The sequence below is a fragment of the Mesorhizobium sp. M0698 genome (assembly GCF_040320455.1).
GTDB lineage: Bacteria > Pseudomonadota > Alphaproteobacteria > Rhizobiales > Rhizobiaceae > Mesorhizobium.
In genome coordinates, this window is record NZ_JAMYPQ010000012.1 from 1 (window position 1) to 112,531 (window position 112,531).

The following is a 112,531-nucleotide window of genomic DNA, read 5'->3' on the forward strand; positions in this document are numbered from 1 at the left end:
TTGGTTGGAATGGTGGCCGGCTTCATACCGGAATGGTGGCCGGTGTTTGATCGGAATGGCGGCCGGCTTCACGTCGGAATCCGCATTTTAACAGACGTGCTGTCCAAGCAACTTCCCATGTTGGCTACTCCGGGGGTCGTGCAACTCGATGCCTCGGATACCGATAGCGTTCTGGCTCTTGTGTCAGAGGAAGTGCAGCTTCCCGCTCTTCCGGCATTAGCGAAGATGCGTCGCCTGAACCAGTTCTTCCGTCCGACCACTGGCCCCAGACCAACCGACGCGACTTACAACGTCACGCGCAGCGCACAGGAAACCAGTTGGACTTACGCGCTGCGCTATGGAAAGCGGAATATGTTCAAGGTTGGCCACACGAGCGATGTGCAGGATCGCTTGGCTTCGATCAATCAGCATATTCCCATGGAGATCGGCGCGGAATGCTGGTCGGTGGCCTTACAGCAGAAGTGGGAAACTGCGTCCGGTGCCTACGACATGGAACAGCGAGTATTCGTGCTTCTGGCGGCGAAACGCTCGGGGTTTGAGCGTATCCAGTGCTCTGAGAGAGAGCTTCAAAGCACGTGGCAAAATGCGCTGATGGATGTTCTCAATTCACCCGACCCAACTTCCGCCTAGAGAACTGCTCCCGCCGCATTGCTGGTGAGCATACCCCACGCAATCAGTTCCTCGGTCACATTTACCGGACGGGACTGATAGAGCTTTGAAAGCGCTTCGAGGCGTTCAATGACCGTCGGATCGACTTGCGCCGCCACTTCAAAACCTCGTTTCAAACGATCCTGCGCTTCCTCCCATATCTTCAACGTATTGCCTGCCAAGTCATTGCGGGTCGAAAACTGAAAGGGGTCGCCTAGCGGCTCTGGTGTATTGCGATACTCCGCCAGCCTTTTGCCGTAACCATCGGCGTCTCGGATTGGGCTCCCGAACTCCTCGTCCATCTTCTGTTTGGCCTTGGCCTTTCCGTTCCGAATGGCTTCACGAACCTTCGAAATCTCGGGTGTGGACATATCAAAGAGGAAGTAGTCGTCCATCACCTTTTTAACGCCCGAAAAATCTATCTTCTGGCCAAGAACTTCATGCTGGGTGACAAGGTCATCATAGAGCTTCCAATGGCTTTGCCAATCGGTCTTGGTCCCCCATCTTCCGGCTGTGACTTTCCCAAGTATGACTTCCCGAGTGTAGATCGAAACCACCTCGCGCAGACGTTCAATGAGGTCGGCGGCCTCTTTTTGCTTGTCTTCCCAAAGTTCAGCTTCAAAGCCCAGCCCTTTGAACCGCTTGAACCGGGCAACATTAGCATAGATGAAGCTGAGGAAGCCAAGACCGAAGACGACTGCTGCTTGCGTGACTTTATCGGTATAGACCAAATATATGCTCGACCCGAGCAGGGTTAGCCCGGCGATGACGAATAGCCCCCGCTCCCAATTAACTGAGAGCCATTTCCCGAACGTCTTGGCAGTTTCCATTGATCTTCCCCGACACAACCCCGCATTCGATGTAACGGCCTAAAAGGCGTTTGACAAATGAGGTGCCGACCTGCCGGGCCTAGCATGCCAGCCTGCGAGGCTGACGAAGCGCTCGAGCAAGCCAGATGCGATCTTGGGGAATGTAGCTGCCGATAGGTGCCGGGACAAAATCGACTGGCCCGGCTGGCTACCCGCCACGGCTTTGACGAGCGGATCGCTGGAGGCTTCCAAAATCCGCCAGTCTTCCACCATTTCCCTGCCGCTCGTGGCTCTAGTTAATTGTCGAAACCCGTATTGTGTAAAGCCTTGTTGCCTCTGCCTGAGGCCGTGCTTCTCTGATCCGCAAACCCGGGCTTGCAAATGCGATCAACCTTCGTAGTTCGCGGTCGAGCGTGTCCACGTCGATAAGGCTAGTAGCTGCTGGTATAGGGGCAATGATCGCCCAGATACACGGTTAGGCGCTTGTCCATCGCATTGAAGTCACTTGATTTCCACAAGCGATTAAGTGGGCAGTCGGGGCGCACTCGAGAAATCGTTGGGCGCATCGAGCGAATAGATGCTCAATTTCGCGATCTCCGCGGCCATGGTCTTGAGTGTGACCTCGCCGTAAGTGTCGGCAACCGTCCGAGCTGCCTGACCTTGAATCGCATCCAGAATGCGGGGAGGGATACCGGCTTCCATTCCAATTGTTTTGAACCGATGACGCCAGCCGTGGTTGGGCGCAACGTTCGGATCTGACACAAAGGTGCGTCCGAACTCAGCGAGCCGGTTTTTTAAGCCGCGCAAAGCCCCCCGAACATTTTCCGACGGGTCGACATTCAGGAAAAGGTGGCCGCTTGCGGCCTCTTTTACAAAAGCAGGGAAACCAAGGTCGATCACCTGCTGATGAAGGGGTACCTCGCGGGCTTCATTGGTTTTGACTGTTCCGGCTTCAGGAGTGATGCGAATTACCCAGACGTCGCCGCGCAAAGATACATCCTGCTTTCTCAACTGGGCCAGTTCGCCCACGCGAGCTCCGGTAAATGCACACAACCATGGTATCCAACGCTTCGCCGCAAATGTCTTCGGATTTTCCTGCCCTCGCCGATGAGATAGCGCGCCTGAAAGGATGGCTTTGGCCTCGTCATCTGAAAGGCCCTTCGATCTATGACGAGCGGGTTTTCCTACCTTCAAGGTCACACCGGCAGCCGGGTTATGATCAATGAGTCCGTTGGCGACGCCCCAGCCGAAGACGACTTTCAGGGCCGAGAGATTACTATCTTTAACCGTCTTGGCGGAAACCATCTTCCCGGTTTTCGGCGACGGTGTGCTCAGTCGGTGATCTTTGAAGGCAATGACATCCTTGGCCGCAACCTTTGATGCATCGTTGTGTTTGAGAAACCGAGCAAGATAGGCAAAAGCGTCTCTGTAGCTTTCATAGGTGCTCGGTTTTCTGCCTGCTGCTTTGCTCTCCTTCCACCAGCCGTCCACGAGCCCAGTCAAAGTCGCTGCGTTCGAGCTCTCCTTTACAGCCGCCGTCTTAGGCGACCGACCGTCAGTTGGCTGAGCATTTGCCGAACGATGAAGCCACCCGGGCTCCTCTCCCGGCTCAAACTCGCCGCGTTCAAGCCTTTGCAGCGTCAAGCTGGCTTTCTGCAGGGCAGCCCCCACTGCACGCGAAGTTTTGTGAATGCTCCAAGGATCATCGCAGAACCCATTTTCGGTCAGGATGTCCTTCGCCCTGCTGATGCATCCGGCCCACATCGATTTCCAAAAGATATTCTCGATTGGCATTGTCCCCGGGATGGGATCAGCGATGCCCTCAACTCCAGCAACTGGATCGGTTGATGACAACGGGTAGTTCTTCCACATGCCCTCGTACAGCTCGGTGTGCCAGTGGAGCTGTTCACTTGGATTGTCGTAGAATTTTGCAAGCCACTCATCCTGCACGGCCGAGGCTAAAAGGTGTGCCTCCCGGTCTGTGATCAGGCGCGGTGTGAGCGCATCCGCACCGGCAGCAGCAGGACGACCCAAACTGCTTCCATTCACCAAATGATTTCCGAGCCGAAGCTGCGCCCACTCGCGTTCATATTCCGCAAGGACCTCCGCGTATTTTCGCTTTGCCTCTTCGGGATCCTTCGTTCCGAGCGTCTTGTTGACTTCTTTGCGGCCGGTCAACACGGCAATTTCTGCTGGTACCCGCTTGCGGAACCAGTATACGCCGGTCTTACGATGTTTGACAGGACGGCTCATTGCAAGGACCATGTGTAACACCCGTGTGTAGCACTCGGGTAACCTAACCACATAATTCTGCTAGCTTTTCAGCTATACCAACACCTGAGGAAGGTGATGGTGCCCAGAAGAGGACTCGAACCTCCACTCCTTGCGGAACACGGACCTGAACCGTGCGCGTCTACCAATTCCGCCATCTGGGCTGGTGCGCGCTCATTAAGCGGGCGAGGGATGAGTGTCAACGCGCTTTTTTGAAAGCCGCGTTCCTTCTCCGGCTCAATGCTCCAGCACTTCCTTCGACGCCACCGTGGAATCGGCGTTGAGCGTGTAGATGATCGGCACACCGGTGCCGAGCTCGAGCTTGACGATCTCCTCGCCCGATTTGCCGTCCAGCGCCATGATCAGCGCGCGCAGCGAATTGCCGTGCGCCGCCACCAGCACGGTGCCGCCGCGCAGCACATGCGGTTGCAGATCGTGCAGGTAATAGGGCCAGACGCGCGCGCCGGTGTCCTTCAGGCTTTCACCGCCGGGCGGCGGCACGTCATAGGAGCGGCGCCAGACATGCACCTGCTCCTCGCCCCATTTCTTGCGAGCGTCATCTTTGTTGAGGCCGGAGAGATCGCCATAGTCGCGCTCGTTCAGCGCCTGGTCGCGAATGGTCTCGAGATCGCTCTGGCCGACGGCGTCGAGAATATGCTGGCAGGTCTTCTGCGCCCGGATCAGCGACGACGTGAAGGCGATGTCGAATTTCATGCCGCGCGCCCTGAGCTTGGCGCCGGCCGCCTTGGCCTCGGCATGACCCAGTTCGGTCAGGTCGACGTCGCGCCAGCCGGTAAATAGGTTCTTCAGATTCCATTCGCTCTGGCCATGGCGCACGAGCACGAGAGTTCTCGACATATTTGCTCCTTCAAATCTTGTGGATCAGCCAAATCTGTGGATCAGCCAAGTCTGTGGATCAGCTTGTCAGGCCGAGCACGTCCCGCATCGAATAGAGGCCCGGCTTGCGGCCGCGCGCCCACAGGGCTGCCTTGACCGCGCCACGAGCAAAGATCGCCCGGTCTTCGGCGTGGTGGGCGAGCGTGATGCGCTCGCCGGTACCGGCCAGCACCACACTGTGATCGCCGACCACCGAGCCGCCGCGCAAGCTGGCGAAACCGATCGAGCCTGCCTTGCGCACGCCGGTATGGCCGTCGCGCACGCGAACATCGTTGCCGGCAAGTGCTACGCCGCGCCCGGCAGCGGCGGCTTCGCCGAGCAGCAGCGCCGTGCCCGACGGCGCATCGACCTTGTGCCGGTGGTGCATTTCCAGGATCTCGATGTCGAAATCGTCGGCATCGAGCGCGCGCGCCGCCTGTTCCACCAGCACCGCCAGCAGATTGACGCCGAGGCTCATATTGCCTGACTTGACCACCGTCGCGTGCCGTGCCGCCGCCGCGATCCTGGCATTGTCTTCGGCCGAGCAGCCGGTGGTGCCGATGACATGGACGATGCGCGCCTGTGCGGCGTAGCCGGCGAATTCGACGGTCGCGGCCGGCGTAGTGAAATCGAGCACGCCGTCGGCCTTGGCGAAGGCCGGCAGCGGATCGTCGCCGATCACCACCTCGAGCCTGCCGACGCCGGCCAGCTCGCCGGCATCCTTGCCGATATGGGGCGAACCGGCCCGCTCGATGGCGCCGGCGACGCGGGCGCCCGGTATCGTGTGGATGGCGCGGATCAGCGCCTGGCCCATGCGGCCGGCCGCGCCCACCACCACCAGGCCCATTTCACTAACGGTCGGCGTGTCACTCATGAATGTCTCCCGGCCGCCTTTTTCGCGCGGACATTTTGCGCCGCAGTCTGGATTGGCTTGCCGTCATCGACAAGCCCCAGCCCTTTCCTGCCTTGCACCCGGTGGAACCGGGCATAGACGCTGTGCGGGTCGGCCATCAGCGAGGCATGCGTGCCCTGTTCGACCAGCCGGCCCTGCTCCAGCACGATGATATGATCGGCATTGACCACCGTCGACAGCCGGTGCGCGATGACAATGGTGGTGCGCCCTTCCATGACATGGGTCAGCGCTTCCTGGACGCGGGCCTCGGCCTCGTTGTCGAGCGCCGAGGTGGCTTCATCGAGCAGCAGGATCGGCGCCTGCCGAACGATAGCGCGTGCAATCGATACACGCTGGCGCTGGCCGCCCGACAGCGTCACGCCGTTCTCGCCGACCGGCGTGTCGTAGCCTTGCGGCTGCTGGCGGATGAAATCGTGTGCCGCGGCCTGTTGCGCGGCGCGTTCAATCTCGGCGTCCGTGGCGCTCAGCCTGCCGTAGCGGATGTTGTCGCGGATGGTGCCTTCGAACAGATAAGGCTGCTGTGAAACATAGGCGATCGAGCCGCGCAGCGAATGCTTGGTGACCTTTGAAATGTCCTGGCCGTCGATTTCGATGCTGCCCGACTCGACGTCGTGGAAGCGCTGCAGCAGCGCAACCAGCGTCGTCTTGCCGGCGCCCGAGGCGCCGACGATGGCGGTCACCTTGCCGGCGGCGGCGACAAAGCTCAAATCCTGCAGGACCGGCGCCTCTTCGACATAGCGGAAGGACACGTTGTTGAAGCGCACTTCGCCAGAGGTGAATTTCGCCTCGGCGGCTCCCGGCACGTCACCCTGCTGCGGCTCGAGGTCGAGAAGCTCGTAGATCATGCGCGCATTGACCAGCGACTTTTCCATGCCGACCTGCATACGCGCCAGCCGCCTAGCGGGGTCATAGGCAAGCAGCAGGGCGGTGATGAAGGCAAACACCGCGCCCGGCGGCTGGCCGCCGACGGTCGCCCGGTAGCCGGAATAGGCGATGACACCGGCGACGGCGAAGCCGGCCAGCATTTCGGAGATCGGCGTCAGCCGTTCCGAGACGCGGGCGATCTTGTTTGCCCGCTGCTCGGCGCCCGCGACGAGGCCGCCGATGCGGCGCGACAGCTCGTCTTCCAGGGTGAAGGCCTTGACGATAGCGATGCCTTGCGTCGCTTCCTGCATCGCGCCGATCAGCCGCGAGTTGATCTGCACCGATTCACGGGTGATGCGACGCACCCGGCGCATCAGATAGGTGACACTGTAGATCAAGGGCGGCCCGACCAGCAGCGACATCGCCGAGAGCATCGGGTCCTGCCAGATCATGACGCCAACCAGCGCGACAAGCGATACGGCATCGCGCGCCAGCGATGTCAACGTCATCGACAGGAGATCGCGGATGCCGTTGACGTTCTCGTTGATCTGCGCGGCGAGCCGGCCCGAGCGGGTGTCGTTGAAGAAGCTGACGCCGAGCTTCATCAGGTGGTCGAAGATGCGGCGTTGATAGCGCGCCACCAGATTGTTGCCGATTTTGGCCAGCGTCACTGCCTGGCCGTAGCTGGCCAGCCCGCGCAGCATGAAGGCGGCCAGGATCGACACGCTGATCAGCGCGATAAGATCGCCGCGCTGTTGGTAGAAGATCTGATCGATGACATCCTTCATGATCCAGGCTGTGAAGGCGGTTGTCGCCGCGATCGTCACCAGGCAAAGCACGGCAAGAGCATAGTACCAGCGATAATCGCGGCTGTTCTCGGCGACGATGCGGCGAATCACCGCCACGATCTCGCTGGGACGGACTTTCCCTTTAGTTGGTGCTGGAAGTGTCAAGTTGGAGCGCTTTGTGGTTTCGGTCCGGCCGGGCTGCAATTCGGCAACCTCTTAACGCTCCAATGGCGGCTTGCCTATGGCCGAGGACGGCGAAACTTCGTCGCGGCGCAGCTTGTATTCTAGACCCGCCAGCGCCGCCCCGCCGTCTGCACGCCGAACAGCGACGGATTTCTGGCATAGGCGGCCAGCCCTAAAAGCGCCGCCAGCGGATGGGTGATGACATAGACCGGCATGCTGCGCATCAGGGCGCTGTGCGGCGCCTTGTCCTCGAAGGCGGCGCGGAAATTGCCGATGCGCAGCGCCGGCAGGATTTTTTGCGCGATGCCGCCGGTGAGGAAAACACCGCCGCGGCTCATGAACACCAGAGCGAGGTCGCCGGCGGTGCGTCCCAGGCAGGTGACGAAGATCGACAGCGCCTCTTCGGCCACCGGATCGTTCTTTGCCAGCGCCGCGGCGGTGACCTCGGCCGGCGTGGTGAAGGGCGACGGCTTGCCGTCCGCCTTGGCTACCGCCCGGTAGGCATTGACCAGGCCGCGCCCGGACAGGATCTGTTCGCCGGAGATGCGGCCCTCGAGCTTCTCGATATGCGGAAACACCTGGAAATCGCGCGGCGAGCGCGGCCCGATATCCATATGGCCGCCCTCGCCGGGCACCGGTATCCAGTGATGCAGCGCATAGACCAGTCCGGCGACGCCGAGCCCGGTTCCCGGGCCGAGCACCACCCGCCCGGAATTCGGTTCCGGCTCGTCGCCGCCGATCTTTTCCATATGCTCTTCGCCGAGCGCGACGACAGCCAGCGCCTGTGCCTCGAAGTCGTTGAGCACCACGACGTCGCTGAGACCGAGACTGGCGAACATCTGTCTCGGCTTGACGATCCATGGGCAATTGGTAAGCGGGATCTCGTCGCTCTCGACAGGGCCTGCTACCGCCAGCACAGCTGAATTCGGCCGGACCGACGAGCGGTCGAGCACGGCCGCCTGGATCGCCTCGTCTATCGTATTGAAGTTGGCGGTCTGGACGATCGTCGGCTCGCCGGCCTCGGAATTCGCGTCGAGCACAATCGAGAAGCGCGCATTGGTGCCGCCTATGTCACCGATCAGGATCGGAAATCGCAACAGAGTGTCGTCGTCGCTTACGCCTGGCATGCTCTCGTCCGTTCCCGACGCGTATCGCCGTTCTCTCGTTGACTAGCGCATGACCGCAAAAAGGGAAATCGGTTTTCGAAGTGGAGATGCACGGATGCAGACAGCAAACACGCTGCCCGCATCAGTGCCCCGGTCGTGGCCGCGGCAGCGGAATGCCGATCTCGGGGGTCGCCACAAAGGCGTTCGCCGAGGCCGGAAGCGCTGCCGCGCCGGCTGCGACCGTCGGCGGCGGCGAAGGTTCTGCCGCGAGAGCGGGTTCTGCCGCGATCGGCACGCCGTCGCCATAGTAGGTGACTGCTTCGGCCGAGGGCGGAGCCGGCGCGTCGAGCACGAACTGGCATTGCCTGGGCAGGTTCGCCATCGTCATCACGTCGCGTGCCTTCGGCTTGTCCGGGTTCTTGTTGGGGCGCCACGGCCCCTCGGTGAACCACCAGGCCAGCGCCTGGTCGCAGCCATCGCCCGGCGCCGTCGCTTCCTGCGCCTTGCAGTCGGGTGATCCAGCCTGGCAGCCGATGCGAATGTGGAAGTGGTAGTCGTGGCCCCAGAACGGCCTGACCTTGCGCAACCAGCCGCGGTCGCCTTTGACCGTGTCGCAGAGCTTCTTCTTGATCCCTGGATTGACCAGGATGCGCTCGACTTCGGGATAGCTCGCGGCGCGCTTCAACAGCCGCGTATGCATCGGCGTCCACACGCCGTCCTTCACCAAGTGGGTTTTTTCATCGACCATCAAGGTAGCGCTGATGTTTTCGCGCTCTTCGGCCGAGAGCTTGCGGTCGGGCATCGGCGTCAGCCAGATGTCGGCGTCGAGGCCGATCTGGTGGGAGGCATGGCCGGTCAGCATCGGCCCGCCGCGCGGCTGCGAAATGTCGCCGATCAATAGGCCCGGCCAGCCGTCGGCGGCGGCGTCGCGCGACAATTTCTCGATCAGCGCGATCATTGCGGGATGACCCCAGCGGCGGTTGCGCGACGGCCGCATCACCTCCCAGTGCCGGCCATCCATGGGCAGGGCGACGCCGCCGGAAAAACAGCCTTTGGAGTAGAAGCCGATCGATTGCGCTGCTGCGACCGCCGGCAGCCTTTTGGCGCCAAACAGGTCTTTTGCCCGTTGCTCGGCGCCCGCCGTCTGCGTTGCCAGCGCTGTCAAGCTGGCGACGGCCAGTGCTGCCGAAAGCAGCAGTGTTTTGCCGGGCAAGGCTCGCTTTAACGTCTTCCCCAAGCTGGACCCCTCCGCGATTTGAACCGCATCATACCACGCCCCGCGCAACGTATCGATCATGACCGTTTCATCGGGCTGCGCGCCTCGCCGTCGCGCCAGTCGCCGCTCGCCCACATGGCGTCGAGCGCCGAACGGTAGTCGGGGAAGCGAAACCCATAGCCGGCCGCCTTGATCGCCGCGTTGGCGACACGCTTGTTCTCGCCGTAGAAGGACCGCGCCATGGGCGAAAGTTGGGCGGTCTCGAACGGAATTTCGGGCGGCGGCTCGATGCCCATCAATTGGGCGGCATAGGCGACGACGTCCTGCGGCGGCGCCGGCAGGTCGTCGGTGACGTTGAAGATGCCGCCGCGATTGCCTTCGGCCAGATGCCAGAGCGCGCCGGCAATGTCGTCGCAATGGATGCGGTTGAACACCTGGCCCGGCTTGACCAGCCGCCGCGCAGTGCCGTTTTCCAGATTGACCAAGGCGTTGCGGCCTGGCCCATAAATGCCGGAAAGCCGCAGGATCGCCACCGGCCGGCCGGTGTCGTGGCCCAGTTTCAGCCAATCCTGCTCGGCGGCAACCCTCATCGCTGATCGCTTCGATACTGGCCGGCATTCGGCGGCCTCGTCCACCCAATTGCCGCCATGGTCGCCATAGACGCCGACGGTCGAGAGATAGGCGATCCATTCGAGCTCCGGCATGTTGGCCGTGATCACCTCGCGAGCCGCACCCAGCACCGGGTCGCCGGCCTCGTCCGGCGCGACCGAGACGACGAGATGGGTTGTCTTCCCAAGCGCATCGCCGATTTCGGAGGTCAGCGTGCCATCGAAACGCAGCGGCACGATACCGGCTTGCCGCAGCGCCGCGAATTTTTCCAGCGACCGTGTTGTACCGAAGATCGCTGTGTCGGCATCCTTGTTGGCGCGGGCAAAGGCCTTGCCCGAATAACCGGCGCCGAAGATGAAAATCTGCTGTTTGGTCATGTATGTGCCTCGATCGGCTTTGGCAGGGCCAGAAGCCATTCGCCTCTCACCGCCTCGTCATCTTCTGCTTGCAATGCGGCCGCTGCACGCTCGGCAAACTCCCGACTCGGCACCAGCCGCAACAGCGCCCATACCGCAGCTCCGCGAACCAGGGGCGAGGCGTCGTCGAGCAGCGCGCGGACGGCGCCGGCCAGCGACAAGTCCTGGGAATTGCCGGCGGCGATCAGCACGTTGCGGATAAAACGGGCGCGGCCGATGCGCTTGACCGGCGAGCCCGAAAAAAGCACGCGGAAGGCAGCGTCGTCGAGGCGCAGCAGCTCGGCGATCGGCGGTTCGCGCAAGTCCGCGCGGGCGGCAAGCTTTGCCTCCGAAGCGGCTTGGGCGAACTTGTTCCACGGGCAGGCGGCCAGGCAGTCGTCGCAGCCATAGATGCGATTGCCGATCTTTTCCCGGAACTCATGCGGGATCGGTCCTTTGTTCTCGATGGTGAGGTATGAAATGCAGCGCCGCGCATCGAGCCGGTAAGGCGCCGGAAAGGCATCCGTCGGGCAAACGTCGAGGCAGGCCCGGCAGGAGCCGCAATGGTCGTCCTCAGGCGCGTCCGGCACCAGTTCGGCCGTCGTGAAGATGGTGCCGAGGAACAGCCAGGAGCCATGCGTTCGGCTGACCAGGTTGGTGTGCTTGCCTTGCCAGCCGAGGCCGGCCGCCTCGGCCAGCGGCTTTTCCATCACCGGCGCGGTGTCGACAAACACTTTCACGTCCCCGCCGGCGCGCGCCACGATCTTGCCGGCGATCTCCTTCAGCCGGCCTTTCATCACGTCATGATAGTCGCGGTTCTGCGCATAGGCCGAGATCGCGCCGCGGTCGCGCTTTGCCAGGATGTCGCGTGGGCCGTGGTCGGGGCCGTAATTCATCGCCAGCACGACGATCGAGCGGACCTCTGGCCAAAGCGTCGTCGGTTTGCCTCGCCGCTCGAGCGTTTCGGCAATCCAGCCCATCGAGCCGTGAAAGCCGTCGGCAACGAATTCGGCCAGCCGTTCCGGCGCCTGCGGAATCGCATCGGGCGTGGTGACGGCAACGGCGTCGAAGCCGGCATTCCGCGCCTCGCGGTCGATCAGCGCGCGCAGCTTTGCCGTATCAGAAATCGAGGTCCGCATAATGTGACACCGGCGACAGGCCACGCACCCGGTCGGACAGAAGCGGCCGGAACGAAGGCCGTGATTTCACCCTTGTATACCATTCGCGCGCGGCGCTGTGTTCGCGCCAGTCGATCTCGCCGAGATAGTCGAGCACCGACAGTGCTGCCGCCGCCGCGAGATCGGCATAGGTGACCTTGTTGCCGGCCAGCCAATGACGGGTGCCGGCCAGCCAGTTGGTGTATTTCATGTGCTGGCGGATATTGGCGCGGGCGGCGCGGATCGCCGCCGAATCGGGCGATCCGCCGCCTGCCGTTTCCGGCATGACCGGCTTCAGAACGCGTTCGCGCACCAGATGCCGGGTAACCTCGCTTTCCGCCTTGTTGAGGTACCAGTCGGTCAGCCGGCGGATTTCGGCGCGCTCCATCGGATCCTCGGCGAATAGCCGCTTGTCGCGCTTGAGTACGCCGCGCGTCTCGTCGAGATATTCGGCAATGACCATCGCGCCGACGATCGGCACGTCGCCTTCGGCGAGCAGGATCGGCAGCGTGCCGGCCGGGTTCAGCGCCAGGAACTCCTTGCGCCGCGTCCACGGCTTCTCCTCGATCAGCGCTAGTTCCTCGCCATACTCACCAAAGGCGAGGCGGACGAAGCGGCAGCTGGCGAACATCGGATGGTGGAAAAGCGTCAGCATGGTCCCGCGATAATAGAGCGCACTGGCAAATCGCCGGCTGCGCCGGTAAGTCTTGGCCGCCCGATTCAGCGGGCTGTCAGGGTGCTGCGACCTATAGGGGGAGTTCCGCGCCGTGACAAGCAAGCCCTTTTCTCAAGCCCTCACTCCAACGCCGAGGTTGCCATGGAAAGCCAGACCGTCGTCGAAGCGCTGCTGCTCGGCCTGCTCGAGGGCCTGACCGAGTTCATTCCGGTATCTTCGACCGGTCACATCCTTCTCGCCGGCCATTTCCTCGGCTTTCATTCGACCGGCAAGGCCTTCGAGATCCTGATCCAGCTCGGCGCCATATTGGCGATCCTCAGCGTCTACTTCCGCCGTCTCTGGAAGATGCTGCTCGAGCTACCCTACGATCGGCTGACGCGGCATTTCGTCCTTGGCATTCTCATCGCATTCCTGCCGGCGGCCATTATCGGCGCACTGGCGCATGACTTCATCAAGACGGTGCTGTTCGAATCGCCGCGGCTGATCTGCATCATGCTGATCATCGGCGGTGTCATCCTGCTGCTGGTCGATCGCATGAAGCCGAAGCCGTATTACCACGATGTCGAGCGGTTCCCGACCAGGCTTTATCTGCAGATCGGGCTGTTCCAGTGCTTGTCGCTGATCCCCGGCACGTCGCGCTCGGGTTCGACCATCGTCGGCGCGCTGCTGCTCGGGGTCGACAAACGGGCGGCGGCGGAATTCTCCTTCTTCCTCGCCATACCGACGATGGTCGGCGCCTTCGCCTTCGACCTGTTCAAGAATCGCAATGTGCTGAGCAGCGCCGACCTGCCCATCATCACCGTCGGTTTCGTCGCCGCCTTCGTCACGGCATTGATCGTCGTGCGCTTCCTGCTCGACTACGTCTCGCGCCACGGCTATGCGCTGTTCGGCTGGTGGCGGCTGGTCGTCGGCATCGTCGGGCTGGCGGGGCTGGCAATCTGGCGGTGAGCCGGCGCGGATAGCGCAATCCCAGCCGGAACTCTATTCTTGCCCGAAGCCGAGCCATACGATCTTGTGGACGTATGGTTGGCAGGGGGAATGCATGAGCGAAGTTCTTGACGCCCTCGTTATTGGCGCCGGTCCGGCGGGACTCGGCGTCAGTTACTTCTTGAAACGGCAGGACCGCGACCACCGCGTGCTCGATCGAGGCCGGATCGGCGAGACGTGGCGAACGCAGCGGTGGAACTCGTTTCGACTGAATTCGCCGACCATTCGCTCCATCTTACCCGGTGATTCCTACGAGGGGCCCGAGCCGTGGGGCGCGATAAGCCACCACGAATTTGTCGCGTATCTCGAAGGCTATGCCGAGCGGCACCGCCTGCCGGTAAGCACCCAAACTCCGGTGCAAGAGCTGACGAGAGACGACGGGATCTTTCGCATCACCACGACGGACGGGGCATTTCTGGCGCGCAACGTGGTGATCGCCACCGGCGACCAGAATCGGCAGGTCCGGCCAGCAGGGTCGGCGGATTTGCCAACCGCAATTGGCCAAGTCGATTCCTCGGCTTATCGCAACCCGGCCGAGTTCGAGAGTGGCGCGGTGCTGGTGGTCGGCAGCGGCCAGTCGGGCGGCCAGATCGCCGAGGATCTGGCGTTGGCAGGACGTGTGGTCTTTTTGGCGACCAGCCGCAACGGCCGTTGGGTGCGGCGCTACCGCGGGGGCAACATACTTAAATGGCTGACGCTGTCCGGTTTTCTCGACGTTCCGCGCAAGGAACTCGTCCTCCCTTCCGGCAAGCTGCAGGCCCGCGCGCTGGTCGGCGCGACGCACACGATCAGTTTGCAATCGCTGAGTGCGCAAGGCGTGGTGCTGCTCGGCCGCTTCAGGGGAGTGGAGAATGGCAGCCTCGTCTTCGGCGACGAGCTCGACGACCACATGCGATTTGCCGACGAGGTCTCCGCGAATACCAAGCGCCTGGTCGACGGGTACATTGAGCGCGCCGGCCTCGATGCGCCACTGGCCGAGGATGATCCGGCCGAGACGGTTGACCCGCGCTTGCCCGATCCTCCGATCCGCTCCCTCGACTGGACGGCAAGCGGCATCAGATCAGTGATCTGGTGCACGGGCTTCACCGGCGATTTCTCATGGGTCCGGCTCCCCGGCGCCCTCGATGCAGCCGGCCAGCCCGTCCACGAGGATGGCGTCGGCGCTGTTCCAGGTCTCTTTTTCGCCGGCCTCGATTTCGGATCGACGCGGAAGTCGGGCACCATACCGGCCATTCCAGAGGAGGCGGCCGCCGTCGTGGAGCGACTTGTCCAAGCGGGAGCCGACTTGCCACGGAACGGCGTCTAACCGTCGAACGCGGGTTCTTGAACGTGCAAGAACATGACAGCTCTGGCGCGATCAAGACGACGCACGCTGCCTTTTGTCGAAGCGCACCGACAATTTTCCGTAGTCCATTGGTGCGACAGCCAGAAATCGCGAGCACCTTCGATACGGCGCTCCGATTCGCGGCCGACTGCATCCATTGCCTCCATCAGCGTGCGGCGGCCTTGACCTCGGCTGGTCGTCGTCGTGCTGACAGCACTGGCCATATGGGATGAGCCGGCGCAGTCGTTCGGAATGGTCGACCTGGAGACGCCAAAGGAGGTGCGTCAAGGCGCACGATCGGTCAGCGCGCTCGCGCCTTCCTCCGCGGCGCAATGTGCGCAGCAGTAGATGATGTCATCCTGTTCGACGCCATGTCCGATGATCCGGCATCCGCAATGCGGACACGTCGGAGCAAGTTTCTGGACCGCGCATTCGAAGCTGTCGAATGTGTAGGTCTCGTCGGCCATCGTCACGTTGAAAGCCTTGTCGTAGTCATTCCCGCATTGATCGCATCTGGCCATAGTTCTTCTCCTTCTTTCACTGGCTTCAAGCTCGACCAACCTGTCGCGCGGCGATAGGTTCCCGCCAGGATCAGGGGGCCGTCCTAAGCCGGAGACGAGAGCGAGCCTACGCGACGGCGCTGTTCGATCGCACGGATCACCTCGTCGATATCCCGCGGCTCGATGTCGAGTTCCTTCAGGCCAGGCGCGTCGATTGCTGCCACATTGTCCTGACGCATAAGATCGATCTGGTTGCGCGTTATGGGGGCAGCCGGGAGGAGTTCCGCGACGCCAGCCAAGGCGTTCCATACCGCAAACGGCACCGGCATCAGCTTGACGTGCGTATCGAGCTGTCGGGCGATCTCCCGAAGCAGTTCCTTATAGGTATAGATACGCGGGCCACCGAATTCGAATATGGATGAACCCTGGGTTCGCCCGTCGATCAGCCGGCTCACTGCTTCTGCGACGTCTGCCACATAGACCGGCTGAAGCCGTGTGCCACCATCGCCGAACAGCGGATAGACCGGCAGGAGGCGTATCATCCTCACAATGGTCGTGAGGAAAGCGTCGTCAGGTCCTGTCATGACGGCGGGACGCACAATGAAAGCGCCGGGAAATGCGCTTTCCACGGCACCTTCTCCGCGCCCACGCGCCCTTATGTAATTCGAATCCGATTGAGGATCGGAGCCGATCCCTGAAATCTGGACGAACTGGTCGATCTCGCGGTCGCGCGACGCGGCAGCGAGATCGGCCGCGGCTTTCACATGCACGCGTTCAAAGGTCTGGACGCCCTGCTCGACGTAAAGACTGACGGCATTCACGACCGCCTGTGATCCGGTAATGGCCGACCCGATCGAGGACGCATCCAATATATCCGCCTCGACTGCTTCGGGCATCCTTGTAACCGAGGAAAAGACCAGGGCCACGCGAGCCGGATGGCGAGATGCGGCGCGCACCGTGAAACCTCTTTCCAGGAGCCGCTTCACGATCCTGCGCCCGAGAAAGCCAGTTCCGCCGAACACGGTGACGATCCGTTCCGGGTTGAGATCGTCGGGATCCATTTGCCTCGCCATCCCTTTGTCCTCGCATAGCTGCCACGCGGACTGCCCTGGCCGGCATTTGAACCAGCCCGTCGAACATCAGGACGATTGGGGAACAACGCAGGAACGCTTTTGTTCCAGTCAGCGCTGGGCGGATGCTTGACAGATCGGCAAACCATGATCTGAACCGCAGGCGCAGCAAAACGGCCCCACGTCGAGAATGGCCTAGTTTCGCCCGTAAAACACATTCTCGACATGCACCGGCCAGCGCCACGGCAGCACCGCCACCATGTCGAAGCGCACCGATAATTTTCCGTAGTCGGATTGGCGCGACAGCCAGAAATCGGCGGCGCCTTCGATGCGGTGCTCCGATTCGCGACCGACGGCTTCCATTGCCTCCATCAGCGTGCGGCGCGCCTTGACCTCGACGATCAGCACCAGATCGCCACGCCGCGCGATCAGGTCGATCTCGCCGAACCTGGTGCGGTGGCGGCGGGCCAGAATTCGGTAGCCTTTCAGCATCAGCGCCGCCGCCGCCAGCCATTCGCCGTGATGGCCGCGCCGGTAGGCCTTTTGCCGGCTGGCGCTCGGCCGTTCAGCCATCGCCGTCTCCGCCGGTCCCGTCTCTTCCGGCATTCTTGAGGTCGAGCAGCCGACGATAGAGCGTCTGCTTCTGGCCACCCGTCATCTTGGCGGCTTCCGCCGCTGCCTTGGAGGCCGGCATCTCGGCGGCGAGCGAAAGCAGCAGCCGGTCGATGTCTTCAGGCTCATCAGCGACAACATCCGCCAGGCCGACGCAGATGACGATTTCGCCTTTCGGCGTATCAGCTGCGGCGTAATGGCTGGCGAGCGACTGCAGGGTGCCGGTCCGCATCTCCTCGAAGGTCTTGGTCAGCTCGCGGCCGATGGCCGCCTTGCGGGCACCGCCCAGCACCTCGACCATGGCGCTGAGCGTCTCGGCCAGCCGGCGCGGCGATTCGAAGAAGATCAACGTTGCCGGCACCGCCTTCAGCGCTTCCAGCCGCGTCAGCCGCTGCCCGGTCTTCACCGGCAGGAAGCCGGCAAACAGAAACGCGTCCGAGGGCAGGCCGGATGCCGTCAAAGCGGCAAGTGCTGCTGATGGGCCGGGGATCGGCACGACACGAATGCCGCGTTCCAGCGCCTCACCGACCAGCCGGTAGCCGGGGTCGGTGATGATCGGCGTGCCGGCATCCGATATCAGCGCTACGCTTTGGCCGGCCAGCAGCGCCGCGATCAGCTTCGGTCCGGCCTCGCCGGCATTGTGCTCGTGGTAGGCGGTGGTGCGGCGGCGGATGCCGTAGCGGTCGAGCAGCACGCGGCTGACACGTGTGTCCTCGCAAGCGACGATATCGGCGGCGGCGAGCGTTTCCAGCGCGCGCAGCGTGATGTCGGCGAGATTGCCGATAGGCGTCGCCACCAGGTAGAGCGCCGGCTCGAGCGGCCGGGCGGCGATTTCGGTCTGCCCGACCACATAACTGCGTTTGGCCGATTCGCCGGTCACCTGCACAACTCCGTTCGACCCTGTTTGGCACGGCTCACGCTTGGTTGCAAAAGCCTGGGTTGCAAAGGCCCTGGTTCCAAAAGGGATGCCGACGTGAACCGGCCGCCATGCCTTCGCCACAGTAGGGAACGAAACCGTTGCCGGCGAATTTTACCCCTGATCTCGGGAGGAGCAGGATGAACAGCCTGACGATACAGGACGTTTTCGAACCCTACTATGCCGGCCGCAAACGCTTCGCCGCGCCATGCGACAAGAGCCTGCCTGCCGAAGCCGCAGATGGCAGAGCCAAGAAGCCGCTTGCACGCCAGCGATCGGCAGAGAGCAAGCCCGCAAACGAAACCGACCGCACGATGGAGCACTGACCGGACGATGCCCAATCGCTTCGACATTTTCATCACCCGCCTCGAAACAAAAAGCGCCCGCGATGGCGCAGCGTCACATTCCACAGACGACCAGCACCATGCCTCACGCGACAAAAGCGAGATCAAGCCGGCCCGTTCCGGAGAGACCAGCGAAAAAGATCGCGCCAAACACCGCCACAAGCACGAGGCTTGACCCCGCAAACCTTAGCGATCGGTCGAGACAGTTCTCGAAGCGCGGTTGCGAATGCTCCGCGATGTATCATTCAACCCAGATACTTCGAGACACGCGCCTCCAGCAGGCCCACCAGAGCCGGGTCCATGAATGCATAGTCGTCGGGAATATCGAGGCAGATTACTCGAGCCTTTTTCAGGCTTGTCTTGAATTTCTGCTGCAGTTTGGCGCGGTGCGTTTTTTCCATCACGAAGATGATGTCGGCCCAGGCGACGAGTTCATGCGTCAACGGTATGTCGGCATCGTGATTAGTGCCGGCCGAAGCGACCTCGATGTCCCGCCGCTTGGAAAACACCTGCTCCGCCGTCGGGCTGCGCAAGCGATTCTGGCTGCAGATGAAGAGAACGTTCTTCAACGTGCTATCTGGCCAAATCCGCCACGACCGCATCGAGCACGATCATGCCGGCCGGCGTGGCGCGCAGGCGGGCATTGCCGATCGGCGCCACCAGGCCTTCGTCCTGCAGCACCGACAGCCGTGCCGTCGACAGGCCGCGCCCTGAAAATGCCTCGTAGCGGGAAAGGTCGATGCCTTCCGCCAGCCTCAGCCCCATCAGCAGGAACTCGTCGGCCTCTTCCGACCGCGTCAGGACCTCGCCGCCGGTAACGCCATGACCCTTGGCCTCGACCAGATTGGCCCAGGTCTCCGGCATTTTCTCGGCGATCGTCACCACGCGGCGGCCATTTTCGACGAACCGGCCATGCGCGCCGGGACCGACGCCGACATATTCGCCATAACGCCAATAGGTGAGATTGTGCCGGCTTTCGGCGCCGGGCCTGGCGTGGTTGGAAATCTCGTAGGCCGGCAGTCCGCGCGCGGTGGTGATCTCCTGTGTCAACGCGTAGAGATCGGCGGCAAGCTCATTGTCTGGAATGATGAATTTCCTTGCCGCATGCAGTGCATGGAACGGCGTGCCTTCCTCGATGGTCAGCTGATAGAGCGACAGATGGTCTGCGGCGTGGCCGATCGCCTGCTCGAGCTCCGTCTGCCACGCTTTAAGCGTCTGGCCCGGCCGCGCGTAGATCAGGTCGAACGACAGCCGTGGGAATATCTCGCGCGCCAGGCCGATCGCATGCAGGGCCTCATCGACATTGTGCAAACGGCCGAGGAAGCGCAGATCCTTGTCGTGCAGCGCCTGCACGCCAAGCGATACCCGGTTGACGCCGGCCGCGCGATAGCCGCGAAAGCGCTCGGCCTCGACCGAGGAAGGATTGGCCTCCAGCGTCACCTCGATGCCATCAGGCACCGTCCAGTTCTTCGCCACTGCATCCAGCACCGCCGCCACGGTCTGCGGCTTCATCAGCGATGGCGTGCCGCCGCCAAGAAAGATGCTGGTCACCTCGCGCGGTCCGGTGCGGCCGCGCATCGTCGCCAGCTCGGTCTCGAAGGCGCGGGCAAAACGCTCCTGGTCGACCGGCTGGTGGCGGACATGGCTGTTGAAGTCGCAATACGGGCATTTGGCCGCGCAGAACGGCCAGTGGACGTAGACGCCGAAACCAGGCCTGCGGTCGAGCAGCATGGTCATACGCCGGCCAATCGGGCTTGCGCGAATTTCTGGAAGGCGCGGGCACGGTGCGACAATGTGGTTGGCTGGCCGGGCTTCCAGCCATGCTTTTCCTTCGCGCTCATCTCGCCGAAGGTCTTTTCGAACCCGTTGGGCAAGAACACCGGATCGTAGCCGAAGCCGAGCTCGCCGCGCGGTGGCCATACCAGCGTGCCCTCGACCTCACCGCGAAAATATTCCGCCTGGCCATCGGGAAAGGCCAGGCAGATGACCGCGACAAAGCGGCCCTTGCGCTGGGCAGGCGTGATCGCGCCAACTTCTTGCAAGGCCACTTCCGTGCGCTGCATGGCCATGCCGAAGTCGCGGGAGCCGTCCGGCGTCTCAGCCCAGTTGGCGGTGTAGACGCCGGGTGCGCCGTCGAGCGCATCGACACACAGGCCGGAATCGTCCGACAGCGCCGGCAGTCCAGTGGCCTTGGCGGCGGCCAAGGCTTTTATGAGGGCGTTCTGCTCGAAAGTGGTGCCGGTCTCGTCCGGCTCCGGCAAGCCGTATTCCTTTGCGGACTTCGCTTCTATGCCGAATGGCGCCATCAGATCGGCGAATTCCCGCAATTTACCGGCATTATGGCTGGCGACGACGATCTTATGCCCGTCAAGCGAATGGACAGTTGGCGAATGCATCAGATGCCCCAGATTCTTGGCTCGGCGAATTCGATCGAATTGCCCGACGGGTCGCGAATATAGATCGAGCGGCCACCCTGCGGCCATTCGAACTCGCTTTCGATGGCAATTTTCTTCGCCTCAAGATGCGCTTTCCAGCGTGGGATTTCATCCGCGCTTGCGGCGAAGCAAAGATGGCCCTGGCCGACCGCGCCATGCGGCGGTACTTTGAGCTTGGCGTCGGCCGGCGGCGGCACTTTGGTCGCCTCGGCATTGAACATAAGCAGCACGCTGTCGCCGCAGCGGAAGAAGAGATGCCTGCCATCGACCTTGCCGAGCAGATCGAGCCCGAGCACGCCCGAATAGAACCGTTCCGCGGCAGCAAGGTCCGTCACGTAGAGTGCTGATTCCAGGATTGCAGAAGGGGTCACAGGATCGCCAATCTCATCAATATTGACCGCAGCTAAGCCACCGCCATTTGCTGCAAGCTGACCAGGCGCTGAATACCTTTCTTGGCGAGCCCCATCAGCGCCGCGAACTGCTCTTCCGAGAACGGCTCGCCCTCGGCCGTGCCTTGGATCTCGACGATGCCGCCCTTGCCGGTCATGACGAAATTGGCGTCGGTGCCGGCCGAGGAATCCTCGATATAGTCGAGGTCGATGACCGGCTGGCCATCATGGATGCCGCAGGAGATCGCCGCAACGTGATCCTTCAGCACCTTGCCCAGGCTCGCCATCTGGCGGGTTTCCATCCAGCGCAGGCAGTCGTAGAGCGCCACCCAGCCGCCGGTGATCGAAGCGGTGCGCGTGCCGCCGTCGGCCTGGATCACGTCGCAGTCGACGGTGATCTGCTGCTCGCCGAGCGCCTGCAGATCGACCACGGCGCGCAGGGAGCGGCCGATCAGCCGCTGGATTTCCAGCGTGCGGCCGCCTTGTTTGCCGGCCGAAGCCTCGCGGCGCATGCGCTCGCCGGTCGAACGCGGCAGCATGCCGTATTCCGCCGTCACCCAGCCCTTGCCGGAGTTGCGCATCCAGCCCGGCACCTTTTCCTCCAGGCTGGCCGTACACAGCACATGCGTGTCGCCGAACTTCACCAGGCACGAGCCTTCCGCATGCTTGGAGACGCCGCGCTCGAAGGAGATGGGGCGCATTTCGTCGAATTGGCGTTTGGAAGGGCGCATTCAGGCTTCTTTCTTTCTTCGGAATCTTGGCCGGGGAATCTTGGCCGGCTTGTAGCCGCACGGGGCGTGAGGCGCAAAGGAAAATGGACCGGTTGCGCCGACACCGCGGAAGTCTATATCTTCGGGGCGGAGGTTTTTGGCTCGAAATGACAAAGGCAGTCGATCCCGGTTTGCAGTCGCACGTGCTCCCGTCGCACGCGCTGCAATCGCCCGCGCTTCAATCGCTCGACATGCGTTCGCGCGACATCTTCCGGCGCATCGTCGATTCCTATTTGAGGGATGGCGAGCCGGTCGGTTCGCGCAGCCTGTCGCGCATCCTGCCGTCGTCGCTGTCGCCGGCCACCATCCGCAACGTGATGAGCGACCTTGAGCATCTCGGCCTGATCTATGCGCCGCACATTTCGGCTGGCCGGCTGCCGACCCAGGCAGGCCTGCGCTTCTTCGTCGATGCTTTCATGGAACTTGGTGACCTCTCCGACGAGGAGCGCCGCACCATCGAGGCCCAGGTGCGCGCCTCCGGCTCGGGCGCGACGCTGGAGCATATGCTGACCGAGGCCAGCCAGATGCTGTCCGGCATGTCGCGCGGCGCCGGCCTCGTGCTCGCCGCCAAGAATGAGGTGGCGCTTAAGCACATCGAATTCATCCAGCTAGAGCCGACCAAGGCGCTGGCCGTGCTGGTCTCGCAGAACGGCGACGTCGAAAATCGCGTCATCGATCTGCCCGCCGGCATCACCATCTCGCAATTGCACGAAGCCTCCAACTTCCTCAACGCCCATATCCGCGGTCGCACCCTGGCCGAGGCGCGGGTCGAGATCGCCCGCATCAAGGAAGAGACCAGGGCAGCCCTCGACACGCTGTCGCAGGATCTGGTCGAGAAGGGCCTGGCGGTCTGGGCAGGCGCTGAAAGCGGCGTGCCTGGGCGGCTTATCGTGCGCGGCCGCGCCAATCTCCTGGAAAACGTCACTGCCCAGGCCGACATAGAATTGCTGCGGCATCTGTTTGAGGATCTGGAGACGCAGGATGGGCTGATCCAGCTTCTCGACCTCGCCGAGGCAGGCCCAGGCGTGCGCATATTCATCGGTTCGGAAAACAAGCTGTTTTCGCTGTCTGGCTCCTCGCTGGTGGTGGCACCCTATCGCGACAAGGACGCGCGCGTCGTCGGTGCGCTCGGCGTCATCGGGCCGACGCGGCTGAATTATGCGCGCATAGTACCGATGGTCGACTATACCGCGCAGCTGATTTCGCGCATGCTGAGCTAGGAGCCGCCGCGGGCCTGCCGCAAGGAGGAGAAAAGAATGGCGCTGGAATCGTTCAAGGCCCAGATCAGTCTGCTGCTCGAAGAAATGATCAACCAACCAGAGGATCAGCACGAGGTGCAAGAGCAGTTGCGCGAGAAGCTGCAAGAGATGCGGGCGATGGGTTTGCCGCTGCCGGCCGATCTGGTCGCGCTGGAAAAGCGCCTCGACGACGACTTTTACGCCTCTGGCAACTGAACGGGTTCGGCTTCAAATCCTCGTGTGCTGGACGGCCGCTTGGAACGATCAATACCTGATGCCGTTTGCCCTGTTCGAGGCGAATCCCGGAGGACGTTGATGATCCGATCTGGCGGCTTTGCGGCCGTTGCCGCTGCCCTCCTTGTTGCGACACCGGCAGCCGCCCAGCAGGCGGACCAGAATGTGCTCAAAGGCGAAGCCGCGTTTGGCGATTGGCACGCCGACAGGCCTGGCGTCCGACGCCTGATTGGGCCGCGAGACATGCCGGCAGCCGACCCCGCCCAATCCGCTTCGAACGGCGCCGGCGTGGCGGAACGGCCCGAAAGCGCCAAGCCAGAATTGCCGTCGGGCTTTTCGGCTGAAATGATCGCATCCGGCATCGTCAATCCACGTGTCGTGCGCGTCGCTCCGAATGGCGACCTGTTTGTTGCCAACAGCCATGCCGACCAAATACGCGTCTATCGTCTCGCCGAGGGCAGCGCCAAGCCCATCGAGAAAGCGATCTTCGCCAAGGGGCTCAATTATCCCTACGGCATCGCCTTCTATCCGCCAGGAGACAAACCGCAATGGGTCTATGTCGCGAACAGCGACAGCATCGTCCGCTTCCCCTATCGCGATGGCGACTTGAAGACATCCGGCAAACCAGAAACCATTGTCGCCCAAATCCCGTCGGGTGGTCACACGACCCGCGACATCGCCTTCTCGCAGGACGGCAAAACGCTTTATTTGTCGGTTGGCTCCGCCTCGAACGTCGCCGAGGATATAGGCAAGGAGCCGGATAGCGGCCTCGACGCCTGGGCCAAATCAAAGCCGCTCGGGGCGGCCTGGGGCTCCGAGGACGGCCGTGCCGATGTGCTCGCCTTTGACCCGGATGGGAAAAATCCCCGAACTGTCGCCACCGGCCTGCGCAACTGTACGGGCATGACCGTGCAGCCCGCCACCGGCGCATTGTGGTGCGTCGTCAATGAGCGCGACGAACTCGGCGACAATGTGCCGTTCGAATTTGCAACAGCGGTCAAGGACGGCGGATTCTATGGTTGGCCTTGGTACTACATCGGCAATAACGAGGATCCGCGCCATCAGGGCGACCGGCCAGACCTCGCCGGCAAGGCCACTGTCCCCGATGTATTGATGCAGGCGCATTCGGCGCCGATGAATATAGCCTTCTACGACGGCAAGAACTTCCCGGCGGATTACCAGGGTGACGCTTTCGTCGCCATGCATGGTTCGTGGAACCGTGGCGCCAGGACCGGCTACAAGGTGGTGAGGCTCAAATTCAGGAATGGCAAGCCGACAGGCGAATATGAGGACTTCATGACCGGCTTCGTCATCTCGAACGACGCCGTCTGGGGCCGCCCGGTCGGTGTCGCGATGGCCAAGGACGGCTCGCTGATCGTCACCGAGGACGGCAACGGCACCATCTGGCGCATTACCTACGAAGACGGCCGCTCCTGAACGGCGGTGTCGCCTGCTGCGCTGGCGCAATCGAATTCGGCCCGAGGGAATTCACCCAACTTCAACATTGTGCGACAAGCGCCAATCATGACACTCACCGGGTTCCTCGCCTATAGCGCCGCCCTCGGCATCGCCGCAGCCATCCCCGGCCCAGGCGTCACCGCGCTTGTTGGGCGTGCGCTGGGTTCCGGCTTCCGCTCGTCGCTGGCCATGTCGTTCGGGCTGATGCTCGGCGACCTGACCTATTTGACTGCCGTGGTGCTCGGCCTGGCTTTTGTCGCACAAACTTTCGGCATGGTCTTCCTGGCCATCAAATGGCTGGGCGTCGCCTACCTCGCCTTTCTTGGCTGGCGTTTCTGGACGAGCGGCATCACGCCGGAGACGGTGGAGGCGAAGAAAGGCAAGGGCGGCTTGGCATCCAGCTTTGTAGCCGGCCTTGCCGTCACGCTCGGCAATCCGAAGACGATGATCTTCTATCTTGCCATCACCCCGACCATCGTCGATCTGAAGACGATCACGCTGGCCGATTACGGCATCCTCGTCGCGCTCACCATCGTCGTCCTGCTCGTGGTGCTGGTGCCCTATCTGGCGCTGGCGGCCAAGGCGCGCTGGTTCCTGAAGTCGCCGCGGGCGCTGAGGGTACTCAACCGCACCGCCGCGGGCTTCATGGTCGGTGCGGCGGCTGCAATTGCCGCCCGCCAATAGATCTCTTTCGCCAATCCGACCAAGGATTGCCACACCTTGCAAGGGCGGGGGTACTCAGCACGAACTTCACTCGGATATTTTTCGATCGACAGCCTATCTTGCGCGGCGGATGGCTCTATCCTAGGCCCCGCCCGACTCTTGCCGCTTGACCTCTGGGAGGAAATCAATGAACAAGCCCGCCACCCCCGCACACGTGCCCGGCCGCGGCCGCATCTACAATTCGATCACCGAGACGATCGGCGACACGCCGCTGGTGCGGCTTGATAAATTCGCCAGGGAGAAGGGTGTCGTCGCCAATCTGCTGGCCAAGCTCGAATTCTTCAACCCGATCGCCTCGGTCAAGGACCGCATCGGCGTGTCGATGATCGAGGCATTGGAGGCTTCGGGCAGGATTACGCCCGGCAAGACCACCCTGATCGAGCCGACCTCGGGCAATACCGGCATCGCGCTCGCCTTTGCCGCCGCTGCCAAGGGCTACAAGCTGATCCTGACCATGCCGGAAACCATGTCCGTCGAACGCCGCAAGATGCTGGCTCTGCTCGGTGCCGAACTGGTGCTGACCGAAGGGCCGAAAGGCATGAAGGGCGCCATCGCCAAGGCGGACGAGCTGGCGGCAACGCTGCCCGACGCTGTCATTCCGCAGCAATTCGAAAACCCGGCCAATCCGGAAATCCATCGCCGCACCACGGCCGAGGAAATCTGGAACGACACCCATGGCGAAGTCGATATCTTCGTTGCCGGCATCGGGACCGGCGGCACCATCACCGGCGTCGGCCAGGTGCTGAAGAAGCGTAAGCCCTCGGTGCATGTCGTCGCCGTCGAACCGGAAGCCTCGCCGGTGCTGTCGGGCGGCCAGCCAGGCCCGCACAAGATCCAGGGCATTGGCGCCGGCTTCGCGCCAAAAATCCTCGACACGACGATCTATGACGAAATCGTCAAGGTCTCGAACGAGGATTCGGTTGCCAATGCACGGCTCGTCGCTCGGCTCGAAGGTGTGCCGGTCGGCATCTCGTCGGGTGCCGCCCTGCAAGCGGCGATCGTCGTCGGCTCGCGGGCCGAGAACAAGGGCAAGAACCTCGTCGTCGTCATCCCCTCTTTCGCCGAGCGCTATCTCTCGACGATCCTGTTCGAGGGATTGGGCGCTTAGACACGAGCGTTTATGACCGGTCAGTAGCGATCCTTCGCGATGCCCTCCGACATCAAATACTCTGTATCACGCGTCGGCGTGGACCGCTGAAAAACCACCTGTGGCGGGCGTCGTTCGCTTGAGCGGCGGGTCCCTTCCGTATCAAATCGTCGCTGCCCGGCAGGTGGAGGACTTCATGTACAAGCTCTATACGCGTGCCAATACCGGCGGCTTTGTCATCGAGGCGGCGCTCGCTTTGGCGGGCGTGCCTTTCGACCAGATCGACGTTCCGAAGGGCCGACCCGACCAGGCCTTTTTAGATATCAGCCCCTTGAACCAGGTGCCGGTCCTGATCTTGCCGGACGGACGCTCGATGACCGAATCGGCGGCGATCTGCATCCTGCTAGCCGAGCGCCACCCGGAAGCAGGACTGGCGCCCGCAGCAAGTTCGGCTGACCGTGCCGACTTCCTGCGCTGGATGTTTTTCATGTCCTCCGTCATCTATTCGGCTGACCTGCGGTTCTTCTACGCTCATCGCTACACGACCGATCCCCGCGGCGTAGACGCTGTCAAACAGGCGGCGGTCTCGGAAATGGATCGCAGCTTCGCCATTCTCGATGCCGCCCTCGCAGGCCATGACTGCCTGGCCGGCGACCGGCTCTCGCTGGCCGACATCTATCTCGTCATGTTGGTGGCCTGGCATCCGGAGGTCGCGAAGGTTCCAACCGCTTGGCCGAATATCGAACGCCTGTGGGCCAATTTGCGGGAACATCGGGTGATGAAGAGGCTGAACGCCTCCCATGACATGTGGCCCGCGTAACCAGTCCGCCTTGCCTCAGTGTCTTTCCACGCGGTCGAGACCTGCCCGTCGGTCCTGCAGAAACCGGCGCACGGCCGGGTCGCGTTCGAGGCCGATAGCCCGGCCATAGGCCTCGCTCGCTTGCGGAACTTTGCCGAGCCTGGCCAGCAGGCCCGCGCGGGCGGCCCAGTAAGGTTGATAGTCATACAGCCGCTTGTCGTCGCCAAGCTCATCAAGTGCACTCAATCCTGCCGAAGCGCCTTCGGCCTCGGCAATGGCCACCGCGCGGTTGATCGAAACCACCGGCGAGCCGGCAATCACCGACAGCGCGTCATAGAGCTCCTTGATCGCGACCCAGTCGGTACAACCGGTCAGCCGTCGTGTCGTATGGGCGGACTGCACGGCGGCCTCGAGTTGGTAGCGGCCGACAACGCTCTTGGCCGCGGCGTGCCTGAGCAGCGTCTCCGCTTCATCGATCATTGTATCGTCCCACAGTACAAGATCCTGCTCGGCCAGCGGTACATAATCGCCCGCCGCGTTGCGCCGCGCTGCACGCCGCGCCTCGGCGAACAGCATCAGCGCCAGCAGGCCGAGCGCTTCCGGTTCGTCTGGCATTAACGTGGCCAGCAGACGGCCGAGCCAGATGCCTTCGGTCGCGAGATTACGGCGCAGCGTTTCGGTGCCGGCCGGGTCGGACCAGCCTTCGGCAAACGCCGCGTAGATCGCTTCCAGAACGGTGCCCAGCCGCTCGCCGAGTTCGGCCCTCTCCGGGACGCGGAACGGAATGCCGGTCTCGCGGATGCGGGTCTTGGCGCGCACCAGGCGCTGGCTCATCGTGGCTGGCGAGACAAGAAAAGCCGAGGCGATGGTCGCTGCGTCGAAGCCAAGGACGGTCTGCAGGATCAGCGGCGCTCGTACGCCGGCCTCGATAGCCGGATGGGCGCAGGCAAACATCAGCCTGAGCCGCTCGTCCGGCAGGTCTTCGTCGGCCATGCGTGCCTCCATCTCCTCGGCGATCAGCCTGAGGTGGTCGCGGCCCGCCTCGCTGGTCAGGCGCCGCCGGATTGCGTCGACGCGGCGCCTGCGCGCCACCGCCAGCAGCCAGGCTTCCGGCTTGTCGGGCACGCCCGCCTGTGGCCAACGCTCGAGCGCCGCTGCAAAGGCATCGGCCAAGGCGTCCTCGGCACCGGCCACGTCGCGCGTGCGCGCGGCGAGATAGGCGACCAGTTTGCCGTAGCTTTGCCGGGCGGCCGCTTCCGCCGCCGCCCGCGCCATCTCCGGGCGACCGTCTATCACATGGTCATTTCTCAGATAAGTACTCCGTCATTTCCCAGATCGGTCGCACCTCGACCGTGCCGGTGCTGGCGCCCGGGCAGCGCGCCGCCCAGGCAATGGCGGCGTCGACGTCCTCCGCTTCGATCATATAGAAGCCGGCAAGCTGCTCCTTGGTGTCGGCATAGGGGCCGTCGAGCACGTTGGTCTTGCCATTGGCCATCCGTACCGAAGTAGCGGATTGCGTCGGCTTCAACCGGTCACCGCCAAGCCAGGCGCCCGATTTCTTCAGCGCTTCGGTGTAGGCGACATAGGCGCTCGACATCTGTGTCACCGCGTCTGCCGGCGCGGCAGCCATCCCGGCCTCGTTTCCGTAGATCAAAAGCATATATCGCATGGTCTTCTCCCGTGGTTTGAAGGCCGCATCGTTGCGAGCCGGACGTATGTCGCGCAGCCCTGCCCGATTTCGACAAGCGCTGGAAAAATCTTCGGCCGCGATGCGACATCGCGCAAGCGCCGATGTGTTGCGGCATTGCTTAGCCGTTCGTCTAATCACTGCTATTGCGGGTTGGCATTTCCCGCCCGCCGTCTAAACTTGCCTCGCTTCGCGCCGCAGAGGACGGCACGGCGGCGAATTTTCAGGGAGGAAATCGCATGCTCAATTTCAGGACGAAATTTATTGCGGCCGGTGTGCTGGCGCTGTCGCTTGGCCTTGGCGCGGTATCGGTCAAGGCGCAGGAATTCATCAACGTGCTGACCGGCGGCACGTCGGGCGTCTACTATCCGCTCGGCGTCGCGCTGTCGGAAATCTATGGCAAGGGCATCGAAGGCGCGCGCACCCAGGTACAGGCGACGAAGGCGTCGGTCGAAAATCTCAATCTCTTGCAACAGGGCAAGGGCGAGATTGCTTTCGCGCTGGGCGATTCCGTAAAGCTGGCCGCTGAAGGCAATACCGAAGCCGGCTTCCCAGGCAAGCTCGACAAGCTGCGCGGCATTGCCGCCATCTATCCCAACTACATCCAGATCGTCGCCAGCAAGGAATCCGGCATCAAGACGCTTGCCGACCTCAAGGGCAAGAGCCTGTCGGTCGGCGCGCCGGCCTCGGGCACCGAGCTCAACGCCCGCACGATATTCGCTGCAGCCGGGCTGAAATACGAAGACCTCGGGCGGATCGAATATCTGCCCTTCGCCGAATCGGTGGAGCTGATCAAGAACCGCCAACTTGACGCCACGCTGCAATCGGCTGGCCTTGGGGTCGCGTCGATCCGTGACCTCGCCACCTCGGTGCCGGTCAACATCGTTGCCGTGCCGGCGGAGGACGTCGCCAAGATCGGCTCGCCCTATCTTTCCGTGGTCATCCCCAAGGGCACCTACGAGGGCCAGACCGAGGATGTTGCGACCGCCGCCGTCGGCAATTTCCTGATCACCAGCGCCGATGTCTCCGACGAGACCGCCTACCAGATGACGAAACTGCTGTTCGAGCATCTCGACCAGCTCACCGCTGCCCACGCAGCCGCCAAGGCGATCGACCCGGCCAAGGCACTCGACGGCATGCCGGTGCCGCTGCATCCGGGCGCCGAGAGGTATTACAAGGAAAAGGGATTGGTGAAGTAAGGAGCCATCCCTCCCCTTTTAGGAGAAGGTGAACGGCTGCCGAAGGCGAATGGACGGGTAGGGTCGGTTGAGGCCGCGCACTGCCGCACCGACCCCACCCGCCTCGCTTCGCTCGGCACCCTCCCCTCGAGGAGGGGACCGCCCCGCCAGGAACCCCGCTAATGACCGTAACCCCGACCGTTCTTTCCCCCACAGCGGAAGCTCCTGTCGAAGGATTGCCGCCTGGCTTCGGCGAAGGCATCGCCGGCAAGGCGGCTTTTTTTATCGCCATCGCCTTCTCTATCTTCCAAATCTACATCGCCGCCTATGGCAGCCTGCCGAGCCAGGTCATACGCGCCATGCATGTCGGCTTCCTGCTGCTGCTCGGCTTTGCCCTAATCGCCAATCTGCGCGCCAAAAGCGTCCCGGCGAAAGCAGTGTTCTGGACGCTCGGCCTGCTTGGTTTCGCCACCGGTCTGTACAATTGGGTGTTCTATGCCGACCTCATCCGCCGCTCCGGCTTTCTCACCACGCCTGACCTGATCGTCGGCGCGGTGCTGGTCGTGCTGGTCTTCGAGGCGGCGCGGCGGTTAATGGGGCTGCCGCTCGCCGTCATTGCCTTCATCTTTCTCGCCTACGCATTTGCCGGCAATCATCTGCCGCCGCCGTTCATCCATCGCGGCTATGATTTCGCCCAGCTCGTCGACACCTTCGCCTATGGCACCGAAGGCATCTACGGCACGCCGATCTATGTCTCGGCCGCCTACATCTTCATCTTCGTCGTCTTCGCCGCCTTTCTTGAGCGCGCCGGCATGATCGCGCTGTTCAACGATTTTGCGCTTGGCCTGGTCGGCTCATGGCGCGGCGGCCCGGCGCAAGTCTGCGTGCTGTCCTCGGCGCTGATGGGCACCATTTCCGGCTCCGGCGTCGCCAATGTGGTGGCCAGCGGCCAGTTCACCATCCCGCTGATGAAGCGCTTCGGTTTCCGCTCGGCTTTCGCCGGCGCCGTCGAGGCGACCTCGTCGATGGGCGGCCAGATCATGCCGCCGGTGATGGGAGCGGTCGCCTTTATCATGGCCGAGACCCTGAACATCCCCTATGCCGCGGTGGTCAAGGCGGCGATCATTCCGGCGCTGCTCTATTTCGGCGCCTGTTTCTGGCAGGTGCACCTGGAAGCCGGCAAGGCCGGCCTGCACGGCATGGCCAAGGCCGACCTGCCCAATCCGTGGAATGCGGTGAGACAACATTGGCCGCTGGTACTGCCTCTCGCAGCACTGATCTACCTGCTGTTTGCCGGCTACACACCGGTGTTCGCCGGCACCATGGGCCTGGCGTTGACCATTGTGCTTATCCTCGGCACGCCGCTGGCAGCATCGATCGGGCCGCTCGCCTTCCGCATCGTCTTCTGGCTGGCGCTCGGGCTTGCCGCGGCTTCCTTCATGAAATTCGGCGTCAACATCCTCAGCCTGGTCATCGCTGTGCTGGTCGCCGCCTGCCTCACCTTCAAGGGCGGGCGCGAGACGCTGCGCATATGCGTGGATTCCCTTGCCGAAGGAGCAAAGAACGCGCTGCCGGTCGGCATTGCCTGCGCCATTGTCGGCATCGTCATCGGCACGTTGACGCTTACCGGCATCGCCTCGACCTTCATCGGCTGGATCATCTCGATCGGCGAGAACAATCTGTTCCTGTCGCTGCTTTTGACCATGCTCACCTGCCTGGTGCTCGGCATGGGCATACCGACCATTCCCAACTACATCATCACTTCGTCGCTGGCCGGGCCAGCGCTGCTGTCGCTCGGCGTGCCGTTGGTGGTCAGCCATATGTTCGTCTTCTATTTCGGCATCATGGCCGATCTCACCCCGCCTGTGGCGCTGGCCGCCTTCGCCGCCGCACCCATGGCCAAGGAAAGCGGCCTCAAGATCGGCATCCAGGCCACCAAGCTTGCCATTGCCGGCTTCGTTGTGCCGTTCATGGCGGTCTATACCCCGGCGCTGATGCTGCAGGACCCCGGCCCGATCGCCGCCCAGTTCGGCTATCCCGTCGAGGTCGCCTATATCGTCATCAAAGCCTGCATGGGTATCGTCCTGTGGGGCGCCGCGGCCGTCGGATTTCTCGCCCGGCGCATGGCCTGGTGGGAACGCCTCGTCGCCTTCGCCGCCGGCGTGCTGCTGGTTGCGGCGCTGCCGCTCACCGACGAGGCGGGCTGGGCGCTGTCCCTTGCCTGGATCGGCTGGCACTGCTGGCGCGCGCGGCAGGCTTCGCTGGCTAATTCAGCATGAGTCTCTGCATCGTCGCGGCCGGCAAGACGGTGACGCTCGCGGTCGCTGCCTTCACGCTCTCCTGGGTGCATTCGGTGGAGAAGACCCAGTGGCAGGAAGACTGGAAGGTGCTGCCGTCCGGCCTGCAGCTCGTCGAGGCCCGCATCAAGGGATCGGGCGCCGGGATGGAGCCGCCGCAAGGCTCGGTGCTGAGAAACGGCTGGTGGGTCTATGCGCCCAAGGTCGGGCCACAGCGGCGCCTCGCGCTCGCCGCCTCGGGCGCCACGGGTCAGGGCTGGACGCTGTGCACGGCGCAGGACTGTCGCGAACTGGCCAAGCTGGCAGGCGGCACGATCTCGCTGGAGCCGTGCGGGCCGGAGGGCTCCAGCCAGCCGCGGTAGCGGGCGATCATGCCGGCAAGCGGATGCGAGATCTCGACATGGAAGCGGAAGCGGCCATCCTTCACCGTTTCGTAGGAAGTCGAGCGTGGACCGAGCCACATCGGAAGCGGCAGGCCAAAAAAACTCCAGCGGCGCAAGACCAGCGCCAGCCGGCCGTCTTCGGCAACCAGCGCCATCGCGAAGGTCAGCGGGCCGAAGCGTTCGCACAGCAAGCGCTGCGATCGACCCCGGCCTGCGGACTGTAGGCTCGAAAAACTGTGCTTGCCGAATGTCCGGGTCCAGGTCTCGCCGTCCTTGTCGGTGTCGAAGCGGACATGAACCGGGATGTCCTCGCTTGCCCCGGGGAAGCCGACCGTCCAGGCCATTAGCCGGCCAAGAACATTGCGCCCGCGTTCGACGCGCGCGCGGCCTGCGGCCGTGATCGTACGGTCATGCATTGACCGAATTGCCTCGGGAAGGCCTTGCCAGGCGGCACCGAGCAGCTCGGCATAAAGCGGCTTGTCCTCGTCCGCCGCCCCGTTCCTGAAGCCGGTGTAGATTGTCCGCCCGGCGAACAGGGCTTCATAATCCCGGAGCTCCAAATCGCGCACCCCCGCCGTGCGCCCGGCGCGGGCTGATGTCCGGCCAGCGCTTTGCGGGCCAGTGCTTCGACCGCCATCGACGGGATCAGCGGCCCGTCATTGCCCTCGGCCAAGAGATGCCACGAGCGCTTGACGATGGCGCCCGCCCGGTCCGATCCCTCCACCTCGACGAACATGCCGCCGCGATGCTCGCCCCAGCGCAGCCGGTTCGTTGCCTGATGCATCAGCGGCGCCAGTGACGAAAGCGAACCGATCAATCCGGCGCGCACCAGCCAGGCGAGGCCGATCAGGGCGCGGTGCAGCACCTCGGGTACCGGCCCGGCTCCCATCCAGATGGTCCTCGCCTCCGGCCAAAGCGCGGCCAAGGCGCGCAGGTCCGGAACGTCGACCAGAGAAAACAGCGCGTTTCGAAGCGGCAGCCGGCCCGGCGGCGCGATAGTGTAGCGCAGCTGCTCGGTAAACGGACGGCCTTGTTCGGGACGGCCATTGCGAACAAGCCGCACCGGCCGACCGGCATAACCGGCGATAGCCCGGATGACGTTCCCGCCGACGCCGGCAAAGGGCGAAGGCGCGATGCCGCCGCGAATGCCGTCGACCCGCGTCAGGTCCGAAGACAGGCGACGCACCACCGCCGCCGTCAGCACCGGAAAGCTCGAGACGCCGGACAGCACGAAGACGCCGGCGTTTCGCGCCGCCTCGTCGAACGCAGAGACACCGGCGACGAAATCCGAGCCGTCGGCTAGATCGAGATAGTTGATGCGCCGGGCGATGCAGGCCTCGATCAGGCGATAGCGTCCCTCGCCATAGGCCTGGAACGGACCGCTCGCGTCGACTACAATATCAGGCTCAAATGCAGCGAGTTGCGCGGCGAGATCGCCGTCACGGTCGAACAGTGCCGGCACCAGCTGGGCTGCTGTCGGGGCGCGCTTCTTGCAATACGCGTCAGCCTTGGCGAGCGAGCGCCCGGCGACAAAGAGGATCAGATGCGGCTCGCCCTCCAAAAGCTCGACGGTGCGACCGCCAAAGGTGCCATAGCCGCCGACGACAAGAACCTTCATCCGCAGTTCCCCCAAAAATGCCCCGCCCGCTCCCGGCCACGGCAACGAACCTAGCCGATCAATCTTGCCCTCACCTCGGCGGAAGGGATTTCGCAATTGTCCTTCTTGCCGAACAGGGCGTAGCGGTTCTTTGCGATGCGGTCGTAGAGCCAGTCGCGAAGCGGGCGCGGCAACAGCAGCAGGATCCGCGCCGCCCGCCACGGCCAGCCGAGTTCGGCCATGACGGCAACGAAACTGTCCAGGCGGGTGAAAGCCGCGCCATCGACGATGACGAGATTGGTCTCGTGGCGATCCGTCCGCAGCCCGTATTTCTTGAACAGCATCTCGCCGAAGGGCGACTGCGCCGTTACGAAATGAAAGCGGCCCTTGCGGTCGAGCTTCACCACCATGCGCACAAAGCCCGAGCACAACACGCAAATACCGTCGAACACGATCAACGGGCGACTTGATTCGAATTCTGGCGGCTCAGGAGAATGGTTCGGCTTGACGATCACGTGACGCCCGGCAGCTGGTGTCAGGCGACACTAGGCCTGCCGGCGGCTGGATCAAAGCCCGGAATGCTGAAGGCTTGGCGTTGTCGCACGCCGTCTTCCGGTCAGCGCAGGGCGCTCGGCGCGATAAGTCGTTGACCGATTGTCGGCGTCGGGCCGGCAGATACGGCTGTCGTGACGGTTCTCCATGCTCATCATCAGCGCACGCTGATCCCAAGCGTGTTGCCACGGCGCGCGCAGGCGGGGCCTGGGCCGCGCATATAATAGCGCTCAGGCCGATAGGTCGGCGCGACGAATTCGCGGATGGCGGCGGCATAGCCGGCGATTTGATTCCAGAAGCTCATTTTACTCGGTCCCTGTCCCGTTTCGGATGTCCCTTCCGAATTGCGGGGATCATAGCGTCCAGGCGTGAATAGTCGGTGAACGCGATGTTAATCTCTGGTCGAAAATGCCTTTGTTCATGGCTGGAATGCGGCTGATTCGCGGTGTTTCCATGCAGTCCGTCGGCATTTCGTCCAGTGTGACTTTTGCATCACATATGTTTCGCCTGAATGTCGCAGAGGCGCGGTTTTGTTTCAGGTTTTGCCGGACCGCGAAATTTCCGTGCACGCGGCCGGAAAACCAGGAACCGGCCCGTCAGCCGCACGTTGATTTCCCAGTGCCGGGACGAACCGGCTCCGCAGGCTGCGGTGCTCGGGTGGGCCGCAGCCAAAAAATCCGAAACTGCAAGAGCAATGGAAAGGCAAAGGCCATGGGTTTCTTTTCGAAGGATATCAAAACCCTCGACGACCTCTTCGTGCACACGCTGCGCGACATCTATTACGCTGAAAAACAGATCGAGAAATCGCTGCCGAAGATGATCGACAAGGCGAGTGATGCGCAGCTGAAAGCCGGCTTTGAGAAACATCTCGCTCAGACCAAGGGTCATATCCAGCGTGTCGAGCAGGTGTTCGAACTGCACGGCGTGAAGGCCAAGCAGGTCGACTGCCCGGCCATCGACGGCATTCTCGAAGAAGCCGACGACGTCAGCGGCGACATCGCCGACAAGGAGGTCCTCGACGCTGCGCTGATCGCCTCCGCCCAGGCGGTCGAGCATTATGAGATGACCCGTTACGGCACCCTGATTGCTTGGGCCAAGCAACTGGGCCGCAGCGACTGCGCCAATGTGTTGGCCAACAACCTCAAGGAGGAGCAGGCAACCGACCGCAAGCTTACCGAGATAGCGGAAAGCAAGGTCAACCTGCAAGCCGCCGAGTAGGGCAGTGAGCGAGAACAAGGCAAGGCTGGGTTGAAAGCTCGGACTTGCCTTTTGCGCCGCCGGAACCGGAACGGACTTTGCCCGTTCTCGGTTGAACGCCGTTATCGGTTGAACATTGTCGCGCAGGGAGTTTGTCATGGCGCCGCGCCCGGCCTGGAGAGGGTATCTCAAGCTTTCGCTGGTCACTTGCGCCGTCGAACTGACCAATGTCGTCACCCAGGCCGAGAAAGTCTCGTTCCGCGTGCTCAACCGCAAGACCGGCAATACCGTCAAGCGCGTCTATGTCGATTCGGCAAGCGGCAAGCCGCTCGATGAAGGCGACGAGATCAAGGGCTACGAGATCGGCGACGGCGACTTCGTCCAAATCGAGGAGGAGGAGATCGAAGCCGTGCAGATCGAATCCTCGCATACGATGAGCCTCGATGGTTTCATCGAAAAATCCTCGATCCAGCAGATCTATCTCGATGCGCCCTATTATGTGACGCCTGCGGACGAGGTCTCGGAAGAGGCCTTCGCCGTCATCCGCGACGCCATGGCCGCCAAGAAGACGGCGGGGCTAGCCCGCATTGTGCTCTATCGCCGCGAACGTCCGGTGGTCATTGAGCCGTTGGGCAAGGGTCTGCTGCTGACGACCCTGCGCTATGGCGATACGGTTCGCAGGCCCGAGATGGTGTTCGGCGACATCAAGCCGGTGAAGACCGACGCCGAGATGATCAGGCTGGCCGAACACATCGTCGATGACAAACAGGCGAAGTTCGATCCTTCCGAATTCGAGGACAAATACGAAAACGCCCTGATCGAGCTGGTCCGCGCCAAGAAGGCCGGCAAGAAGGCACCGAAGACCAAGGCGGAACCACGGCCCTCCAACGTCGTCAACCTCTTCGATGCGCTGAAGAAGAGCCTTTCGTCGGAAGCCGGTGCGCCGGCAAAGACCGGACGCCCGGCAAAAGGCGCCAAGTCCAAAGCCGCCCGGCGCAAATCTGCTTAGGATCCGCCCATGGCCAGCCTCGAGCAGTATCACGCCAAGCGCAATTTCAAGAAGACGGCCGAACCAGCCGGCAAGGTTTCGCGCGGCAAGAAAGCCGTGCCGGGTGGCATTTTCGTCATCCACAAGCATGCCGCCACCAGGCTTCACTACGACCTTCGTCTCGAGCACGGCGGCGTGCTGTGGAGCTGGGCGGTGACGCGAGGCCCGAGCCTCGACCCGCACGAAAAGCGGCTCGCCGTGCATGTCGAGGACCACCCGATCGACTATGCGCCGTTTGAAGGCACCATCCCGAAGGACCAATATGGCGGCGGCTCGGTCATTGTCTGGGATGAGGGAACTTGGGTCCCCGATGGCGACCCGGCAAAGGCGATGAAGAAAGGCCATATCAGTTTCGAACTGCATGGCCACAAATTGCATGGCGCATGGCATCTGGTGCGGCTGAAGCCGCGTCCGGGCGAAAAGCGTGACAACTGGTTGCTGATCAAATCCGACGATGCCGCCGCGCGTCCGGGCGAGGACATTTTGCAGGAGGCGCCGCAATCGGTGAAATCCGGCCTGACCATCGAGGAGGTCGGCCAAGGCAAGACCGCCGACGGCAAGAAGCCAAGCGTCTGGCAGTCCGACAGGCCGGCTACCGGCAAGAAGGCAGTCGCGGCAAGGCGGCTCGAATTCATCGAACCGGCGCTCGCAACGCTGGAGCGGGACGCGCCGCCCGGCAAGGACTGGCTGCATGAGGTGAAGTTCGACGGCTATCGCATGCAGGCGCAGCTTGCCGGCACCGAGGTGCGGCTTTTGACACGCACCGGCCTCGACTGGACCGACAAATTCGGTGGCGCGATTGTCGCCGCACTTGGCGGCCTGAAATGCACCGACGCCATCATCGACGGCGAAATCGTCGTGCTGGCGGATAACGGCGTCTCGTCATTCTCGCTGCTGCAGCAGGATCTGTCGGCGGGCCGTACGGATCGTTTCATCTACTATGTCTTCGACCTGTTGCGTCTCAACGGTGAGGATATCCGTTCCGAGCCGCTGGTCGAGCGCAAGGAAAGGCTGCGCACTTTGCTCGCCGGACAGGCCGAGGATCAGGCCGTGCGCTTCAGCGACCACTTTGCCGAGCCCGGCAAGATCATGCTGGAGCATGCTTGCCGGCTGGGGCTCGAAGGCGTCGTCTCCAAGCGTGCCGATGCGCCCTACCGCAGCGGTCGTGTTCCCTCGTGGGTGAAGTCGAAATGCACGGCGCGCCAGGAATTCGTCATCGGCGGCTATATGCCGTCGGACAAGACCGGGCGCGGCCTGCGCTCGCTGCTGGTCGGCTATTACGAGGGCGGCAAGCTGCGCTATGCCGGCCGCGTCGGCACCGGCTTCACGGCCAAAAGCACCAACGAGTTGAAGAAGAGGCTTGATGCGCTAAAGACGACGTCCTCGCCCTTCGACAGGGCGGTGCCAAGGGGCAAGGGGCTGGTCTGGGTCAAGCCCGAACTTGTCGGCGAGGTGGAGTTTCGCAGTTGGACGTCGGACCGTATAATACGCCACGCGTCGTTCCAGGGACTGCGCGAGGACAAGCCGGCGGAGGAAGTCGTGCAGGAGAAACCGAAAGCACACTCAGCGCCGGCAGAGCAGCCCAAGGCAAAGCCCGCCAAACCCGCCGGGACGGCGAAAACGTCGGTTACGCTGTCTCGCCCGGACAAGCTTCTGTGGCCGCAGGAGAAGGTATCGAAGCAGGATCTGGTCGATCATTATGAATTGGTCTGGCCGCGCATGAAGCAGTTCATCGTCAATCGGCCGCTCAGCTTGGTGCGGGCGCCGGACGGCGTCGGCGGCCCACGCTTTTTCCAGAAGCATGCCTCAGCGGGCATGAGTGAAAAAATAGCCGTGATGAAGGATCCGACGGACGGCGAGGAAATCCTGTTCATCCGCGATTTCGACGGCGTCGCGGCGCTGGTGCAACTGGGCGTCGTCGAGATCCACATCTGGGGCTCGACCACCAACGAGCTGGAAAAACCCGACCAGATCATCTTCGATCTCGATCCGGACGAGGGCGTCGACGTGAAGGCGGTGCGTGCCGCGGCGCTCGATATCCGCGGCCGGCTCGACGAACTGTCCCTGCCGAATTTCGTCAAGACCTCGGGCGGCAAGGGCTATCATGTCGTCGTGCCGCTGAAGCCGTCGGCGGATTGGGACGAGGTCAAAGGCTTCGCCCATGAGTTCGCCCGAGCGCTCGAACAGGCCGCGCCCGACCGCTACACGGCGACGCTGTCGAAGAGGGCGCGCACCGGCAAGATTTTCGTCGATTATCTGCGCAACGGCCGCGGCGCCACCACGGTTGCGCCCTATTCGTCGCGCGCCAAAAAGGGAGCCACGGTATCGATGCCGGTGACCTGGGCGGAGATCGAGGCCGGATTGCCGCCGAACGCCTTTCCGATCGGCGACAAGACGACGCTGAAGCGGCTCGGGCAAGCCGATCCCTGGGCGGATTTTTTCAAGCAGGCAAAGCCGCTCAAGCGCGGCTAGAGCAATTTCAGGAAAGTGTGAAACGGTTTTCCGTCCGGAATTGCGTCAAAACAAAAAGATAGAGTGGTTCGGCGTTCCCGTGAAACGCCGAACGCGCATCGAAGCGCGCCGTCAGGCGAGAAACGTCTTCTCGAAGGCCTGCTTGCCTACCGGTGAAAAGATCACGGCACGGCTGTCCTTCTCGCGCCGTGCCCATTTCTCGGCGAGGACCTTGTCGAGAATGGCGGCGCCCAGCGCGCCGGCAAGATGCGAACGCCTCACGCTCCAGTCGAGGCAGGCGCGGCACACCGGTCGCCGCGCTTTGGTATGGATGTCGATGCCGATCGCGGCGAAATGCGAGGCGGCCGACGGCCCAAGCTGGATCACCTCGTCGTCGCGCAGGAGCACTTGTCGAGCCACAAGACGGTCCAGCATCGCCACCGCCTGCTCGCCGGCGAGGTGATCGTAGCAGACCCGCGCCACGCGCATGGCCGCGTCGCGAGGGCCGGGTCGCACCCTCTGCGGTCCGACCGCAGCGGCAACGCCGGTGATGGCTTCGATCATTCCCGCCACCTGCGGGCCGGCGAGGCCGTAATAGCGGTGCCGCCCCTGGCTCGCCAGTGTCAGCAGCCCGCCTTCCATCAGCTTCGACAGATGCGAGCTCGCTGTCGGAAGCGACACCCCGGCTTCGAGTGCCAGTTCGCTCGCCGTCAGTGCCGTGCCGCCCATCAGTGCGGACAGCATGTTTGCCCGCGCCGGATCGCCCACCAGGCTGGCAATGCGGGCTATGTCAGGTCCTTCGCGCATAGTTCGTTCCTCATCGAAGCATCCTCGTCAGATAAAGCATTAGTCTCGATGCAAATCAAGGAGACAACGATGCCTGCAAGGACCATTCTCAGCGCCGCGCCTGCTCGCCGGCCGTTCCCGTTCATTGTCTTGCGCCGCTTGCGGCTGCGGCTCCTGAAGCGGTGGTACGACCGTCATTTGCAGCGTCTCGACCTCGCCGAGATCGACGATCATCTGCTGCGTGACCTTGGCCTGACACCCGAAGACGTCCGTCGCGAGTGCGCGAAATCCTTCTGGCAAACCTGACCGGCCAGCGAATTTGCCTAGCATATCGATCTTCGGAACGTTTCGACCCGGCTCGAACTGTGACCGCCAGAAAACATCCACCGCCAAGGAGGCGAAAATGACCATCACCTGCTTCATCCGCTACGAGATCGATCCGTTCGGCAAGGCGGCATTCGAGGAATATGCACGCAATTGGGGGCAGGCGATCCCGCGCTGCGGCGCCGATCTGATCGGCTATTTCGCGCCGCACGAAGGCTCGGCCACCACGGCTTATGCCGCCTACAACATCGACAGTCTTGCGGCCTACGAAGCCTACCGCGCCCGGCTCGCCGCCGATCCCGCCGGCAAGGCGAACTACGAGTTCGCCCGACGGGAAAAATTCATTCTGAAGGAGGACCGCATCTTCCTCAAGCTGGCCTCCGGGCCGCATGCTCCTTCGGTGAAGCCATGATCGCCGTCATCTTCGAGGTCGAGCCGGCGGCGGGCAAGCGCGATGCCTATCTCGGCATCGCCGCCGACCTGCGCCCACTGCTCGACGGCATCGACGGTTTCCTGTCGATCGAGCGCTTCCAGAGCCTTGCCGATCCGAACCGCATCCTGTCGCTGTCCTTCTGGCGCGACGAGGACGCGGTGAAGACCTGGCGCAACACGCAGGAACATCGGCAGGCGCAGAAGGCCGGGCGCGGCGGTATCTTTGCGGACTATCGTTTGCGCATCGCCCATGTCGTGCGCGATTACGGCCTGACCGAACGCGCCGAGGCGCCTCAGGACAGCCAGGCGGTAAATGGTTAAGGACTGTTAGGCATTCCCGATCAGCACCCCTGCCGCAAACACCAGCGCGCCACCCAGCACCACCTGGAAGGCGGCGCGCCAGAATGGCGTCTGCATGTAGCGGTTCTGCACGAAGGCGATCGCCCACAGCTCGAAGAAAACCACCACGGCGGCGACAATGGTCGCCGTCCAAAAAAGCGGGATTAGATAGGGCAGCGCATGGCCGAGCCCGCCCAGCGTCGTCATGACGCCGACGGTCAGCCCGCGTTTTGCCGGCGAGCCGCGGCCCGATAATTTGCCGTCGTCGGAAGCCACCTCGGTGAAACCCATCGAGATGCCAGCGCCGATCGAGGCGGCAAGCCCGACCAGAAAGGTCTGGAACGTATCATGCGTGGCAAAGGCGGCGGCAAAGATCGGCGCCAGCGTCGACACCGAGCCATCCATCAGCCCGGCCAGCCCCGGTTGGACATAGGTCAGGATGAACTGGCGCTGCTCGGCTGCCGTTTCTTCGTCCTTAACCGCGCCCGGCACATGCTTTTGCTCCAGCCGCTGCGCCAGTGTCTCGTGGCCCTGTTCTGCGATCGCCAGGTCGTCGAGCAGCTTTCGCGTCGACGCATCGCCTGTGCGTTTGGCCGCCTCGATATAGAACAGGTAGGCCTGCCGCTCCATGGCCTCGGCTTGGCTGCGCACATGATCGATGCCGAGCGGCCTCACCAGCCAGTCCGGCTTGCGTTCGTAATAGCCCTTCACATGTTCGCGCCGGATCAGCGGTATGCGCTCGCCGAAACGCTTGCGGTAAAGCTCGATCAGCGAATCGCGATGGCCGTCCTCCTCCTCCGCCATCTCCTCGAACACCTTGGCCGATTGCGGAAAGCTCTCCGCCAGCCCGTCGGCATAGGCGCGATAGATGCGCCCGTCATCCTCCTCGGAGGAGATGGCGAGCGCCAGGATCTCCTGTTCCGAGAGCGATTCAAAGGGACGGCGGCCGAAGCCGAAAACGCGGGAAAGCATGAGAAATTCACCCTAGTTTAGAATAGTTCTAAACTATGACCTCGCACGTCGCCGGTCAATCGTGTGCGCTCCACTCATGCTCAAAAGGTACAGGCTTCAAAATCCCGAACACATCGCCGTTGCTATCGGCAAACGTTCACTTATATAACCGAATCTCAACCAAGAGAAAGGAACGCCGCAGATGCCGGAAAAACAGCAGCTGTTTGATCCCAAACCGGTTCTCGACCTTATCGCTAATATTGAGGCGGATCTGCAGCGCCTGAAAGGCCTAGTCGAGCAGCAGGTCGAAAAATTCGATCCCGCCAATCCGCACAACAAGGCTCCCGACGGCAAGTTGACCGAGGAGGGCGTCGAGTGCTGCTATCGGCTGTTCGACGAGGGCAAGTCGCGCTATTCGGTCGCCCAACAGATGAAGATCTCCTTCGCCGCCGCCACCCACCGCTTCAACACCTGGCGCAAGATGGGCGGCCCCAAACGGCAAAAGACGCTGTTGGGGTGAGGAGCGGCAGGCTATGCCGGTCAATCGACAACGATTTGTCGACTGAAGCGACGAATGCATGGCAGAGGGCCGAGGAGGCGGTGGGGACAGTCACGCCCCACTCTCCTGCCTCCAAGGACGAATTGTAACGGTCACATTTTTTCATTGGTGCGCCGCCTCCCTTTCCGTGCAGCATAGGCGGTCTCATCTCTTGCAGGACCCTAGCCATGACCACCCCTCCCGGCATCGCCGATATTCACAGCGCAGCAGCGCGATTGTCCGGACTGATCGTCGAAACGCCGCTGATCGAATCGCCGGAGTTGAACAAGCGCTTCGGCGCCAGGATCCTGTTCAAGCCCGAGACGTTGCAGCGCACCGGCTCGTTCAAGTTCCGCGGTGCATACAACAAGCTCTCCTCGCTCTCGGCGGAAGAACGCGCCCGCGGCGTCGTCGCCTTCTCGTCGGGCAATCACGCGCAAGGCGTCGCCGCCGCGGCGGCGATGTTCGGCGTCAAGGCCGTAATCGCCATGCCTACCGACGCGCCGGCGATGAAGGTCGGCAATGTCAGGAAGATGGGCGCCGAAGTGATCACCTTCGACCGGGTCCGCGACGATCGCACTGCCGTCGTCCGTTCTTACGTGGAAAAGGGCATGGTCCTGGTGCCGCCCTACGACGATCCGGCCATCATCGCCGGCCAGGGCACGATCGGCCTCGAATTGATGCGCCAAGCAAGAGCGCTTGGCGTCAGCCTCGATGCGGTAGTGGTTCCCTGCGGCGGCGGCGGGTTGAGCAGCGGCATTTCGATCGCGGTCAAGGACGCCTCGCCGGGCACCGCCGTCTTGGCCGTGGAACCCGAGCATTTCGACGACACACGCCGCTCGCTGATCAAAGGCGCCAGGGTGTCGAACGCGCCCGGCCACACCTCGATCTGCGATGCCCTTCTCGTCGCCGAGCCCGGCGCGATCACTTTCGAAATCAACCGCAAGAATCTCGCCGGCGCCATCGCCGTTTCCGACAGCGCGGTGACACAGGCGATGCGCGACGCGATGGCTTGTCTGAAGCTGGTGGTCGAACCTGGCGGTTGCGTCGGCTTGGCCGCGCTGTCGTCAGGCGAAATCGACCTTGCCGGCAAATGCATTGCCGTGGTGCTCTCCGGCGGCAATGTCGATCTCAGCACCTATGCCGAGATCATTGCTGCCGGCTAGGATAGCAACCAGTTCCAGCTCATGTGCCGATTCGAGGTGCTCAAGCGTCCGTTGCACCCGGTCGAACCGGTACCCTTCAAAGACTGAGATCAATGAAACTGTTCTTCAGCCGCAATCCCAATCCTCGCCTCGCGGTCGCGGTGGCACGGTATCTCAACGCCAAGGTCGAGTTTGAATTCGCCTCTCCCTTCGCTCCGGGCCAGGCCGAGCGATTTCGGCCGCTCAATCCTAATCTTTCATTGCCCATCCTTATAGGTTCGGGAAAAAGCCTCTGGGAGGCCGACGCCATAGCCTGTCGGCTTTCGCGCGATATGCATTCGGATTTCTGGCGCGCTGGCGACGACGAGCCCGAGATGATCCGATGGCTGAGTTGGGGGAAAGAGAACTTCGCACGAGCCTGCGATGTCGTGCATTTCGAACGCGGGACCAAACAGCGCTATGGGCTCGGCCCGATAGATCAGGCGCGGGTTGAGGAGGGCCTGAGGGACTTCAGTACCGCCGCTGCAATACTTGATGCCGAGCTTTCTGAGCGCGACTGGCTGGTCGGCAATTCGGTTTCCTACGCCGACTTTCGAATGGCGACGTTTCTGCCCTTCAACGATGTCGCCCGATTGCCGCTCGATGACTATCCCTCTGTCAGTCGCTGGTATCTTCAACTCGAAGAAATCGACGCCTGGCGCGATCCCTTCGAAGGGCTCAATGCGCCTGAATTGACACCGGTCCCGGGCCAGGCCGAGTCCGTGTGAATCTCGATCATTTGCACAAGCGGATCGAGTTCGACCCTAATCCAGCGTCCGGCGGAACCGCACCAGCGCAATACCGGCGAACAGCGCCACGAACACCACCAGCCAACCGATTTCCGTTGCCACCGCCGGCAGTTCGGCGCCCTTCAGCATCACCGCGCGGATGATGCGCAGGAAGTGCGTCAGCGGCAGCACCTCGCCAAAGACCTGCGCCCAGTCCGGCATGCCGCGATAGGGGAACATGAAGCCGGACAGCATGATCGACGGCAAGAAGAAGAAGAAAGTGAGCTGCAGGGCCTGCATTTGCGTGCGGGCGATCGTCGAGATCGTGTAGCCGAGCAGCACCAGCGCCAAGACGAAGATCAGGACCGCCGTCAACAGCAGCGACATCGACCCGGTGAAGGGGATGGCAAACAGAAGCTTCGAGGCTGCCAGCACCACCAGCACCTGCACGGCGCCGACCGCCAGATAGGGCAGCACCTTGCCCAGCATGATCTCGAGCGGGCTTGACGGCATCGCCAGAAGGTTCTCCATCGTGCCGCGCTCGGTCTCGCGCGTCAGCGCGATCGAGGTCATCATCACCATCGTCATCTGCAGGATGACGCCGAGCAGGCCGGGCACGATGTTGTATTGCGAGACGGCTTCCGGATTGTAGCGCCGGTGCACCACCACCTGGAGCTGGCCCCGGGCAGCCTCGGCCGCCGTTTCCTGCATGCCGCGTGCCCTGAGCAGCGCCTGGTTGGCGACGGTGCCGAGCGTCGAGATGGCGCCGCTGGCGACGGCCGGATCGGTCGCATCCGCCTCGATCAGAATCTGCGGGCTGTCGCCGCGCTCGACCCGCCGGGCAAAATCGGCGGGAATGGTGACGACGAAGGCGACGTCGCCGCGCGCCATCAGGAATTCGGCTTCGGCGGCACTTTGCGCGACGTGGTCGAAGCGGTAATAGCCGGTGGTCTGCAGCGCCGAAACCATGGCTCGTGTGTAAGGATCGCTGCTCATCGCCACCAGCGCTGCCGGCAGGCTCTTCGGATCGTTGTTGATGGCATAGCCGAACAGCACCAGCTGCATCAACGGCACGCCGAGCATCATGGCGAAGGTGATGCGGTCGCGCCGCATCTGGATGAACTCCTTGATCAGCAGCGCGCCTAGCCTGGCGAACGAAAAGATGCTGTTTATCCCATTTTTCATCCCATGTTGTCCTTCGAACCGGACATGAACTGGATGAACACATCCTCCAGGCTGGTCTCGCCGGGCGTCACCGTAACGCCCTCGTGCTCTTTCTCGACATCGGCGAGCGCTGCCTGAAGTGCCGTCCTGTCGGAGCCGACGACATGCAGCGTCGCGCCGAACGGCGCCACCTGGTCGACGCCGGGGCGGCCATGAAGTGCGGCAGCGACCTGATCGAGCCGCGGCCCTTGCAGGACGAAGGTGGTCAGCCCGGCATTCCTCACCACGTCCTCGACCGTGCCGGTGGCCAGCATCTTGCCGTAGGAGATGTAGCTGATGCGATGGCAGCGCTCGGCCTCATCCATGTAATGGGTGGAGACCAGCACGGTCAGGCCGCCGCTCGCCAGCCGGTGGATCTCGTCCCAGAATTCGCGTCGCGCTTTCGGGTCGACGCCCGCCGTCGGTTCATCGAGCAGCAGCAGTTTCGGCTTGTGCATGATGCAGGCGGCCAGCGCCAGCCGCTGCTTCCAGCCGCCGGACAGGGTACCGGCCAACTGGTTCCTGCGCGATGTCAGGCCGAGCTCCTCAAGCGTCTTAGCCACGTGCTCGTCGAGCGGCTTCAGCCGGTACAGCCGAGCCACGAATTCGAGATTCTCGCCGATCGTCAGATCTTCGTAGAACGAGAATCTCTGCGTCATGTAGCCGACTTCGCGTTTGATCCGCAGGCTGTCGGTGCGGATGTCGAAGCCCAGAACCGTGCCTTCGCCCTCATCCGGCGTCAGCAAGCCGCACATGATGCGGATGGTCGTCGTCTTGCCCGAGCCGTTCGGCCCGAGGAAGCCGACGATCTCGCCCTCGGCCACAGCCATAGTCACATGATCGACGACGGTCTTGTCGCCAAAGCGTTTGACCAGGCCGTGCACGTCGATGACGTTCATTTTCCGATGTCCGCCAGATCGACGTCGACGATCTGCCCGGGCTGCAAGGCGCTGGCGTCGCCCTCCGGCCGCGCTTCGACCAGATAGACCAGCTTTTGCCGGGTCTCGAGCGAGTAGATCACCGGCGGCGTGAATTCCGGATCGGGCGACACATAGCTGACGCGTGCCTTCACGCCCGACCCGCAGCCGTCGCAATGGACGTTGAGCAGCGTGCCGACGTCGACCGAGGAGAACGCGCTTTCCGGCACATAGACGCTGAGCTTCACCGCGCCGTCCGGCAGTATCGAGATAACCGGTGCCGTCGGCCCGGCCGTATCGCCGGGATTGCGGATCACGTCGTTGACCCGGCCGGGCGAAGGCGCCGTCAGCACGCGCTTCGACAGCCGCCATTGCGCTTGCTCCAGCGCCGATTGCGCCTGCCTGACCTGATTGTCGGCGGCCTTGATAGTCTCGGGCCGTGCCGGCAGGCCGCCGACCGCGAGATTGGCCTCCGCCTGGCCGACCTGCGCGTTGGCCGTCTCCAGCGTCGCGGAAGCCGTGTCGTAGTCGGCCTGTGTGCCGGTGCCGCGTTTGAACAGATCGCTGGCGCGGATGTAACGGCGTTTGGCGTCGGCGGCTTGCGCCTTGGCCATGTCGACCTGCGCCTTGAGCACCGCAATCTCTTCCGGCCGCTTGCCGACCTGTAGGTCGGCAAGTTGCGCCTGGGCCTGCGCAAGGGCCGCCTCGGCTTGTGCGATGGCGATCTTGGCGTCGGCGTTTTCCAGCGTCACCACCGGCGTGCCGGGCGCGACGCGGTCGCCGCGCTTGACCGCAATCGTCTCGACCTGCGCCACCTCGATCGGCGCGAGCAGGACGTAGTCGCCCTCGACGTAGCCGACGGCGAGCGGTGCTGCCGGCGCGCAGGCGCTGAAAAGCTGGGCGGCAAGCGGCAAAGAACAGAGCAGGCTCATGATCCACGATCCTTTCGGGCAGCCAAATCGCGCCGAGCCAAAATCGCGCTGAGATTATCCGTCACCACCGCCGCGATCTTTCCGGCCTCGTCATTGCCGATCTCGCGCCAGCCCATCCGGCGCATAACCGCCTCGCGGCCGATGCGGAAATAGACGACCTGGCCAATCAGCGTGAACACAGTGAGTTTTGTGCGCTCGCTCTCGGCCGGCTCGCCCGTCGCCTGTTCCCAGATCAGGCAGAGTCGGTGATGCGCCGGTTCGAACACGCCATCATAGATACGGTCGAGCGCGGCGGTTGGATGCGACAGCTCACGCAGGACGAACTGTACAATCTCGCCAGCTTCCGGCCTTGCCGCGATGAAGGCGACCATCCGCTCCAGCGCGACGGCCAAATGTGCCCGCGCGGCCTCGGTGTCCGCCAATGCCGCGGCCGGCGCTTGCAGATTGCCGATCGCCTGGCCGGCAACGGTCTGGATGGTGTCGACGATGTAGTCGGCCGCCGCGTTGCGGAGCCCTTCCTTGCCGCCGAAATGATAGGCGATCGAGCCGATATTGGCCTTGGCCTCGGCCGCGATCTGGCGCGTTGACGTGCCGTCGAAACCCTGGCGTCCGAACAGCTTCAGCGCCGCGCGCACGAGTGCCGTCCGCGTCATATCCGCGGCGGTCTTGGGCGCCTCATAAGGAAGGCCGCTGGCGCTGGGCGATTTGATCATGGTCAACAATTTAATCAATCGAATGATTAAAGTCAAGTGCGGTCAAGCGGCTTGCCAACTCTGGCCGTGCGCGCTTTAGTGCCTGGCCATGGGCAAGGAAATCGAGCGTAAGTTCCTGGTCTCAGGTGACGAATGGCGGGCAATGGTCGAGGCGGACATTCATATCCGTCAATTCTACCTAGTCGCCGAACCCAGCCGCACGGTGCGTGTGCGCATCAGCAACGATGCGGCCGCCAAGCTGACGCTCAAGTTCGGCAGCCAGGCACGCGAGCGCGATGAATTCGAATATCCGGTACCTTTGGCGGAGGCGCAGGAGATGCAGGCCTTTGCCATCGGACATGTCATCGAGAAGACACGCCACCATGTTAGACACCGCGGCTATCGCTACGAAGTCGATGTCTTCGGCGGGACGCTTGCGGGGTTGGTGATCGCCGAGCTCGAGACGCCGGATGATGTACAGGACGAAATGCTGCCACATTGGCTCGGCCGTGAAGTCACCGGCGAGCCGAGATTTTACAACGCGTCGCTCGCCCTTAGGGGGATTCCGGAGATCGTCGCATGAGCTTTCGTATCGATCCGCGCATGTCGCTGACCGGAGAGGTCAGGCGCATCTTCGCCGAGGAGATCGGCAAGGCGCTTGTCCATCTGGACGCCGCGCGTGACAGGCCCGAGCAGGGGCTGCACAAATGCCGCAAACGGCTGAAGAACGTCCGAGCCTTGCTGCGCCTTGTCCGTTCCGGAGACGAAACATTCTGCGTGACGGAGAATCAGTGCTACCGCCAGGTGGCGGCCCTGCTTGCCGGCCCGCGCGAGGCGACCGCACTGGTGGAAACAATCGACCGGCTGGCGGCAAGCTTTCCCGAGCAAAGTGCCGGCGATGGCCTCGGTGCCGTGCGTGACAGGCTCGTCGCGCGCCAGCATGAACTGCATGGCGGAGCAGGCCTCGATGCTGCGATAGCCGCGGCGATTTCCGCTTGCGAGAAAGGTGTCGCCCGGATCGACAAGCTCGCTCTGCCCGACCAGCCGGAGCAGGCTGCCGACGTGCTCGCCGAAGGCGCGCGCACCACTTTGCGCCGCGCCAGGAAAGCGCTGGACAAGGCGGCTTCGCGCGGCGAAGCCGATGACTTTCACGATCTGCGCAAGGCGGCCAAGACGCATGGCATGCACCTGTCGCTGCTCGGCAGGCTGTGGCCGACGCCGATCAAGACGCGGCGCAAGGCCGTCGACGAATTGGGCGAGCGGCTTGGCGAGCTCCACGATGTGTTCGTCATGCGCGCGCTTCTAGATGCCGAGGACCAACCGCTCGGCCCCCCTGAGGAGACGCTGTTGCTTGCCAAGCTGCTGAAGCGCTCGGAAAAGGGGCTGAAAAAGACCTGCCTCGCCGAGGCGGCCGAGCTTTTCGGCGACAGTCCGAAGCGCTCGACGAGGAAGCTCGCCCGCAAGGTGCGCGAAGATCTCACAGCGGCACCGCAGCACGAAGACGCCGGCGCGCCTGGCGTGGGCTGATCATGGTCTAATTTGCCGCCCTGTGGTAATCGCCGTCTGGCATGACCGAGCCCGGCGACACGCTTCTGACCGACTTGGCCGCTGGCTTGCAGCCGGCTGCAGGAGGAATCGTCCGGCTACGAGTCTTACACGCCGTCGGACGCCGAAACGTTGCGCCGCACGCTCGAGCCCGGCGACATCCTGCTCATCGAAGGCAACCAGAAGATCTCGGCGGCGATCAAATACCTCACCCAGTCGACCTGGTCGCATGCCGCCTTCTATATCGGCGATGCATTACCGGAGCCTGAGGACGGATCGGAGCGGCGGCGCCTGATCGAGGTCACGCTCGGCGATGGCTGCATCGCCGTGCCGCTGTCGCGCTATCGCAGCTACAACACCCGCATCTGCCGTGCGAGTGGCCTGGCTCCGGATGACCGCGAAGCGGTCGTCGCGTTCATGATCGGCAGGCTCGGTCTCAGATACGATCTCAAGAACATATTCGACATGCTGCGCTACTTCTTGACGACGCCGCCGGTGCCGGTGTGCTGGCGCCGCCGCATGCTGGCTTTCGGTTCCGGCGACCCGACGCGCGCCATCTGCTCGTCGCTGATCGCCGAGGCGTATGGCCTGATCCGCTACCCGATCCTGCCGGAGATTACCCGGGCGCCTGGCCGTGCCTCGGCCCAGTCGAGCTATTCGCGCAGGGAAAATCCTGCACATCCGCCATCACTCGCTCTACACGCCGCGCGATTTCGACCTGTCGCCCTATTTCCGTATTGTCAAGCCGACGCTGGAATACGGCTTCGACTACCGGCAGATGGTCTGGGATGACAAGGTGGCGAACAAGACCGCCGAATAGCCGCTCGATCTTGTGTTTGAGCAGGGGACCCTCTGAGAACCGGTTTGCGGCCGATATTCAGGGGTAAGAAGCTCAGTCAGACTGGCTGCCGCCAACAGCCCGGACTCGGTCGTTCTGCATTTTGACCTAGGCCGGCAGACGTCGTCCGTTTGCGGCAGCCGCAACTCGATCGTCCGTCCGTGCGCCTGCGTCGCGCGGATGCGGCCCGATCGGCATGATCACCGGGAACGGCGTTGCACCGAACGCAAACGTCCACTTGTAGCCGACCAGTCCGTCTTCGGGCGTCGTGTGCTGGTCGTGATGAGCAAGCAATTTGGCGCGCTCCGCCAATTCCTCCGCCTCGCGCCTGACCATTTCCGCCGTTTCCGGCCGCATCCGCCTGGAGAAGCTGACGAACGTCGACTCGCGCTCAAGATGGGTGATGGCCCAGCCGATGAAATTCTTGTTGGTCGTCTCGAACAGCGGCCGCAATGGCCCCTCGAAATTCCACTGGATCGGCGCCTCGACCAGCAGCCTCGCCGACAGGCCGCGACCGAGCGCGATAAGGCCGAGTTCCTCGAGGTCGCGCAAATAGAGGAACATCGAAGCCTCGCTCAATCCTTGTGAGCGCATGATGCCTTCCGGCGTGAATTTCTCGGAAAGCATGACAAAGACGAACAGCAGTGCCGGCCGCCCGGCGAGCTTGCGCTCGATCTCCGGCGCGATCTGGTTGGCGGGTCCTGGTCCTCTGTTCATAGAGCCGAGCACGTTCTCCAACTCTACGCCGGCGGCAGTGCAGATCTCCATCAGCCGGTCGAGCTTGCAGTTGCGCTCGTGGAAGATGCGCTTCACCGTCGGCTCGGAAACACCCATCCGCTCGGCAAGGACGCGATAGGTGATGCCCTTTGCCTTAAGCGTCCGCTTCAGCGCTTCGAAGATCAGGCCGTTCATGGGATGCACCTCTTTTGCACGATTTGGTATCAGCCTTCGGTACTAGTCCTGATAGCTCTTCCCGAAAAGTATCGAAAGGCCTAGCTCTCCGCCAGTCCATTACAGGAGACTAGCCATGACGAGCCTCTTCACCTCGATACTTCTCGCCCTGGTCGGCATCGCAGCCGCGCCGGCAGTTCAGGCCGCTGAACTCTGGCGCACCGGCGGCCTCGAGCAGCCTGAATCGGCGCTGTTCGACGCCGCCGGCCAGCGCGTTGTCGTCTCGAACATCGTCGGCAATCCCGGCGAAGCCGACGGCAACGGCTATCTGTCGATCCTGTCGATGGACGGCAAGCTAGTCACGCAACACTGGACCGACGGCATGGACGCGCCCAAGGGCATGGCGATTGTCGGCGGCAAACTCTACGTCGCCGACCTCACCCATGTGCGCGTCGTCGATCTCGCAAGCGGCAAGCTAACATCGACGATCGACGTGCCGAACGCGGTCTTCCTCAACGACGTGACCGCCGACGCGTCCGGCAAGATCTATGTCACGGATATGCTTGCCGATACGATCTATCGCATCGACGGCGACCGGCCCGAACCGTTCGTCAGGGATGCGGCGCTTGCTTCGCCGAATGGCATCTTCGCCGATGGCGGCCGGCTGATCGTCGCTTCCTGGGGCAAGGGCATCAAGCCCGACTTCAGCACCGCGGAGCCGGGCGGCCTGCTCTCGGTCGATCTTGCTACCAAGGCCGTTTCGCCACTGCCCGGCGCGGAAAAGTTTGCCAACCTCGATGGCGTCGTTGCCATCGGCGGCAGCATCTACGCCACCGCGTATATGACCGGCACGCTCTACCGCTACAAAGCCGGCGGCACGCCGCAAGCGGTTGCGACGTTCAAGCCGGGCAGCGCCGACATCGGCACCGACGGCAAGTCGACAATCTTCGTGCCGCTGATGAACGACGGCGAGATCGCGGCATTGGGCCTCGACTAAGCCAGCCATCGGCTCAGGCGGCGGGCGCGGCTTTCTTCAGCTGCGCCCGCGATCCGTGATCGAGGCGGCATAAGTCACCAGCGGCTGCTTGACGCCGTGGTTGATCAGCATGCGGCGTATCTGCGGCGAAGCGCCTGATATAATGAAGCGAACGCCGGCGCGGCTCGCCTTGTGGGCCGCACCCTCGATGACATTGGCCGCCGTTGAATCGAAGAACGGCACCGCCGAACAGTCGAGGATGAAGTTCCTGCGCTGGCGCGGTCGGCGACGTCTTCCTGCGCCAAGGATTGATCGTCTGCCTCCAAACATGCAGCACTCTTTGCCAGCCGATGCGCTGTCATGCTACAAACCTCGGCATCGTTTGGCGGGACATCCACTGCGATCCCGATTTCACAGGCACGACTTCAAAAGGATGAGCGGGTGAAGATATTCAAAGCGTTGGCGACCTCGACAGCCTTGCTGTCGATGGTTTTCCTGCTGGCAGGCTGCGGTCATGGCCTGATCAATAGGCTGATTTGAGTCAGGTGCCGTCGGCCCGCCCAAGCCATCGCTGCAGGAACCGTGCCGCAAGCCAGCACAGCATCGCCCAGGCAAAGCCGGCGCACCAGCCGGCCAATACGTCGGACGGCCAGTGGACGCCGAGATAGATGCGGCTGATGCCGACCACCACCGTCGTCAGCACCGCCAGCCCGAGTACATAGATCTTCGTTGTCCGCCCGGGCAAAAACCGCGCCGCCATGCTGCCCAGCGTCAAATATGTCACCGCCGACAGCATGGCGTGGCCGCTCGGAAACGAAAGCGATGCCACATCGGCGAGATGCGAGACCAGATCAGGGCGCGGTCGGTCGATATCGAATTTCAGCACGCTTGACAGGAGCTGGCCGCCCGCTACCGCGACGAACATGAGAAGCGCCGCGCCTGGCCTGCGGATAAGGAGCAGATAGACGATCATTGCTGCCGTGATCAGCACCAGTACGCTGGCGCTGCCGAGGCTGGTGATGTCGCGCATCGCCCCTTCCAGCCACGCCGGTCCGATCGGATTGTCAGGCTGCCCGGCCTCGCGGAAGGCAAGCAGGATTTCGGTGTCGAAGGCATGCGGCGTGGTGGCCCGCGCCAGCTCCATCAGCTCCTCGAACCCCCACAGCCCGCCGGCAATGACCAGCCCGGCAAGCAGAACCGGGAACTCCAGCCAGTTGCGCAGTCTGCTTGCAATCTTCTTCATCGGCCCGATCGCAGTTACAGCCTTTGCAGATAGGGCCCGAGCGTGATCAGCGCCACAGCTGCGATGGCAAGCACGATGCCGGTTGCCTGTAAGGCATTGACGCGCTCGCCGAAGAAGACCAGCGCCACCACATTCACCGACACCAGCTGGATCACCGCCGACAGGCTGAACGACACCGACATGCCGAATTCACGGATCAGCCTCAGCATGATCAGATTGCCCAGCGAATAGAGCGCCAACGTCAGCACAATCTTGCCGAGGCTCGGCGCCAGCCCCCACTGTTTTGCGGCCATCGCCGCCAGCAGGAAGATCACCGTCGAAACGCAGAGCTGCCCAAGTCCCCAGAAACTCACTTTTGTTCTCTCCCGATGTGTCCCTACGCGCCTGCCGCAGCTCTTGTTTCCGAAGCGCCGGTCGCGGTCAAGCGGGCCCGATGTTGGACACGAAATCGCAGATGGTAATTAGCCGGCATGTCATCAAACTGTGACCTGCCGGCGATACCGGATTGGCCAGGCAACACGCTCCAGCAATCCATCCAGCCAGAGGCAGGCCCACTATGACCGAACATCGCTCCCCTGACGCCCATTTCCGCACCAGCCTGCTCGAGGAAAACGATGGGCCAGGAGCCAATCCCACCGACAACCGCACCATGGGTGAGATCATCGCCGCGCGGTTCTCGCGCCGCGGCTTCCTCAAGGGCTCGCTTGCCGTCTCGGCCATAGCCGCTACCGTCAGCCCGCTGGCGCTGATCACCGCCGACAATGCCCGCGCCGCCGAAGGCTCCGCCTTCGCTTTTGACGAGCTCGAGGCCGGCATCGACGACAAGCATCACGTCGCACCCGGCTATGACGCCGATGTACTGCTGCGCTGGGGCGATCCGCTGTTCGCCGATTCGCCGGAATTCGATCCGACAAAACAGTCGGCGGAAGCCCAGGCCAGACAATTCGGCTACAACAACGACTATGTCGGCTATATCCCGATCGACGGCTCGGCCGAGCACGGCCTGCTGGTGGTCAACCACGAATACACCAATCCGCACCTGATGTTTCCGGGCCTCGTCACCATCGTCGACGGCAAGGCCAAGCAGGCGCCCCTCAGCAAGGAACAAGTCGACGTCGAGATGACGGCGCATGGCGGCACTATCGTCGAGATACGCAAGGTATCAGGCAAATGGCAGGTCGTTCGCGACGGCAAGCTCAACCGCCGCATCACCTCCAACACCGAGATCGCGCTCTCCGGCCCGGTCGCCGGCCACGACCGCGTCAAGACCAGCGCCGATCCGACCGGCACGAAGGTCATCGGCACCATCAACAATTGCGCCGGCGGCGTCACGCCATGGGGCACCTATGTCATGGCCGAGGAGAACATCCACGGCTATTTCTCGGGCGAGCTGCCGCAGGGGCATAAGGAAGCCGCCAATTACAAGCGCCTCGGCATTCCCGAAGGTGCCTATGAATGGGCAGCGCATTACGACCGTTTCGATATCGGCAAGGAGCCGAACGAGCCGAACCGCTTCGGCTGGATCGTCGAGGTCGACGTCCAGGATCCGACTTCGGCGCCGAGGAAGCGCACCGCGATGGGGCGCTTCAAGCATGAGGGCGCCGAATCGATCGTCGCCAAGGATGGCCGTGTCGTCTTCTATCTCGGTGACGACGAGCGCTTCGACTACGCCTATAAGTTCGTTACCACAGGCAAGTTCAATCCGGACGACCGCGCCGCCAACATGGATTTGCTCGACGACGGCACCTTGCATGTCGCCAAGTTTGCCGACGACGGTTCGGTCGAGTGGCTGCCGATCGTCTTCGGCCAGGGGCCGCTGACGGCGGAGAACGGCTTTGCCGGCCAGGCCGATGTGCTGATCGAGACGCGCCGCGCCGCCGACCTGCTCGGCGCCACCAAGATGGACCGTCCGGAAGACATCCAGCCCAATGCCGCCAACGGCAAGGTCTACGTCATGCTGACCAACAATTCGAAACGAAAAGCCGACCAGGTTGACGCCGCCAACCCACGTGCCGAGAACGCCTTTGGCCATATCATCGAGATCGTCGAGGACGGCGGCGATTTCACTGCGACAAAGGGCAAGTGGGAAATCCTGCTGAAATGCGGCGATCCCGCTGTGGCCGACGTCGGCGCCACCTTCTCGACCGCAACCACCGCCAATGGCTGGTTCGGGATGCCGGATAATTGCGCGGTCGATTCGGCCGGCCGCCTCTGGGTCGCCACCGACGGCCAAGGCCCGAAAGCCACCGGCCGCACCGATGGTCTGTGGGCTGTCGATACGGAGGGGACGGCACGGGCGACATCAAAGCTGTTCTTCCGCGTGCCGATCGGCGCCGAAATGTGCGGTCCCCTGTTTGCGCCGGACGACCAGACCGCCTTCGTTGCCGTCCAGCATCCGGGCGACGGCGGCGAGGACTGGGAGGCTTTCGGCCGTCCGTCCTACTATGAGGATTTGTCGACGCGCTGGCCCGACTTCAAGCCGGACGTGCCGGTGCGCCCGGCGGTCGTTGCCATCACCAGGCAAGGCGGCGGCAAGATCGCGGTCTGACACGCAGCAAGGTCTTGCAGTCTCAAGGAAGGATTTCGGCCATACGAAATCCTTCCTTCCGATACGGGATGCATCCATGCTGGGCATCATGCGCCGACTAATCATTCGGTGCGCTGAACCACGGCCACATTCATTGTGCTTCGCAATCTGAAGCCAATGGACTCGTATAGTGTAATGGCCGCGGCGTTGCTGGCATAGGCGTGGAGATAGGGAACTTCGCCGCGCGCCACTATCCGGTTTGCCACGAATAGGGACAGCAGCTTGCCCAGGCCACCGCCGCGAAATTCCGGATGTGAGCACACCCCGCTGAGTTCGGTATAGCCAGGTTGCTTCATGCGCTCGCCGGCCATTGCCGCAAGCCTGCCCTCGATTTTCACACCCCAAAAATCGCCCAGGCTCAAGGCTTCGAGCGTGAATGGGCCAGGCTTGGTGAGCAATGCCAGGGCGAGCATCTCAGCAGCATCGTCTCGGGTCAGACGATGCACGCGCGGGGCGGAGACGATCTGCAATGGCTGCTCGGCGATCATCTGAACCCCGGCTGCGGTCGAAGTCGCGGAAAGCCCCGTGGGCAGAGCAATCGCGTCCGCTTGAAGCAGGATCACACTCTCGCCCGGGGAGACAAGGTTTTCGAGCGCCCGCAGGCTTTCCGGGTCGTCCGCGCCAGTGGCGGCGAAAGGGACGATCGACGGCCGATATCGCATGGCGAGGTTGTCACCCTCCGCGAAGGCCCGATGTCGCGTCTGAAGCGCGCTCCAGATAGGGCGGTCGAGCAGATGTCTCATTGCGCGGCACCCTCAGGCTTATTTACACGACGGTCGAGAGGGGCAGCGGCGAGGCCGTCCTCGATGGCAGCCAGCTGCTCAAGAAGCGGCCCCGAAAAACCTGCGCACAAATCCGCGACCACGTTCTCGATGCAAGGCCAGACGTCGCGCTTTGCGACATCGACCAGCCGCCGGCCGTCCCGAGTAAGCGAGACGATCCTGCGCCGCTGGTCATCGGTCGACGGACTGACCTCGAGCAGTCCCAATCCGGCCAGAAGCGAGACGCTTCGCGTTACGCCTGGCTGCGCGATGCCAAGGGATTGCGCCAGTTCCCCGACCGACAGCGGACCCAGCCTGTCGAGCGCGGCCAGCAGCGGGTATTGGCTCGCCTGAACCGGGACATCCAGCCTGTCGAGCAAGCGCTGCGCCTCCGCTTGCAGTTGCTCGCCTATACGCTTTAGCCTGCTGCCCAGGCACAGGAAGCCAAGCGATCGTATGACGTCTTCCATAGGTCAATTCATCCCATGAACATCGATAACATGATATATAACAATGCATGAAAAGCAAGATCGAGGCATTCAAGCGCGGGTTCCAGGCATCGGGCGCAGGCCTATGTCGCCTTCGGCAAGGAAAGGTCGATCGATAAGGCTGCTTCGCCTGGACGAGGCCCGTTCGATCAGTTGCGCAGCCGGTAGCCGGTCCTGAAGATCCAGGCGACGATCGCTATGCAGATGAGCAGGAAGACCACCGTCATGCCGAGGCTGACGCCGACCGAAACGTCGGACTTGCCGTAGAAGCTCCAGCGGAACCCACTGACCAGGTAGACCACCGGGTTGAACAGCGTCACCGTGCGCCAGATGCCGGGCAGCATGTTGATCGAATAGAAGCTGCCGCCGAGGAAGGTCAGCGGCGTGATGATCAGCAGCGGCACCAGCTGCAGCTGCTCGAAGCTCTTCGCCCAGATGCCGATGATAAAGCCGAACAGGCTGAAGGTCACCGCCGTCAGCACCAGGAAGGCGAGCATCCAGAACGGATGCTCGATCGTCAGCGGCACGAACAGCGAGGCCGTCGCCAGGATGATCAGGCCAAGCACGATCGACTTTGTCGCCGCGCCCCCGACATAGGCGATGACGATCTCCAGATAGGACACCGGCGCGGACAGCAATTCGTAGATCGAGCCGACGAATTTCGGAAAATAGATGGCGAAGGAGGCGTTGGAGATCGATTGCGTCAGCAGCGACAGCATGATCAGCCCCGGTACGATGAAGGCGCCGTAGCTGATGCCGTCGATCTCGGTGATGCGCGAGCCGATGGCCGAACCGAAGACGACGAAATAGAGCGACGTCGAAATGACCGGCGAAACGATGCTCTGCAGCACAGTGCGAAGGGCGCGCGCCATCTCCACCCGATAGATCGCCCATACCGCATGAAGATTCATGGCCGCGCGCGGGTTCATGCCGGTTTCCTCACCAGATTGACGAAGATCTCCTCGAGCGAGCTGTTTTCCGTATCGATGTCGCGGAACTGGATGCCGGCCGCCTCGAGCTCGCGGATCAGCGAGGCGACGCCCGGCCGTTCGCTCTGGTTGTCATAAGTATAGGTCAGCTGTCCGCCATCCGGCGAAAGCTCCAGCGCGTAGTGCGAAAAAGCATCGGGAACGGTGGCCAGGGGACTGCGCAGTTCCAGCACAAGCCGTTTGCGGCCAAGCTTGCGCATCAGCTCGGCCTTGTCCTCCACCAGCACGATCTCGCCGCGGTTGATGACGCCGACGCGGTCGGCCATCGCCTCGGCTTCTTCGATGTAATGCGTGGTCAGGATGATGGTGACGCCGTCTTCGCGCAGCCGGCGCACCATCGCCCACATGTCCTGGCGCAGTTCGACATCGACGCCTGCCGTCGGTTCGTCGAGGAACAGGATGCGCGGCTCGTGCGACAGCGCCTTGGCAATCATCAGCCGGCGCTTCATGCCGCCGGACAGCGTGATCGCCTTGGCGTCCTTCTTGTCCCAGAGCGACAGGTCGCGCAGCACCTTTTCGACGAACGCCCTGTCCGCCGGCTTGCCGAACAGGCCGCGGCTGTAGTTAACCGTCGCCCACACGCTCTCGAAGGCGTCGATGGTCAGTTCCTGCGGCACCAGCCCGATCAGACTGCGCGCGGCGCGGTAGTCGCGGTTGATGTCATGGCCGTCGACGGTGACGGAACCCGACGAGCGGTTGACGATGCCGCAGACGATCGAGATCAGCGTTGTCTTGCCGGCGCCATTCGGCCCGAGCAGCGCAAAGATCTCGCCGCGCACGATGTCGAGATTGATCTCCTTCAGCGCCTTGAAGCCGGTGGCGTAGGTCTTGGTGACCCCGGAAATCGAGATGATCGGCTGCATGGCTGAAAACGACTGCTTGAAACAGAGTTGTTGATTTAATCCGCTGAATGTCGGTTCGCAAATCCGGATGTCAATGGCGCTCCTGACAGTTCTGGACCATCGAGGTTCGCCGGAATAGGCAACACCTGCCCGGTCGTCCAGCCAAATTCCACGCAAAAGCAGATTAACCGCACTGCGGCGTTCCGCCTCGCGGCGGGACGCCGCTTTGACCGTCCGGTGCATCAAGCCTATCCTTCAACAAACAAGCAGCAGCCGGAGCCGCCATGGACCCGCTCATTCTGTCGCGCATACAGTTCGGCGCGAACATCTCGTTCCACATCCTGTTCCCGGCGATCACCATCGCGCTCGGCTGGGTGCTGCTGTTCTTCAAGCTCCGCTACAACGCGACAAACGATTCCGCCTGGATGCGCGCTTATTTCACCTGGGTTAAGGTATTCGCGCTGTCCTTCGCCATGGGCGTGGTTTCCGGCGTCACCATGAGTTTTCAGTTCGGCACCAACTGGCCGGGCTATATGGAGACGGTCGGCAACATTGCCGGCCCGCTGCTGGCCTACGAAATCTTGACCGCCTTCTTCCTCGAGGCGGCGTTCCTCGGCATCATGCTGTTCGGCTTCCGCCGTGTCTCGAACCGCGTCCACACGCTGGCGACGGTGCTGGTGGCCGGCGGCACCACCTTGTCCGCCTTCTGGATCATCGCGCTCAATTCGTGGATGCAGACGCCGGCCGGCTTCGAAATGCGCGATGGTGTTGCGCACGCCACCGACTGGTGGGCCGTTGTCTTCAATCCGTCCATGCCCTACCGGCTCGTCCATATGCTGCTTGCTTCGGGCCTGACCGTCTCGTTCCTGGTCGCCGGCCTGTCGGCGCTGCGCTATCTCTACGGCGATCGCTCGGAATCGATGTGGAAGGCGCTGCGCACCGGCGTCTTCACCGCCGCGATCCTGATCCCGATCCAGATCTTTGCCGGCGACCAGCACGGCCTCAACACGCTGGAACACCAGCCGCAGAAGATCGCCGCGATGGAGGCCAACTGGAACACCGGTCCCAACGTGCCGCTGGTGCTGTTTGCGCTTCCAGATGAAGCGGCCAAGGAGAACAGGTTCGAGCTCACCATTCCCGACGGCGCCAGCCTCATCCTCAGGCACAGCGCCGGCGGCATCGTACCGGGGCTGAACGATTATACCGGCAACCATCCCCCGGTATTTCCGGTGTTCTGGGGCTTTCGCATCATGGTCGGCACCGGCCTCCTGATGCTCGCCGTCTCCTGGTCGGCGGCCTTCTTCCTCAAGCGCCGCCACGGCCTGCCCAAGCCGCTGGCGCTTGTCATGGTGCCGATGGCGCTGTCCGGCTGGCTGGCGACGCTGGCCGGCTGGTACACCACCGAGATCGGCCGCCAGCCCTGGCTGGTCACCGGCGTGCTGCGTACCGCCGATGCTGTCGGGCCGGTCGCCGGCAGCCATGTCGCACTGTCGCTCGCGGTCTATCTCATCCTCTATGTGCTGCTCTTGATCGCCTATCTCGGCGTGTTGGTGCATCTGGCATTGAAGGCGGCGAAGGATGGTGACACCTCGCCGCTACCGGGCGTCATGAACAGGCCGCTGTCGCAGCCGGTTGCGCAACCAGGAGAAACATCATGAGCTTCGACTGGCCGACCCTGCTGCCTCTGATCTTCGCCGGCCTGATGGGCCTCGCTATCCTGATCTACGTCATCCTCGACGGCTTCGATCTCGGCATCGGCATCCTGTTCGCCGCAGCCGAAGACACCGAACAGGATACGATGATCGCCGCCATCGGCCCGTTCTGGGACGCTAACGAGACCTGGCTGGTGCTGGCGGTGGGCTTGCTGCTGGTCGCCTTTCCATTGGCGCACGGCACCATTCTGACGGCGCTCTACATTCCGGTCTTCGTGCTGCTGGTCGGCTTGATCCTGCGCGGCGTCGCCTTCGATTTCCGCGCCAAGGTGCCGGCCGGCAGGAAGCACCGCTGGAACCGCATCTTCTTCCTCGGCTCGGTCATCGCTTCGCTGGCGCAAGGTTATATGCTCGGCGTCTATGTGCTCGGCCTCGACGTCGGCCCTGGCGGCATGGCGTTCGGCGCGCTGGTGGCGCTCTGCCTTGCCGCGGCCTACGCGGCGATGGGCGCGGCCTGGGTCATCTATAAGACCGAAGGCGATCTGCAGAAGAAGGCGGTGCTGTGGCTGCGCACGGCGTTGGTGCTGACCGCGCTCGGCATGGTCGCGGTATCGCTGGCCACGCCCTTTGCCAGCGCGCGCATCTTCGACAAATGGTTCGTCTGGCCGGCCATGCTCTATTTGTCGCCGCTGCCGATCCTGTCGGCAGTGCTGTTCCTGTGGCTGTGGCGCCAGACCTTCCATCTGCCGAAGCCCGACGACCGCCACGCGCTGCTCCCGTTCCTGACATTGGCCGCGATCTTCACGCTCGGCTTTGCCGGCCTCGCCTGGTCGTTCTACCCCTTCGTGGTGCCCGACCGGCTGACCATCTGGCAGGCTGCTTCGGCACCCGAAAGCCTGGCCGTCATCCTGGTCGGGACGGTCGTCGTGCTGCCGATCATCATCTTCTATTCGTTCTTTGCCTACCGGGTGTTCGCCGGCAAGGCGACGGATCTGACCTATGACTGACCGGTATCGCCGTCGCCTGAAACAGAATATTCATCTTCAAGCGGAATAACCTTCTCTGGCCGGCCCAGCAGAATCGCCGGCAAGAAGAAGGGCAACAGAATGAACCCCTTTTCTGCGGCAGGACAGGATCGGCTGCTGCTTTTGCTGATCCGGACGGTCGCGCTGATCGGCGCACTCGCGCTTGCCGGCCTGCTGCCGGCCATGCCGCAGGCGCATGCCCAGGACGCGGCCAACTGGACGGGCGTGTGGGACACGAAGTGGCGCGGCGGCGGCGCCCAGATCAAGTTCGAGCAGACGGGCACTGACGTAAAGGGCGTGTACCCGCTTTATAACGGCCGTATCGAGGCCAAGGCCGAAGGCGACAAGCTTGTCGGCCACTGGTTCGAAGGCGACCGCCAGGGCGCCTTCACCTTCGTCCAATCGCCTGACGGCGGCAGCTTCATGGGCCGCTTCGATGCCGCCACCGCCGAATGGTGGACAGGTGTGCGCGTCAGCGCCGTCGAGGACGTCCGTGTCGACCAGTCGAGCCCGATGAGCACCATGCGCTCGTTCCTGCAGACAATGAACGAGAGCGGCGCCGACAATGTGCCGCGCGCCACCGGTGGCGGCATGGGTCTTGCCGGTCTGGCAGCGGGTCTCGTCGACGTCACCGAGGCCGACCGCGGCGGCCTCAACATGCCCGATTACACCAAGCTTCTGTTCACCGTCATCGACAACGCGACGTTCCGTCTGTGGAGCATGCCGCATGATGCGATTTCCGGAGACGAGGTGACGGCGACGCTGCCGCAATACGGCACCAGGATCTCCTTCGACGTCACTTTTCGTCGCAAGAATGGCGACTGGTTCATCGTCGGGCCGCCACTTGCCCAGCTCCAGGCCAAGCTCGCCGAATTCCAGGAAGCGCGTGGCGAAGCCGTCGACATGGTCGACGATCCGAGCAGGCTCGCCTCGCCGCGCGACACGTTCAAGGTATTGTTGAGCGGCCTCACCGAAGCCGGCGACCCGGCGCAGGCGGCGCTCGACCTGCGCAACTACAGTCAGGCGGTGCGTGGCGACGAGGCGTTCCTGCTCGAGCGCTATCTCAAAAAGGTCATCGACCGCATCGGCTACGTCTATTGGCAGGAGATCCCCGACGATCCGAAGAGCAACACCCCCTTCGTCTATTTCGAGCATCCCGTCGGCAACATCGTCATCGGCCCGGTCGAGACTGAGAAGGGCAAGATCTGGCAGTTCACGCCCGAGACGCTCGCCCACATCCGCGCGCTCTACGCCGATGTCGAAGACGTGCCGGTGGCGCCGGAATTCGCCGCCTTCGCCAGCACCGACCCGTTCTTCATCGCCCGTGGCCTCGCCCGCGAGATCAGCCCCGGCCTGCTCACCCGCGCCGGCCCGATGGAGCGCTGGCAATGGTCGATGCTCGGCCTTGCCGCACTGGCCGGCATCGTCTTCGGCTTCATCGCCAATGCGCTGATTTCCTTGTTTGTGCGAAGGACGGACAGCCCGGCCTTCTTCCGCATTGTCGAATGGGCGGTGCGCTCGATCGTGCTTGGCTTCTTCCTGCTGTTGACGCTGCGCCCGCTCGGTCTGCCGCAAGTGGTCGCCGCCCCGGTCAAGGCAATCGCCTGGAGCCTGGTCGTGATCGGCGCCGTGCCGGTGGTCTGGCACCTGATCGGCAAGGTCGCCGACCATTACCGTGGACTGTGGCAGGTGCCCGGCTATCACGACACGCTGATTTCGCTGTCCACCGGCGTGGCGCGCGTCGCCGTGCTGGTCGTCGCCTTCCTGCTGCTGGCCGAAGTGCTCGCCATCCCCTACGAAGGCGTCATCGCCGGTCTCGGCATCGGCGGTCTGGCGGTGGCGCTGGCCGCGCAGCCGACGCTGCAGAACTTCCTCTCCGGCCTGACGCTCTATGCCGATCGGCCGGTCAGCGTCGGCGACTTCTGCAAGTTCGGCGACCAGTCCGGCACGATCGAGCATATCGGCATGCGCTCCACCCGCATCCGGTCGCTCGACCGCACGATCATCTCGGTGCCAAACTCGGATTTCGCCGGCATGCAGATCGAGAACTACGCGCATCGCGACCGCACCCGGTTCGCGACGACGCTGCAGCTGCGCTACGAAACGACGCCCGATCAGCTACGTTACGTCCTGGCCGAGCTGCGCAAGCTGCTGATTGCCCATCCGCGCGTCATCGATGAGCCGTGCCGCGTGCGCTTTGCCGGCTTCGGCGCCTATTCGCTCGATATCGACGTGTTCACTTATATCAAAACCGCCGACGTGGCCGATTTTCAAGCCATCCGCGAGGACATCCTGTTGTCCATGATCAACATCATGGATGATGCCGGCGCGCAGTTCGCCTTCCCTTCGTCACTGGAATACAGAGCCACCGACCTTCCGGTCGACGACGAAAAACGCATCGCCGCGGAGAAAAGGGTCAGCGATTGGCGCGAGACGGAAAACCTGCCTTTCCCCGACTTCAGCCAGATCGACAAATTCGCGTTCAACAACACACTTGCCTACCCGCCTGAGGGTTCGGCGCATTATCGTGAGACAGAACCCGACCCGGACTCGGCCGAGGCAAAGGCGACGCTGGAGAAGGTGCGCTGGAGCCTGCCCTGGAAAAAGGGGGAGTAGTGCGAAGCGCGGAAACTGCTGATCTCCCCCCTTGAGGGGGAGATGTCGCTGAAAGCGACAGAGGGGGTCGCCGCGCGTGGAGTGCCAACTTCGTCTTCCTCGATATGCTGGACCGCGTCGCGCCAACCGAACCGACCCCCTCTGGCCTGCCGGCCATCTCCCCCTCAAGGGGGGAGATCAGCAGGCCCCCCGCAAAAGCTCAGCTCTTGTTGGCGGCCAGCACCAGCACCGGCTTTTCGCTGTAGAGGTTGGGGAACAGCCGCTTCAGATTCTCGACCTTGGGCAGATCGTTGTAGACGATATAGGGATAGGTCGGGTTGAGCGTCAGAAAGTCCTGGTGATAGTCCTCGGCCGGATAGAAGGTCTTGCCGGTCTCCAGCGTCGTCACGATCGGCTTGGGAAACACCTTGGCCTTGTCGAGCTGGGCGATGTAGCCTTCGGCGATCTTTTTCTGCGTGTCGTTTTCGGCAAAGATCGTCGAACGGTACTGGGTGCCGCTGTCCGGCCCCTGGTAGTTCAGCTGCGTCGGATTGTGCGCGACCGAGAAATACACCTGCAGCAGCTGGCCGTAGGTCACCTCGGACGGCTCGTAGGTAATCTCGACGGATTCGGCATGGCCCGTCCGGCTGGTGCCGACCATTTCATAGACGGCCGTGTCCTTGTCGCCGCCGGCATAGCCGGAAACGGCGCTGGTGACGCCGTTGACGTGCTGGAACACGCCTTGCACACCCCAGAAGCAGCCGCCGGCGAAGACCGCCTTTTCGGTGCCGGCGGTGGCCTTCTCGTCCAATGCCGGCGGCGGGATCACCACCGCGTCTTCGGCCGAGACTGCCGGCGTCTGCCAGAGCACGGCCGCGGCGGCCGTGAGGATGAGCGCGGCAAGTGCTGCTTTTGCGAAATTCGACGATCGTTTCAGGGCTCCGGTCATGTCTGATCTCCCATGATGCTGGTGTGGATTATACGACGGATAGGTCCGCCGGGCTCTCACATTGCTGTGCGCATCGCCTATTTGGCCGGAGCCATGGCATCGCAGGCCTTGGTCGCTTCGGCTTTCTTCATGGCGTCCGTCTCGGCGGCGGCCTTGGCCATGCAGTCGGCCTTCATCGGATCTGTCGCCTTCATCGCGGTCGTGGCCATCGCGTCAGCCGCCATGGCGCCGGCCGGCTTCATTGCGTCCGTTGCCGGTTTCATGGCGTTTGTTGCCATGGCGTTCGCCGGCTTCATCGCATCTTCGGCCCGCGCCGCGCCTCCTGCGAACAGCGCCGTCGAGCAAAGTGCGAAGGCGAGTGCCGCCAGGGTCGGGCGATTGGTCAAAGGATTGGTCATGATGATCTCCTAGGGTTTGGCAGGGGTTGACGGCATGCAGCGGCGCCGCTGCGGCGTTGCGCAAATTTCGGAACGGGTTCTAATTCGCTGCGGCAGCGAGGATCGGCCCGCCGCCCGGCACCTGCACCAGCACCGCTGTGCTGAGGCCGCCCGTCGCCGCCGGCAGCGGCAGTGCGGTGGCGTCGCCGGTCCAACTGCCCAGCCTGGTCAGCGAATGCACGACATTGGCGTGCGGCAGCGTGCGGCCGGTGTTTTCTCCGCGCGCCACCGGCACCTCGACGACGCCCTTGCCGTAACGCACCAGCCAGACATCGGCCCTGCCGCCGGGCACCGGACCGGCGCCGATGCTGACCTTTCCGCCGGCGAGCGACAACGAAGGTCCGTCAGCGTGGCCGCCACTCGAAATCAGCTGCTCGATCTCGCCCGGCCTGGCGCCGACGGCATCGGCCCTGCCGTTGACCACCACTTGCGGCGTGAACGGGCCGGAACGGCCGAGCGACGGTTCATAGCGGACCTGGCGCTGCGTGAATTCTTCTTTGCCGAATGTGTCCTTCCAGCCGAGATAGTCCCAGTAGGTGACGTTGAAGGACAGCGCCAGCACGCCGGGCCGGTCCTTGACCTTGATCAGATTGGCGTTGGCCGGCGGACAGGACGAGCAGCCCTGGCTGGTGAACAGCTCTACGACGGTCAGCGTCTGGCCGGCGGCCGCGCTGGTTGCCGACAGCACAGTCGCGGAAAACAGTGCCGCGGCGAGCCCCATCAGGGCTGTGCTTCGTTCCGATCCGGTCATCGCTGTTCTCCTGTGCGGTTCCATGTCCACACTTCGCCGCCGACACACGGTTCGTTACAGCATCACCGCTTCGTGATTGAGGAGAAGTCCGAGTTCCTAGAGCATTAGCGAGAGCCGAGGGGATGTCCGATCTCCCCCCTTGAGGACCCACAAGGGGGAGATCGGCACTCAAGTCGCCCCTATTGTGTGAGCACGGTTTCCGAAGGCCGCTTGTTGAACGCGCACTTGCCGGTCACAAAATAGGAAAAATCGGCATCGTCTATGGTGTTGTTGGTAAGTGATCCGCCATCTTCCCACGCTTGACTGCTGGTGATGCCGCACGGCACGGCCTCAAAGATGTCGACAGTCGTATTGGCCAGCGTCTTGACCTTGTCGATAAACAATCGGTCGGACGTGGCCGGATCGTCCGATCGCAGGGTTTCTTTCGTGCCCGAGGCCAGATAGCCGCCGCCAAGACCAGGATTGGGATTCGGAATCTTCATCTCCAGAGACAGGTTATCCATGTCCTTCACGTCGATCACCGCACCGGCGCCGGTCGCGGGATACATCGTGTTGACGCAGGTGGTTGCGTATTTCCTGGTACCGCTGATCTGAGTGATTGTGCCGGTGGGCAAGCCATAGAAGCTGGTCACCGTGACGGTCGTGCATACTTGTTTCTGGACCAGCGTCTCCGTCGTTCCGTTGATCGTGTAAACAGAGGACGTCCCGTAGCCTTTGGGATCGCCAAACCTGTTGTACGCGTAGGAGATCCTCATCAGCTTGTTGGCCGCCGCGTCACCTGGTTTGGTGCCGTAGAGCGTCACCGTCTTGTCCCACCAGCCAGAGATCTTGTCGACCTTGAACGTGGCTTGCACCAATGCCGGCCGCTTTGTCACTGCCGACGCAACGCCGATCTGCACCGTGTTGATCCTGGCGATCTGCATGAAATTCGTCGGCATGGCAAAGCCGGCCGAAGCCTTGATGCTGGCGGCGCCGTCGGTGGCGACGACGAAGCTGTCGAGCTTGGCCGTGCCTTGCCCGCCATTGGCCAGGTATGCCTCCTGCAGTTTTACCTGGCGGTCCGCCAGTGAGGTGTCCGTCGAAAGCGTCGTGATCGACAGCGACGCTGCATCGAGGGCGTTCTGCATCGATGCCCTGGTTGAAACCGCAGAGGTATAGTCGATGGAAAAACCCAATGCGGCAACCATCGGGATAAGCAAGATGGCGAGCAATGGCGCGAACGAGCCGCTCACCGATCTGAGAAATTTGCGTGCTGACAACGGCATTCCGATCCCCCCGAAACGGCGATGGCCAGTGGGCTATCACGCCGGGCGCGAACTATGCTCTAATCTCATGGATCAAAGTTTAACGACTTTGCCGCCCCGCCGCCGCACCCGCGCCCCGCCGCTTGCCGATGTAGCGTGCCCCTGCTAAAGCGCGCCGCATGACCACGCCGATCAAAAACATCCGCAACTTCTCCATCGTTGCCCATATCGACCATGGCAAATCCACGCTTGCCGACCGGCTGATCCAGTCGACCGGCGGGCTGGAGCTGCGCGACATGAAGGAGCAGGTGCTGGACTCGATGGACATCGAGCGCGAGCGCGGCATCACCATCAAGGCGCAGACGGTGCGGCTGAAATACCGCGCCAACAATGGCGAGGACTATATCCTCAACCTGATCGACACGCCCGGCCATGTCGACTTCGCCTATGAAGTGTCGCGCTCGCTCGCCGCCTGCGAAGGTTCACTGCTGGTCGTCGACGCCTCGCAAGGCGTCGAGGCGCAGACGCTGGCCAATGTCTACCAGGCGATCGACAACAACCACGAGATCGTCGTGGTGCTGAACAAGGTCGACCTGCCCGCCGCCGAGCCCGAGCGCATCCGCGAACAGGTCGAGGAGGTGATCGGCATCGACGCCTCCAACGCCGTGCTGATTTCGGCCAAGACCGGCCTCGGCATTCCCGACGTGCTCGAAGCGATCGTCAACGATCTGCCGCCGCCGCGCGAGGGCGACATCGCGGCCCCGCTGAAGGCGATGCTGGTCGACAGCTGGTACGACGCCTATCTCGGCGTTATCGTGCTGGTCCGCATCATCGACGGCGTGCTGAAGAAGGGCCAGACCATCCGCATGATGGGCACCGGCGCCAGGTACCTGGTCGAGCGCACCGGCGTCTTTACGCCCGCCCGCATCAATGTCGACGAGCTCGGCCCCGGCGAGTTCGGCTTCTTCACCGGCTCGATCAAGGAAGTCGCCGACACTCGCGTCGGTGACACCATCACCGAGGACAAGCGCCCGACGGCACAGGCCCTGCCCGGCTTCAAGCCGGCGCAGCCGGTGGTGTTCTGCGGCCTGTTCCCGGTCGACGCCGCCGATTTCGAGGATCTGCGCGCCGCCGTCGGCAAGCTGCGCCTCAACGACGCCTCCTTCTCCTTTGAAATGGAAACCAGCGCCGCGCTCGGCTTCGGCTATCGCTGCGGCTTCCTTGGCCTGCTGCATCTCGAAATCATCCAGGAGCGGCTGGAGCGCGAATTCAATCTCGATCTCATCGCCACCGCGCCTAGCGTCGTCTACCGCCTGCTGTTGAACGACGGCACGGTCAAGGAACTGCACAACCCGGCCGACATGCCCGACGTGGTCAAGATTTCGGCCATCGAGGAGCCGTGGATCCGCGCCACCATCCTCACCCCGGACGACTATCTCGGCGGCATCCTGAAACTCTGCCAGGACCGGCGCGGCATCCAGGCCGACCTGTCCTATGTCGGCAAGCGCGCCATGCTGATCTACGACCTGCCGCTCAACGAAGTCGTCTTCGACTTCTACGACCGGCTGAAGTCGATCTCCAAGGGCTACGCCTCCTTCGACTATCACCTGACCGACTATCGCGAGGGCGACCTGGTCAAAATGTCGATCCTGGTCAATGAGGAGCCGGTCGACGCGCTATCGATGCTGGTCCACCGCACGGCGGCGGAAAAGCGCGGCCGCCAGATGTGCGAGAAGCTGAAGGAGTTGATCCCGCATCATCTGTTCAAGATCCCGATCCAGGCGGCGATCGGCGGCAAGGTCATCGCCCGCGAGACCATCTCGGCGCTGCGCAAGGACGTCACCGCCAAATGCTACGGCGGCGACGTATCACGCAAGCGCAAGCTGCTCGACAAGCAGAAAGAGGGCAAGAAGCGGATGCGGCAGTTCGGCAAGGTGGATATCCCGCAGGAGGCGTTTATCCAGGCGCTGAAGATGGGGGATTGAGAAGCCGGTTGGCGCGCACAGCGCGCCAAGCCATCGATCCAGTGAATCGATGGCAGGCTTCGAAAGCGGGGGAGCTGCCGGAGGCAGCGGGCCCCCCGCCAGCGCGGCGCTGAAGCTGCATGGTGAAGATTGGGCAGAAGCGTGCGACAGGTCAGCAAGCTGGATACGCGCCGGCCATTGCGACCCTTCAGGACAGCGGACCATCATTGGAGAATGTCCCGCCTTGAAGTATCCTTGCGGCTTCGGGGGAGACATCACATGCGCTCCACTCTGGACATCGTCGCCGCGATCGGCCTCGCCATGGGCGGCGCTTTCGGACTCGCCGGCACCTTCGTCGAGAGCGCGCCCCTTCGCGAAACGCTCTGGACAATCGACGGCGTAGCGCTCGTGGTGGCGACCGCGCTGCTGACGATGAAATATCAGCGGCTGGGCAATGACTGCGTGGCGGCCGGATTTCTGACCTTTCTCGCCGGCGAAAGCCTGCTGCTCTCCGGCAATGCGGCGGGGCTTGAGGCCAGCGTGCCCTCCTATGTCGGCGGTATCTCGCTTTGGGCGGCGGCGCTGGTCATGGTCAGCGCGCCGAAAACCTTCGCGCTGTGGATGCGGCTCACGGCTGTCGTGGCCGCCGTGCTGTTTGTCGTGTCGGCCGGCCTGATCCTGTGGGGGGCGCCTTTGCTGCCGACCTCGGCGCCGCTGCCTGCTGCCGGATATCCCTTTCTGGTGCTCACATTCATCGGCTGGATCTGGACGCTGCTGAAGCCCGGGCGTTGAGTCCAGTCGGACCGCCCCCTCTCCGGCCGCTTCGCGGCCACCTCTCCCCCACTTTGTGGGGGCGAGGAACCCAGGTGTTGTGAGGCTTCGGTGATTGGCATTCCTCGCCCCACGAAGTGGGGAGAGGTGGTTTGCGAAGCAAACCGGAGAGGGGTCTTCCTTGGCAACCTCGCGCGTCACGCGGAGCGCAAATGCGGGAATCACCTCTTCCACCCATCCCGCCGCCATGCCATGTTCCCGTCGCGGCCGGGCAGGCCGTGTCATTCCGGGGGGAAATCATCATGTCGTCTTACGCTTTCGCGCGCCGCGTCGCCGCGTCGCTGTTCATTGTCATGCTGTTTGCGCCCGTCGCGCATGCCGGCGATGTCACTTTCGAGATCAGGAACAGCCATCCGAACGCCATGCGCGTCGAGCTCTACAGCCAGGACCGCGACCATGTCTGGCCGGGCAACAATCAGGATTACTATCTCAATGACGGCGAGACCAAGGCGATCCCGCTGTCCTGCAAGGACGGCGAATCGATCTGCTACGGCGCCTGGGTCGATGGCGACGAGAATACCTATTGGGGCGTCGGCCCCGGCAATACGGAAAAGTGCGACGATTGCTGCTACACCTGCAGTGGCGGCGAGACCGAGGAAATCGATCTGGTTCCGTGACGTGGCAGATCTCCCCCCTTGAGGGGGAGATGTCGCCAAAGGCGACAGAGGGGGTCGCCGCGCATAGAGCGCCAACCTGTTCTGCAGCAGTAGGCCGAGTCCGGTCGTGCCGACCCCCTCTGGCCGCTGCGCGGCCATCTCCCCCGCGAGGGGGGAGAGGGCCGTCCCGCGAGTGCAGGCCGGCAACGGAATTTCAAAGCTGAAACAAAAAACCCGCCTCGGCAGGCGGGTCGTTGGAGCCAATTGGCACCATACCCAAATTAGTAGCATAGCTGCCGGCACAAAGCAAGAACAAAATGTGGCGCGGTGAGCAAAAAATGCGAATCCCTCCCCGCCGCACCCGAGGTCGGCCCTCACGATGGGGAGAATGCTACCTTGACGTCGTCCTGACCGTGGCCATAGCGTAGTCCGACAGGAGACCCCATCCATGGCAGTGGTCGAAGGCGAAAAGATCGATATCGGCTTTTCCGGGCGCCGCTGTATCCATTCGCGCAATTGCGTGCTTGGCGATCCGCATGTTTTCGTGCCCAACGCGCCCGGCCAGTGGATCCATCCGGAGGCGGCCAGCGTCGAGAAGATCGTGGCGCTCGCCGAAGCCTGCCCGTCCGGCGCCATCACCTATATCCGCAAGGATGGCGGGCCGCAGGAACAGCCGCCGGTGGTCAACATTGTGCGCATAAGGGAAAACGGTCCGCTTGCGCTGCATGCCGAGATCGTGTTGGGCGGCGAAACGTTTTACCGCGCCACGCTCTGCCGCTGCGGCGCCTCGGAAAACAAGCCGTTCTGCGATGGCAGCCACGCCAAATCGGGCTTCACCGCCACCGGCGAGCCGGCGCTGAAGGACACGCCGGCGCTGGAGGTGCGGAATGGCCCGCTGACGGTGACGCCGACGACCAACGGCCCGCTCAAGCTCGAAGGCAATGTCGAAATCGTCACCGGCACCGGCCACACGGTCGACCGTACGCAACGCGCCTTCCTCTGCCGCTGCGGCCACTCCGCCAACAAGCCGTTCTGCGATGGCTCGCACAAGCGCGTGGGGTTTGTGGGGTAGGCGGCGCCGCTATCTCCCTCCTTGAGGGGGAGATGTCGCCGAAGGCGACAGAGGGGGTCGGTACGTCCTGACGCCAACGCCATCGCGGCCAGAGAATGCCGGCGCTCCACGCGAGACGACCCCCTCTGGCCTGCCGGCCATCTCCCCCTCGAGGGGGGAGATTACGCTGCCTTGGCCCAGCGCTCGTGCCTTTATCGCCCGGCCCGTATCGGCTAAGGGGCGGGGCAGCAATTCTCCGGACCCGCCAATGACCGCCAACATCAAATCGCCACCCCTGTTCCTCGGCATCGACACCGGCGGCACCTATACCGACGCGGTGCTGTGGTCGGAAGCCGGCGGCCCCGGCGGAAAAGTGCTGGCCAAGGCCAAGGCGCTGACGACACGGCACGATCTGGCGGTCGGCATCTCCGGCGCGGTCGATGCGGTGCTCGAAATGGCCGGCACCGACCCGGCAGCGATCAAACTGGTGTCGATGTCGACGACGCTAGCCACCAATGCGCTGGTCGAGGGCCAGGGCGGCCGCGTGGCGCTGGTGATGATCGGCTTTGCCGAGGGCGACCTTGCCCGCGACGGGCTAAAGGCGGCGCTTGGCACCGACCCGGTGGTGTTCTGCCCCGGCGGCCACGATGTCCATGGCAATGCGGCAAAGCTCGATCTGTCCGGGCTGGAGGCAGCTTTGCCGGAACTGGAAAATTCGGTGTCCGGCTTTGCCGTCTGCGCCTATTTCGCCACCCGCAACCCGGCGCATGAGCTAAGCGCGCGGAACCTGATCCGCGACAGGACCGGCCTGCCGGTCACCGCCAGCCACGAACTGTCGGCCAAGCTCGGCGGCCCGCGCCGGGCGCTGACGACATTGCTCAACGCCAGGCTGATCTCGATGATCGACCGGCTGGTCGCGGCAACCGAAGGCTTTTTGGCCGCGCGCAACATCGCCGCCCCGCTGATGGTGGTGCGCGGCGACGGCGCTTTGGTCTCGGCCGCCTTTGCCCGCCAGCGGCCGATCGAGACCATCCTGTCCGGCCCCGCCGCCAGCCTCGTCGGTGCCCGCCACATGACCGGCCTCGACGATGCCGTGGTCTCCGATATCGGCGGCACCACCACCGACGTCGCCGTGCTCGACAAGGGCCGGCCGCGGCTTGATCCGGAAGGCGCCACCGTCGGCGGGTTCCGCACCATGGTCGAGGCCGTCGCCATGCGCACCTTTGGCCTCGGCGGCGATTCCGAAGTGGCGCTGGAGGACGGCGCGCTCAATCCGAGAATCCTGCTCGGCCCGCGCCGCCTGGTGCCGCTGGCGCTGGCCGGCTTGATGCATGGCGAGGCCGTCACGGCGGAGCTCGAGCGCCAGCTGCGCGCGCCCAATCCCGGCCGCATGGATGGCCGCCTGGCGGTGCGTACCGGCGTGCCGGAGCGGCTGGCGGCCGGACTGACCGGCGCCGAAGCCAAGCTCTACGAGCTGATCGGCGCCGTGCCGCAGGCTCTCGACAGATTGCTGACCTCGAACGCCCAGAACGCCACCTTGAACCGGCTGGTGTCGCGCGGGCTGGTGCATGTCGCCGGCTTCACGCCGTCGGACGCCGCGCATGTGCTGGGCAGGCAGGCCAATTGGGATGCGGCCGCGGCGCGTCTGGGTGCCGAGCTGTTCGCGCGCAGGCGCGACGGCCGCGGCCAGTTCATCGCCGCCTCGCCGGAGGCGATCTCGGAACGGGTGCTGACCGCGCTGACCCGCCTGTCGGCGGAAGTCATCCTCGAGACCGCCTTTGCCGAGGACGGGCTGGATGGCGCGGCGACCGTCGCCCATGCCCTGGTCCAGCGCGCCGTCGACGCGCATCCCGGCATCGCCCGGCTCAGCGTCGCGCTCGACCGTCCGGTCATCGGCCTCGGCGCCTCGGCGCCGCTGCACTATGTCGGCCTGGCCGAGCTGGTCGGCAATCGATGCGTGGTGCCGCAGGATACCGATGTCGCCAACGCGCTCGGCGCCGTCGTCGGCCAGGTCCGGGTTTCGGCCGAGGCGCGGGTCAGCCAGCCCAAGGAAGGGCTGTTCCGCGTTGCTTCCGGTGAAAGCGTGCGCGATTTCAACGACGAGGCGGCGGCAATCGCCGCGGCGGAGAAGGATGTGCGCGCGATTGCCGCCGGGCGGGCTAAGGACGCCGGCACCGACAGCGCCGAGATCGAAATCGCCAGCGAGTTCCGCGTCTCCACCGTAGAGGGCCAGCGCATGTTCATCGAGGCGCATGTCGTGGCGGTGGCGTCGGGACGGCCAAGGATTGCGGTGTGAGCGCGTAATCTCCCCCCCGAGGGGGAGATGTCGCCGAAGGCGACAGAGGGGGTCGCCTCGCATGAAGCGCGACGCGATTTGGTGCAAAGAAGAGGTTGCACTCCACGCGAGGCGACCCCCTCTGGCCTGCCGGCCATCTCCCCCTCAAGGGGGGAGATCGGCAGCGAAAACGCCCTACCTTCACCTTAGGCCGAGTTGACCCTACAACCTTGCCATGTCAAAGGCCCGAGGCCGGCAAGCCGGCCAAGCCCTGGAGAAGCCCTGATGACTGATCGCGTCGAGATCGCCGGATTGCGGATTGCCCGCGAGCTTCATGATTTCGTCGTGAACGAAGCGATGCCGGGCACCGGCATCGAGGCGGAGGCATTCTGGAACGGTTTTTCGGCGATCGTCTATGATCTCTCGCCAAAAAACCGGGCGCTGCTCGAAAAGCGCGATGCCATGCAGGACAAGCTCGACCGCTGGTATCGCGACAATGGCGCGCCCGTCGACATGGAGGCCTACAAGACGTTCCTCCGCGAGATCGGCTATCTCCTGCCCGAGGGGCCGGCGTTCAGCGTGACCACCGAAAATGTCGACCCGGAAATCGCTTTGGTTGCCGGGCCGCAGCTGGTGGTGCCGGTGATGAACGCGCGTTATGCGCTGAATGCCGCCAATGCGCGCTGGGGCTCGCTGTACGATGCGCTCTACGGAACCGACGCCATCCCGGAGACGGACGGCGCCGAGCGAGGCAACAAATTCAATCCGGCGCGCGGCGCCAAGGTCGTCGCCTGGGTGAAAAGCTTCTTCGACGAGGCGGTGCCGCTCACGACAGGCAAATGGGCCGGCGTCAACGGGCTTTCGGTCGCCAATGGCATGTTGCGGCTGGGCGAGGGTGCCGGCGCCACCATGCTTGCCGACCTCAGACAGTTTGCCGGCTATCGCGGCGATGCCGCCGACCCCGAAGCCGTCCTGCTGGTCAAGAACGGCCTGCACATTGAAATCGTCATCGACCGCAACAACCAGATCGGCCGCACCGATCCGGCCGGCATTGCCGATGTCGTGCTGGAATCGGCGCTGACCACCATCCAGGACTGCGAGGATTCGGTCGCCGCGGTGGATGCGCAGGACAAGGTGCTGGTCTACCGCAACTGGCTCGGCCTGATGAAGGGCGACTTGGCGGAAGAGATCACCAAGGCCGGCAAGAGCTTTGTCCGAAGGCTCAACCCCGACCGTACTTACACCGCGCCGGATGGCGGCACGCTGACCTTGCCCGGCCGCTCGCTGATGCTGGTCAGGAATGTCGGCCACCTTATGACCAATCCGGCGATATCAGACCGCGACGGCAACGAGGTGCCGGAAGGCATCATGGATGCGGCGCTGACGGCGCTGATCGCGCTGCATGACATCGGCGTGAACGGGCGCCGCACCAATTCTCGCGCCGGCTCGATGTACATCGTAAAGCCCAAGATGCACGGGCCCGACGAAGTTGCCTTCGCCGTCGAGATTTTCGACCGTGTCGAGGCGCTGCTCGGCGTGCCCAAAAACACCCTCAAGATGGGCATCATGGACGAGGAGCGGCGCACCACCGTCAACCTCAAGGAGGCGATCCGCGCCGCGAAAGAACGCGTCGTCTTCATCAACACCGGCTTCCTCGATCGCACCGGCGACGAGATCCACACCTCGATGGAAGCCGGCCCGATGATCCGCAAGGGCGACATGAAGCAGGCCGCCTGGATTGCCGCCTACGAAGCCTGGAACGTCGACATCGGGCTGGAATGTGGGTTGGCCGGCCACGCCCAGATAGGCAAGGGCATGTGGGCGATGCCCGACCTGATGGCGGCGATGCTGGCCGAGAAAATCGCGCATCCCAAGGCCGGCGCCAACACCGCCTGGGTGCCGTCGCCGACGGCGGCAACCCTGCACGCCACGCACTACCACAAGGTCGACGTCCATGCCGTGCAGGCGGCACTGAAGAGCCGGCCCAAGGCAAAACTCGACGACATCCTGTCGGTGCCGGTCGCGGTGCGGCCGAACTGGTCTCAGGCGGACATCCAGAAGGAACTCGACAACAACGCGCAAGGCATTCTGGGCTATGTCGTGCGCTGGATCGACCAGGGCGTCGGCTGTTCGAAAGTGCCGGACATAAACGACGTCGGCCTGATGGAGGACCGCGCCACGCTGCGCATCTCCTCGCAGCACATCGCCAACTGGCTGCATCACGGCGTCTGCACGCCCGAGCAGGTCATGGAGACGATGAAACGCATGGCGGCGATCGTCGACCGCCAGAACGAAGGCGATCCGCTCTACCGGCCGATGGCGCCGGATTTCGACAAGTCCATCGCCTTCCTCGCCGCGTGTGATCTGGTCTTCAAGGGCCGCGTCCAGGCCAACGGCTACACCGAGCCAGTGCTGCACGCGCGGCGGCTGGAGCTGAAGGCGCGGGATAACGGCTGAACCGAAAGCACGATGCACGCCGGCCAAGGGTAAGCGCCGGCGTCTCCCTCCCCCTTGAGGGGGGGTGGCCCGAAGGGCCGGGTGGGGTCGCCAATGCAGTGCGCCAACCCAATTCTGACGGTGCGCCTTAGGAGGAGCATCGCAACGCTCCGCACCTCGGTCGGTTTCGAAATGCGACAGGCCGAGCGTCTCACCGGCGACCCCACCCGGCCGCTTCGCGGCCACCTTCCCCTCAGGGGGAGGGAAAACGCTACGCCGCCTGCGCCATCCGCTCCGAGCTCATGCGGTACGAAATCGCTTCGGCCAGATGAATGCGGCCGACCGTCTCGCTGGCCTCGAGATCGGCCAGGGTCCGCGCCACCTTCAAGACGCGGTGATAGGCGCGCGCGGAAAAGCCGAGCTTTTCGCTGGCATCCCTCAGCAGCGACAGGCCGGCGGCATCGGGCATGGCGATCTCCTCGATGACTGACGGCGAGCAATGGGCGTTGGTGGTGGCGGTCGCGCCGAGCCGCTCGAAGCGCTCGCGCTGGATCGTACGGGCGCGGGCAACACGTAGTGCGACGGCGGCACTTTTCTCCGCCCGGTCCGGCCGGATCAGATCGCTGGCCGAGACCGCCGGCACCTCGATCCTGAGATCGATACGGTCGAGCAGCGGGCCGGAAATGCGCGCCTGGTAGTCGGTGCGGCAGCGGTCGCCGCGCAGGCAGCGATAGCCGGGCTCGCCGGCCATGCCGCAGCGGCACGGGTTCATCGCCGCGACCAGCTGGATACGTGCCGGATAAGTAACGCGATGATTGGCGCGCGCGATCATGCAGTCGCCGGTCTCGAGCGGCTGGCGCAGCGCATCGAGCGCCTGCGGCGAGAATTCGGGAAACTCGTCGAGGAACAGCACGCCGTGATGGGCGAGCGAAGCCTCGCCCGGCCGTACGCGCAACCCGCCGCCGACCATCGCCGCCATCGAGGCCGAATGATGCGGCGCGCGGAACGGCCGCCGGTCGGTGAGTTTTCCTTCGCCGAGTTCGCCGGCCACCGAGGCGATCATCGAGACTTCGAGCAATTCCCTGGGCGCCAGCGGCGGTAGGATCGACGGCAGCCGCTGCGCCAGCATCGACTTTCCCGACCCCGGCGGTCCGACCATCAAAAGATTGTGGCCGCCGGCGGCCGCCACCTCCAGCGCCCGCTTGGCGGTCTCCTGGCCCTTGATGTCGGCAAGGTCGGGCAGGTCGCGCGCCGCGGCATGGATGCCGGCTTCCGGCCGTGACAGAACCTGCGTGCCGCGAAAATGATTGGCGATGGCGATCAGGCTGCGCGGCGCCAATATGTCGAAGTCCTTGCCGGCCCAGGCCGCTTCCGGCCCGCAGGCGAACGGGCAGATCAAGCCCTTGCCTTCGGCGTTGGCACCGATTGCCGCCGGCAGCGCGCCAGCCACCGCGGCGATGGTTCCGTCGAGCGACAATTCGCCAAGCACGACATAGCCGGCCAGCATGTCGCCCGGAATGGCGCCGAGCGCCGCCATCAGCCCGAGGGCGATCGGCAGATCGTAGTGGCTGCCTTCCTTGGGCAGGTCAGCGGGTGCCAGATTGACGGTGACCTTCTTCGACGGCATCGACAGGCCGGATGCATGCAGCGCTGCCTGCACCCGCTTGCGGCTTTCGGCTACAGCCTTGTCGGCCAGCCCGACGATGTGCATGTTGACCTTGCCCGGCGCGATCATCACCTGCACGTCGACCGGCACGGCCTCGATGCCCTGGAAAGCAACCGTGCGAACCCGCGCCACCATGTCTTCACCCCGGATGCAGGCTTTTGCCCCAAGCCTTTGCGATCATGCCGCGAACGGCGTCACCGGAGACAACCACAGATTTCCGGCGAAGGCAAGAACATTTGGGGAACAGCTGAGCGCCACGGCTGCAATGGTCCGGAACGCGGCCGCTTCCAGAAGCAATGTACGCTAGTTGCGCTTCTCCTCGACGGCATCCCAAAATAGGCTGGCGATGTCGGCGCCGCCGAAGCGCTGCACTTCGCGTATGCCGGTCGGTGAGGTCACGTTGATCTCGGTCATGTAGTCGCCGATGACGTCGATGCCGACAAGGATGAAGCCGCGCTCCTTCAGCGCGGGGCCGATGCGGGCACAGATCTCGCGTTCGCGCGCCGTCAGCTCGGTCTTTTCGGCGCGGCCGCCGACATGCATGTTGGAGCGGGAATCATGCTCGGCCGGTACCCGGTTGATGGCGCCGACAGGCTCGCCGTCAACCAGGATGATGCGCTTGTCGCCAGCCCGCACCTCCTTGAGGTAGCGCTGCACGATGTAGGGTTCGCGGAACAACTGGTCGAACATTTCGAGCAGCGAGGCGAGGTTGCGGTCGGCCTCGTGCAGGTGGAAGATGCCGGCGCCGCCATTGCCGTAGAGCGGTTTGACGATGATATCGCCGAACTCCTTGCGGAAGGCTGCGACCTCGAGAGGGTCCTTGGTGATCAGCGTGTCCGGCATCAGGTCGGGAAATTCGGTGACGAAGATCTTTTCCGGGCTGTTGCGCACCCAGGCCGGGTCGTTGACCACCAGCGTCTTCGGATGGATGCGCTCGAGAATATGCGTGGTGGTGATGTAGTTCATGTCGAAGGGCGGATCCTGCCGCAAAAGGATGACGTCCATCTCCGAAAGATCGGTGCGGACTTCTTCGCCCAGCGAATAATGATTGCCCTTCTCGTCGCGGACCTGCATCGCCTCGATACGGGCAAACACCTTGCCGTCGCGCAGCGACAGCCGGTCGGGCGTGTAGTGGAACAATTGGTGGCCGCGCCGCTGCGCCTCCAGCGACAGTGCAAACGACGTGTCGCCGGCTACCGACACGGTGGAGATGTGGTCCATCTGGACGGCGACTTTCAGGGGCATGGCAGCTCTCCGGCGCACTTGGAGCGATCCACTTGGACGCACAAAGTACGCTCCAACATTTCTTGAATCCATGCATCGTGCTTTCCGAAAATCGATTCCGATTTTTCGGGCCGATGCATCGACGACAGCGATATAAGGAAATCGGCGGCCTCTGCCAATCGGCCAAGGTCATGATGAGGCTGCGCTTCGCTTGGCGCAGATCCCAACGCGATGTGCCTTCAGCGGTCGAACACCAGCTTGGAATAGCCGAGGAAGGACAGCGCCATGGCGACCAGCGAGGCGACCGCAAGGGCTATGAGCGGCGACACCATCGGCAGTGCGAACAACATGACGCAATAGACGAGATAATTGACGACGCTGGTGGCAATGCCGACGCCGCCGTAGCGGGCGCCCTCATGCGCGATGCCCCGGCTGGAAGGCGAGAAGGTCAGGTGGCGGTTGATCAGCCAGGTGGCGGACAGCGCAAAACCGATCGAAATGATGCGGGCTGCCAAGGGGCCAAGCGGCGTTGCCGCCAGCACCAGCCAAAGCGCACCCGCGTCGGCGACGAAGCCGATGCCGCCGGCGACAATGAAGCGGGCGAGGCGTCCCATTTAGGCTCTAGGCCGCGCGCGGGGTCTTGCGCGGTCCGGCCTTCAAAGTCGCGAGCGCGCTTGCACGTTCACGTTCGACGCGACCGGAAGGCATCGACAGATAGAAGATGCGCTTCTGCTCGGCGCGGCCGCGCGACACCGAATCGAGGATCACCCCGGTCACCGCCGCCAGCATCGACAGCAGCAGCAGGCCGACCGACAGAACCCAGGTCGGCATGCGCGGCACAAGCCCGGTTTCGGCGAACTCGATCAGCACCGGCGCCATCAGAAACAGGCTTGATGCCAGGAAGAACACCGAAAAAGCGCCGAAGAAACGCAGCGGCTGCGTCTCCTTCATCAGCATGGCGAACATCCACAGGATCTTCGCGCCGTCGCGAAAGGTCGACAGCTTCGACGAGGAGCCTTCCGGCCGGCGGCCATAGTCGAGTCCGATCTCGCTGACCGGCAATTTGAGCTGCGAGGCGTGCACCGACATTTCGGTCTCGATCTCGAAACCGCCGGAAACGGCGGGAAAACTCTTGACGAAGCGCCTGGTGAAGGCGCGGTAACCCGAGAAGATATCGGTAAAGTCCGAGCCGAACAAACGTTTGTAGAGGCTGTTGAAGATGCGGTTGCCGAAGGCGTGGCCTGTCCTGCCGGCGTCGTTGGCGACGCCGCGCCTGGTGCCCACCACCATGTCGGAGCGCTCGGTCAGCAGCGTGTTGATCAGTTGCGGCGCGTCCTCCGGCGCATAGGTGCCGTCGCCGTCGGCCATCAGGTAGATGTCGGCCTCGATGTCGGCGAACATGCGGCGCACGACATTGCCTTTGCCCTGGCGCGGCTCGCGCACCACGATGGCGCCGGCGGCGCGGGCTCGGAGCGCCGTCAGATCGCGCGAATTGTTGTCGTAGACATAGATCGCGGCGGCAGGCAGCGTTTCGCGAAAGCGCCGCACCACTTCGCCGATCGTCAGCTCCTCATTGTAGCAAGGCAGGAGCACGGCGATGCTCGGCTCATGGCGCACTTCTTGTGGCATTTTTCGTCTCCGGATGCCCTGTGAGGCCCCTGACCGCTCAAGCGCCGGCCTCGCTCGGGCGGCTTTACTATTTATTGAAGCTGTTAAGGCTAGGTTTAAACCGCACCGTATTCCTTCCAAAGGTCCTGATATGAGCACAGCCGACGATGGCGCCTCCATTTGGAGGTCCGATATCGCGCTGGCGCTGCTTGCCACGTTGCCGGCACTTGCCGTCAATGCCCTTGCCGGCTTCCCGGAATTGACCAATGCCGGCGGCGACAACGACAATCTGCTGCGCCTTGTCGAAGTTCGCGACATGCTGGCCAGCCAGGGCTGGTTCGATCTGCACCAGTACAGGATGGGCCTGGAAGGCGGTTTCGTCATGCATTGGTCGCGGCTGGTCGATGCGCCGATCGCCGCCATCATCATCGCCGTATCGGCCCTGACCGGCAGCGCGGCCTTTGCCGAGAATGTTGCGCAAGTGCTGTGGCCGACGCTGCTCTTCTGCCTGACCGTGTTTTTCACCGCCCGCGCCGCACGCAGCTTTGCCGGTGACAGCGCCGTGCTGCCCGCTGTCGTGGTCGGCGCTGCCGCACTGTATTTCATTGGCATTTTTTCGCCTGGCGCGCTCGATCACCACAATATCCAGCTGATGCTGAGCATGGCCAGCCTGAGCCTATTGCTTGAAGCGCCAATGCGCAGGCCGGCGGCATTGCTCTCCGGCCTGTGCGCCGGATTGATGCTGGCCGTCGGTATGGAGACCGCCCCTTATGTGGCCACCATCGGCGCCTCTGTCGCCATGCTGTTCGCCCTCGGCGCCAATGGCGAGAGGCTGATCGCCAGGGATTTCGGCCTCGGCTTTGCCGGCGTGTCCGCTCTCGTCTTTGTCGCCACCATTGCGCCGTCTGCCTGGGGTCAGGCGCAATGCGACGCCTTTTCGACCGTGCAGTTCGTCGTCGCGGCGATTGCCGGAACCGGCCTTGCGGCGATAGCGTCGATCGAGCCGGCCGGCCGCACGCGCCAACGGCGCATCGCCTCACTTGGCCTGCTTGCCCTGCTATTGGGCGCTGTCGTCGTCTTGTTGTTCCCACAATGCCTGGCAGCGCCCTACGCCAACCTCGATCCGCGCCTCAAGGAGCTATGGCTTGATCACATCGACGAGGCGCAATCGCTGTTCAAGCTGCTCGCTGAAGATCCGGCCGGGGTGGTGGCGCGCTATGCCACGCCGCTCATTGCGCTCGTGCTGATGGCGCTTCGCCTTGGCCGCGGTGGCTGGCGGCGGCAGGACAGCCTTGTCGGCGCGCTGCTTGTCGTGGCCTTCATCGTCAGCGCCTGGCAGGTACGCGGTTCGACATTCTCGATCGCCTTCGCCGTCATCCCGCTTGCCGCCTGGATTGCCAAATGGCGTCAACGGGCCGAGGCCAGCGCGTCGCGCGGGGTGGCGCTGCGCATGGCTGCCGTCTGGCTGGTTTCGGTGAATGCGGTCTGGACTGGGGCTGCCGCGGCGACCTCGGTAGCCTTCGACGACAGCAACACCACGGCGGATAATGGCGACGGCACCGATGTCGCTTGCCAGCGCATGGCCTCCTTTGCGGCACTCGGCCGCCTGCCCGGCACCACCGTACTGGCAATTTCCAATCTCGGATCGCCTATCCTGGCCTATTCCGGACATCGCGTCTTCGCTGGGCCTTATCATCGCAATGTCGCCGGCAACCTGCTGGCGCTCGATGCCTTCCTTGGGTCTGATGCCGATGCCAGGACGGTCGTGGCGGATCATCACGTCGGCCTCGTCGCGCTGTGCCCCGGCAGCGCCGAAAGCAAGCTCCTCGCAGCCAAGGCGCCGGCAGGCTTTCTTGCCGGGCTGATGCGCGGCAGCGTGCCGGAATGGCTTGAGCCGGTTGCCGGGACCAGCGGAGCCGCCGTCGAATTGTACCGCGTCCGGCTGGGCAACTGATCGATCGGCGGCCCGTGCGGCCTTTTGTCGGACATAAGTCCTGACAATCCACTCTTTCGCCCTTGCCCGCCCGACATGGCTGGATAGGATGCGCGCCGGCCGACCGCGATCATTGGACCGGGAGAGAATTTCATGATGCCATCGGCACGCTTTGCCGACCTCGAAGGCGCTTCGGTGCTGATCACCGGCGGCGGCTCCGGCATTGGTGCTGCCTTGACCGAAGGTTTTGTCCGCCAGGGGGCAAAGGTCGCCTTCATCGATATCGCCGACCGTCCGAGCCTGGCGCTGGCCGATCGGTTAGACAAGGAGCTCGGCCGGCGGCCGTTCTATCTCAAGACCGACATACGCGACATCGAGGCATTGCGGGTATCAATCGCCAAAGCCGCCGAGGCGCATGGCAACGTGACCGTGCTGGTCAACAATGCCGCTCAGGATGACCGTCATGCCGTCGAAGACGTCACGGTGGAGTTCTGGGACAACAACCATGCCATCAACCTGCGCCCGCATTTCTTCAGCGCACAGGCGGTGGCGCCGGGCATGAAGCGGGCCGGCGGCGGCTCGATCATCAACTTCACCTCGACGTCGTTTCTCATCAACCATCCCGATATGCCGGCCTACACCGCCGCCAAGGCCGGCATCGTCGGTCTCACCAAGGGTCTTGCCGGCAAGCTCGGCGTCGACGGCATCCGTGTCAACGCGATCGCGCCCGGCTGGGTGATCACCGAGCGGCAGAGAAAGCTCTGGGTCACCGAAGAAGCGCTCGCCGCTCATGTCGCCAAACAGTGCATCAAAGAGGTGATGCAGCCGGAAGACATTGTCGGCACCGTGCTGTTCCTGGCGTCGGATGCCTCACGCATGCTGACCGCGCAGATGCTGATCGTCGATGGGGGGTTCCTGTGATCTCATCGAGCAAGGCAGCTTCCGTCGCGGCCGTCGACTGGGGCACCACCCGTATGAGGGTCTGGCTGCTCGACGGCGCCGGCAAGGTTCTCGCCGAGCGGCGCGGCGATGACGGGCTGATCACCGCCCAGGCTAAAGGATTTTCGTCCATTCTTGAAGGGCATCTGGCTGCACTGGGCGCAGCCGAGGCGCTGCCGGTCATCATTTGCGGCATGGCCGGTTCGCGCCAGGGCTGGCTGGAGGCGCCCTATGTCAGCGTGCCGGCGCCGATCGGCGCTATTCTCGCCGGCGCTGCCCGCATCCCCGGCCAGCGCCGCGACATCCGCATCGTGCCCGGCCTTGCCCAGCGTCTGGCCGACGCCCCGGATGTCATGCGCGGCGAGGAGACGCAGCTTGCCGGCGCCGGTTTGCCGGCAAAGGGACGCCATGTCGTCTGCATGCCTGGCACGCATTCGAAATGGGTGCTGGTCGAGGACGGTGCCGTTGCCGGTTTCGGCACCTGGCCGACCGGCGAGCTGTTTTCGGTGCTGGCCGCGCACTCGATCCTGCGCCATTCGCTGGGCGAGCCGCCGAAGCCGGTTGCCGCCGAAAATCCATTTTTCCGGGAGTGGTGCCTGAAGGCGTTGGCCGAAGGCGGTGACATCGGTTCAAGACTGTTCTCGATCCGCGCCGCCAGCCTGCTGCAGGATCTGAAGCCCGAGGATGCCGCCGCGTGCCTGTCCGGCCTGCTGATCGGCGGCGAGATCGCTTCGGCAAATCGCCGTTATGGGGCGAGTGCCGTGCCCGTCGTGCTGATCGCGTCGGGCGCACTTGGCACGCTCTATGCCGACGCGCTCGGCCTTGCCGGGCTCGCGGTCAGGGTGGTCGACGCCGACGAGGCGGTGCGTGCCGGTCTTGCCGAAGCCGCGCGCGAAAATGGCATGATCGCCGGAAATGGAGTTGCCGCATGACAGAGACCGCACCTTTTCCAAAGCTCGAGCGGGGTCTGGTCGCCATCCTGCGTGGCCTCAAGCCAAGCGAGGCGGTGGCGATCGGCCAGGCGATCTTCGGCGCCGGTATCGAAGCGATCGAGGTGCCGCTCAACTCGCCCGATCCTTACGCCTCCATCGCCAGCATTGTCGGAGCGCTTCCTCCAACAGCCTTGGTCGGTGCCGGCACGGTGCTCAGCGCCGCCGATGTCGACGGCCTGCACAAGGCCGGCGGGCGGCTGCTGGTCAGCCCCAATATCGATGCCGAGGTCATGGGCCGTGCCATGCACTACGGCATGGTGACGATGCCCGGCGTGTTCACGCCGACCGAGGCATTTCAAGCAATCCGGCTCGGCGCCTCGGCACTGAAATTCTTCCCGGCGAGCGTGCTTGGCGCGGCGGGCATTTCGGCGATGCGCGCGGTGCTGCCGGCCAGTGTGCTGGTCGGCGCGGTCGGCGGCGTTTCGGATAAGGATTTTGCCGGCTACAAGGCAGCCGGCGTCAGCGTCTTCGGTCTTGGCTCGAGCCTGTTCAAGCCGGGCATGAGCGTCGACGAAGTGGCAGCGCGAGCGAAAGCCGCAGTTCAGGCCTGGGACGCGGCGTTTGGAGTGGCATGATGAGCGAGACCATTGTTTCGGTTTTTTCCGACCATGTCTGCCAACTCGGGGAGGGACCAAGCTATGACCCTGCCACCGACACGCTCTACTGGTTCGACATCGTCAACGGCCAGCTCCTCGAACAGCGCCTGTCGGGCGGTGCCGTCAAAATCCACGAGCTCGGTCAGATGGCCAGCGCCATCTGCATCATCGACGACCAACGCCAGCTGATCGCCACCGAGACCGGTCTGCATGTCCGCGACGTCGCGACCGGCAAGCTGACGCTGCACACGCCGATCGAGGCCGACAATACGGTCACCCGCTCGAACGATTCACGCGTTCACCCTTGCGGCGCCCTCTGGGTCGGCACCATGGGCAAGGGCGAGGAGAAGGCCGCCGGTTCGATCTACTGGTTCTTCAAGGGCGAGCTGCGCCGGCTCTATGCCGACGTCACGGTGCCCAATTCGATCTGCTTTTCCGAGGATGGGACGATCGCCTATTACACCGACACCAGCACCGGGCTGTTGATGCGCGTCGGCTGCGATCCGGCGACCGGCCTGCCGGTTGGCGAACCGAAGGTCTTCGTCGACCACCGTTCGGCCAAGGGCTATATCGATGGTTCGGTGCTCGACCGTGACGGCATATTGTGGAACGCCTGCTGGGGCGGCAGCGTCGTCGAAGCCTATGGACCCGACGGCAAGCTCGTCCGTTCGGTGGCGATGCCGGCGACGCAGCCTTCCTGTCCGGCTTTCGTCGGCAGGAATGCCGACCGGCTGGCGGTCACCTCCGCCTGGTCGGGCAAGAGCGAGAAGCAGCGCCTGCTCGACCCGCAAGCCGGCATGACATTTATGCTCGACATTCCAGTCAATGGTCGCTTCGAGCCGCGTGTGCTGATTGGCTGACCATGATGCCGAAAAGTGGGAACCGGTTTTCGGAAAAGATCATGGTCAAACAGGAAGATGGCGCCGTTGCTGTCGTGCAGGCGTCCGGCTGACGTCGGTTCCGCGAAAGCCGAATGCATTCGCCGTGCGATGCTAGAACGGTTCATCGTTTCGCGGGAACGCTGAACCGCTCTATCTCTTTGTTTTGACGCAATTCCGGACGGAAAACCGTTTCACACTTTTCCTGGAATTGCTTTAGCAATCGTGCTGCCGGGAAATCGTTCGATCATGTCAAGCCGCAAGCCGAAGCTGATCCTTGTCTACGAGCCAGAAAAGGCTTGCTTCGATCGGCTGGTTGCCGATAACCACGTGCCGGAGCGTGCCGCCGAAATTGCCTCCTATCTGGCGCAATCGACCGATATCGCTGCTGAATTCGACGCACTTGCCGCCGCTTGCCAGAAGCGCGGCCCGTCGTTTGCGCCGGTGGCGCTCGACGACGCCGCAAGCGTTCTCGCCGGCGAGGACCCGAAGACCACGCTAGTCTGGACGCTGACCGACGGCATCGCCTATTTCCGCGGCGGCGCGGCACCAGCTCTGGCACGGCTGAACGGCCTGGAGGCGATCGGCGCCGACGATGCGCTTTTCGCGCTCTGCCAGGACAAGTTCCGTTCAGGCGCCGTGCTCGGCGCGTTCGGCTTGCCGGTGCCGCAGGCGGGCCTTGCCCGTGACGGCGCCTGGCTGGTCGCGCCGCCGGCTTCGCCCGCCGGCTGGTTCGTCAAGCCGAACCGGCTCGGCGCCAAGATCGGTATCTGGCCCGATTCGCGCTGCCACGATCTCGGCCATGCGCTGGAGCTTAGCCGGCGCGTCTTCGCCGCCTATCGCGACGATGTCGTCGTCCAGCCCTATGTCGCCGGCCGCAACGCGCGCGCCAGTTTTCTCGGATTGAGGCCGGATACCGGCGTCGAGGCGCTGGGCATCGCCTTTGTCGATTCAGGCGGCGATTTCCAGACCATGCAGGACAGCCTGGCGCTTTACGGCAATACCGGCGAAGCGGCCAAAGCCACGGGAAATTACGCCGAGCCGTTGCTGCTGCCGGTCGCCGGCAGCCAGCCTCTGGCTGATGCAAGGATCCGCAACATCGCCGAAAGCCTGATGGTCGGGCTTGGCCTGCGGGATGTGTTTTCCATCGATTTCCGGGTCGAAGCCGACGACAGCGTCCACCTCATCGAGTTCGAGGTCTGCCCCGGCCTGCCCTGCTTCGATTTCCGCGATTACTGTCGCCAGCAATGGGGCTTGAGCCTCGCCGATGCGATGGCGGAGGCAGCGGCGAACCGGCTTCTCGCCTAAATCCCCTCGACCAGCACGATTTCGCCCTCGGCCACCTTCTGGCGGATCGCGACGGCGCGCTGGTATTCGGGAGAGTGGTAGCAGTCATGCGCCGCCGCAAGCGACGGAAACTCGATGATCACGTTGCGGTCGCGGCCCGGCCCCTCGGCCTTCTCATGCGCGCCGCCGCGCGCCAGGAACTTGGCGCCGAAGCGGTCGAAGGCCGGTTTGGCAGCTGCGACATAGTCCTTGTAGCCTTCCGCATCGCGCACGTCGACGCGAGCGATCCAGTATCCCTTGGGCATGGCATTTCTCCGAAATGGTTTTGGGGATGTTACGCGGAGCGCATTTCGTCAAGGATGGCTTCCGCCGCCGCCCGCCTGTCGGCCGCACCGACGATCGGCCGGCCGACGACGAGATGGCTGGAGCCGTTACGGATCGCCTGCGCCGGCGTCACCACCCGCTTCTGGTCGCCATGGTCGCTGCCCTTCGGCCGGATTCCCGGCGTCACGACCGCCAGGTCGGGGCCGACGATGCGGCGCACCGCCTCAGCTTCCTCGGCCGAGCAGACGATGCCGCCCATGCCGGCATGCAGCGCCTGCTCGGAGCGCCTCAGCACCAGTGTATGCGGATCATACTCATAGCCGGCGTCGATCACGTCCTGCTCGTCCATCGAGGTCAGCACGGTGACCCCGAGCAGGCAAAGGTCGCTGCCCCTCGCGGCCTCGACCGCCGCCTTCATCGTCTTCGGATAGGCATGGATGGTCAGCATGCTCATGCCCATCCTGGCGATGTTGTCGACCCCCTTGGCAACGGTGTTATCGATGTCGAGGAGCTTCATGTCGAGAAAGATCCTAGTGCCGCCGCTGGCCAGCTCGCGGGCGAAATCGAGCCCGCCGGCAAAGGCGAGCTGGTAACCGATCTTGTAGAAGGAGACGATCCCGTCGAGCTCGCGCACCGCTTTCTCGGCTTCCTTCAGCGTCGGCAGGTCGAGGCCGACGATCAGCCGTTCCTGCATCGTGTCGGCATGCGCGGCGTCCGGGATCATGCCTCGATCCGCGTCGACAGCATGCGCGAGGTTTCGATCAGCGTTCGGCATAGGTGCTCCATCGATTGGCGTAGTCTTTCGTCCCGGAAGTTGCCCTCGTCGTCGAAGGCGTAGCCGCCCTCCGGCACCGAACACTCCGGTGTCACCACCTCCATCCGGCAGCGTACCAGAACGGCGCGCAGATGGTTGATGCAGCGTATCCCGCCGAAGGGTCCGTTGGAAGACGAGCAGAGGCCGGCGACCTTGCCGGCAAGCGGCCTGAACGTCCGGCCGCCATCCTTGCGCAGCTGGCTCACCCAATCGATGCTGTTCTTGAGCAGCGGTGGAATGGAGCCGTTATATTCGGGCGTCGCGATCAGCAGCCCGTCATGGGCGGCGATCATCCGGCCGAGCTTGACGGCGTTGTCGGGAATGCCTTCGTCCTTTTCCAAATCCTGGTCGAGGATCGGCAGCGGATAGTCGGCGAGCGAGATGCGGGTCACCTCGGCGCCCTGCATGGCAAGTTCCTTCTGTGCCACGTCGGCGGTCCTGCCGCTATAGGCGCCGCTGCGCAACGAACCGGCGACGACGAGAATTTTCGGGATCACAGCCATGGGTCTGCCTTGTCACCCGATGGGTATAAGACAAGTGCTATTCAAACCCAACGCTTCAATTCATGCGGCCCCGCGTCGGTAGATCCAAAGCTGCGTCGGCGGAATATTGCGGATGACGAAATGGAAATGCTCGACCGTATAGTCGCCGCGGCCCGGCGGGATCGGCGACAGCGGCCCGTAAGTCAGCTGCACGATCGGCCGGCCCGCCGGGATACGGTCGAGCAGGCTCTCGACATAGGCGATGCGCTGGGCGACAGGGAAATTGAGCAGCGGCACGCCCGATATCACAGAATCGAAGATCAGGTCGCGCTTGTCGCCAAGCGTCGCGTCGAGATTGAAGGCGTCGCCCTCGATGACGTTGACGCCTGGATAAAGCTGGCGCAGATGGCGCACGAAATCAGTGGAATATTCGACCGCGTAGAGGTTCTCAGGCTTTATGCCCTGGGCGAGGATGGCGCGTGTGATGACGCCTGTACCGGGCCCGACCTCGAGCACCGGCAGGCCGGATGTCGGATCGACGATCGAGGCCATCTTGCCTGCGGTGATGGAACTGGTCGGGACGATCGAACCGACCGCCTTCGGCTTGTCGATCCAGCCCTTGAAGAACTTCAGCTCGTCGTCGAACTTTTCCGCCAGCGTCTTTCGCAGTCCGGGACTACGCGTCATCGAAAGTCCTCCTCAACGCTCCCTCGCATGCTACTTAACAGTTACGAGGTGCAAGACAAGTCGAATCCCCGGATAAGGTGTTGATGACGCTCGGGAAGCGTTTTCCAGGGATCAGCTTCAGTGCTCGCCGAACGTTTCGAAAAAGTCTTTCATGCGGGCGAAAAATCCGCTCGACTGAGGCGAATTGTCCTTTGAGGAAAGCTGCTCGAATTCCTCCAGCAATTCGCGCTGACGGCGCGAAAGGTTCTGCGGCGTCTCAACCACGGTCTGGATGTAGAGGTCGCCGATATTGGGCTGGCGCAGCACCGGCATGCCCTTGCCCTTGAGGCGGAACTGGCGACCGTTCTGGGTGCCTTCCGGCACCTTCACCTTCGTCTGGGTACCGTCCAGTGTCGTCACCTCGAACGAGCCGCCAAGCGCTGCCGTCGTCATCGAGATCGGCACCTTGCAATAAAGATCGGCCCCGTCGCGCTGGAAGAATTCGTGCGGCTTGACCGCGAGGAAGATGTAGAGATCGCCCGACGGGCCGCCGCGCAGGCCGGCCTCGCCCTCATTGGCCAGCCGGATGCGGGTGCCATCCTCGATGCCGGCAGGGATGTTTACCGACAGCGAGCGCTCCTCGGTGACACGGCCCTGGCCGGCGCATTTCGGGCACGGATCCTTGATGGTCTGGCCGCGCCCCTGGCATTGCGGGCAGGTGCGCTCGATCGAGAAGAAGCCTTGCGTGGCGCGCACCTTGCCGTGGCCGTTGCACATCGAGCAGGTGACGGGCTGGGTGCCAGGCTTGGCGCCGCTGCCCGAGCATTCCGAGCAGGAGATCGAGGCTGGCACCCGAATCTGCGCGGTCTTGCCGGAAAATGCCTCTTCCAGCGTAATTTCCATATTGTAGCGCAGGTCGGCGCCGCGCTCGCGGCCGCCGGACGAGCGGCGCTGGCGCCCGCCCATCATGTCGCCGAAAATGTCTTCGAAAATGTCGGCGAAACCGCCGGCGCCAAAGCCTTGCGCCCCGCCATTCATACCGCCGTGCTCGAAGGCGGCGTGGCCGAAGCGATCATAGGCGGCGCGCTTCTGCGGGTCCTTCAGTGTCTCATAGGCTTCGTTGATTTCCTTGAACTTGTGCTCGCAGGCATGGTCGCCTGGGTTGCGGTCGGGATGGAACTGCATGGCGAGCTTGCGAAAAGCGCTCTTGAGCTCCTTCTCGTCGGCGCCCTTTTGCACGCCTAGCGTTTCGTAAAAATCAGCTTTCATGTTTTCCCGCAGTCCGGATAGTCAACGTCTTGAAGCATCGTTGCGTCGTTTGCCGGCACGCTGTTCCGATTTAGGTGTGATGGAGCCGCGATGCCAGTGTCTACGAGGCTTTGTCCGCATTTTTTCGGGCAGCTCAGCGTTTTTCCGGCAAAGGGTTGCAAAAAAGCCCGGCTGTGCGCCGGGCTTTTTCCCTTACCTGTACCGTCAGGCGGTTCAGGCCGACTTCTTCTTCTCGTCGTCTTCGTCGATTTCCTCGAAGTCGGCATCGACGACGTCACTGTCCTTGGCGGCATCAGCCTTGGCGTCGGCCTCGGCGGCTTCCTTCTGCGAAGCCTCGTACATGGCCTGGCCGAGCTTCATCGAGACTTCGGCGAGCGTCTGCGTCTTGGCCTCGATCTCGGTCACATCGTCGCCTTCGGCAGCGGTCTTCAGCGCCGCGATCGCATCGGCAATCGCCGTGCGGTCGGCCTCGGAAACCTTCTCGCCGTATTCCTTCAGAGATTTCTCCGAGGAATGCACCAGCGCCTCGGCCTGGTTGCGGGCCTCGACCAGCGCGCGCCGCTTCTTGTCGGCTTCGGCATTGGCCTCGGCGTCCTTGACCATCTTCTCGATGTCGGCGTCCGAAAGGCCGCCGGACGCCTGGATGCGGATCTGGTGCTCCTTGCCGGTGCCCTTGTCCTTGGCCGAGACGTTGACGATGCCGTTGGCGTCGATGTCGAAGGTGACCTCGATCTGCGGCACGCCGCGCGGCGCAGGCGGGATGCCGACCAGATCGAACTGGCCGAGCGCCTTGTTGTCGGCGGCCATTTCACGCTCGCCCTGGAAGACGCGGATGGTCACCGCCGACTGCGAATCCTCGGCCGTGGAGAACACCTGGCTCTTCTTTGTCGGAATCGTCGTGTTGCGTTCGATCAGCCGAGTGAACACGCCGCCCAGCGTCTCGATGCCGAGCGACAACGGCGTCACGTCGAGCAGCAGCACGTCCTTGACGTCGCCCTGCAGCACGCCGGCCTGGATAGCGGCGCCCAACGCGACGACTTCATCCGGGTTGACGCCCTTGTGCGGCTCCTTGCCGAAGAACTGCTTCACGATCTCCTGGATCTTGGGCATACGGGTCATGCCGCCGACCAGGACGACTTCGTCGATTTCGCCGGCCTTCAGGCCGGCATCCTTGAGCGCCGCCTTGCAAGGATCGATCGTGCGCTGGACGAGATCCTCGACCAGGCTCTCGAACTTCGCCCGCGTCAGCTTCAGCGTCAGGTGCTTGGGGCCGGTGGCATCGGCGGTGATGAAGGGCAGGTTGATCTCGGTCTGCGTGGTGGACGACAGCTCAATCTTGGCCTTTTCAGCCGCTTCCTTGAGGCGCTGAAGGGCGAGCTTGTCGTTCCGCAGGTCGATGCCCTGTTCCTTCTTGAACTCGGCTGCCAGATATTCGACCAGACGCATGTCGAAATCCTCGCCGCCGAGGAAGGTGTCGCCATTGGTCGACTTCACCTCGAACACGCCGTCGCCGATTTCGAGCACCGAAATATCGAACGTGCCGCCGCCAAGGTCATAGACGGCAATCGTCTTGCCTTCCTTCTTGTCCAGTCCATAGGCAAGCGCGGCCGCCGTCGGCTCGTTGATGATGCGCAGCACTTCGAGGCCGGCGATCTTGCCGGCATCCTTGGTCGCCTGGCGCTGGGCGTCGTTGAAATAGGCCGGAACGGTGATGACCGCCTTCTCGACCTTCTCGCCGAGATAGGCCTCCGCCGTTTCCTTCATCTTCTGCAGGATCATCGCCGAGATCTGGCTAGGCGACTGCTTCTTGCCGCCGGCCTCGACCCAGGCGTCGCCATTGTCGCCCTTGACGATCTTGTAGGGGACAAGCTTCTTGTCCTTCTCCGTCACCGGATCGTCGTAGCGGCGGCCGATCAGGCGCTTGACCGCGAAAATGGTGTTCTCAGGATTGGTAACCGCCTGGCGCTTTGCCGGCTGGCCGACGAGGCGCTCGCCGTCGCTGTTGATGGCGACGATGGAAGGGGTCGTGCGCGCGCCTTCCGCATTCTCGATGACCTTGGATTCCTTGCCGTCCATGATGGCGACACAGGAATTGGTTGTTCCCAGATCGATACCGATTACTTTTGCCATTTCTCTAATCTCTCCGCTAAGCAGGCTCTCAGGACCCGTACAGGCGTTCCGACGAAAGCCCCTGTTCACAAGAAATTCCGCTCCGGCAACCGGCATTCGGCGCTGGACGGCTTGGCGCGTATATAAGAACAGGCTGCGTGGCGCGCAAGCATTCTGCGCAAGGCGTTCACCTTTCATCGCGGTTGATCGGATTCGGGACCGGCAGGCCCGTATTTTCCGGCGGTGATCCAGCCGGCCCGGCCCCCGGCCCATGAACCTTTCCGCCTCGCCCCGCGACTGACGCTCAGGTGCCGCGTGGTGCGGCCCCGGAAAGGAAAGCCCCATGACCACAGATCCAGAGGCTCCATGGTCTCCGGGAACAGCAGGAAATCAGCGCGACCATCGCCTTCGGGACCGGGTCGATGCGCTGGGCTTTTCGCTGGTTCCGTTGACCCTGCGCGGACGCAGGCGTATCGTGACGTTGAGGAAAGCAGACAATTCGATCAGGGATGAACGTGCCGGAACGCCGCGCCTTGCCCTGATTTGCGCGCCGGGACCGGATGCTTCTCCCATGACCTGTGGGGGGAGATCCATGTCTTGCGACCACGGCGCGTTCGTGCGCTCTCGTGCCGGCCGTTTGCGCCGCGCCATCCAGGCTGCCAGCGGATTGTCGATCTTGGCGCTCGCCGCTGGGCTCTGGCTCGGTGGCTCGGCCCAGGCTCAGGAAACCCAGATCATCTATCCCGGCTCAATGGCAGTGACCGGATTCTCCGGCACCATCATTCCCAATTTCGAGGAAGGCCTGCCGCCGGGCGTCGATCCCGTCGACGAAACCTTCATCGACACGGCGCGCGCGACCTTGCGCATCTTCGACGTCTCAAGGCTGGGCGGGCCGGCGTCTGGCCAATTGGTCTTCACCCCGCCACCGTTCGAGGTCACGGCCGGGCAAATCGGCCAGGTGTTCGGCATCACCTACGACGACGGCGTGCGCGACGGCGTTCCATCGGCCATTCCAAACCTCTATGCCGGCGCCACGTCGCTGCACGGCATCCGCATAGTCACGCCAGACGGCGACGCCGACGGCCGGCCGGAGCGGCAGCGCCGCGGCACGGCTGACGCGGTCTTCATGGACGGCCAGTTCGGCACCGAAAACGGCGGCGGCTCCGGAACGATCTGGAAGATCGACGGCATCACCGGCGCCGTCTCGAAATTCGCCGATATCGACGCCAATAGCGGTCCCGGCATCGGCGACGTCACTTTCGACAATATCCACCGCCAGTTCTTCGCCAGCGATCTCGACACCGGCCTCATCCACCGCATCGACGCCAATGGCGCGCTGCTCGACACGTTCGACCACGGCATAGCCGGCCGCCCGGCGCACGGGCTTGCCGCCCTTGCCGACGACGGCTCGGTGATTGACATCCAGGGTGCTGCCTTCGACAGCGAGGACCCCGACAGCTGGGGCTACACGCAGGACGAGCGCCGCGTCTGGTCGGTCGCCTATCGTGGCGGCCGGCTCTATTATTCGGTCGGTGATAAGGCGGAGATCTGGTCGGTGGGCGTTGCCGGCGACGGCAGTTTCGCCGGCGACCCGCGCTGGGAACTGACGGTCAAGGCCGACAAGGATTACGCGGTCACCGACATCGCCTTCGACAACGAGGGCTTCATGTACCTGGCCCAGCGCGGCCCGGTGGAGAACCGCTACGACTACAGCCAGTTCGCCGATTCCGGCAAGGGTGAGGTCATCCGCTACTGGCGCGAAAATCCGGACGATCCGGCGACGGAATCGGCCTGGGTGGAAGTGCCGCAGGAATATGCGGTCGGCTTCCCGCAAGACAACCGACAGTCGGCCGGCGGCCTCGACCTGCAATATGGCTACGATGCCGAAGGCAATCTCGATACCGGCGTCTGCACCGACACGCTGGTCGATACCGGCGACAAGTTGCGCGACAACCCGGAGCTTGCCGAACAACTCGCAGCCGGCGGGCCGCTCGCCGTGCACGGCGTGCAAATCACGCCGACGGCACTGGTCAAGCCGGCCAACATGCCGCCTTTCGGCTCGTGGTTCGTCGACTTCGACAATTATTTCGAAGACCCGGAAGTCGAAGGCCATGTCGGCGACGTCGAGGTCTGGCGCCCCTGCGAAGGCCGTGCCGGCTATTACGAGCAGGTGCCGGGCGGCTATCTGCCACCGTTCTATCCGCCGGACTTTCCGCCCCCCGGCAATCTGCCTCCTTGCCTTGATGTCGAGGATGTCAGGTATTTCTGCACGCCCTCCGGCCTCGAGGCCGATCTCTATCTCCATGACCATGCCGGCTTTGGCGGCGATTCGATCAAGGCTCTGTCCAGGACGCCTGGCGTTGGGGTGACTTCACCTCTGTCGCATGCGCCCGGCGCGCCATACACGATCGGCATCACCGGCCATTACCCTGGCGATACGGTCGATGTCGGGCTCTGCTTCTACAGGCAGTCCGATAGCGACAAGGGTGGCTACTACCCTTGCTGCAAGATGACCTTGCGGCTCAGAACCCCAGCCGTCAGCTGCGAACCGTGAGGAGGGGAAGATGAGCAATCTCGCATTTTTCCCGCCTGCGACAAGCAGCCCATCAACCGGCAAACAATCATCCGTCATGGAGACCATCATGAAACCCCTGTCACTCGCCAGGCGCGGCGTGCGCTGGCTGATGGCGGCCGGTATCGCGGTCGCCATGCTGAGTCCGCTGCAAGGCTTCGCTGAAGACCTTGCTCCGGCCAAGACCAAGCCTGCCGATGCGGGCATCTACACTGCCGTTCCAGATCCCAGGCTCGATTTCGACAATCCTCGCACCGTCAATCCGGAGCCGGGCCGGATCGTGCCCTTCTTCACCAAGAAAGGCACCCAGAGAGGCTGCGACTATGTCGTATACTCGCTGAGCTTTGGCTTGCGCGGCAATCCGCAGGGTTTTGCCAGCCCGGACCTCGCCGCCATGCTGAAAAAGGTCAGGCTCGATTTCAGGGACCAGCTCCCGCACGGCCTGCGCATCGTCGGCGTGCATGTGACCGGCGACGGCACCGATGCGTCCGGCGGACCGCTGCCCGGCGCTGCGATCAGCAGTTCGGCTGGCCCGGACGATACCGCGACGGTGTCCGATTTCCGGATTTCCGCCAGCGATCTCGACGGCATCGGCGCTGCGAACCAGCGCGTCATCACGTTCCAGATCACCGCCAAGATCGACCATGCGGCGTTTCCGTCGCCGACGATCGTTCACAACCAGGGCGCGGTTAAGGTGAGCCGCGAACGCGGCGCCGGCATCGAAATCCCGTCGCAGGATCCGGGCAAGCCGGACGACGGCAATTATCTCACGGGTGCAAAGACGTCGATCAAGATCGACGTCACCAGGTGCAACCCGCCGCCTCCACCTCCCGGCAAGGAATGCTTCAAGGTGGAGCGCGGCACGGTCGATTGCTTGCCCGGCGGCGGCGCCTTCATCTACCACATGCCGGTCGGCCCAGAGATGGCCGGCAAATGGGTGCAGCTTTCGACGACGACACCCGGCATCACCATCATTCCCGACACGCAATTGGTGCCGGCCGGCGGCGGTGTGCTCAATTGGAAGATCGTCGGCGCTTCACCCGGCGACGTCATCCACATCATCGTCACCGGTATCGAAACCTATGCCGGCCCGAGGGAGGGCTGGGGCCGGTGCTGTACGCAGACCATCGATATCGTCATCCCACGTGATCAGCGCTGCCCGCCGAAGGACAAGGAACCGGATCTGAAAGTCGAAAAGCGCGCCGACGTGCAACGTTGCACGATGGGCGGCGGCTGCGACTTCACCATCAGGGTCACCAATGTCGGCGATGCACCCTACCACGGCAAGATCGTGCTCGACGAAGTCACCCTGCCGGCCGGCTCCACCCTCGATTCAGGGCCGAACCCACCTTGGGTCTGCGCGCCTGGAACCACCCCGATGATTTGCACTCATCTGGTGACCACGCTCAATCCGGGTGCCTCTGTCGACCTCAAGCTCGGCTTCAAGCCGGCCGCAGGCTGGCGAGGCAGCGTCTTGCGCAACTGCGCCACTTACAATTACGGCGCCAGCGGCAAGCCGCTTTTCGGCAGCCAGCAAAACGATCGCGGCTGTGCATCGATCCCGGTCTGCCGGCGTGGCGATCGTGACCGCGACTGCCGGCCGCCGGTGGAGAAGAAGGTCGACCTGATCCTGAAGAAGCGCGCCCGCACCGAATTCTGTTCGGCCGATGGCGTCTGCACCTTCGTGGTCGACATAATCAACAATGGCAGCGTCCCCTATAATGGGCCGCTGACGGTCGTCGATACCTATCCGGGCGGCGCGCCGGCATCCTCGACCTTCGGCCCGACGCCGCCATGGACATGCGGACCGAACGGCCCCGGCCAGTTCCGCTGCGACAACGCCGGCATCGTGCTGTTGCCTGGCGCCTCGACGCCGATCTTCGTCAGGGCGGTGATGCCGGCCAACTACCGGCCCGACAGTGTCGAGAACTGCGCCGAGGTGAAGGCTATTCCCGGTGAGAACGACATCACCAACAACAGGGCCTGCGCCAAGGAACGCATCCGTCATCCGAATGGCGGCCAGCCGGCCCTGCGCATCACCAAGGTGTGCAATGGTTCGCTGGCCGGTGCTGCGGTCGTTTCCTGCCGCATTACCGTCATCAGCCTCGGCACCACTGCCCCGACCGGTCCGGTACGGGTCAACGATGCCGCGACGCTGATAGCCAGCGGAGCGCCGGTCCAGATTCAGACCGTCACCCCAGACGGCGCGGAATGGACTTGCGGACCGGTTCCGGCCAATGCGCAGTCGTGCCAGATTCCCGGCGCCGTTATGACGTCTGGAACCAGCCGCCATTTCGACGTGACGGTTGCCGCGAACGGCGAGTTCGAGAACTGCGCACGCGGCTCCTACGGCCCGGCTCCGGGAGACGACATCGTCTATCCGATCGGCCAGGCCTGCGCCAAGGGCGGCGGCGCCTCGACCATCCGCGTCGAGAAGACCGGCGACGCCGAGTGCAAGCCCGGCCAGCCCTGCTCGTTCGAGATCACCATCACGAACGATGGCGTGAGCGCCTTCTCCGGTCCGGTTCGCGTCGGCGATGCGATCGGCGTCGAAGGCCTCGGCCGGCTGGAAGGCGTTGCGATCACCTCGATCGATCCGCCCTTCGGCTGCTCGCCGGAGCCGGCAATCTTGCCTCTGTCCTGCATCGCTCAACTGACGCTCGGCGCCGGGGAAAGCCACGTGCACACAGTGACCGTGACCATTCCCGACGACGGCCGTCTGGCCAATCTGCAGGGCACTGTCGACGGCCAGAACTGCGTCGGCGTGCTGTCTCCGAACACGCCGGTGCAAGGCGGTGGCGACGTGTTGTCCCGCGGTGCGGCCGACGTGCAGGGTGATCGCGGCAAGGCCTATGCTTGCCATCCCTTCACCATTAAGAATGAGGTGAAGAAGGAATGCTCGCAAGGCTTCGTCATGAACGACGCCGGCAACTGCGTCTGCCCGCCCGGCACGACCTTCCGCAATGGCCAATGCTCGTCCGGCGGCGGCACGGTCATCGTGCCGAAGCCAAAACCTTGCGTTCTGCTCAAAGGCCAGATCCGTACCGAAGACGGACGCTGCGTCTGTCCGCGCGGAACCGAGCTGGAGAACGGCGCTTGCGTGGGCAGCAAGCCGCAGCCCGAGCAGTGCACCATCCGTGGCCAGATCCACGACGCTGCCGGCGATTGCGTCTGCCCGCGGGGCACCGAAGTCAGAGGCAATGCCTGCCGGCCAATCCAGCCGAAACCCGAGCAGTGCACCATTCGTGGCCAGATCCACGACGGCGGTGGTGATTGTGTCTGCCCGAAAGGTACGGAAGTCAGAGGCAATGCCTGCCGGCCAATCCAGCCGCAGCCCGAGCAGTGCACCATTCGTGGCCAGATCCATAACGCCGCTGGCGATTGCGTCTGCCCGAGGGGTACGGAAATCAGAGGCAATGCCTGCCGGCCAATCCAGCCGAAGCCGGAGCAGTGCACCATCCGCGGCCAGATCCACGACGCCGAGGGCGATTGTGTCTGCCCGCGGGGTACGGAAGTGCAAGGCAATGCCTGCAGGCGCAAGAAGCCTGTTGTGGTGGAGTGCCCGATACCTGGTCAGATCCACAACAAGCGTGGCGTATGCGTCTGCCCGCGTGGGACAGAGCTGCGCGACGGCGCCTGCCGCAAACCACGGTTGGAATGCGCACCGGGCGCGCGGCCGATCAATGGCCGGTGCCAGCCGATCCGCAAACCGAACCTGCTGCTGAATCCAAAGGTTCTTCAGCAGGTCGTGCCAAGGAGGCGCAAGCCGCAGCTCGAGCAATAGGATCGCGAGGATCGCGCGCGGAACTTCAAACGGTGATGGTTCGCGTCACCCAAAACCCGCCGGAGCGATCCGGCGGGTTCTTTCTTTGGCAGCGCTGTATTTCGGCGGCTTGCATGAACCTTACGGCAGTCAGCAGCGACAAACTCCTGAAGGACCCCATCAACCCATCAGGAGAGAGAAATGCCTTCAGCCAAACGTCTTTTCCGAACTGTGGCGACCAGTGCATTGATCGCAGCCTCGCTTGCAGGCACGCCCGCCTTCGCCAAGCAGGCGAACATAAAATCGATGTCATTCCATACGGAAAGCGCCAACACGACAATCCATGTCGGCTCGAGCGACAAGCAGAAATGGGACACGCTGAAAAGCGGCAACGTCCAGTTCTGGGGCCACATGAATCTCGACCTCTGGTGGCCTGGCTATGTGCAGGATGTCGCCGTGTCGCTCGGCGTCTGCGGACCAGGCCAGTGCCAGGCGTTCCCGCCGATCTGGAGTGCTTCGCCGCTTAGCCGCGACTACGACCACCAGGAAAATTTCTCCTTTGATCCCTCCATCATCCCGCTGTCATCGAATACCGGCATCGCCGTCGTACCCGATGGCGATGAGATCATCGCCAAGTGCAACCAGCACCTCCAGGCCGACGGCCCGACCAAATCCTATTCATTCACGCACACATTCCACGCCAGTTTCTCGGCAGCCACCGACACTGCTCTCGACATGGACAATGCGGTCAGCGAAGTACAGGGCGGCAGCTGGCCGCATCCGCTGTACGGATCGCACTATGCCGAGCATGGCTCGTTCGACGTTCAAATCGTCTGCGATGCGGTCGTCAAACCAAAGGTCCAGGACATCGCCACCGATTTTGGCGAGTTCGACGTGAATGACGTCAGGCTGTTCTTGACGACATACCAGTCCAACCAGCCAGGCTCCGCGCCTGGCACTGTTTGCCCTTCGCTCAGGGTCACCAGCCGGGCGCAAGCCAACCAGGCCGGGCCGGTTACGATGCGCATCTGGCGCCAGAAGGACGGTGGGCCGATCACCTCCGAGGTGCAGCAGGCATGGGCTTCGTACGATGCAGCGAAGAACGGCTATTTCGCGCTTTATGAAAAATGGGAGGATGTCGGCGCCACCGCCTATTTCCAATACAAGACCGAGATTGTCGGCAACGACCCGTTCGAGCCCTTCGACGGCTGGAAGGACATCACCGTCCATTGCACGAGTGCCGGCGGCGGCGGCTTCACCGATTCACCGCAGGACAACCCCGTCAACCCGCCGGTTCATTCGGACTGGCAGGGGCGAGGTCACCGTGTCCGACAGCGCCGGCCTCAAGAAACTCTGCCCGTGCAAGGGTCAGGTGACGTTCGAAGTCGAGCGCGATGCGCCGGGCGCGTTTCACTACCGCATCAGTTGCTCGAATGGTGCCTTCTTTACCGGCACGACTGCGGCCTTCAACAATGGCGGTGTGTTCAAGGCGAGCGCCGCGCACGATCTCAGCATCGTCAGGACGCGCTCGATCCAGTGCACCCTGCAGGAAATCAAGCAGAACGGTTCAATCGCGACCGTCGATACGGATACGGAGGATTTCACCTGCATAAAGCGCACCTTTGATCCGAAGGCCGACGATCTCGTCTCGACCACCCGTCCGGATTCCGATCAGCCCAAGCTGCCTCCGGTCGTCGTCGATCCCGGCCGTAAATGTCTGCCCAGCCAGAAGCTGATCCACGGCAAATGCATCGACAGGCCGCTCGTAGACGCGTGCCGCAGCACCGAAAAGCTCGTCAATGGCAAGTGCATTGGCATCAGCATCCACTGCTGCCCGGCTACCATCAGATCGGACTAGAATGCGTAAGGAATCCGGTGATCGCCGACAGGTGCAACCGCAATGAGCTGCGCATCGACGGAAGATGCGTGCGCAAGCCGCCGGTCGTTATCGACTGCAAGCGCGGCTACCATTTGGTCGGCAAGGCATGCGTCAAGAACCCGGTGATCGTCACCGCCTGCCGTGCAACCGAAAAACTGGTGCGTGGACATTGTGTGCCCAAGCCGCCGCTGAAGAAGCCCGATCTGCAGAAGGTGAAACAAGGCAACGGCAAGCTCTTCCTGCCACGGACGGCCAGGCCGCGGCTTCATCCGAACTGAAATCCAAGGCCTTGCCCTGGAAAGTCCTTGCACTGGAGGAAAGGTCTGCACAGGAGAGAAGTGGCTCGCACCGCTTCTCCCCTTCTGCGCGGATGCGGTATTGACGCCGGATTCCTGTCGACAAGCGGCGCCGAGATGATTACGCCGATGGGGCTCAACAACGGGAAGCGGACATGGCTCAAAAAACCCTGATCGCGCCATCGGTGCTGGCGTCCGATTTCTCGAAGCTCGGCGACGAGGTCGAGGCGGTGGCGGCCGCCGGCGCCGACTGGATCCATCTCGACGTCATGGACGGGCATTTCGTCCCCAACATCACCTTCGGGCCGCCGGTGATCAAGGCGATTCGCAACCGCACCAAGGCCTTCTTCGACTGCCATCTGATGATCGCCCCCGCCGACCCCTATCTGGCCGCCTTCGCCGAGGCCGGGTGCGACGGCATCACGGTGCACGCCGAAGCCGGGCCGCATCTCGACCGCTCGCTGCAGACGATCAAAAACCTTGGCAAGAAGGCCGGTGTGTCGCTCAACCCGGCGACACCGGAGACGATGATCGAATACGTGCTCGACCGGCTCGATCTTATCCTGATCATGACGGTCAATCCGGGCTTCGGCGGCCAGGCCTTCATTCCGGCGATCGTAGACAAGGTGAAGCGGGTGAAGGCGCTGATCGGTGACAGGCCGATCCGGATCGAGATCGACGGCGGCATTTCGCCTGAAACTGCGCCCCTGGTCACCGCCGCCGGCGCCAGCGTGCTGGTCGCTGGTGCGGCCATCTTCAAGGGCGGCAGCGTCGAGGCCTACCGGGCAAATATCGAGGCAATCAGGGCGGCGGCGGACAAGGCGGCCGGCTGACCGCCGCCGTTCGGCCGGAGACAGCCGCTCGGGGGGACTTATGAGCAACCATCTGTTCGATGCTTTCCGTGCCCGGATGCCCACGCCCGGACGCCTTTTGATGGAGGCAGAGGACGGGCGCTCGATCAGCTATGGCGAAATGCTGGCGCGCTCCGCTCAACTGGCACATGTGGTGTCGCAGCTGGGCGTCGAAGCCGGCGACCGCGTCGCCGTTCAGGTCGAGAAAAGCCCGGAGGCCATTTTCCTCTATCTCGCCTGTCTGCGTGCCGGCGCGATCTTCCTGCCGCTCAACACCGCCTATACGCTGACCGAGCTCGACTATTTCTTCAGGGATGCCGAGCCGCGACTGATCGTCTGCGACCCGGCGCGAGTGACCGAGATCGGCGCTTTGGCGCAGGCCTCGGGCGCTGCGGTCGCGACACTCGGCAGCAAGGGCGAGGGTTCGTTGACCGATCGCGCCTCTGAGGCGGCCGTGGACTTCCACGACGTGGCGCGCGGACCGGACGACCTTGCTGCGATCCTCTACACCTCCGGCACCACCGGCCGTTCGAAAGGCGCCATGCTCAGCCACGAAAACCTCGCCTCGAATGCGCGGGTGCTGGTCGACCTCTGGCGCTTCACTGCCGCAGACGTGCTGATTCACGCGCTGCCGGTTTTCCACACGCATGGCCTTTTCGTCGCCACCAATGTCGTCCTGATGGCCGGCGCCTCGATGCTGTTCGAAACCAAATTCGACCCGGCCCGCATCGTCTCGCTGCTGCCGCGCGCCACCGTGCTGATGGGCGTGCCGACATTCTACGTCCGCCTGCTGCAGCAGGACGGTTTGAACCGGCAAGCGGCGAAAAACATCCGCCTGTTCATTTCCGGCTCGGCGCCGCTGTTGGCCGAGACGCACAGAGCCTGGCGAGAGCGCACCGGCCACGCCATCCTCGAGCGCTACGGCATGACCGAGACCAACATGAACACGTCGAACCCTTATGATGGCGAGCGGCGTGCCGGCACGGTCGGGTTTCCCCTGACCGGCGTTTCCCTGCGCATCACCGACCCCGAGAGCGGCGAAACACTTGCCAAGGGCGATGTCGGCATGATCGAGGTGAGGGGTCCCAATGTCTTTTGCGGCTACTGGCGCATGCCGGAAAAGACCAAAGCGGAGTTCCGTGACGACGGTTTCTTCATCACCGGCGATCTCGGGCTGATCGATGCCGACGGCTATGTCCACATCGTCGGCCGCGGCAAGGACCTGATCATTTCCGGCGGCTACAATATCTATCCAAAGGAAGTCGAGAGCGAGATCGACGCGCTGCCTGGCGTCGCCGAAAGCGCTGTCATCGGCGTTGCCCATCCGGATTTCGGCGAAGGCGTCACCGCTGTCGTGGTGAGGGCGCCAGGCTCGACCATCAGCGCCGCAGGGATCGTCGAGGCCATCGCCGGGCGCCTCGCCAGGTACAAGCATCCGAAACGGGTGATCTTCGTCGACGAACTGCCGCGCAACACGATGGGCAAGGTGCAGAAGAACCTGCTGCGCGAAGCCTACAAGGACCTCTATACGTCCAAAGCCGGCTAACCCTAACGAGCAGAGCTGCCTGCAAAAACCCTGGCGCCATCGATCCAGACGCTTTTAATGTCCAGATCGTCCGACAGCGAAACGATGTTGGCCGCGGTACCGTTGGCGAAGCGCCCGAGCCGGTGCGACTGGCCGATCGCCTGCGCCGGATAGAGCGAGGCCATGCGCAAGGTTTCATCGAGGTCGAGACCGACGACGCGGTGCATGAAGCGCACCGCGGAAATCATGTCGAGATCCGCGCCCGCCAGCGTGCCGTCGGCAAGTGTCAGCCTGCCATCCTTGCGGTGGATGGTGCGGCCGTTCAGCGTGAACGAGGTCATGTCGGTGCCGATCGTCGCCATGGCATCGGTAACGAGCAGGATCTTGCCCGGCCCCTGCTTGGCGCGCAAGGCGATGGCCATGGTGGCCGGATCGACATGGATACCGTCGGCGATGATCCCGGCATAGAATGTGCCGGTATCGATTGCGGCGCCCGCTAGCCCTGGCTCGCGATTGCCGATCTGGCTCATCGCATTGAACAGATGGGTGACCACCGTTGCGCCGGCCTCGGCAAAGGCGCGAGCCGTGGCATAGCCGGTATCGGAATGGCCGATGCTGACGACGATGCCGGCCTTGCTAAGCGCCGACACCTGGCTGGGCTCGACGGATTCGGGCGCCACCGTCGTCAGCAGCACGGGCAGGTTTTTCCGTGCGGCGATCAGCATCGTCTGGTCGGAGTCTAGCATCGGCCGGACCAAAGCCGGGTCATGTGCGCCCTTGCGGGCGATCGACAGATGCGGCCCTTCGAGGTGCAGGCCCAGGAACCCCGGCACCTTCCTCCGTGCCGCCTCGGCTCCGGCCGCAACCGCCGCGGCGGTGATCTCGGACGTGTCGGTGATCAGCGTCGGCAACAGCGCCGCCGTGCCGAAGGGTGCGTGCGCCCGGCAGATGGTCTCGATCGAGGCGACGTCGGGATGGTCGTTGAGCATGACGCCGCCGCCGCCATTGACCTGCAGATCGACGAAGCCAGGCGCCAGCATGCCGCCGCCGGTCTCGATACGCGCAACATTGGATGGAATGGCGCCGGCGGCAACAATGGCCTCGACGAGGCCGTCGCGCACGACAAGCGCCGCATTGTCGTGCCAGTCGTCGCCATCGAAAATCCGGGCGCCAGTCAGGGCAAAACGGTCGCTCATAGGGTTTCCGTTACCTTGCGCAGATTGGGCGGCGTGTCGGGGTCGAGGCCGCGATGGCGGGCAAAAGCCTCGACGAAACCATAGAACGACACGATCAGCGTCAGCGGGTCGGTCAGCGGATGACCGGTTGCGACATGCGGCAGGCGCTGAGCGCTCTTTGCCTTGTTCGACGTCACAAAGACGGCAGCGCCCTTGCCGGCCAGGCTGTCGGCGGCATCGGCCACCGATGGCTCGGACGCATCGCGAGCAGCCAGAGCCAGCACCGGGAAACCGGGACCGACCAGCGCCAGCGGGCCGTGCATGACCTCGGCGGCACTATAGGCTTCCGCATGCATGGCGCAGGTTTCCTTGAATTTCAGCGCCGCCTCGTTGGCGATCGCCGCCGACGGGCCACGGCCGAGAATGAACAGCGATTTCGGCGTCTCGAGTGCCCCAGCCAGCGCCATCCAGTCGCAGGCGATCGCCTTGCGAAAATGCTCCGGCAAGCGCGCGAGCGCCACCAGGAGTTTCTCGTCGCCGGTGCAATGCGCCATCAAGGCGAGTCCTGCGACGGCTGAATTGACGAAGGTCTTCGTCGCCGCGACGCTGCGCTCCGGTCCGGCCAGGATGTCGATCGCGTAGTCCGAAGCCCGCGCCAGCGGCGAATCGGCGGTGTTGGTGATGGCGACGGTCAGCGAACCGCCGGTCCTCGCCGCTTGCGCCATTGCAACGATGTCCGGGCTCTTGCCGGACTGCGAGATCGCCAGGCAGGCCGAGCCGCCCAGCTTCAGCTTGGCGCCATAGATCGAGGCGATCGACGGGCCGACCGATGCAACCGCCAGCCCGGCGGTCAACTCCACGGCATATTTCATGAAGGTTGCGGCATGGTCGGACGAGCCGCGCGCCACGGTGACGACGAAATTCGGATCGCGCTCGCGAATGCCGCGTCCAGCTTCCGTCAGCACCGCGGCCGAGCCATCGAGCAGGCGGGCGGTGGCCTCCGGGATCTCCTCGATCTCGCGCCGCATATGGGTCGTTGTTGCGGTCACGGCCGGCCCTCTTCGCCCGGCCCGCTCAGCCGGAGTTCGGCGACAAAATCATAGGCGTCGCCCCTGTAGATGGAGCGGGTAAACTCGATCACCTTGCCGCTCGCCAGATAGGAGATACGCTCGATGTGCAGGCCGGCAATACCCGGCGGTACTTCCAGCAGATGTGCGTCGCCATCGCCGAGATTGGTGGCGGAAATGCGCTGCACCGCCCGCACCGGCCTGTTGCCGGTCTTTTCCAACGCGGCGTAGAGCGACGAACCAATCGCCGCCGGATCGGGCAGCACGCTTGTCGATAGCGAGGCGCGCTCGATCGCCAGCGGCGTGTCGTTGGCGATACGAAGGCGCGCCACGCGCGCAACCAATTCGTTCGACGCCAGGCCGAGCACCATCATCTCGTCGGGCGACGGCGGATAGAGGCCGCGGTCGAGCCAAGCCGAACGCACCGCCATGCCGCGCCGCGCCATGTCTTCGGTAAACGAGGTCAGCATCGACAGCGACTGCTCGACGCGCTCCATACGTGGCGCAACGAAGGTACCGGAACCATGGCGCTGGACGAGGATGCCGCCCTTGACCAGGTCCTGCACCGCCTTGCGCACGGTGACGCGCGAAATGTCGGCCTTGCTAGCGATGTCGCGCTCGGAAGGCAGCGCATCGCCAGGTCCGATCAGCCCGCGTTTGACCGCATCCTCGATGCTCTTCCTGAGCTGCAGATAGAGCGGCGCGCCACTCTGCGACGATTGTTTCAGCGCCGCAAATATCTGGTCGGCGGCCTCACTCATCGAGCTGCCTCCGCCGTGTTTGCGAAAATCCGAACCGCCATCTGAACCGCGCCGCCCAGCGCGTCGTCGAGCGGCGGTTTCAGCAGCGCCCGGTAGCGGGCCGACAGGCGCGGCGCATAAAGCGGCGCCAGCCCGCCGAGCAGGCAGAGCGGATCGTCGCCGCCGAGGTCGAGCACGCCAAGCGCTGCCTCGACATCGGCGATCGCCTTGTCGAGGATCCAGATAGCGACGGCGTCGCCTTTTTCGGCATGTTCGAACACCTTGGGCGCGAAGCCGCCGAAATCGCCGGGCTTGGCGTTGGTGGTGAATTCGACCACATCCTCGGGATTGTTGCGGAAAATGGCGAGCATGGTCTCCGTCAGCGGCGATCCCTGGCGGATGCCGTCATAGGCGAGCAGCGTCTGCTCGAGCAGGTCGCGGCCGATGCGGGCGCCGCTGCCCTGGTCGCCGACCTGAAAACCCCAGCCACCGATGGCGCGCGACTTGCCTCGTCTGCGCGCCATATAAGCGGTGCCGGTGCCGAGTATGGCCATGGCGCCGTCGCCTGAGCCAACCGCGCCTTCCAGCGCGATCTCGGCATCGGTCTCGACGCGGCTGATGCGGAACGGCAGGATCGCTTCGAGCTGCTGCCGGTAGGTGCCGACATTGGCGCCGGCAAGACCGAGAACGGCCGGAGTTTGCGGGATCAGTGCGGGATCCCTGCCCGCGGCGACAAAGGCCTGCTGCGCTGCGTCGACGATGTTCGTCCTGGCGCCGGTGAGATCGGTTCGGATGTTGGCGGCACCGCTTTTGGCGCGGCCGAGGACGCTGCCGTCGGCCGTTGCAAGGGCCGCCCTGCAGCTGGTGCCGCCGCCATCGATGCCGAGCACGAATTTCACGCGATTTCTCCTCCGGGCGGATAATACCAATAAAATACCAATAGCCAAGGATTAATTTCCGTTTCAAAAAAGTTAAGGCGTAGTTTGTTGGAAAATCAGCCAATTGCGTTCGCAGGCCTGCACCGCCGCAAGGATTTCATTAATGCGTGTGGACAAGTGGTATTTTTTTGGTATGGTTTTCTCGATTGGAGGAAAGCGGATGGCCGAAACGCGCACCGAAGCGCTTCACCAGAATGCCGAGGGACTGGATATCCAGGCCCCGGAAGCCGTCCTTTCCTCGTTGGCCAACGCACAGATCGAGGCCGCCAAGGCTGTGCACGGCGCCATTCCTGCCATTGCCGCGGCAGCCGAAATCATCGCAAGCAGACTGAAAAGCGGCGGCAAGCTCGCCTATGCGGCTGCCGGCAGTTCGGGCCTGATGGCACTGGCCGATGCGCTTGAGCTGCCGGGCACTTTCGGCATCCAACGCGACCGCATCGCCATCCTGATCGCCGGCGGCGACGAGGCCTTCAAGACACTGGCCGGCGGGCCGGAGGACGACACCGAGGAAGCTTCGGCAGCAGTTGCCGCCGCCCGCATCGGCAAGGGCGACTGCCTGATCGCCGTCTCGGCCAGCGGCTCGACACCTTATGCAGTCAGGGCGATCGAGGACGCCAGGCGCCGCGGTGCGGCGACCATTGCCATCGCCAACAACAGGGATGCGCCGCTGTTGCGGCTGGCCGACATCGCCATCCTGCTCGAAACGCCGCCGGAGCTGATTGCCGGCTCAACGCGCATGGGCGCAGGCACCGCCCAGAAGATCGCGCTCAACATGCTGTCGACGCTCGCCGCCATCCATCTCGGCCATGTCCATGACGGCTACATGGTCAACCTCATGGCCGACAACATCAAGCTGCGCGACCGCGCCGCACGCATCGTTGCCGCCGTCAGCGGGCGCGACAAGGACGAGGCGGCGCGCCTGCTCGAAAGGAGCGGCGGCGTCGTCAAGACCGCTATTCTGCTCGCCGCCGGCGCCGCCAGCGCCGATGCAGCCGAGAAGATATTGGAAGGGACCGGCCACAAGCTGCGGCCGGCCCTTTCCGCGATCGAGGGGAGCAAGGGGCGCAATGCCTCTGTTCTCATCAAAACCGAACCTGAAAAAGGTCAACAGGGAGACTGAGCATGACAACGAAGCTACTGACGGCACTTCTTCTCGGCACCAGCATTCTCGGCTCCGCCGGGGTGGCTTATGCCGACGACGTAACGCTCAACATCGAAAGCTGGCGCGGCGACGACCTTGCCATCTGGAAGGACAAGCTGATCCCGGCCTTCGAAGCCAAGAACCCGGGCATCAAGGTGGTGTTCGCGCCGTCGGCGCCAACCGAATATGACGCCGCCCTCGGCGCCAAGCTCGCCGCCGGCTCGGCGGGCGACCTGATCACCTGCCGCCCGTTCGACAAGTCGCTGGAACTCTTCAAGAAGGGCAACCTCGCCGATCTGTCGGCGCTGCCGGGCATGGAGAACTTCTCCCCGGTGGCCAAGTCGGCCTGGCAGACCGACGACGGCAAGGCGACATTCTGCGTGCCGATGGCCTCGGTCATCCATGGCTTCATCTACAACAAGGACGCCTTCGACAAGCTCGGCATCAAGGTGCCGGAGACGCGCGACGAATTCTTCGCCGCGCTCGACAAGATCAAGGCCGACGGCACCTACATCCCGATGGCGATGGGCACCAAGGACCTCTGGGAAGCCGCGACCATGGGCTACCAGAACATCGGCCCGAACTACTGGAAGGGCGAGGAAGGCCGCGCCGCACTGATCAAGGGCGAGCAGAAGCTGACCGACCCTCAGTGGGTCGCACCTTATGCCGAGCTTGCCAAGTGGAAGCCCTATCTTGGCGACGGTTTCGAGGCGCAGACCTATCCGGACAGCCAGAACCTGTTCACGCTCGGCCGCGCCGCCATCTACCCGGCCGGCTCGTGGGAGATCGGCCTGTTCAACACGCAGGCGCAGTTCAAGATGGGCGCCTTCCCGCCGCCGGTGCAGAAGGCCGGCGACACCTGTTACATCTCCGACCACACCGACATCGGCATGGGCCTCAATGCGGCGTCCAAGAACGCCGACGCGGCCAAGACCTTCCTGTCCTGGGTCGCCTCGCCTGATTTTGCCACCATCTATGCCAACGCGCTGCCGGGCTTCTTCAGCCTGAACAACACGCCGGTGAAGATGGAAGACCCGCTGGCGCAGGAATTCGTCTCCTGGCGCGACAAGTGCAAGTCGACGATCCGCTCGACTTACCAGATCCTGGGCCGCGGTACGCCGAACCTCGAAAACGAGACATGGGTTGAATCGGCCAACGTCATCAACGGCACCGACACGCCGGAAGCTGCCGCCAAGAAGCTGCAGGACGGCCTCGACAGCTGGTACAAGCCGGCGAAGTAAGAGTGCGGCGAAGCGTTGTCTCCCCCCTCGAGGGGGGAGATGTCGCCGAAGGCGACAGAGGGGGTCGGTCGAGGCAGGCTGCGGCTTGATCGCTGCTGGAAAGCACGGTCGAACGACGATAGCGCGCTGCCTCTGCCGACTCCACCCGCCTCGCTTTGCGAGGCACCCTCCCCTCGAGGGGAGGGAGGCGCCGCGCCCTTTGACGGCAATTGCAAGAACCTGATCGGCGGGACCGAACTCATGGCCGCAACACCGAAAAGACCGTTCCGCTGGCACATCGGCGTCTTTCTGGCGCCGGCAGTGCTGGTCTATACGGCGATCATGATCCTGCCGCTGGCCGGCACGCTGCAGCTCTCCTTGTTCCGCAACATAGACCAATCCCAAGTCTTCGTGGGACTGGCAAACTTCCGCACGCTGTTCGGCGATCCTAACTGGTCGGTGGGCTTCTGGAATGCTCTCCGGAACAATGTCTGGTTCTTCATCATCCACATGCTGGTGCAGAATCCGATCGGCGTCCTTTTGGCGGCGCTGCTGTCGAGCCCGCGGCTGAGATTCTCCGCCTTCTACCGAACGGCGATCTTCGTGCCGACAATCCTGTCCTTCGTCATTGTCGGCTTCGCCTGGAAGCTGATCCTGTCGCCGCTGTGGGGCGTGGCGCCGCATCTGCTCGATCTGGTCGGCCTCAAGAGCCTGTTCACGCCCTGGTTGGGCAAGGAGCAGTACGCGCTGACCACACTCAGCCTGATCTCGGTCTGGCAGTTCGTCGGCATCCCGATG

107 protein-coding genes, 1 tRNA gene and 3 pseudogenes (1 of these 111 cut by a window edge) are annotated in these 112,531 nt (G+C 63.6%); 51 read left to right on the forward strand and 60 right to left on the reverse strand.

Going from position 1 to position 112,531, the window contains the following annotated elements; genetic code table 11:
• On the forward strand, positions 1–630 hold a 630-nt coding region (locus NKI16_RS21930; RefSeq protein WP_352923671.1), incomplete at its 5' end, for a hypothetical protein.
• Here the strand turns inward: NKI16_RS21930 and NKI16_RS21935 are convergent.
• From NKI16_RS21935 to NKI16_RS21985, 11 genes are all read right to left on the reverse strand, one after another.
• Entirely contained in the window at positions 627–1,478 is an 852-nt protein-coding gene (locus tag NKI16_RS21935) for a hypothetical protein (RefSeq protein ID WP_352923673.1), read from the reverse strand. The genes NKI16_RS21930 and NKI16_RS21935 overlap by 4 nt on opposite strands.
• A gap of 501 nt (positions 1,479–1,979) precedes the next feature.
• Positions 1,980–3,722, reverse strand: a complete 1,743-nt coding sequence (locus NKI16_RS21940; protein WP_352923676.1) for a DUF6538 domain-containing protein — start codon at positions 3,720–3,722, stop codon at positions 1,980–1,982.
• An 85-nt stretch (positions 3,723–3,807) separates the two neighbouring features.
• A tRNA-Leu gene (locus NKI16_RS21945) sits at positions 3,808–3,892 on the reverse strand.
• Between the two features lie 73 nt (positions 3,893–3,965).
• Positions 3,966–4,586 carry a 2,3-bisphosphoglycerate-dependent phosphoglycerate mutase gene (locus tag NKI16_RS21950; RefSeq protein ID WP_352451888.1) on the reverse strand — a complete coding sequence of 207 codons (621 nt, stop codon included), beginning with the start codon at positions 4,584–4,586 and terminating at the stop codon, positions 3,966–3,968.
• A gap of 58 nt (positions 4,587–4,644) precedes the next feature.
• Positions 4,645–5,478, reverse strand: coding sequence for a 4-hydroxy-tetrahydrodipicolinate reductase (dapB, locus tag NKI16_RS21955; RefSeq protein WP_352620859.1), 834 nt, complete (start codon positions 5,476–5,478; stop codon positions 4,645–4,647).
• Positions 5,475–7,334 (reverse strand): ABC transporter ATP-binding protein, encoded by a 1,860-nt coding sequence (locus tag NKI16_RS21960; RefSeq protein WP_352785110.1) that lies wholly within the window; start codon positions 7,332–7,334, stop codon positions 5,475–5,477. Before NKI16_RS21960 ends, dapB begins: the two co-directional genes overlap by 4 nt.
• A 119-nt stretch (positions 7,335–7,453) precedes the next feature.
• On the reverse strand, positions 7,454–8,479 hold the full coding sequence (locus tag NKI16_RS21965; RefSeq protein WP_023678964.1) for a glucokinase: 1,026 nt from the start codon (positions 8,477–8,479) through the stop codon (positions 7,454–7,456).
• 121 nt (positions 8,480–8,600) lie between these two features.
• Positions 8,601–9,695 (reverse strand): penicillin-insensitive murein endopeptidase, encoded by a 1,095-nt coding sequence (mepA, locus tag NKI16_RS21970; protein ID WP_502897614.1) that lies wholly within the window; start codon positions 9,693–9,695, stop codon positions 8,601–8,603.
• 56 nt (positions 9,696–9,751) lie between these two features.
• Positions 9,752–10,660: an SDR family oxidoreductase gene (locus tag NKI16_RS21975; protein ID WP_352636213.1), complete on the reverse strand. Its 909-nt coding sequence runs from the start codon at positions 10,658–10,660 to the stop codon at positions 9,752–9,754.
• The gene (gene queG / locus NKI16_RS21980) at positions 10,657–11,817 is read right to left on the reverse strand and encodes a tRNA epoxyqueuosine(34) reductase QueG (protein WP_352785112.1); all 1,161 of its coding nucleotides are present in this window, start codon (positions 11,815–11,817) and stop codon (positions 10,657–10,659) included. The genes NKI16_RS21975 and queG overlap by 4 nt, the downstream gene beginning before the upstream one ends.
• The gene (locus tag NKI16_RS21985; protein ID WP_352476844.1) at positions 11,798–12,490 is read right to left on the reverse strand and encodes a glutathione S-transferase family protein; all 693 of its coding nucleotides are present in this window, start codon (positions 12,488–12,490) and stop codon (positions 11,798–11,800) included. The genes queG and NKI16_RS21985 overlap by 20 nt, the downstream gene beginning before the upstream one ends.
• A 162-nt stretch (positions 12,491–12,652) precedes the next feature.
• On the opposite strand from NKI16_RS21985, the gene NKI16_RS21990 reads away from it, so the two are divergent.
• Together NKI16_RS21990 and NKI16_RS21995 are read left to right on the forward strand one after the other, a co-directional pair.
• A complete protein-coding gene (locus NKI16_RS21990; RefSeq protein ID WP_352923678.1) occupies positions 12,653–13,459 on the forward strand; it encodes an undecaprenyl-diphosphate phosphatase in 807 nt (268 codons plus the stop codon).
• 94 nt (positions 13,460–13,553) lie between these two features.
• Positions 13,554–14,804 (forward strand): flavin-containing monooxygenase, encoded by a 1,251-nt coding sequence (locus NKI16_RS21995; RefSeq protein ID WP_352575346.1) that lies wholly within the window; start codon positions 13,554–13,556, stop codon positions 14,802–14,804.
• A 75-nt stretch (positions 14,805–14,879) separates the two neighbouring features.
• Here NKI16_RS21995 and NKI16_RS34085 read toward each other — a convergent pair.
• The 5 genes and pseudogenes from NKI16_RS34085 to rsmI all read right to left on the reverse strand — a co-directional run.
• Positions 14,880–15,007, reverse strand: a pseudogene (locus NKI16_RS34085) (YraN family protein); the annotation flags it as partial.
• Between the two features lie 99 nt (positions 15,008–15,106).
• Complete coding sequence (locus NKI16_RS22000) at positions 15,107–15,343, reverse strand: metallothionein (RefSeq protein ID WP_254817997.1); 237 nt, start codon at positions 15,341–15,343, stop codon at positions 15,107–15,109.
• Between the two features lie 83 nt (positions 15,344–15,426).
• On the reverse strand, positions 15,427–16,395 hold the full coding sequence (locus tag NKI16_RS22005) for a complex I NDUFA9 subunit family protein (protein ID WP_352620850.1): 969 nt from the start codon (positions 16,393–16,395) through the stop codon (positions 15,427–15,429).
• 192 nt (positions 16,396–16,587) lie between these two features.
• Positions 16,588–16,965: a YraN family protein gene (locus NKI16_RS22010; protein WP_023678973.1), complete on the reverse strand. Its 378-nt coding sequence runs from the start codon at positions 16,963–16,965 to the stop codon at positions 16,588–16,590.
• A complete protein-coding gene (rsmI, locus tag NKI16_RS22015; protein ID WP_352923681.1) occupies positions 16,958–17,884 on the reverse strand; it encodes a 16S rRNA (cytidine(1402)-2'-O)-methyltransferase in 927 nt (308 codons plus the stop codon). Before rsmI ends, NKI16_RS22010 begins: the two co-directional genes overlap by 8 nt.
• 176 nt (positions 17,885–18,060) lie before the next feature.
• Between rsmI and NKI16_RS22020 the strand changes: the two genes are divergently transcribed.
• Positions 18,061–18,246, forward strand: a complete 186-nt coding sequence (locus NKI16_RS22020) for a hypothetical protein (RefSeq protein ID WP_023678975.1) — start codon at positions 18,061–18,063, stop codon at positions 18,244–18,246.
• Positions 18,247–18,509: 263 nt separating this feature from the next.
• Here the strand turns inward: NKI16_RS22020 and NKI16_RS22025 are convergent, their stop codons facing one another.
• The 5 genes from NKI16_RS22025 to rph are packed head-to-tail and all read right to left on the reverse strand — an operon-like array spanning position 18,510 to position 21,819.
• On the reverse strand, positions 18,510–18,833 hold the full coding sequence (locus tag NKI16_RS22025; protein ID WP_023678977.1) for a low molecular weight protein tyrosine phosphatase family protein: 324 nt from the start codon (positions 18,831–18,833) through the stop codon (positions 18,510–18,512).
• 4 nt (positions 18,834–18,837) lie between these two features.
• On the reverse strand, positions 18,838–20,001 hold the full coding sequence (hemW, locus tag NKI16_RS22030; protein WP_352575340.1) for a radical SAM family heme chaperone HemW: 1,164 nt from the start codon (positions 19,999–20,001) through the stop codon (positions 18,838–18,840).
• On the reverse strand, positions 19,998–20,660 hold the full coding sequence (rdgB, locus tag NKI16_RS22035; RefSeq protein ID WP_023678979.1) for an RdgB/HAM1 family non-canonical purine NTP pyrophosphatase: 663 nt from the start codon (positions 20,658–20,660) through the stop codon (positions 19,998–20,000). Before rdgB ends, hemW begins: the two co-directional genes overlap by 4 nt.
• Positions 20,660–21,070 (reverse strand): VOC family protein, encoded by a 411-nt coding sequence (locus NKI16_RS22040; protein WP_023678980.1) that lies wholly within the window; start codon positions 21,068–21,070, stop codon positions 20,660–20,662. Before NKI16_RS22040 ends, rdgB begins: the two co-directional genes overlap by 1 nt.
• Positions 21,071–21,102: 32 nt before the next feature.
• Positions 21,103–21,819 (reverse strand): ribonuclease PH, encoded by a 717-nt coding sequence (gene rph, locus NKI16_RS22045; protein ID WP_023678981.1) that lies wholly within the window; start codon positions 21,817–21,819, stop codon positions 21,103–21,105.
• A 146-nt stretch (positions 21,820–21,965) separates the two neighbouring features.
• On the opposite strand from rph, the gene hrcA reads away from it, so the two are divergent.
• From hrcA to NKI16_RS22075, 6 genes are all read left to right on the forward strand, one after another.
• Positions 21,966–23,078: a heat-inducible transcriptional repressor HrcA gene (hrcA, locus tag NKI16_RS22050; RefSeq protein WP_036239090.1), complete on the forward strand. Its 1,113-nt coding sequence runs from the start codon at positions 21,966–21,968 to the stop codon at positions 23,076–23,078.
• A 36-nt stretch (positions 23,079–23,114) separates the two neighbouring features.
• Positions 23,115–23,312 (forward strand): hypothetical protein, encoded by a 198-nt coding sequence (locus NKI16_RS22055; RefSeq protein ID WP_023678983.1) that lies wholly within the window; start codon positions 23,115–23,117, stop codon positions 23,310–23,312.
• Positions 23,313–23,411: 99 nt separating this feature from the next.
• Positions 23,412–24,767, forward strand: coding sequence for a PQQ-dependent sugar dehydrogenase (locus tag NKI16_RS22060; protein WP_352923684.1), 1,356 nt, complete (start codon positions 23,412–23,414; stop codon positions 24,765–24,767).
• A gap of 87 nt (positions 24,768–24,854) precedes the next feature.
• A complete protein-coding gene (locus NKI16_RS22065) occupies positions 24,855–25,472 on the forward strand; it encodes a LysE family translocator (protein WP_352782626.1) in 618 nt (205 codons plus the stop codon).
• A gap of 166 nt (positions 25,473–25,638) precedes the next feature.
• Positions 25,639–26,619 carry a cysteine synthase A gene (cysK, locus tag NKI16_RS22070; protein WP_023678986.1) on the forward strand — a complete coding sequence of 327 codons (981 nt, stop codon included), beginning with the start codon at positions 25,639–25,641 and terminating at the stop codon, positions 26,617–26,619.
• Between the two features lie 175 nt (positions 26,620–26,794).
• Complete coding sequence (locus NKI16_RS22075; protein WP_352782624.1) at positions 26,795–27,418, forward strand: glutathione S-transferase family protein; 624 nt, start codon at positions 26,795–26,797, stop codon at positions 27,416–27,418.
• Positions 27,419–27,433: 15 nt separating this feature from the next.
• Here the strand turns inward: NKI16_RS22075 and NKI16_RS22080 are convergent, their stop codons facing one another.
• On the reverse strand, positions 27,434–28,690 hold the full coding sequence (locus tag NKI16_RS22080) for an RNA polymerase sigma factor (protein ID WP_352782642.1): 1,257 nt from the start codon (positions 28,688–28,690) through the stop codon (positions 27,434–27,436).
• Positions 28,691–28,697: 7 nt separating this feature from the next.
• On the reverse strand, positions 28,698–29,066 hold the full coding sequence (locus NKI16_RS22085; protein ID WP_023678989.1) for a YciI family protein: 369 nt from the start codon (positions 29,064–29,066) through the stop codon (positions 28,698–28,700).
• Between the two features lie 257 nt (positions 29,067–29,323).
• Here NKI16_RS22085 and NKI16_RS22090 point away from each other — a divergent pair, with 257 nt between their 5' ends.
• The 3 genes from NKI16_RS22090 (at position 29,324) to NKI16_RS22100 (ending at position 32,921) form a co-directional block, all read left to right on the forward strand.
• Entirely contained in the window at positions 29,324–30,283 is a 960-nt protein-coding gene (locus NKI16_RS22090) for a TAXI family TRAP transporter solute-binding subunit (RefSeq protein WP_023678990.1), read from the forward strand.
• Positions 30,284–30,444: 161 nt separating this feature from the next.
• The gene (locus NKI16_RS22095; RefSeq protein WP_352782620.1) at positions 30,445–32,541 is read left to right on the forward strand and encodes a TRAP transporter permease; all 2,097 of its coding nucleotides are present in this window, start codon (positions 30,445–30,447) and stop codon (positions 32,539–32,541) included.
• On the forward strand, positions 32,538–32,921 hold the full coding sequence (locus NKI16_RS22100; protein ID WP_352451865.1) for a DUF1850 domain-containing protein: 384 nt from the start codon (positions 32,538–32,540) through the stop codon (positions 32,919–32,921). Before NKI16_RS22095 ends, NKI16_RS22100 begins: the two co-directional genes overlap by 4 nt.
• Here the strand turns inward: NKI16_RS22100 and NKI16_RS22105 are convergent.
• The 4 genes from NKI16_RS22105 to NKI16_RS22120 form a co-directional block, all read right to left on the reverse strand.
• Complete coding sequence (locus NKI16_RS22105) at positions 32,810–33,358, reverse strand: DUF4166 domain-containing protein (protein WP_352782618.1); 549 nt, start codon at positions 33,356–33,358, stop codon at positions 32,810–32,812. The genes NKI16_RS22100 and NKI16_RS22105 overlap by 112 nt on opposite strands.
• Entirely contained in the window at positions 33,286–34,560 is a 1,275-nt protein-coding gene (locus NKI16_RS22110) for a saccharopine dehydrogenase family protein (RefSeq protein ID WP_352636225.1), read from the reverse strand. Before NKI16_RS22110 ends, NKI16_RS22105 begins: the two co-directional genes overlap by 73 nt.
• A gap of 50 nt (positions 34,561–34,610) precedes the next feature.
• On the reverse strand, positions 34,611–34,991 hold the full coding sequence (locus NKI16_RS22115; RefSeq protein ID WP_352782640.1) for a thiol-disulfide oxidoreductase DCC family protein: 381 nt from the start codon (positions 34,989–34,991) through the stop codon (positions 34,611–34,613).
• Between the two features lie 257 nt (positions 34,992–35,248).
• Positions 35,249–35,395 carry a hypothetical protein gene (locus tag NKI16_RS22120; RefSeq protein WP_023678994.1) on the reverse strand — a complete coding sequence of 49 codons (147 nt, stop codon included), beginning with the start codon at positions 35,393–35,395 and terminating at the stop codon, positions 35,249–35,251.
• A 407-nt stretch (positions 35,396–35,802) separates the two neighbouring features.
• Between NKI16_RS22120 and NKI16_RS22125 the strand changes: the two genes are divergently transcribed.
• From NKI16_RS22125 to ligD, 3 genes are all read left to right on the forward strand, one after another.
• Positions 35,803–36,309, forward strand: a complete 507-nt coding sequence (locus NKI16_RS22125; protein WP_352451918.1) for a YciE/YciF ferroxidase family protein — start codon at positions 35,803–35,805, stop codon at positions 36,307–36,309.
• A 136-nt stretch (positions 36,310–36,445) separates the two neighbouring features.
• The gene (gene ku / locus NKI16_RS22130; RefSeq protein WP_352702127.1) at positions 36,446–37,297 is read left to right on the forward strand and encodes a non-homologous end joining protein Ku; all 852 of its coding nucleotides are present in this window, start codon (positions 36,446–36,448) and stop codon (positions 37,295–37,297) included.
• Between the two features lie 9 nt (positions 37,298–37,306).
• A complete protein-coding gene (ligD, locus tag NKI16_RS22135; RefSeq protein ID WP_352636229.1) occupies positions 37,307–39,808 on the forward strand; it encodes a DNA ligase D in 2,502 nt (833 codons plus the stop codon).
• Between the two features lie 111 nt (positions 39,809–39,919).
• Here ligD and NKI16_RS22140 read toward each other — a convergent pair whose 3' ends face one another.
• Positions 39,920–40,594, reverse strand: a complete 675-nt coding sequence (locus tag NKI16_RS22140) for an ArsR/SmtB family transcription factor (RefSeq protein ID WP_352571583.1) — start codon at positions 40,592–40,594, stop codon at positions 39,920–39,922.
• A gap of 69 nt (positions 40,595–40,663) precedes the next feature.
• On the opposite strand from NKI16_RS22140, the gene NKI16_RS22145 reads away from it, so the two are divergent.
• From NKI16_RS22145 to NKI16_RS22155, 3 genes are all read left to right on the forward strand, one after another.
• The gene (locus NKI16_RS22145; protein ID WP_352571582.1) at positions 40,664–40,879 is read left to right on the forward strand and encodes a DUF1127 domain-containing protein; all 216 of its coding nucleotides are present in this window, start codon (positions 40,664–40,666) and stop codon (positions 40,877–40,879) included.
• 97 nt (positions 40,880–40,976) lie between these two features.
• Positions 40,977–41,309: an NIPSNAP family protein gene (locus NKI16_RS22150; protein WP_352571581.1), complete on the forward strand. Its 333-nt coding sequence runs from the start codon at positions 40,977–40,979 to the stop codon at positions 41,307–41,309.
• Entirely contained in the window at positions 41,306–41,650 is a 345-nt protein-coding gene (locus NKI16_RS22155; protein WP_023679001.1) for an antibiotic biosynthesis monooxygenase family protein, read from the forward strand. The genes NKI16_RS22150 and NKI16_RS22155 overlap by 4 nt, the downstream gene beginning before the upstream one ends.
• Before the next feature lie 6 nt (positions 41,651–41,656).
• On the opposite strand, the gene mbfA is transcribed toward NKI16_RS22155, so the two are convergent.
• The gene (gene mbfA, locus NKI16_RS22160) at positions 41,657–42,640 is read right to left on the reverse strand and encodes an iron exporter MbfA (RefSeq protein ID WP_352451856.1); all 984 of its coding nucleotides are present in this window, start codon (positions 42,638–42,640) and stop codon (positions 41,657–41,659) included.
• A gap of 181 nt (positions 42,641–42,821) precedes the next feature.
• Here mbfA and NKI16_RS22165 point away from each other — a divergent pair, with 181 nt between their 5' ends.
• From NKI16_RS22165 to NKI16_RS22175, 3 genes are all read left to right on the forward strand, one after another.
• Positions 42,822–43,139 (forward strand): hypothetical protein, encoded by a 318-nt coding sequence (locus tag NKI16_RS22165; RefSeq protein ID WP_023679003.1) that lies wholly within the window; start codon positions 42,822–42,824, stop codon positions 43,137–43,139.
• Positions 43,140–43,345: 206 nt separating this feature from the next.
• The gene (locus NKI16_RS22170; protein WP_352571579.1) at positions 43,346–44,323 is read left to right on the forward strand and encodes a threonine ammonia-lyase; all 978 of its coding nucleotides are present in this window, start codon (positions 43,346–43,348) and stop codon (positions 44,321–44,323) included.
• 92 nt (positions 44,324–44,415) lie between these two features.
• Positions 44,416–45,069 (forward strand): glutathione S-transferase family protein, encoded by a 654-nt coding sequence (locus tag NKI16_RS22175; RefSeq protein WP_352571578.1) that lies wholly within the window; start codon positions 44,416–44,418, stop codon positions 45,067–45,069.
• Between the two features lie 36 nt (positions 45,070–45,105).
• Here the strand turns inward: NKI16_RS22175 and NKI16_RS22180 are convergent, their stop codons facing one another.
• The 4 genes from NKI16_RS22180 to NKI16_RS22195 are packed head-to-tail and all read right to left on the reverse strand — an operon-like array spanning position 45,106 to position 48,834.
• Positions 45,106–46,242 (reverse strand): ABC transporter permease, encoded by a 1,137-nt coding sequence (locus NKI16_RS22180; RefSeq protein WP_023679006.1) that lies wholly within the window; start codon positions 46,240–46,242, stop codon positions 45,106–45,108.
• A gap of 8 nt (positions 46,243–46,250) precedes the next feature.
• A complete protein-coding gene (locus tag NKI16_RS22185) occupies positions 46,251–47,171 on the reverse strand; it encodes an ABC transporter ATP-binding protein (protein ID WP_023679007.1) in 921 nt (306 codons plus the stop codon).
• Complete coding sequence (locus NKI16_RS22190) at positions 47,168–48,121, reverse strand: HlyD family secretion protein (RefSeq protein WP_352782614.1); 954 nt, start codon at positions 48,119–48,121, stop codon at positions 47,168–47,170. The genes NKI16_RS22185 and NKI16_RS22190 overlap by 4 nt, the downstream gene beginning before the upstream one ends.
• Positions 48,118–48,834 (reverse strand): CerR family C-terminal domain-containing protein, encoded by a 717-nt coding sequence (locus tag NKI16_RS22195; protein WP_352782639.1) that lies wholly within the window; start codon positions 48,832–48,834, stop codon positions 48,118–48,120. Before NKI16_RS22195 ends, NKI16_RS22190 begins: the two co-directional genes overlap by 4 nt.
• Before the next feature lie 88 nt (positions 48,835–48,922).
• Here NKI16_RS22195 and NKI16_RS22200 point away from each other — a divergent pair, with 88 nt between their 5' ends.
• The 3 genes and pseudogenes from NKI16_RS22200 to NKI16_RS22210 all read left to right on the forward strand — a co-directional run bounded on the left by NKI16_RS22200 (position 48,923) and on the right by NKI16_RS22210 (position 51,178).
• Positions 48,923–49,396, forward strand: a complete 474-nt coding sequence (locus NKI16_RS22200) for a CYTH domain-containing protein (RefSeq protein WP_352782613.1) — start codon at positions 48,923–48,925, stop codon at positions 49,394–49,396.
• Positions 49,393–50,340, forward strand: coding sequence for a CHAD domain-containing protein (locus tag NKI16_RS22205; protein ID WP_352782611.1), 948 nt, complete (start codon positions 49,393–49,395; stop codon positions 50,338–50,340). The genes NKI16_RS22200 and NKI16_RS22205 overlap by 4 nt, the downstream gene beginning before the upstream one ends.
• Positions 50,341–50,381: 41 nt before the next feature.
• Positions 50,382–51,178 (forward strand): annotated as a pseudogene (locus tag NKI16_RS22210) (C40 family peptidase).
• Positions 51,179–51,304: 126 nt separating this feature from the next.
• Here the strand turns inward: NKI16_RS22210 and NKI16_RS22215 are convergent.
• Complete coding sequence (locus NKI16_RS22215; protein WP_352782609.1) at positions 51,305–52,108, reverse strand: helix-turn-helix domain-containing protein; 804 nt, start codon at positions 52,106–52,108, stop codon at positions 51,305–51,307.
• 115 nt (positions 52,109–52,223) lie between these two features.
• On the opposite strand from NKI16_RS22215, the gene NKI16_RS22220 reads away from it, so the two are divergent.
• Positions 52,224–53,084, forward strand: a complete 861-nt coding sequence (locus tag NKI16_RS22220; RefSeq protein ID WP_352782608.1) for an SMP-30/gluconolactonase/LRE family protein — start codon at positions 52,224–52,226, stop codon at positions 53,082–53,084.
• A 36-nt stretch (positions 53,085–53,120) separates the two neighbouring features.
• Here NKI16_RS22220 and NKI16_RS22225 read toward each other — a convergent pair.
• The 3 genes and pseudogenes from NKI16_RS22225 to NKI16_RS22235 form a co-directional block, all read right to left on the reverse strand.
• Positions 53,121–53,345: pseudogene (locus tag NKI16_RS22225) on the reverse strand (sodium-independent anion transporter); the annotation flags it as partial.
• A 259-nt stretch (positions 53,346–53,604) separates the two neighbouring features.
• On the reverse strand, positions 53,605–54,306 hold the full coding sequence (locus NKI16_RS22230; protein ID WP_352571569.1) for a phosphatase PAP2 family protein: 702 nt from the start codon (positions 54,304–54,306) through the stop codon (positions 53,605–53,607).
• 14 nt (positions 54,307–54,320) lie between these two features.
• Entirely contained in the window at positions 54,321–54,659 is a 339-nt protein-coding gene (locus tag NKI16_RS22235; protein ID WP_023679017.1) for a hypothetical protein, read from the reverse strand.
• 203 nt (positions 54,660–54,862) lie between these two features.
• On the opposite strand from NKI16_RS22235, the gene NKI16_RS22240 reads away from it, so the two are divergent.
• Positions 54,863–56,854 (forward strand): PhoX family protein, encoded by a 1,992-nt coding sequence (locus NKI16_RS22240; protein WP_352782606.1) that lies wholly within the window; start codon positions 54,863–54,865, stop codon positions 56,852–56,854.
• A 101-nt stretch (positions 56,855–56,955) separates the two neighbouring features.
• On the opposite strand, the gene NKI16_RS22245 is transcribed toward NKI16_RS22240, so the two are convergent.
• From NKI16_RS22245 to NKI16_RS22260, 4 genes are all read right to left on the reverse strand, one after another.
• Positions 56,956–57,636: a GNAT family N-acetyltransferase gene (locus NKI16_RS22245; RefSeq protein WP_352782605.1), complete on the reverse strand. Its 681-nt coding sequence runs from the start codon at positions 57,634–57,636 to the stop codon at positions 56,956–56,958.
• The gene (locus tag NKI16_RS22250; protein WP_023679020.1) at positions 57,633–58,124 is read right to left on the reverse strand and encodes a MarR family winged helix-turn-helix transcriptional regulator; all 492 of its coding nucleotides are present in this window, start codon (positions 58,122–58,124) and stop codon (positions 57,633–57,635) included. The genes NKI16_RS22245 and NKI16_RS22250 overlap by 4 nt, the downstream gene beginning before the upstream one ends.
• Before the next feature lie 167 nt (positions 58,125–58,291).
• On the reverse strand, positions 58,292–59,053 hold the full coding sequence (locus NKI16_RS22255) for an ABC transporter permease (RefSeq protein WP_352451914.1): 762 nt from the start codon (positions 59,051–59,053) through the stop codon (positions 58,292–58,294).
• Between the two features lie 14 nt (positions 59,054–59,067).
• The gene (locus NKI16_RS22260; RefSeq protein ID WP_352571566.1) at positions 59,068–59,994 is read right to left on the reverse strand and encodes an ABC transporter ATP-binding protein; all 927 of its coding nucleotides are present in this window, start codon (positions 59,992–59,994) and stop codon (positions 59,068–59,070) included.
• A gap of 263 nt (positions 59,995–60,257) precedes the next feature.
• On the opposite strand from NKI16_RS22260, the gene NKI16_RS22265 reads away from it, so the two are divergent.
• The 3 genes from NKI16_RS22265 (at position 60,258) to NKI16_RS22275 (ending at position 65,266) form a co-directional block, all read left to right on the forward strand.
• A complete protein-coding gene (locus tag NKI16_RS22265) occupies positions 60,258–61,631 on the forward strand; it encodes a cytochrome ubiquinol oxidase subunit I (protein ID WP_352782604.1) in 1,374 nt (457 codons plus the stop codon).
• Entirely contained in the window at positions 61,628–62,632 is a 1,005-nt protein-coding gene (locus NKI16_RS22270) for a cytochrome d ubiquinol oxidase subunit II (protein ID WP_352571564.1), read from the forward strand. The genes NKI16_RS22265 and NKI16_RS22270 overlap by 4 nt, the downstream gene beginning before the upstream one ends.
• A gap of 99 nt (positions 62,633–62,731) precedes the next feature.
• Entirely contained in the window at positions 62,732–65,266 is a 2,535-nt protein-coding gene (locus tag NKI16_RS22275) for a mechanosensitive ion channel family protein (protein WP_352840152.1), read from the forward strand.
• A 199-nt stretch (positions 65,267–65,465) separates the two neighbouring features.
• On the opposite strand, the gene msrA is transcribed toward NKI16_RS22275, so the two are convergent.
• From msrA to NKI16_RS22295, 4 genes are all read right to left on the reverse strand, one after another.
• Entirely contained in the window at positions 65,466–66,194 is a 729-nt protein-coding gene (msrA, locus tag NKI16_RS22280) for a peptide-methionine (S)-S-oxide reductase MsrA (protein WP_352782600.1), read from the reverse strand.
• 77 nt (positions 66,195–66,271) lie between these two features.
• The gene (locus NKI16_RS22285) at positions 66,272–66,592 is read right to left on the reverse strand and encodes a hypothetical protein (RefSeq protein ID WP_352571561.1); all 321 of its coding nucleotides are present in this window, start codon (positions 66,590–66,592) and stop codon (positions 66,272–66,274) included.
• Between the two features lie 79 nt (positions 66,593–66,671).
• A complete protein-coding gene (locus NKI16_RS22290; RefSeq protein WP_352575294.1) occupies positions 66,672–67,382 on the reverse strand; it encodes a DUF1223 domain-containing protein in 711 nt (236 codons plus the stop codon).
• A 179-nt stretch (positions 67,383–67,561) separates the two neighbouring features.
• Positions 67,562–68,647, reverse strand: coding sequence for a TadE/TadG family type IV pilus assembly protein (locus tag NKI16_RS22295; protein ID WP_352620816.1), 1,086 nt, complete (start codon positions 68,645–68,647; stop codon positions 67,562–67,564).
• A gap of 158 nt (positions 68,648–68,805) precedes the next feature.
• Between NKI16_RS22295 and lepA the strand changes: the two genes are divergently transcribed.
• The 6 genes from lepA (at position 68,806) to NKI16_RS22325 (ending at position 77,800) form a co-directional block, all read left to right on the forward strand.
• On the forward strand, positions 68,806–70,611 hold the full coding sequence (gene lepA / locus NKI16_RS22300) for a translation elongation factor 4 (RefSeq protein WP_352509385.1): 1,806 nt from the start codon (positions 68,806–68,808) through the stop codon (positions 70,609–70,611).
• Positions 70,612–70,869: 258 nt separating this feature from the next.
• On the forward strand, positions 70,870–71,382 hold the full coding sequence (locus NKI16_RS22305; RefSeq protein ID WP_352840155.1) for a hypothetical protein: 513 nt from the start codon (positions 70,870–70,872) through the stop codon (positions 71,380–71,382).
• Positions 71,383–71,663: 281 nt separating this feature from the next.
• Positions 71,664–72,038, forward strand: a complete 375-nt coding sequence (locus tag NKI16_RS22310; protein ID WP_352575286.1) for a hypothetical protein — start codon at positions 71,664–71,666, stop codon at positions 72,036–72,038.
• Positions 72,039–72,465: 427 nt separating this feature from the next.
• Positions 72,466–73,089 (forward strand): CDGSH iron-sulfur domain-containing protein, encoded by a 624-nt coding sequence (locus NKI16_RS22315; protein ID WP_352782594.1) that lies wholly within the window; start codon positions 72,466–72,468, stop codon positions 73,087–73,089.
• Positions 73,090–73,336: 247 nt separating this feature from the next.
• On the forward strand, positions 73,337–75,364 hold the full coding sequence (locus NKI16_RS22320) for a hydantoinase/oxoprolinase N-terminal domain-containing protein (protein ID WP_352782592.1): 2,028 nt from the start codon (positions 73,337–73,339) through the stop codon (positions 75,362–75,364).
• 264 nt (positions 75,365–75,628) lie between these two features.
• Positions 75,629–77,800 (forward strand): malate synthase G, encoded by a 2,172-nt coding sequence (locus tag NKI16_RS22325; protein ID WP_352782590.1) that lies wholly within the window; start codon positions 75,629–75,631, stop codon positions 77,798–77,800.
• Positions 77,801–78,050: 250 nt separating this feature from the next.
• Here the strand turns inward: NKI16_RS22325 and NKI16_RS22330 are convergent, their stop codons facing one another.
• From NKI16_RS22330 to NKI16_RS22345, 4 genes are all read right to left on the reverse strand, one after another.
• On the reverse strand, positions 78,051–79,580 hold the full coding sequence (locus NKI16_RS22330; RefSeq protein WP_352842456.1) for a YifB family Mg chelatase-like AAA ATPase: 1,530 nt from the start codon (positions 79,578–79,580) through the stop codon (positions 78,051–78,053).
• Positions 79,581–79,748: 168 nt separating this feature from the next.
• On the reverse strand, positions 79,749–80,690 hold the full coding sequence (gene gshB / locus NKI16_RS22335; protein WP_023679866.1) for a glutathione synthase: 942 nt from the start codon (positions 80,688–80,690) through the stop codon (positions 79,749–79,751).
• Positions 80,691–80,908: 218 nt separating this feature from the next.
• Complete coding sequence (locus NKI16_RS22340) at positions 80,909–81,283, reverse strand: GtrA family protein (protein ID WP_023679865.1); 375 nt, start codon at positions 81,281–81,283, stop codon at positions 80,909–80,911.
• 7 nt (positions 81,284–81,290) lie between these two features.
• On the reverse strand, positions 81,291–82,298 hold the full coding sequence (locus NKI16_RS22345; protein ID WP_031212751.1) for a glycosyltransferase: 1,008 nt from the start codon (positions 82,296–82,298) through the stop codon (positions 81,291–81,293).
• 130 nt (positions 82,299–82,428) lie between these two features.
• Between NKI16_RS22345 and NKI16_RS22350 the strand changes: the two genes are divergently transcribed.
• From NKI16_RS22350 to NKI16_RS22375, 6 genes are all read left to right on the forward strand, one after another.
• Positions 82,429–84,231, forward strand: a complete 1,803-nt coding sequence (locus NKI16_RS22350) for a hypothetical protein (protein ID WP_023679863.1) — start codon at positions 82,429–82,431, stop codon at positions 84,229–84,231.
• Between the two features lie 132 nt (positions 84,232–84,363).
• Entirely contained in the window at positions 84,364–85,131 is a 768-nt protein-coding gene (locus tag NKI16_RS22355; protein ID WP_023679862.1) for an SDR family NAD(P)-dependent oxidoreductase, read from the forward strand.
• Entirely contained in the window at positions 85,131–86,081 is a 951-nt protein-coding gene (locus NKI16_RS22360; protein WP_031212749.1) for a 2-dehydro-3-deoxygalactonokinase, read from the forward strand. The genes NKI16_RS22355 and NKI16_RS22360 overlap by 1 nt, the downstream gene beginning before the upstream one ends.
• A complete protein-coding gene (locus NKI16_RS22365) occupies positions 86,078–86,716 on the forward strand; it encodes a 2-dehydro-3-deoxy-6-phosphogalactonate aldolase (RefSeq protein ID WP_023679860.1) in 639 nt (212 codons plus the stop codon). Before NKI16_RS22360 ends, NKI16_RS22365 begins: the two co-directional genes overlap by 4 nt.
• A complete protein-coding gene (locus NKI16_RS22370; protein WP_023679859.1) occupies positions 86,716–87,597 on the forward strand; it encodes an SMP-30/gluconolactonase/LRE family protein in 882 nt (293 codons plus the stop codon). Before NKI16_RS22365 ends, NKI16_RS22370 begins: the two co-directional genes overlap by 1 nt.
• 267 nt (positions 87,598–87,864) lie before the next feature.
• Entirely contained in the window at positions 87,865–88,923 is a 1,059-nt protein-coding gene (locus NKI16_RS22375; RefSeq protein WP_031212748.1) for a D-alanine--D-alanine ligase family protein, read from the forward strand.
• Here the strand turns inward: NKI16_RS22375 and NKI16_RS22380 are convergent.
• The 6 genes from NKI16_RS22380 to dnaK form a co-directional block, all read right to left on the reverse strand.
• Complete coding sequence (locus NKI16_RS22380; RefSeq protein ID WP_023679856.1) at positions 88,920–89,207, reverse strand: DUF1330 domain-containing protein; 288 nt, start codon at positions 89,205–89,207, stop codon at positions 88,920–88,922. The two genes, NKI16_RS22375 and NKI16_RS22380, sit on opposite strands and share 4 nt — an antisense overlap.
• A 29-nt stretch (positions 89,208–89,236) precedes the next feature.
• Entirely contained in the window at positions 89,237–89,950 is a 714-nt protein-coding gene (gene pyrF, locus NKI16_RS22385; RefSeq protein WP_023679855.1) for an orotidine-5'-phosphate decarboxylase, read from the reverse strand.
• Positions 89,947–90,543, reverse strand: a complete 597-nt coding sequence (locus NKI16_RS22390; RefSeq protein ID WP_023679854.1) for an NADPH-dependent FMN reductase — start codon at positions 90,541–90,543, stop codon at positions 89,947–89,949. Before NKI16_RS22390 ends, pyrF begins: the two co-directional genes overlap by 4 nt.
• Before the next feature lie 60 nt (positions 90,544–90,603).
• On the reverse strand, positions 90,604–91,209 hold the full coding sequence (gene pmtA / locus NKI16_RS22395) for a phospholipid N-methyltransferase PmtA (protein WP_023679853.1): 606 nt from the start codon (positions 91,207–91,209) through the stop codon (positions 90,604–90,606).
• A gap of 117 nt (positions 91,210–91,326) precedes the next feature.
• Positions 91,327–92,457, reverse strand: a complete 1,131-nt coding sequence (dnaJ, locus tag NKI16_RS22400; protein WP_023679852.1) for a molecular chaperone DnaJ — start codon at positions 92,455–92,457, stop codon at positions 91,327–91,329.
• 213 nt (positions 92,458–92,670) lie between these two features.
• Entirely contained in the window at positions 92,671–94,587 is a 1,917-nt protein-coding gene (dnaK, locus tag NKI16_RS22405; protein ID WP_023679851.1) for a molecular chaperone DnaK, read from the reverse strand.
• Positions 94,588–95,158: 571 nt separating this feature from the next.
• On the opposite strand from dnaK, the gene NKI16_RS22410 reads away from it, so the two are divergent.
• The 3 genes from NKI16_RS22410 (at position 95,159) to NKI16_RS22420 (ending at position 102,527) form a co-directional block, all read left to right on the forward strand.
• Positions 95,159–97,120, forward strand: a complete 1,962-nt coding sequence (locus tag NKI16_RS22410; RefSeq protein ID WP_352782513.1) for a hypothetical protein — start codon at positions 95,159–95,161, stop codon at positions 97,118–97,120.
• A 10-nt stretch (positions 97,121–97,130) separates the two neighbouring features.
• Positions 97,131–100,922 (forward strand): DUF7929 domain-containing protein, encoded by a 3,792-nt coding sequence (locus NKI16_RS22415; RefSeq protein WP_352782511.1) that lies wholly within the window; start codon positions 97,131–97,133, stop codon positions 100,920–100,922.
• A 180-nt stretch (positions 100,923–101,102) separates the two neighbouring features.
• Entirely contained in the window at positions 101,103–102,527 is a 1,425-nt protein-coding gene (locus NKI16_RS22420; RefSeq protein ID WP_352620801.1) for a hypothetical protein, read from the forward strand.
• Here the strand turns inward: NKI16_RS22420 and NKI16_RS22425 are convergent.
• Positions 102,469–102,729: a hypothetical protein gene (locus NKI16_RS22425; protein WP_352923690.1), complete on the reverse strand. Its 261-nt coding sequence runs from the start codon at positions 102,727–102,729 to the stop codon at positions 102,469–102,471. The genes NKI16_RS22420 and NKI16_RS22425 overlap by 59 nt on opposite strands.
• Positions 102,730–102,776: 47 nt before the next feature.
• Here NKI16_RS22425 and NKI16_RS22430 point away from each other — a divergent pair, with 47 nt between their 5' ends.
• From NKI16_RS22430 to NKI16_RS22440, 3 genes are all read left to right on the forward strand, one after another.
• Positions 102,777–103,058, forward strand: coding sequence for a hypothetical protein (locus tag NKI16_RS22430; RefSeq protein WP_352571538.1), 282 nt, complete (start codon positions 102,777–102,779; stop codon positions 103,056–103,058).
• Between the two features lie 173 nt (positions 103,059–103,231).
• Positions 103,232–103,909 carry a ribulose-phosphate 3-epimerase gene (rpe, locus tag NKI16_RS22435; protein ID WP_352571537.1) on the forward strand — a complete coding sequence of 226 codons (678 nt, stop codon included), beginning with the start codon at positions 103,232–103,234 and terminating at the stop codon, positions 103,907–103,909.
• A 40-nt stretch (positions 103,910–103,949) separates the two neighbouring features.
• Complete coding sequence (locus NKI16_RS22440) at positions 103,950–105,473, forward strand: malonate--CoA ligase (protein ID WP_352782509.1); 1,524 nt, start codon at positions 103,950–103,952, stop codon at positions 105,471–105,473.
• Positions 105,474–105,475: 2 nt separating this feature from the next.
• Here the strand turns inward: NKI16_RS22440 and nagA are convergent, their stop codons facing one another.
• From nagA to NKI16_RS22460, 4 genes are read right to left on the reverse strand one after another with little or no spacing between them, the layout of a single operon-like run.
• The gene (nagA, locus tag NKI16_RS22445) at positions 105,476–106,648 is read right to left on the reverse strand and encodes an N-acetylglucosamine-6-phosphate deacetylase (RefSeq protein WP_023679846.1); all 1,173 of its coding nucleotides are present in this window, start codon (positions 106,646–106,648) and stop codon (positions 105,476–105,478) included.
• Entirely contained in the window at positions 106,645–107,676 is a 1,032-nt protein-coding gene (locus NKI16_RS22450; protein ID WP_036239401.1) for an SIS domain-containing protein, read from the reverse strand. Before NKI16_RS22450 ends, nagA begins: the two co-directional genes overlap by 4 nt.
• Positions 107,673–108,455, reverse strand: a complete 783-nt coding sequence (locus NKI16_RS22455) for a GntR family transcriptional regulator (protein WP_023679844.1) — start codon at positions 108,453–108,455, stop codon at positions 107,673–107,675. The genes NKI16_RS22450 and NKI16_RS22455 overlap by 4 nt, the downstream gene beginning before the upstream one ends.
• Positions 108,452–109,333 (reverse strand): glucosamine kinase nucleotide-binding domain-containing protein, encoded by an 882-nt coding sequence (locus NKI16_RS22460; protein ID WP_023679843.1) that lies wholly within the window; start codon positions 109,331–109,333, stop codon positions 108,452–108,454. The genes NKI16_RS22455 and NKI16_RS22460 overlap by 4 nt, the downstream gene beginning before the upstream one ends.
• Positions 109,334–109,532: 199 nt before the next feature.
• Between NKI16_RS22460 and NKI16_RS22465 the strand changes: the two genes are divergently transcribed.
• The 3 genes from NKI16_RS22465 to NKI16_RS22475 all read left to right on the forward strand — a co-directional run.
• Positions 109,533–110,492 (forward strand): N-acetylmuramic acid 6-phosphate etherase, encoded by a 960-nt coding sequence (locus NKI16_RS22465; protein ID WP_031212743.1) that lies wholly within the window; start codon positions 109,533–109,535, stop codon positions 110,490–110,492.
• A gap of 2 nt (positions 110,493–110,494) precedes the next feature.
• Positions 110,495–111,754, forward strand: a complete 1,260-nt coding sequence (locus NKI16_RS22470; RefSeq protein ID WP_023679841.1) for an ABC transporter substrate-binding protein — start codon at positions 110,495–110,497, stop codon at positions 111,752–111,754.
• A 240-nt stretch (positions 111,755–111,994) separates the two neighbouring features.
• Positions 111,995–112,531 carry the 5' portion of a carbohydrate ABC transporter permease gene (locus NKI16_RS22475; protein ID WP_352575248.1) on the forward strand. It continues 387 nt past the right edge of the window, so only the first 537 of its 924 coding nucleotides appear in the window; it begins with the start codon at positions 111,995–111,997; its stop codon lies off the right edge, out of view.

Bases quoted from the DNA above. Each gene is read 5' to 3' on its own strand.
- NKI16_RS22190 (WP_352782614.1), bottom strand. From the start codon at position 48,121: ATGAGCCTGCTCTGTTCTTTGCCGCTTGCCGCCCAGCTTTTCAGCGCC.
- NKI16_RS22000 (WP_254817997.1), bottom strand. From the start codon at position 15,343: ATGGCCAGATGCGATCAATGCGGGAATGACTACGACAAGGCTTTCAAC.
- NKI16_RS21950 (WP_352451888.1), bottom strand. From the start codon at position 4,586: ATGTCGAGAACTCTCGTGCTCGTGCGCCATGGCCAGAGCGAATGGAAT.
- NKI16_RS22410 (WP_352782513.1), top strand. From the start codon at position 95,159: ATGTCTTGCGACCACGGCGCGTTCGTGCGCTCTCGTGCCGGCCGTTTG.
- NKI16_RS22415 (WP_352782511.1), top strand. From the start codon at position 97,131: ATGAGCAATCTCGCATTTTTCCCGCCTGCGACAAGCAGCCCATCAACC.
- ligD (WP_352636229.1), top strand. From the start codon at position 37,307: ATGGCCAGCCTCGAGCAGTATCACGCCAAGCGCAATTTCAAGAAGACG.
- NKI16_RS22365 (WP_023679860.1), top strand. From the start codon at position 86,078: ATGACAGAGACCGCACCTTTTCCAAAGCTCGAGCGGGGTCTGGTCGCC.
- gshB (WP_023679866.1), bottom strand. From the start codon at position 80,690: ATGCCCCTGAAAGTCGCCGTCCAGATGGACCACATCTCCACCGTGTCG.
- NKI16_RS22075 (WP_352782624.1), top strand. From the start codon at position 26,795: ATGTACAAGCTCTATACGCGTGCCAATACCGGCGGCTTTGTCATCGAG.
- dnaK (WP_023679851.1), bottom strand. From the start codon at position 94,587: ATGGCAAAAGTAATCGGTATCGATCTGGGAACAACCAATTCCTGTGTC.
- NKI16_RS21965 (WP_023678964.1), bottom strand. From the start codon at position 8,479: ATGCCAGGCGTAAGCGACGACGACACTCTGTTGCGATTTCCGATCCTG.
- NKI16_RS22095 (WP_352782620.1), top strand. From the start codon at position 30,445: ATGACCGTAACCCCGACCGTTCTTTCCCCCACAGCGGAAGCTCCTGTC.
- NKI16_RS22470 (WP_023679841.1), top strand. From the start codon at position 110,495: ATGACAACGAAGCTACTGACGGCACTTCTTCTCGGCACCAGCATTCTC.
- NKI16_RS22330 (WP_352842456.1), bottom strand. From the start codon at position 79,580: ATGGTGGCGCGGGTTCGCACGGTTGCTTTCCAGGGCATCGAGGCCGTG.
- NKI16_RS22250 (WP_023679020.1), bottom strand. From the start codon at position 58,124: ATGGAAGACGTCATACGATCGCTTGGCTTCCTGTGCCTGGGCAGCAGG.
- NKI16_RS22120 (WP_023678994.1), bottom strand. From the start codon at position 35,395: ATGAGCTTCTGGAATCAAATCGCCGGCTATGCCGCCGCCATCCGCGAA.
- dapB (WP_352620859.1), bottom strand. From the start codon at position 5,478: ATGAGTGACACGCCGACCGTTAGTGAAATGGGCCTGGTGGTGGTGGGC.
- NKI16_RS22125 (WP_352451918.1), top strand. From the start codon at position 35,803: ATGGGTTTCTTTTCGAAGGATATCAAAACCCTCGACGACCTCTTCGTG.
- NKI16_RS21975 (WP_352636213.1), bottom strand. From the start codon at position 10,660: ATGACCAAACAGCAGATTTTCATCTTCGGCGCCGGTTATTCGGGCAAG.
- NKI16_RS22420 (WP_352620801.1), top strand. From the start codon at position 101,103: ATGCCTTCAGCCAAACGTCTTTTCCGAACTGTGGCGACCAGTGCATTG.
- NKI16_RS22085 (WP_023678989.1), bottom strand. From the start codon at position 29,066: ATGCGATATATGCTTTTGATCTACGGAAACGAGGCCGGGATGGCTGCC.
- NKI16_RS21940 (WP_352923676.1), bottom strand. From the start codon at position 3,722: ATGGTCCTTGCAATGAGCCGTCCTGTCAAACATCGTAAGACCGGCGTA.
- NKI16_RS22100 (WP_352451865.1), top strand. From the start codon at position 32,538: ATGAGTCTCTGCATCGTCGCGGCCGGCAAGACGGTGACGCTCGCGGTC.
- NKI16_RS22175 (WP_352571578.1), top strand. From the start codon at position 44,416: ATGAAACTGTTCTTCAGCCGCAATCCCAATCCTCGCCTCGCGGTCGCG.
- ku (WP_352702127.1), top strand. From the start codon at position 36,446: ATGGCGCCGCGCCCGGCCTGGAGAGGGTATCTCAAGCTTTCGCTGGTC.
- NKI16_RS22230 (WP_352571569.1), bottom strand. From the start codon at position 54,306: ATGAAGAAGATTGCAAGCAGACTGCGCAACTGGCTGGAGTTCCCGGTT.
- NKI16_RS22090 (WP_023678990.1), top strand. From the start codon at position 29,324: ATGCTCAATTTCAGGACGAAATTTATTGCGGCCGGTGTGCTGGCGCTG.
- NKI16_RS22265 (WP_352782604.1), top strand. From the start codon at position 60,258: ATGGACCCGCTCATTCTGTCGCGCATACAGTTCGGCGCGAACATCTCG.
- NKI16_RS22200 (WP_352782613.1), top strand. From the start codon at position 48,923: ATGGGCAAGGAAATCGAGCGTAAGTTCCTGGTCTCAGGTGACGAATGG.
- NKI16_RS22240 (WP_352782606.1), top strand. From the start codon at position 54,863: ATGACCGAACATCGCTCCCCTGACGCCCATTTCCGCACCAGCCTGCTC.
- NKI16_RS22055 (WP_023678983.1), top strand. From the start codon at position 23,115: ATGGCGCTGGAATCGTTCAAGGCCCAGATCAGTCTGCTGCTCGAAGAA.
- NKI16_RS22295 (WP_352620816.1), bottom strand. From the start codon at position 68,647: ATGCCGTTGTCAGCACGCAAATTTCTCAGATCGGTGAGCGGCTCGTTC.
- NKI16_RS22340 (WP_023679865.1), bottom strand. From the start codon at position 81,283: ATGGGACGCCTCGCCCGCTTCATTGTCGCCGGCGGCATCGGCTTCGTC.
- NKI16_RS22315 (WP_352782594.1), top strand. From the start codon at position 72,466: ATGGCAGTGGTCGAAGGCGAAAAGATCGATATCGGCTTTTCCGGGCGC.
- NKI16_RS22150 (WP_352571581.1), top strand. From the start codon at position 40,977: ATGACCATCACCTGCTTCATCCGCTACGAGATCGATCCGTTCGGCAAG.
- NKI16_RS22380 (WP_023679856.1), bottom strand. From the start codon at position 89,207: ATGCCCAAGGGATACTGGATCGCTCGCGTCGACGTGCGCGATGCGGAA.
- NKI16_RS22350 (WP_023679863.1), top strand. From the start codon at position 82,429: ATGAGCACAGCCGACGATGGCGCCTCCATTTGGAGGTCCGATATCGCG.
- NKI16_RS22185 (WP_023679007.1), bottom strand. From the start codon at position 47,171: ATGAACGTCATCGACGTGCACGGCCTGGTCAAACGCTTTGGCGACAAG.
- NKI16_RS22320 (WP_352782592.1), top strand. From the start codon at position 73,337: ATGACCGCCAACATCAAATCGCCACCCCTGTTCCTCGGCATCGACACC.
- NKI16_RS22355 (WP_023679862.1), top strand. From the start codon at position 84,364: ATGATGCCATCGGCACGCTTTGCCGACCTCGAAGGCGCTTCGGTGCTG.
- NKI16_RS22220 (WP_352782608.1), top strand. From the start codon at position 52,224: ATGACGAGCCTCTTCACCTCGATACTTCTCGCCCTGGTCGGCATCGCA.
- NKI16_RS22260 (WP_352571566.1), bottom strand. From the start codon at position 59,994: ATGCAGCCGATCATCTCGATTTCCGGGGTCACCAAGACCTACGCCACC.
- NKI16_RS21990 (WP_352923678.1), top strand. From the start codon at position 12,653: ATGGAAAGCCAGACCGTCGTCGAAGCGCTGCTGCTCGGCCTGCTCGAG.
- NKI16_RS22140 (WP_352571583.1), bottom strand. From the start codon at position 40,594: ATGCGCGAAGGACCTGACATAGCCCGCATTGCCAGCCTGGTGGGCGAT.
- nagA (WP_023679846.1), bottom strand. From the start codon at position 106,648: ATGAGCGACCGTTTTGCCCTGACTGGCGCCCGGATTTTCGATGGCGAC.
- NKI16_RS22010 (WP_023678973.1), bottom strand. From the start codon at position 16,965: ATGGCTGAACGGCCGAGCGCCAGCCGGCAAAAGGCCTACCGGCGCGGC.
- NKI16_RS22020 (WP_023678975.1), top strand. From the start codon at position 18,061: ATGAACAGCCTGACGATACAGGACGTTTTCGAACCCTACTATGCCGGC.
- NKI16_RS22370 (WP_023679859.1), top strand. From the start codon at position 86,716: ATGAGCGAGACCATTGTTTCGGTTTTTTCCGACCATGTCTGCCAACTC.
- msrA (WP_352782600.1), bottom strand. From the start codon at position 66,194: ATGACCGGAGCCCTGAAACGATCGTCGAATTTCGCAAAAGCAGCACTT.
- NKI16_RS22375 (WP_031212748.1), top strand. From the start codon at position 87,865: ATGTCAAGCCGCAAGCCGAAGCTGATCCTTGTCTACGAGCCAGAAAAG.
- NKI16_RS21995 (WP_352575346.1), top strand. From the start codon at position 13,554: ATGAGCGAAGTTCTTGACGCCCTCGTTATTGGCGCCGGTCCGGCGGGA.
- NKI16_RS22105 (WP_352782618.1), bottom strand. From the start codon at position 33,358: ATGCATGACCGTACGATCACGGCCGCAGGCCGCGCGCGCGTCGAACGC.
- mbfA (WP_352451856.1), bottom strand. From the start codon at position 42,640: ATGCTTTCCCGCGTTTTCGGCTTCGGCCGCCGTCCCTTTGAATCGCTC.
- NKI16_RS21985 (WP_352476844.1), bottom strand. From the start codon at position 12,490: ATGCTGACGCTTTTCCACCATCCGATGTTCGCCAGCTGCCGCTTCGTC.
- NKI16_RS22455 (WP_023679844.1), bottom strand. From the start codon at position 108,455: ATGAGTGAGGCCGCCGACCAGATATTTGCGGCGCTGAAACAATCGTCG.
- NKI16_RS22270 (WP_352571564.1), top strand. From the start codon at position 61,628: ATGAGCTTCGACTGGCCGACCCTGCTGCCTCTGATCTTCGCCGGCCTG.
- NKI16_RS22440 (WP_352782509.1), top strand. From the start codon at position 103,950: ATGAGCAACCATCTGTTCGATGCTTTCCGTGCCCGGATGCCCACGCCC.
- dnaJ (WP_023679852.1), bottom strand. From the start codon at position 92,457: ATGAAAGCTGATTTTTACGAAACGCTAGGCGTGCAAAAGGGCGCCGAC.
- NKI16_RS22390 (WP_023679854.1), bottom strand. From the start codon at position 90,543: ATGGCTGTGATCCCGAAAATTCTCGTCGTCGCCGGTTCGTTGCGCAGC.
- NKI16_RS22245 (WP_352782605.1), bottom strand. From the start codon at position 57,636: ATGAGACATCTGCTCGACCGCCCTATCTGGAGCGCGCTTCAGACGCGA.
- NKI16_RS22155 (WP_023679001.1), top strand. From the start codon at position 41,306: ATGATCGCCGTCATCTTCGAGGTCGAGCCGGCGGCGGGCAAGCGCGAT.
- NKI16_RS22205 (WP_352782611.1), top strand. From the start codon at position 49,393: ATGAGCTTTCGTATCGATCCGCGCATGTCGCTGACCGGAGAGGTCAGG.
- NKI16_RS22065 (WP_352782626.1), top strand. From the start codon at position 24,855: ATGACACTCACCGGGTTCCTCGCCTATAGCGCCGCCCTCGGCATCGCC.
- rdgB (WP_023678979.1), bottom strand. From the start codon at position 20,660: ATGCATTCGCCAACTGTCCATTCGCTTGACGGGCATAAGATCGTCGTC.
- NKI16_RS22465 (WP_031212743.1), top strand. From the start codon at position 109,533: ATGGCCGAAACGCGCACCGAAGCGCTTCACCAGAATGCCGAGGGACTG.
- NKI16_RS22145 (WP_352571582.1), top strand. From the start codon at position 40,664: ATGCCTGCAAGGACCATTCTCAGCGCCGCGCCTGCTCGCCGGCCGTTC.
- hrcA (WP_036239090.1), top strand. From the start codon at position 21,966: ATGACAAAGGCAGTCGATCCCGGTTTGCAGTCGCACGTGCTCCCGTCG.
- hemW (WP_352575340.1), bottom strand. From the start codon at position 20,001: ATGACCATGCTGCTCGACCGCAGGCCTGGTTTCGGCGTCTACGTCCAC.
- lepA (WP_352509385.1), top strand. From the start codon at position 68,806: ATGACCACGCCGATCAAAAACATCCGCAACTTCTCCATCGTTGCCCAT.
- NKI16_RS22305 (WP_352840155.1), top strand. From the start codon at position 70,870: ATGCGCTCCACTCTGGACATCGTCGCCGCGATCGGCCTCGCCATGGGC.
- pyrF (WP_023679855.1), bottom strand. From the start codon at position 89,950: ATGATCCCGGACGCCGCGCATGCCGACACGATGCAGGAACGGCTGATC.
- rpe (WP_352571537.1), top strand. From the start codon at position 103,232: ATGGCTCAAAAAACCCTGATCGCGCCATCGGTGCTGGCGTCCGATTTC.
- NKI16_RS22255 (WP_352451914.1), bottom strand. From the start codon at position 59,053: ATGAATCTTCATGCGGTATGGGCGATCTATCGGGTGGAGATGGCGCGC.
- NKI16_RS22110 (WP_352636225.1), bottom strand. From the start codon at position 34,560: ATGAAGGTTCTTGTCGTCGGCGGCTATGGCACCTTTGGCGGTCGCACC.
- NKI16_RS22195 (WP_352782639.1), bottom strand. From the start codon at position 48,834: ATGATCAAATCGCCCAGCGCCAGCGGCCTTCCTTATGAGGCGCCCAAG.
- NKI16_RS22215 (WP_352782609.1), bottom strand. From the start codon at position 52,108: ATGAACGGCCTGATCTTCGAAGCGCTGAAGCGGACGCTTAAGGCAAAG.
- NKI16_RS22170 (WP_352571579.1), top strand. From the start codon at position 43,346: ATGACCACCCCTCCCGGCATCGCCGATATTCACAGCGCAGCAGCGCGA.
- pmtA (WP_023679853.1), bottom strand. From the start codon at position 91,209: ATGACGCGTAGTCCCGGACTGCGAAAGACGCTGGCGGAAAAGTTCGAC.
- NKI16_RS22345 (WP_031212751.1), bottom strand. From the start codon at position 82,298: ATGCCACAAGAAGTGCGCCATGAGCCGAGCATCGCCGTGCTCCTGCCT.
- NKI16_RS22310 (WP_352575286.1), top strand. From the start codon at position 71,664: ATGTCGTCTTACGCTTTCGCGCGCCGCGTCGCCGCGTCGCTGTTCATT.
- NKI16_RS21935 (WP_352923673.1), bottom strand. From the start codon at position 1,478: ATGGAAACTGCCAAGACGTTCGGGAAATGGCTCTCAGTTAATTGGGAG.
- NKI16_RS22005 (WP_352620850.1), bottom strand. From the start codon at position 16,395: ATGGCGAGGCAAATGGATCCCGACGATCTCAACCCGGAACGGATCGTC.
- NKI16_RS22285 (WP_352571561.1), bottom strand. From the start codon at position 66,592: ATGACCAATCCTTTGACCAATCGCCCGACCCTGGCGGCACTCGCCTTC.
- NKI16_RS22325 (WP_352782590.1), top strand. From the start codon at position 75,629: ATGACTGATCGCGTCGAGATCGCCGGATTGCGGATTGCCCGCGAGCTT.
- rph (WP_023678981.1), bottom strand. From the start codon at position 21,819: ATGCGCCCTTCCAAACGCCAATTCGACGAAATGCGCCCCATCTCCTTC.
- queG (WP_352785112.1), bottom strand. From the start codon at position 11,817: ATGCGGACCTCGATTTCTGATACGGCAAAGCTGCGCGCGCTGATCGAC.
- NKI16_RS22275 (WP_352840152.1), top strand. From the start codon at position 62,732: ATGAACCCCTTTTCTGCGGCAGGACAGGATCGGCTGCTGCTTTTGCTG.
- cysK (WP_023678986.1), top strand. From the start codon at position 25,639: ATGAACAAGCCCGCCACCCCCGCACACGTGCCCGGCCGCGGCCGCATC.
- NKI16_RS22060 (WP_352923684.1), top strand. From the start codon at position 23,412: ATGATCCGATCTGGCGGCTTTGCGGCCGTTGCCGCTGCCCTCCTTGTT.
- NKI16_RS22290 (WP_352575294.1), bottom strand. From the start codon at position 67,382: ATGACCGGATCGGAACGAAGCACAGCCCTGATGGGGCTCGCCGCGGCA.
- NKI16_RS22165 (WP_023679003.1), top strand. From the start codon at position 42,822: ATGCCGGAAAAACAGCAGCTGTTTGATCCCAAACCGGTTCTCGACCTT.